The 111,217-nt window shown below is 71.1% G+C and carries 114 protein-coding genes, 4 tRNA genes and 1 pseudogene (2 of these 119 cut by a window edge); 75 read left to right on the top strand and 44 right to left on the bottom strand.

Going from position 1 to position 111,217, the window contains the following annotated elements:
* The 5 genes from STRVI_RS38890 to STRVI_RS38875 all read left to right on the top strand — a co-directional run.
* Positions 1-52, top strand: partial view of a Mov34/MPN/PAD-1 family protein gene (locus tag STRVI_RS38890; protein WP_014061048.1) — the 3' end only. The gene continues 374 nt to the left of window position 1, outside the view; the window shows 52 of its 426 coding nt (coding positions 375-426); its start codon lies beyond the left edge, outside the window; its stop codon occupies positions 50-52.
* A 91-nt stretch (positions 53-143) separates the two neighbouring features.
* A complete protein-coding gene (locus STRVI_RS56255) occupies positions 144-260 on the top strand; it encodes a putative leader peptide (protein ID WP_014061047.1) in 117 nt (38 codons plus the stop codon).
* 93 nt (positions 261-353) lie between these two features.
* A complete protein-coding gene (locus STRVI_RS38885) occupies positions 354-632 on the top strand; it encodes a MoaD/ThiS family protein (RefSeq protein WP_014061046.1) in 279 nt (92 codons plus the stop codon).
* Positions 632-1,582 (top strand): PLP-dependent cysteine synthase family protein, encoded by a 951-nt coding sequence (locus tag STRVI_RS38880; protein ID WP_014061045.1) that lies wholly within the window; start codon positions 632-634, stop codon positions 1,580-1,582. The genes STRVI_RS38885 and STRVI_RS38880 overlap by 1 nt, the downstream gene beginning before the upstream one ends.
* 193 nt (positions 1,583-1,775) lie before the next feature.
* Positions 1,776-2,528, top strand: a complete 753-nt coding sequence (locus STRVI_RS38875; protein ID WP_014061044.1) for an MBL fold metallo-hydrolase — start codon at positions 1,776-1,778, stop codon at positions 2,526-2,528.
* A gap of 70 nt (positions 2,529-2,598) precedes the next feature.
* Here STRVI_RS38875 and STRVI_RS38870 read toward each other — a convergent pair whose 3' ends face one another.
* On the bottom strand, positions 2,599-3,831 hold the full coding sequence (locus tag STRVI_RS38870; RefSeq protein WP_014061043.1) for a PTS transporter subunit EIIC: 1,233 nt from the start codon (positions 3,829-3,831) through the stop codon (positions 2,599-2,601).
* 162 nt (positions 3,832-3,993) lie between these two features.
* Between STRVI_RS38870 and STRVI_RS38865 the strand changes: the two genes are divergently transcribed.
* From STRVI_RS38865 to rdgB, 4 genes are all read left to right on the top strand, one after another.
* Entirely contained in the window at positions 3,994-4,275 is a 282-nt protein-coding gene (locus STRVI_RS38865; protein ID WP_257789973.1) for a PTS glucose/sucrose transporter subunit IIB, read from the top strand.
* A 128-nt stretch (positions 4,276-4,403) separates the two neighbouring features.
* Positions 4,404-5,135 (top strand): ribonuclease PH, encoded by a 732-nt coding sequence (rph, locus tag STRVI_RS38860; RefSeq protein WP_014061041.1) that lies wholly within the window; start codon positions 4,404-4,406, stop codon positions 5,133-5,135.
* 78 nt (positions 5,136-5,213) lie between these two features.
* Positions 5,214-5,609: a hypothetical protein gene (locus STRVI_RS38855; RefSeq protein WP_014061040.1), complete on the top strand. Its 396-nt coding sequence runs from the start codon at positions 5,214-5,216 to the stop codon at positions 5,607-5,609.
* Positions 5,610-5,632: 23 nt separating this feature from the next.
* Entirely contained in the window at positions 5,633-6,268 is a 636-nt protein-coding gene (gene rdgB, locus STRVI_RS38850) for an RdgB/HAM1 family non-canonical purine NTP pyrophosphatase (protein WP_014061039.1), read from the top strand.
* A gap of 66 nt (positions 6,269-6,334) precedes the next feature.
* Here rdgB and STRVI_RS38845 read toward each other — a convergent pair.
* Both STRVI_RS38845 and bcp read right to left on the bottom strand, forming a co-directional pair.
* Positions 6,335-6,418 (bottom strand) — tRNA-Leu (locus tag STRVI_RS38845).
* Between the two features lie 58 nt (positions 6,419-6,476).
* On the bottom strand, positions 6,477-6,944 hold the full coding sequence (bcp, locus tag STRVI_RS38840; protein WP_014061038.1) for a thioredoxin-dependent thiol peroxidase: 468 nt from the start codon (positions 6,942-6,944) through the stop codon (positions 6,477-6,479).
* A gap of 138 nt (positions 6,945-7,082) precedes the next feature.
* On the opposite strand from bcp, the gene STRVI_RS38835 reads away from it, so the two are divergent.
* Both STRVI_RS38835 and STRVI_RS38830 read left to right on the top strand, forming a co-directional pair.
* A complete protein-coding gene (locus STRVI_RS38835; protein WP_014061037.1) occupies positions 7,083-7,445 on the top strand; it encodes a DUF3618 domain-containing protein in 363 nt (120 codons plus the stop codon).
* 148 nt (positions 7,446-7,593) lie between these two features.
* On the top strand, positions 7,594-7,896 hold the full coding sequence (locus tag STRVI_RS38830; protein WP_050994097.1) for a GroES family chaperonin: 303 nt from the start codon (positions 7,594-7,596) through the stop codon (positions 7,894-7,896).
* Between the two features lie 77 nt (positions 7,897-7,973).
* Here STRVI_RS38830 and STRVI_RS38825 read toward each other — a convergent pair whose 3' ends face one another.
* The gene (locus STRVI_RS38825; protein ID WP_014061035.1) at positions 7,974-10,316 is read right to left on the bottom strand and encodes a transglycosylase domain-containing protein; all 2,343 of its coding nucleotides are present in this window, start codon (positions 10,314-10,316) and stop codon (positions 7,974-7,976) included.
* Positions 10,317-10,594: 278 nt separating this feature from the next.
* Here STRVI_RS38825 and STRVI_RS38820 point away from each other — a divergent pair, with 278 nt between their 5' ends.
* The 4 genes from STRVI_RS38820 (at position 10,595) to STRVI_RS38805 (ending at position 14,120) form a co-directional block, all read left to right on the top strand.
* Positions 10,595-11,395, top strand: coding sequence for an ABC transporter permease (locus STRVI_RS38820; RefSeq protein ID WP_014061034.1), 801 nt, complete (start codon positions 10,595-10,597; stop codon positions 11,393-11,395).
* A gap of 46 nt (positions 11,396-11,441) precedes the next feature.
* A complete protein-coding gene (locus STRVI_RS38815; RefSeq protein ID WP_086019722.1) occupies positions 11,442-12,206 on the top strand; it encodes an ABC transporter permease in 765 nt (254 codons plus the stop codon).
* A 9-nt stretch (positions 12,207-12,215) separates the two neighbouring features.
* The gene (locus STRVI_RS38810; protein ID WP_014061032.1) at positions 12,216-13,202 is read left to right on the top strand and encodes an ABC transporter ATP-binding protein; all 987 of its coding nucleotides are present in this window, start codon (positions 12,216-12,218) and stop codon (positions 13,200-13,202) included.
* Between the two features lie 117 nt (positions 13,203-13,319).
* Positions 13,320-14,120 carry a DUF1707 SHOCT-like domain-containing protein gene (locus STRVI_RS38805; RefSeq protein WP_063644323.1) on the top strand — a complete coding sequence of 267 codons (801 nt, stop codon included), beginning with the start codon at positions 13,320-13,322 and terminating at the stop codon, positions 14,118-14,120.
* A 43-nt stretch (positions 14,121-14,163) separates the two neighbouring features.
* Here the strand turns inward: STRVI_RS38805 and STRVI_RS38800 are convergent, their stop codons facing one another.
* A complete protein-coding gene (locus tag STRVI_RS38800) occupies positions 14,164-15,486 on the bottom strand; it encodes an SGNH/GDSL hydrolase family protein (RefSeq protein ID WP_014061030.1) in 1,323 nt (440 codons plus the stop codon).
* A gap of 262 nt (positions 15,487-15,748) precedes the next feature.
* Between STRVI_RS38800 and STRVI_RS38795 the strand changes: the two genes are divergently transcribed.
* The 5 genes from STRVI_RS38795 to STRVI_RS38775 all read left to right on the top strand — a co-directional run bounded on the left by STRVI_RS38795 (position 15,749) and on the right by STRVI_RS38775 (position 20,291).
* Complete coding sequence (locus STRVI_RS38795; protein ID WP_251982823.1) at positions 15,749-17,071, top strand: DUF445 domain-containing protein; 1,323 nt, start codon at positions 15,749-15,751, stop codon at positions 17,069-17,071.
* A 49-nt stretch (positions 17,072-17,120) separates the two neighbouring features.
* On the top strand, positions 17,121-17,885 hold the full coding sequence (locus tag STRVI_RS38790) for a class E sortase (RefSeq protein ID WP_014061028.1): 765 nt from the start codon (positions 17,121-17,123) through the stop codon (positions 17,883-17,885).
* Positions 17,886-18,079: 194 nt separating this feature from the next.
* A complete protein-coding gene (locus tag STRVI_RS38785; RefSeq protein WP_014061027.1) occupies positions 18,080-18,400 on the top strand; it encodes a DUF6412 domain-containing protein in 321 nt (106 codons plus the stop codon).
* A gap of 166 nt (positions 18,401-18,566) precedes the next feature.
* The gene (locus STRVI_RS38780) at positions 18,567-19,229 is read left to right on the top strand and encodes a YidC/Oxa1 family membrane protein insertase (RefSeq protein ID WP_014061026.1); all 663 of its coding nucleotides are present in this window, start codon (positions 18,567-18,569) and stop codon (positions 19,227-19,229) included.
* Between the two features lie 195 nt (positions 19,230-19,424).
* Positions 19,425-20,291, top strand: coding sequence for a fumarylacetoacetate hydrolase family protein (locus STRVI_RS38775; protein ID WP_014061025.1), 867 nt, complete (start codon positions 19,425-19,427; stop codon positions 20,289-20,291).
* A gap of 51 nt (positions 20,292-20,342) precedes the next feature.
* Here the strand turns inward: STRVI_RS38775 and STRVI_RS38770 are convergent, their stop codons facing one another.
* Both STRVI_RS38770 and STRVI_RS38765 read right to left on the bottom strand, forming a co-directional pair.
* Complete coding sequence (locus STRVI_RS38770) at positions 20,343-20,819, bottom strand: heme-degrading domain-containing protein (protein ID WP_014061024.1); 477 nt, start codon at positions 20,817-20,819, stop codon at positions 20,343-20,345.
* Entirely contained in the window at positions 20,816-21,916 is a 1,101-nt protein-coding gene (locus STRVI_RS38765; RefSeq protein WP_014061023.1) for a Gfo/Idh/MocA family protein, read from the bottom strand. The genes STRVI_RS38770 and STRVI_RS38765 overlap by 4 nt, the downstream gene beginning before the upstream one ends.
* Before the next feature lie 68 nt (positions 21,917-21,984).
* Between STRVI_RS38765 and STRVI_RS38760 the strand changes: the two genes are divergently transcribed.
* Together STRVI_RS38760 and STRVI_RS55785 are read left to right on the top strand one after the other, a co-directional pair.
* Positions 21,985-23,166 (top strand): ROK family transcriptional regulator, encoded by a 1,182-nt coding sequence (locus tag STRVI_RS38760; protein WP_014061022.1) that lies wholly within the window; start codon positions 21,985-21,987, stop codon positions 23,164-23,166.
* A 116-nt stretch (positions 23,167-23,282) separates the two neighbouring features.
* A complete protein-coding gene (locus STRVI_RS55785) occupies positions 23,283-24,920 on the top strand; it encodes a hypothetical protein (RefSeq protein ID WP_014061021.1) in 1,638 nt (545 codons plus the stop codon).
* A gap of 24 nt (positions 24,921-24,944) precedes the next feature.
* Here the strand turns inward: STRVI_RS55785 and STRVI_RS38750 are convergent, their stop codons facing one another.
* Positions 24,945-25,133, bottom strand: coding sequence for an antitoxin (locus STRVI_RS38750; protein WP_014061020.1), 189 nt, complete (start codon positions 25,131-25,133; stop codon positions 24,945-24,947).
* Between the two features lie 211 nt (positions 25,134-25,344).
* Here STRVI_RS38750 and STRVI_RS38745 point away from each other — a divergent pair, with 211 nt between their 5' ends.
* From STRVI_RS38745 to STRVI_RS38730, 4 genes are all read left to right on the top strand, one after another.
* Positions 25,345-26,127 carry an HAD-IIA family hydrolase gene (locus STRVI_RS38745; RefSeq protein ID WP_014061019.1) on the top strand — a complete coding sequence of 261 codons (783 nt, stop codon included), beginning with the start codon at positions 25,345-25,347 and terminating at the stop codon, positions 26,125-26,127.
* Between the two features lie 171 nt (positions 26,128-26,298).
* On the top strand, positions 26,299-26,883 hold the full coding sequence (locus STRVI_RS38740) for a hypothetical protein (protein ID WP_014061018.1): 585 nt from the start codon (positions 26,299-26,301) through the stop codon (positions 26,881-26,883).
* A gap of 23 nt (positions 26,884-26,906) precedes the next feature.
* On the top strand, positions 26,907-27,617 hold the full coding sequence (locus STRVI_RS38735) for a class F sortase (protein WP_208949201.1): 711 nt from the start codon (positions 26,907-26,909) through the stop codon (positions 27,615-27,617).
* Between the two features lie 619 nt (positions 27,618-28,236).
* Entirely contained in the window at positions 28,237-29,301 is a 1,065-nt protein-coding gene (locus STRVI_RS38730; protein ID WP_014061016.1) for a glycoside hydrolase family 6 protein, read from the top strand.
* A gap of 32 nt (positions 29,302-29,333) precedes the next feature.
* Here the strand turns inward: STRVI_RS38730 and STRVI_RS38725 are convergent, their stop codons facing one another.
* Complete coding sequence (locus STRVI_RS38725) at positions 29,334-31,283, bottom strand: kelch motif-containing protein (protein WP_014061015.1); 1,950 nt, start codon at positions 31,281-31,283, stop codon at positions 29,334-29,336.
* 429 nt (positions 31,284-31,712) lie between these two features.
* Here STRVI_RS38725 and STRVI_RS49340 point away from each other — a divergent pair.
* Positions 31,713-32,644, top strand: a protein-coding gene (locus STRVI_RS49340; protein ID WP_435532578.1) for an IS5 family transposase whose coding sequence is annotated in 2 segments (ribosomal slippage) — positions 31,713-32,090 and positions 32,093-32,644 — 930 coding nt in all. Because the reading frame shifts where the segments join, the coding sequence is not laid out codon by codon here.
* 15 nt (positions 32,645-32,659) lie between these two features.
* Here the strand turns inward: STRVI_RS49340 and STRVI_RS38710 are convergent.
* The 3 genes from STRVI_RS38710 to STRVI_RS38700 all read right to left on the bottom strand — a co-directional run bounded on the left by STRVI_RS38710 (position 32,660) and on the right by STRVI_RS38700 (position 34,446).
* A complete protein-coding gene (locus tag STRVI_RS38710) occupies positions 32,660-33,340 on the bottom strand; it encodes a FadR/GntR family transcriptional regulator (protein ID WP_043237225.1) in 681 nt (226 codons plus the stop codon).
* 102 nt (positions 33,341-33,442) lie between these two features.
* Positions 33,443-33,622: a DUF397 domain-containing protein gene (locus STRVI_RS38705; protein ID WP_014061013.1), complete on the bottom strand. Its 180-nt coding sequence runs from the start codon at positions 33,620-33,622 to the stop codon at positions 33,443-33,445.
* Complete coding sequence (locus STRVI_RS38700; protein WP_251982822.1) at positions 33,619-34,446, bottom strand: helix-turn-helix domain-containing protein; 828 nt, start codon at positions 34,444-34,446, stop codon at positions 33,619-33,621. Before STRVI_RS38700 ends, STRVI_RS38705 begins: the two co-directional genes overlap by 4 nt.
* 114 nt (positions 34,447-34,560) lie before the next feature.
* Here STRVI_RS38700 and STRVI_RS38695 point away from each other — a divergent pair, with 114 nt between their 5' ends.
* Positions 34,561-34,995, top strand: a complete 435-nt coding sequence (locus STRVI_RS38695; protein WP_014061011.1) for an ATP-binding protein — start codon at positions 34,561-34,563, stop codon at positions 34,993-34,995.
* Between the two features lie 610 nt (positions 34,996-35,605).
* Complete coding sequence (locus tag STRVI_RS38690) at positions 35,606-36,196, top strand: choice-of-anchor C family protein (protein ID WP_014061010.1); 591 nt, start codon at positions 35,606-35,608, stop codon at positions 36,194-36,196.
* A gap of 136 nt (positions 36,197-36,332) precedes the next feature.
* Here STRVI_RS38690 and STRVI_RS38685 read toward each other — a convergent pair whose 3' ends face one another.
* The 5 genes and pseudogenes from STRVI_RS38685 to STRVI_RS38665 all read right to left on the bottom strand — a co-directional run bounded on the left by STRVI_RS38685 (position 36,333) and on the right by STRVI_RS38665 (position 41,443).
* A complete protein-coding gene (locus STRVI_RS38685) occupies positions 36,333-37,109 on the bottom strand; it encodes a hypothetical protein (RefSeq protein WP_014061009.1) in 777 nt (258 codons plus the stop codon).
* Complete coding sequence (locus STRVI_RS46800; RefSeq protein WP_014061008.1) at positions 37,106-37,615, bottom strand: hypothetical protein; 510 nt, start codon at positions 37,613-37,615, stop codon at positions 37,106-37,108. Before STRVI_RS46800 ends, STRVI_RS38685 begins: the two co-directional genes overlap by 4 nt.
* Positions 37,612-39,854, bottom strand: a pseudogene (locus STRVI_RS38675) (glycoside hydrolase domain-containing protein). Before STRVI_RS38675 ends, STRVI_RS46800 begins: the two are co-directional and overlap by 4 nt.
* Before the next feature lie 30 nt (positions 39,855-39,884).
* A complete protein-coding gene (locus tag STRVI_RS38670) occupies positions 39,885-40,412 on the bottom strand; it encodes a hypothetical protein (RefSeq protein ID WP_014061007.1) in 528 nt (175 codons plus the stop codon).
* A 380-nt stretch (positions 40,413-40,792) separates the two neighbouring features.
* Positions 40,793-41,443 (bottom strand): TMEM175 family protein, encoded by a 651-nt coding sequence (locus tag STRVI_RS38665; RefSeq protein ID WP_014061006.1) that lies wholly within the window; start codon positions 41,441-41,443, stop codon positions 40,793-40,795.
* Between the two features lie 180 nt (positions 41,444-41,623).
* On the opposite strand from STRVI_RS38665, the gene STRVI_RS53165 reads away from it, so the two are divergent.
* Complete coding sequence (locus STRVI_RS53165; RefSeq protein ID WP_014061005.1) at positions 41,624-42,313, top strand: hypothetical protein; 690 nt, start codon at positions 41,624-41,626, stop codon at positions 42,311-42,313.
* On the opposite strand, the gene STRVI_RS38655 is transcribed toward STRVI_RS53165, so the two are convergent.
* Together STRVI_RS38655 and STRVI_RS38650 are read right to left on the bottom strand one after the other, a co-directional pair.
* A complete protein-coding gene (locus STRVI_RS38655) occupies positions 42,263-42,805 on the bottom strand; it encodes a PadR family transcriptional regulator (protein ID WP_014061004.1) in 543 nt (180 codons plus the stop codon). The genes STRVI_RS53165 and STRVI_RS38655 overlap by 51 nt on opposite strands.
* A 158-nt stretch (positions 42,806-42,963) precedes the next feature.
* Positions 42,964-43,040, bottom strand: a tRNA-Lys gene (locus tag STRVI_RS38650).
* Between the two features lie 173 nt (positions 43,041-43,213).
* Between STRVI_RS38650 and STRVI_RS38645 the strand changes: the two genes are divergently transcribed.
* Positions 43,214-43,807 (top strand): lytic polysaccharide monooxygenase auxiliary activity family 9 protein, encoded by a 594-nt coding sequence (locus STRVI_RS38645; protein WP_014061003.1) that lies wholly within the window; start codon positions 43,214-43,216, stop codon positions 43,805-43,807.
* Between the two features lie 73 nt (positions 43,808-43,880).
* Here the strand turns inward: STRVI_RS38645 and STRVI_RS38640 are convergent, their stop codons facing one another.
* Positions 43,881-44,090 carry a DUF397 domain-containing protein gene (locus STRVI_RS38640; protein WP_014061002.1) on the bottom strand — a complete coding sequence of 70 codons (210 nt, stop codon included), beginning with the start codon at positions 44,088-44,090 and terminating at the stop codon, positions 43,881-43,883.
* A 17-nt stretch (positions 44,091-44,107) separates the two neighbouring features.
* Positions 44,108-44,992, bottom strand: a complete 885-nt coding sequence (locus STRVI_RS38635) for a helix-turn-helix domain-containing protein (RefSeq protein WP_014061001.1) — start codon at positions 44,990-44,992, stop codon at positions 44,108-44,110.
* Positions 44,993-45,146: 154 nt separating this feature from the next.
* Between STRVI_RS38635 and STRVI_RS38630 the strand changes: the two genes are divergently transcribed.
* The 6 genes from STRVI_RS38630 to STRVI_RS38605 all read left to right on the top strand — a co-directional run bounded on the left by STRVI_RS38630 (position 45,147) and on the right by STRVI_RS38605 (position 50,254).
* The gene (locus tag STRVI_RS38630) at positions 45,147-45,548 is read left to right on the top strand and encodes an ATP-binding protein (RefSeq protein WP_014061000.1); all 402 of its coding nucleotides are present in this window, start codon (positions 45,147-45,149) and stop codon (positions 45,546-45,548) included.
* A 49-nt stretch (positions 45,549-45,597) separates the two neighbouring features.
* On the top strand, positions 45,598-45,987 hold the full coding sequence (locus STRVI_RS38625; RefSeq protein ID WP_014060999.1) for a hypothetical protein: 390 nt from the start codon (positions 45,598-45,600) through the stop codon (positions 45,985-45,987).
* A 397-nt stretch (positions 45,988-46,384) separates the two neighbouring features.
* Positions 46,385-47,188 carry a helix-turn-helix transcriptional regulator gene (locus STRVI_RS38620; RefSeq protein ID WP_063644320.1) on the top strand — a complete coding sequence of 268 codons (804 nt, stop codon included), beginning with the start codon at positions 46,385-46,387 and terminating at the stop codon, positions 47,186-47,188.
* 53 nt (positions 47,189-47,241) lie between these two features.
* Positions 47,242-48,126, top strand: a complete 885-nt coding sequence (locus tag STRVI_RS46795) for a LuxR family transcriptional regulator (RefSeq protein ID WP_014060997.1) — start codon at positions 47,242-47,244, stop codon at positions 48,124-48,126.
* Between the two features lie 488 nt (positions 48,127-48,614).
* Positions 48,615-49,178: an ABC transporter permease gene (locus STRVI_RS55205; RefSeq protein ID WP_237299897.1), complete on the top strand. Its 564-nt coding sequence runs from the start codon at positions 48,615-48,617 to the stop codon at positions 49,176-49,178.
* 26 nt (positions 49,179-49,204) lie between these two features.
* A complete protein-coding gene (locus STRVI_RS38605) occupies positions 49,205-50,254 on the top strand; it encodes an ABC transporter substrate-binding protein (RefSeq protein ID WP_014060995.1) in 1,050 nt (349 codons plus the stop codon).
* Between the two features lie 213 nt (positions 50,255-50,467).
* On the opposite strand, the gene STRVI_RS38600 is transcribed toward STRVI_RS38605, so the two are convergent.
* From STRVI_RS38600 to STRVI_RS38585, 4 genes are all read right to left on the bottom strand, one after another.
* Positions 50,468-51,739: an MFS transporter gene (locus STRVI_RS38600; protein ID WP_014060994.1), complete on the bottom strand. Its 1,272-nt coding sequence runs from the start codon at positions 51,737-51,739 to the stop codon at positions 50,468-50,470.
* On the bottom strand, positions 51,736-52,518 hold the full coding sequence (locus tag STRVI_RS38595) for an LLM class F420-dependent oxidoreductase (protein ID WP_014060993.1): 783 nt from the start codon (positions 52,516-52,518) through the stop codon (positions 51,736-51,738). The genes STRVI_RS38600 and STRVI_RS38595 overlap by 4 nt, the downstream gene beginning before the upstream one ends.
* A 92-nt stretch (positions 52,519-52,610) precedes the next feature.
* A complete protein-coding gene (locus tag STRVI_RS38590; RefSeq protein ID WP_014060992.1) occupies positions 52,611-53,627 on the bottom strand; it encodes a zinc-dependent alcohol dehydrogenase in 1,017 nt (338 codons plus the stop codon).
* Between the two features lie 75 nt (positions 53,628-53,702).
* Positions 53,703-55,268 (bottom strand): MFS transporter, encoded by a 1,566-nt coding sequence (locus STRVI_RS38585; protein WP_014060991.1) that lies wholly within the window; start codon positions 55,266-55,268, stop codon positions 53,703-53,705.
* Positions 55,269-55,615: 347 nt separating this feature from the next.
* Here STRVI_RS38585 and STRVI_RS38580 point away from each other — a divergent pair, with 347 nt between their 5' ends.
* The 21 genes from STRVI_RS38580 to STRVI_RS38480 all read left to right on the top strand — a co-directional run bounded on the left by STRVI_RS38580 (position 55,616) and on the right by STRVI_RS38480 (position 74,082).
* Positions 55,616-56,365: a helix-turn-helix transcriptional regulator gene (locus STRVI_RS38580; protein WP_014060990.1), complete on the top strand. Its 750-nt coding sequence runs from the start codon at positions 55,616-55,618 to the stop codon at positions 56,363-56,365.
* 285 nt (positions 56,366-56,650) lie between these two features.
* Positions 56,651-56,902, top strand: a complete 252-nt coding sequence (locus STRVI_RS38575; RefSeq protein WP_014060989.1) for an acyl carrier protein — start codon at positions 56,651-56,653, stop codon at positions 56,900-56,902.
* Between the two features lie 38 nt (positions 56,903-56,940).
* Positions 56,941-58,182: a beta-ketoacyl-[acyl-carrier-protein] synthase family protein gene (locus STRVI_RS38570; protein ID WP_014060988.1), complete on the top strand. Its 1,242-nt coding sequence runs from the start codon at positions 56,941-56,943 to the stop codon at positions 58,180-58,182.
* Entirely contained in the window at positions 58,179-59,324 is a 1,146-nt protein-coding gene (locus STRVI_RS38565) for a beta-ketoacyl-[acyl-carrier-protein] synthase family protein (protein WP_014060987.1), read from the top strand. The genes STRVI_RS38570 and STRVI_RS38565 overlap by 4 nt, the downstream gene beginning before the upstream one ends.
* On the top strand, positions 59,321-60,523 hold the full coding sequence (locus STRVI_RS38560) for a beta-ketoacyl synthase N-terminal-like domain-containing protein (RefSeq protein ID WP_014060986.1): 1,203 nt from the start codon (positions 59,321-59,323) through the stop codon (positions 60,521-60,523). Before STRVI_RS38565 ends, STRVI_RS38560 begins: the two co-directional genes overlap by 4 nt.
* Entirely contained in the window at positions 60,520-61,512 is a 993-nt protein-coding gene (locus tag STRVI_RS38555; RefSeq protein WP_014060985.1) for a thioesterase family protein, read from the top strand. Before STRVI_RS38560 ends, STRVI_RS38555 begins: the two co-directional genes overlap by 4 nt.
* Positions 61,512-62,753: a beta-ketoacyl synthase N-terminal-like domain-containing protein gene (locus STRVI_RS38550; RefSeq protein WP_014060984.1), complete on the top strand. Its 1,242-nt coding sequence runs from the start codon at positions 61,512-61,514 to the stop codon at positions 62,751-62,753. The genes STRVI_RS38555 and STRVI_RS38550 overlap by 1 nt, the downstream gene beginning before the upstream one ends.
* Positions 62,750-63,868, top strand: coding sequence for a beta-ketoacyl synthase N-terminal-like domain-containing protein (locus STRVI_RS38545; protein ID WP_014060983.1), 1,119 nt, complete (start codon positions 62,750-62,752; stop codon positions 63,866-63,868). The genes STRVI_RS38550 and STRVI_RS38545 overlap by 4 nt, the downstream gene beginning before the upstream one ends.
* A 25-nt stretch (positions 63,869-63,893) precedes the next feature.
* The gene (locus STRVI_RS38540; protein ID WP_014060982.1) at positions 63,894-64,685 is read left to right on the top strand and encodes an SDR family oxidoreductase; all 792 of its coding nucleotides are present in this window, start codon (positions 63,894-63,896) and stop codon (positions 64,683-64,685) included.
* Positions 64,682-65,008, top strand: coding sequence for a DsrE family protein (locus STRVI_RS38535; RefSeq protein ID WP_014060981.1), 327 nt, complete (start codon positions 64,682-64,684; stop codon positions 65,006-65,008). Before STRVI_RS38540 ends, STRVI_RS38535 begins: the two co-directional genes overlap by 4 nt.
* Positions 65,008-65,415 carry a DsrE family protein gene (locus STRVI_RS38530; protein ID WP_014060980.1) on the top strand — a complete coding sequence of 136 codons (408 nt, stop codon included), beginning with the start codon at positions 65,008-65,010 and terminating at the stop codon, positions 65,413-65,415. The genes STRVI_RS38535 and STRVI_RS38530 overlap by 1 nt, the downstream gene beginning before the upstream one ends.
* 3 nt (positions 65,416-65,418) lie before the next feature.
* Positions 65,419-65,814, top strand: coding sequence for a hypothetical protein (locus STRVI_RS38525; protein ID WP_014060979.1), 396 nt, complete (start codon positions 65,419-65,421; stop codon positions 65,812-65,814).
* A gap of 50 nt (positions 65,815-65,864) precedes the next feature.
* Positions 65,865-67,133 (top strand): beta-ketoacyl synthase N-terminal-like domain-containing protein, encoded by a 1,269-nt coding sequence (locus STRVI_RS38520; RefSeq protein WP_014060978.1) that lies wholly within the window; start codon positions 65,865-65,867, stop codon positions 67,131-67,133.
* Between the two features lie 38 nt (positions 67,134-67,171).
* A complete protein-coding gene (locus tag STRVI_RS38515) occupies positions 67,172-68,197 on the top strand; it encodes an ACP S-malonyltransferase (RefSeq protein WP_014060977.1) in 1,026 nt (341 codons plus the stop codon).
* Positions 68,198-68,231: 34 nt separating this feature from the next.
* Positions 68,232-68,486 carry an acyl carrier protein gene (locus STRVI_RS38510; protein ID WP_014060976.1) on the top strand — a complete coding sequence of 85 codons (255 nt, stop codon included), beginning with the start codon at positions 68,232-68,234 and terminating at the stop codon, positions 68,484-68,486.
* Position 68,487: 1 nt separating this feature from the next.
* The gene (locus STRVI_RS46790; RefSeq protein ID WP_014060975.1) at positions 68,488-68,949 is read left to right on the top strand and encodes a 3-hydroxyacyl-ACP dehydratase; all 462 of its coding nucleotides are present in this window, start codon (positions 68,488-68,490) and stop codon (positions 68,947-68,949) included.
* Positions 68,946-69,527: a 3-hydroxyacyl-ACP dehydratase FabZ family protein gene (locus STRVI_RS38500; RefSeq protein WP_014060974.1), complete on the top strand. Its 582-nt coding sequence runs from the start codon at positions 68,946-68,948 to the stop codon at positions 69,525-69,527. Before STRVI_RS46790 ends, STRVI_RS38500 begins: the two co-directional genes overlap by 4 nt.
* Positions 69,528-69,560: 33 nt before the next feature.
* On the top strand, positions 69,561-70,346 hold the full coding sequence (gene fabG, locus STRVI_RS38495) for a 3-oxoacyl-ACP reductase FabG (protein ID WP_014060973.1): 786 nt from the start codon (positions 69,561-69,563) through the stop codon (positions 70,344-70,346).
* A gap of 96 nt (positions 70,347-70,442) precedes the next feature.
* Positions 70,443-71,198: a DsbA family protein gene (locus STRVI_RS38490; protein ID WP_043241218.1), complete on the top strand. Its 756-nt coding sequence runs from the start codon at positions 70,443-70,445 to the stop codon at positions 71,196-71,198.
* 145 nt (positions 71,199-71,343) lie between these two features.
* A complete protein-coding gene (locus STRVI_RS38485; RefSeq protein WP_014060971.1) occupies positions 71,344-72,273 on the top strand; it encodes an alpha/beta hydrolase in 930 nt (309 codons plus the stop codon).
* Between the two features lie 54 nt (positions 72,274-72,327).
* Positions 72,328-74,082 carry an acetyl/propionyl/methylcrotonyl-CoA carboxylase subunit alpha gene (locus STRVI_RS38480; protein WP_014060970.1) on the top strand — a complete coding sequence of 585 codons (1,755 nt, stop codon included), beginning with the start codon at positions 72,328-72,330 and terminating at the stop codon, positions 74,080-74,082.
* Positions 74,083-74,159: 77 nt separating this feature from the next.
* On the opposite strand, the gene STRVI_RS38475 is transcribed toward STRVI_RS38480, so the two are convergent.
* Positions 74,160-75,071, bottom strand: a complete 912-nt coding sequence (locus STRVI_RS38475) for an alpha/beta hydrolase (protein ID WP_014060969.1) — start codon at positions 75,069-75,071, stop codon at positions 74,160-74,162.
* 277 nt (positions 75,072-75,348) lie between these two features.
* Between STRVI_RS38475 and STRVI_RS38470 the strand changes: the two genes are divergently transcribed.
* Positions 75,349-76,149 (top strand): 4'-phosphopantetheinyl transferase family protein, encoded by an 801-nt coding sequence (locus STRVI_RS38470; protein WP_014060968.1) that lies wholly within the window; start codon positions 75,349-75,351, stop codon positions 76,147-76,149.
* Positions 76,150-76,227: 78 nt separating this feature from the next.
* Positions 76,228-76,443 carry a DUF2277 domain-containing protein gene (locus STRVI_RS38465; protein ID WP_043237213.1) on the top strand — a complete coding sequence of 72 codons (216 nt, stop codon included), beginning with the start codon at positions 76,228-76,230 and terminating at the stop codon, positions 76,441-76,443.
* 59 nt (positions 76,444-76,502) lie between these two features.
* Here the strand turns inward: STRVI_RS38465 and STRVI_RS38460 are convergent, their stop codons facing one another.
* From STRVI_RS38460 to ehuB, 7 genes are all read right to left on the bottom strand, one after another.
* Positions 76,503-77,090, bottom strand: coding sequence for a Uma2 family endonuclease (locus tag STRVI_RS38460; RefSeq protein WP_014060966.1), 588 nt, complete (start codon positions 77,088-77,090; stop codon positions 76,503-76,505).
* 222 nt (positions 77,091-77,312) lie between these two features.
* Positions 77,313-77,389, bottom strand: a tRNA-Lys gene (locus STRVI_RS38455).
* Positions 77,390-77,514: 125 nt separating this feature from the next.
* Complete coding sequence (locus tag STRVI_RS38450) at positions 77,515-78,276, bottom strand: IclR family transcriptional regulator domain-containing protein (RefSeq protein WP_014060965.1); 762 nt, start codon at positions 78,274-78,276, stop codon at positions 77,515-77,517.
* A 235-nt stretch (positions 78,277-78,511) separates the two neighbouring features.
* Positions 78,512-79,282 (bottom strand): ectoine/hydroxyectoine ABC transporter ATP-binding protein EhuA, encoded by a 771-nt coding sequence (ehuA, locus tag STRVI_RS38445; protein ID WP_050993841.1) that lies wholly within the window; start codon positions 79,280-79,282, stop codon positions 78,512-78,514.
* 22 nt (positions 79,283-79,304) lie between these two features.
* Positions 79,305-79,955, bottom strand: coding sequence for an ectoine/hydroxyectoine ABC transporter permease subunit EhuD (ehuD, locus tag STRVI_RS38440; RefSeq protein ID WP_014060963.1), 651 nt, complete (start codon positions 79,953-79,955; stop codon positions 79,305-79,307).
* Positions 79,952-80,701, bottom strand: a complete 750-nt coding sequence (gene ehuC, locus STRVI_RS38435; protein WP_014060962.1) for an ectoine/hydroxyectoine ABC transporter permease subunit EhuC — start codon at positions 80,699-80,701, stop codon at positions 79,952-79,954. The genes ehuD and ehuC overlap by 4 nt, the downstream gene beginning before the upstream one ends.
* Positions 80,698-81,621 (bottom strand): ectoine/hydroxyectoine ABC transporter substrate-binding protein EhuB, encoded by a 924-nt coding sequence (ehuB, locus tag STRVI_RS38430; protein ID WP_043237210.1) that lies wholly within the window; start codon positions 81,619-81,621, stop codon positions 80,698-80,700. Before ehuB ends, ehuC begins: the two co-directional genes overlap by 4 nt.
* Before the next feature lie 121 nt (positions 81,622-81,742).
* Here ehuB and STRVI_RS38425 point away from each other — a divergent pair, with 121 nt between their 5' ends.
* A complete protein-coding gene (locus STRVI_RS38425; RefSeq protein WP_014060960.1) occupies positions 81,743-82,252 on the top strand; it encodes a DUF3830 family protein in 510 nt (169 codons plus the stop codon).
* 163 nt (positions 82,253-82,415) lie between these two features.
* Here the strand turns inward: STRVI_RS38425 and STRVI_RS38420 are convergent, their stop codons facing one another.
* Positions 82,416-83,831: an amidase gene (locus tag STRVI_RS38420; RefSeq protein ID WP_014060959.1), complete on the bottom strand. Its 1,416-nt coding sequence runs from the start codon at positions 83,829-83,831 to the stop codon at positions 82,416-82,418.
* A gap of 25 nt (positions 83,832-83,856) precedes the next feature.
* A complete protein-coding gene (locus tag STRVI_RS38415) occupies positions 83,857-84,804 on the bottom strand; it encodes a D-2-hydroxyacid dehydrogenase (RefSeq protein WP_014060958.1) in 948 nt (315 codons plus the stop codon).
* 208 nt (positions 84,805-85,012) lie between these two features.
* Between STRVI_RS38415 and STRVI_RS38410 the strand changes: the two genes are divergently transcribed.
* From STRVI_RS38410 to STRVI_RS38385, 6 genes are all read left to right on the top strand, one after another.
* A complete protein-coding gene (locus STRVI_RS38410; RefSeq protein ID WP_043237207.1) occupies positions 85,013-85,999 on the top strand; it encodes a maleate cis-trans isomerase family protein in 987 nt (328 codons plus the stop codon).
* 206 nt (positions 86,000-86,205) lie between these two features.
* Entirely contained in the window at positions 86,206-86,961 is a 756-nt protein-coding gene (locus tag STRVI_RS38405; protein ID WP_014060956.1) for a maleate cis-trans isomerase family protein, read from the top strand.
* A gap of 139 nt (positions 86,962-87,100) precedes the next feature.
* Positions 87,101-88,348 (top strand): EfeM/EfeO family lipoprotein, encoded by a 1,248-nt coding sequence (locus STRVI_RS38400; RefSeq protein ID WP_014060955.1) that lies wholly within the window; start codon positions 87,101-87,103, stop codon positions 88,346-88,348.
* Entirely contained in the window at positions 88,345-89,565 is a 1,221-nt protein-coding gene (efeB, locus tag STRVI_RS38395) for an iron uptake transporter deferrochelatase/peroxidase subunit (RefSeq protein ID WP_014060954.1), read from the top strand. The genes STRVI_RS38400 and efeB overlap by 4 nt, the downstream gene beginning before the upstream one ends.
* 156 nt (positions 89,566-89,721) lie before the next feature.
* Positions 89,722-91,596: a phospholipase C gene (locus STRVI_RS38390; protein ID WP_014060953.1), complete on the top strand. Its 1,875-nt coding sequence runs from the start codon at positions 89,722-89,724 to the stop codon at positions 91,594-91,596.
* A gap of 237 nt (positions 91,597-91,833) precedes the next feature.
* Positions 91,834-92,961: an LLM class flavin-dependent oxidoreductase gene (locus tag STRVI_RS38385; protein ID WP_014060952.1), complete on the top strand. Its 1,128-nt coding sequence runs from the start codon at positions 91,834-91,836 to the stop codon at positions 92,959-92,961.
* Between the two features lie 151 nt (positions 92,962-93,112).
* On the opposite strand, the gene STRVI_RS38380 is transcribed toward STRVI_RS38385, so the two are convergent.
* Positions 93,113-95,083, bottom strand: coding sequence for a putative bifunctional diguanylate cyclase/phosphodiesterase (locus STRVI_RS38380; RefSeq protein ID WP_014060951.1), 1,971 nt, complete (start codon positions 95,081-95,083; stop codon positions 93,113-93,115).
* Positions 95,084-95,401: 318 nt separating this feature from the next.
* Between STRVI_RS38380 and STRVI_RS38375 the strand changes: the two genes are divergently transcribed.
* The 3 genes from STRVI_RS38375 (at position 95,402) to STRVI_RS38365 (ending at position 98,215) form a co-directional block, all read left to right on the top strand.
* On the top strand, positions 95,402-96,667 hold the full coding sequence (locus STRVI_RS38375; protein WP_014060950.1) for a M6 family metalloprotease domain-containing protein: 1,266 nt from the start codon (positions 95,402-95,404) through the stop codon (positions 96,665-96,667).
* A 249-nt stretch (positions 96,668-96,916) separates the two neighbouring features.
* Positions 96,917-97,468 (top strand): AMP-binding protein, encoded by a 552-nt coding sequence (locus tag STRVI_RS38370; protein ID WP_043237203.1) that lies wholly within the window; start codon positions 96,917-96,919, stop codon positions 97,466-97,468.
* A gap of 141 nt (positions 97,469-97,609) precedes the next feature.
* Positions 97,610-98,215 (top strand): response regulator transcription factor, encoded by a 606-nt coding sequence (locus STRVI_RS38365; protein WP_014060949.1) that lies wholly within the window; start codon positions 97,610-97,612, stop codon positions 98,213-98,215.
* Positions 98,216-98,271: 56 nt separating this feature from the next.
* Here the strand turns inward: STRVI_RS38365 and STRVI_RS38360 are convergent, their stop codons facing one another.
* The 3 genes from STRVI_RS38360 to STRVI_RS38350 all read right to left on the bottom strand — a co-directional run bounded on the left by STRVI_RS38360 (position 98,272) and on the right by STRVI_RS38350 (position 102,301).
* On the bottom strand, positions 98,272-99,528 hold the full coding sequence (locus tag STRVI_RS38360; RefSeq protein ID WP_251982821.1) for a sensor histidine kinase: 1,257 nt from the start codon (positions 99,526-99,528) through the stop codon (positions 98,272-98,274).
* Between the two features lie 138 nt (positions 99,529-99,666).
* Positions 99,667-102,027 (bottom strand): TOMM precursor leader peptide-binding protein, encoded by a 2,361-nt coding sequence (locus tag STRVI_RS38355; protein WP_014060947.1) that lies wholly within the window; start codon positions 102,025-102,027, stop codon positions 99,667-99,669.
* A gap of 7 nt (positions 102,028-102,034) precedes the next feature.
* Positions 102,035-102,301 (bottom strand): hypothetical protein, encoded by a 267-nt coding sequence (locus STRVI_RS38350; protein ID WP_014060946.1) that lies wholly within the window; start codon positions 102,299-102,301, stop codon positions 102,035-102,037.
* 181 nt (positions 102,302-102,482) lie between these two features.
* Between STRVI_RS38350 and STRVI_RS38345 the strand changes: the two genes are divergently transcribed.
* The 5 genes from STRVI_RS38345 (at position 102,483) to STRVI_RS38325 (ending at position 108,102) form a co-directional block, all read left to right on the top strand.
* Positions 102,483-103,307, top strand: coding sequence for an AfsR/SARP family transcriptional regulator (locus STRVI_RS38345; protein ID WP_014060945.1), 825 nt, complete (start codon positions 102,483-102,485; stop codon positions 103,305-103,307).
* A 271-nt stretch (positions 103,308-103,578) separates the two neighbouring features.
* Positions 103,579-104,814: an FAD-dependent monooxygenase gene (locus tag STRVI_RS38340; RefSeq protein ID WP_014060944.1), complete on the top strand. Its 1,236-nt coding sequence runs from the start codon at positions 103,579-103,581 to the stop codon at positions 104,812-104,814.
* A gap of 93 nt (positions 104,815-104,907) precedes the next feature.
* The gene (locus STRVI_RS38335; protein WP_014060943.1) at positions 104,908-105,858 is read left to right on the top strand and encodes a GlxA family transcriptional regulator; all 951 of its coding nucleotides are present in this window, start codon (positions 104,908-104,910) and stop codon (positions 105,856-105,858) included.
* Between the two features lie 103 nt (positions 105,859-105,961).
* Positions 105,962-106,753, top strand: coding sequence for an SDR family NAD(P)-dependent oxidoreductase (locus tag STRVI_RS38330; protein ID WP_014060942.1), 792 nt, complete (start codon positions 105,962-105,964; stop codon positions 106,751-106,753).
* Positions 106,754-106,845: 92 nt separating this feature from the next.
* The gene (locus STRVI_RS38325; protein WP_014060941.1) at positions 106,846-108,102 is read left to right on the top strand and encodes a nucleotide disphospho-sugar-binding domain-containing protein; all 1,257 of its coding nucleotides are present in this window, start codon (positions 106,846-106,848) and stop codon (positions 108,100-108,102) included.
* Positions 108,103-108,202: 100 nt separating this feature from the next.
* On the opposite strand, the gene STRVI_RS38320 is transcribed toward STRVI_RS38325, so the two are convergent.
* From STRVI_RS38320 to STRVI_RS38300, 5 genes are all read right to left on the bottom strand, one after another.
* Positions 108,203-108,276, bottom strand: a tRNA-Lys gene (locus tag STRVI_RS38320).
* A 56-nt stretch (positions 108,277-108,332) separates the two neighbouring features.
* Positions 108,333-108,974 carry a bifunctional DNA primase/polymerase gene (locus STRVI_RS38315; protein WP_014060940.1) on the bottom strand — a complete coding sequence of 214 codons (642 nt, stop codon included), beginning with the start codon at positions 108,972-108,974 and terminating at the stop codon, positions 108,333-108,335.
* 114 nt (positions 108,975-109,088) lie between these two features.
* Positions 109,089-109,454, bottom strand: coding sequence for a hypothetical protein (locus STRVI_RS38310; RefSeq protein ID WP_014060939.1), 366 nt, complete (start codon positions 109,452-109,454; stop codon positions 109,089-109,091).
* 350 nt (positions 109,455-109,804) lie between these two features.
* Positions 109,805-111,187 carry an AAA family ATPase gene (locus STRVI_RS38305; RefSeq protein ID WP_435532640.1) on the bottom strand — a complete coding sequence of 461 codons (1,383 nt, stop codon included), beginning with the start codon at positions 111,185-111,187 and terminating at the stop codon, positions 109,805-109,807.
* Positions 111,187-111,217, bottom strand: the final stretch of a protein-coding gene (locus STRVI_RS38300) for a hypothetical protein (RefSeq protein WP_014060937.1). It continues 1,631 nt past the right edge of the window; only the last 31 of its 1,662 coding nucleotides appear in the window; its start codon lies beyond the right edge, outside the window — the gene reads right to left on this strand; its stop codon occupies positions 111,187-111,189. The genes STRVI_RS38305 and STRVI_RS38300 overlap by 1 nt, the downstream gene beginning before the upstream one ends.

Raw genomic sequence — 111,217 nt, 5'->3', positions numbered from 1 at the left:
CGTGGACGGCGAGGTCACCGAGGAAGAGGTCGAGATCGTCCCGGGCGGCTGACTGACCTGCACGTCTCGTATCTCGGTCGTTACCCGTCCGTATCACGGGATTACCTACCGGAGCCCGGACCGGGAATCGATACGATGAGTCCATGGTTTTCGATGACGTGAGCGAGAAGACGCCGGGCATGCTGCTCGTGGCGCGGCTCCACGTCGACCTGTGCCGGCTCGCCAGCGCGATGTGTCCGCGCCGCGCCGTGGCCGCCTGAGCGCGCGCCCGAGACGCCCCGACGCCCTTCGACGACGCCCTCCCGGCCGCTCCGGCCCGGGAGACCACCCCGCCCTCCGACAGGAGCCCAGACATGGCCATCGAGGTCCGCATCCCGACCATCCTCCGCACCTACACCGACGGCCAGAAGGCGGTCGAGGGCAGCGGGACCACGCTCGCCGAGCTCTTCACCGACCTCGAGACCCGGCACGCCGGGATCCAGGAGCGCCTGATCGACGGCGGGGAGCTGCGCCGCTTCGTCAACGTCTATCTGAACGACGAGGACGTCCGCTTCCTCGACGGCATCTCCACCAAGCTCGCGGACGGCGACAGCGTGACGATTCTCCCCGCCGTCGCAGGCGGAAGCCACTGATGCGGTACGACAGCCCCTTGGCAGCGGTCGGCAATACGCCGCTCGTCCGGCTGCCGAGGCTCTCGCCCTCCTCCGACGTACGGATCTGGGCCAAGCTGGAGGACCGCAATCCGACCGGCTCGATCAAGGACCGTCCCGCGCTCCATATGATCGAACAGGCCGAGAAGGGCGGCCGGTTGACCCCCGGCTGCACCATCCTCGAACCCACCTCCGGCAACACCGGTATCTCGCTCGCGATGGCGGCCAAGCTCAAGGGCTACCGCATCGTCTGCGTGATGCCGGAGAACACCAGCGCGGAGCGGCGCCAGCTCCTCGCCATGTGGGGCGCGGAGATCATCTCCTCGCCCGCCGCCGGCGGCTCCAACACCGCCGTCCGGGTGGCCAAGGAGCTGGCGGAGCAGCACCCGGACTGGGTGATGCTGTACCAGTACGGAAACCCGGACAACGCCGGTGCCCACTACGCCACCACCGGCCCCGAGATCCTCGCCGACCTGCCCTCCCTCACCCACTTCGTCGCGGGCCTGGGCACCACCGGCACCCTGATGGGCGTCGGCCGCTTCCTGCGCGAGAACAAGCCGGACGTCCAGATCGTCGCGGCCGAACCGCGCTACGACGACATCGTCTACGGACTCCGCAACCTGGACGAGGGGTTCGTCCCCGAGCTGTACGACGAGTCCGTGCTGACCACCCGCTTCTCCGTCGGCTCCGAGGACGCGGTGACCCGCACCCGGGAACTCCTCGCCCAGGAAGGCATTTTCGCGGGCGTGTCGACGGGGGCCGCGCTGCACGCCGCCCTCGGTGTCGCCGGTAAGGCGGTCAAGGCCGGGCAGAGCGCCGATGTGGTCTTCATCGTCGCCGACGGTGGCTGGAAGTACCTGTCCACCGGTGTCTACACGGCGGCCACCACCGAGGAGGCGATCGCGACGCTGCACGGCCAGCTCTGGGCGTAGCCCTTCGGGCCGATCGGCCGGCGGGGGGGGCATGGCCGGGCGCCACCCGGCTCCGTCCTGGTGATTCCGCCCACAACGCGGGCCCGTGGAGGAGCTGCCTGGGCTTTTGCGCCTTACGCTCGTGGGCACCGCATGACCCCCCGCACCGCCCATGGCCTTCGGCATGGGGACCCCTCAAGGAGGTTCCTGCTTCATGAAGCTCACCGTCGTCGGATGCTCAGGGTCGTTCCCGTCCGCGGAATCGGCCTGCTCGAGCTACCTCGTAGAGGCCGACGGCTTCCGGCTGCTCCTCGACATGGGCAATGGCGCCCTTGGCGAGCTGCAGCGCCACTGCGGTCTCTACGACCTCGACGCTGTACTGCTGTCCCATCTCCACCCCGATCACTTCATCGACATGTGCGGATACTTCGTCGCGCGCTACTACCGGCACGACGGTGGCCGCGCCGAGGCGATCCCCGTCTACGGCCCCGAGGACACCGAGCGGCGGCTGGTCCAGGCGTACGACGATCTGCCCGACGAGAAGTCGATGCGTGAGGTCTTCGACTTCCGCACCCTGACGCCCGGCAGCTTCGACATCGGCCCCTTCACCATCCGCGCCGAGCGCGTCTGCCACCCCGTGGAGGCGTTCGGCTTCCGGATCGAGTACGGCGGCCGCTCGCTGGTCTACTCGGGCGACACGGGCCCCTGTGAGGCCCTGGTGGACCTGGCCCGGGGCGGCGACCTCTTCCTGTGCGAGGCGGCCTTCACGCACGGCAAGGAGGACATCCCGGAGCTGCATCTCAACGGCCGCCAGGCGGGTGAACACGCGCTGCGGGCGGGGGTCGGGAGCATGGTGCTCACCCACATCCCGCCGTGGACGGACCCCCAGATCAACCAGCGCGACGCGCAGGCGGTCTTCGGCGGCCCGGTGGAGCTGGCCAAGGCGGGCGCGGTCTACGAGGTGTAACGGGCGGTGAACGCGGAAGCGCCGGGCTGGAGGACCAGCCCGGCGCTTCGCCGTCTTGCACGCTCGGTGGCTACTTCTTGGCGTCCGCCACCGCGGCGTCGTCCAGGGAGTCCTCCGGTTCTCGTCCCGGCGTCGGGATGTTGAACTTCGTGATCACGAAGCGGAAGACCACGTAGTAGACGACGCTGAACGCCAGCCCGATCGGGATCAGCATCCAGGCCCTCTCGCTGTGCGACCACCCCAGCAGATAGTCGAACAGCCCGCCGGAGAAGGTGAAGCCGCTGCGGATGCCGAGTGCCCAGGTCAGCGCCATGGACAGGCCCGTCAGCACCGCGTGGATGCCGTACAGCAGGGGCGCGATGAACATGAACGAGAACTCGATCGGCTCGGTGACACCGCAGACGAACGCCGTCAGCGAGACCGAGATCATCATGCCCATCACGGCCTTGCGCCGCTCGGGACGGGCGCAGTGCGCGATCGCCAGACCGGCGGCGGGCAGCGCGAACATCATGATCGGGAAGAAGCCGGTCATGAACATTCCGGCCGACGGGTCGTCGTGGAAGTAGCGCGCGATGTCGCCGTGCCAGGTCTGGCCGCCGGAGCTGAAGTCGCCGAACTGGAACCAGGCGAACGAGTTCAGCAGCATGTGCATGCCGACCGGGATCAGCAGCCGGTTGACCACACCGAAGATCCCCGAGCCGACCGCGCCATTGGACGACAGCCACTCGGAGAAGTTGTTGAGGCCGTCGCCTATCGGGCCCCAGAGGTACCCGAAGAGCACGCCGTAGATCACGCCCGCGAAGGACATCAGGATCGGGATGAAGCGGCGGCCGCTGAAGAAGCCCAGCCAGTCCGGCAGCCGGGTGCGGTGGTACTTCTCCCACAGCACCGCGGCGGTCAGGCCGACCACGATGCCGCCGAGGACGCCCGGGTCCTCCGGCTTGCCGGTCACCTCGCTGACGAAGCCGGTCAGGACGTTCTTGTAGACGAGGAAGCCGACCAGGCCCGCGAAGGCCGTGGTGCCGTCCGACTTCTTCGCGAAGCCGATGGCCACGCCGATGCAGAAGAGCAGGGCCAGGTTGTCGAAGAGCGCGCCGCCCGCGTGGGCGAAGATCTCCGCGAGCTTGTTCCAGCCGAGTCCCGTCTTGCCGAAGACGTCGTCCTGGCCGAGCCGGCTCAGGATGCCCGCGGCGGGCAGAGCGGCGACGGGGAGCTGGAGGCTGCGCCCGATCTTCTGCATACCCTTGATCAGACCGGCACCCCGCTTCTGGGCGGGCGCGGCCGGCGCGGTGGCCGTACTCATCGGATTCCTCCTGGTGAGGCGGGCTCTCAGGGGAGGGACGGCCCGCGCTATGGTCTAAACCACATGTGGTGTAGACCTGTTGTAGCACGTAGGGATCCGCTAAAGGAATCTATCGTTCCAAGTGACGAGTGACTTCCTCACCCGCATAATGGTGTAGACCATTTGCCGCAGCGCGGACACCACGCGGACAGCAGGACGACAGGAGCGAACATGGCCACCAAGGCTGACAAGATCGTCGAGGGGCTCGGCGGCATCGACAACATCGTCGAGATCGAGGGCTGCATCACCCGCCTGCGCACCGAGGTCAAGGACGCCGCCCTGGTCGACGAGGCCCTCCTGAAGGCCGCCGGTGCCCATGGCGTGGTGAAGATGGGCACCGCGATCCAGGTGGTCATCGGTGCCGACGCGGACCCCGTCGCCGCCGAGATCGAAGACCTGATGTGACCTTCCGAGACCTGATGTGACCTTCCGAGACCTGAGGTGACCATCCGGGCCCGGAGCGCCGTCCCCCGGGAGCGGGGCCCTCGCCGGACGCGGACCGGGGGCCTCCGCGATGCCGATAGGCTCATCTCATGTCTCGTATCGACGGCCGCACCCCCGACCAGCTCCGACCCGTGACCATCGAGCGCGGATGGAGCAAGCATGCCGAGGGCTCGGTCCTCGTCTCCTTCGGCGATACGCGGGTCCTGTGCACCGCGAGCGTCACCGAGGGCGTGCCGCGCTGGCGCAAGGGCAGCGGCGAGGGCTGGGTCACCGCGGAGTACGCGATGCTGCCGCGCTCCACCAACACCCGGGGCGACCGCGAGTCCGTCCGCGGCAAGATCGGCGGCCGGACCCATGAGATCTCCCGTCTCATCGGCCGCTCGCTGCGCGCGGTGATCGACTACAAGGCGCTCGGCGAGAACACCATCGTCCTGGACTGCGATGTCCTCCAGGCCGACGGCGGCACCCGCACCGCCGCCATCACCGGCGCCTATGTGGCCCTGGCCGACGCCATCGGCTGGGCCCGGGGCAAGAAGCTCATCAAGGCCACCCGGCAGCCGCTGACCGGCACCGTCTCCGCCGTCAGCGTCGGCATCGTCGGCGGAATCCCCCTGCTCGACCTCTGCTACGAGGAGGACGTGCGCGCCGAGACCGACATGAACGTGGTCTGTACCGGTGACGGACGCTTCGTCGAGGTGCAGGGCACGGCGGAGGGCGAGCCCTTCGCCCGCGAGGAGCTGAACGGGCTGCTGGACCTCGCCGTGGCGGGCTGCGAGACCCTGGCCGGAATCCAGCGCGCGGCGCTCGCCCTGGAGATGTGACGGCGGCAGCGAGCAACCGTCGCGCGGCGCCCGGCGTTTAGTCAGGTACCAGCACCGTTCCCGGGGAGGGACCCTTCCATGGCGCCGCGCCACCGTCACCGCCGTACCACCGCCGTCACCGCTCTCGCCGCCGTCGCGCTCATCGTGCCGGTCACCGTCGGCTGCAGCGCGGTGGAGAAAGCCCTCGACTGCGCCCAGCTCGCGGTCGAGATATCCAACGACGTGGACGACCTCCAGGACGCCCTGACCGGCGCCGCGGTCAATCCGCAGGACGCCGACAAGATCCTGGACGCCCTCGACAAGGACATCGGCAAGGTGGGCGACCGCACCGACAGCGCGGACGTCGGCAAGGCCGTGGACGACCTCCAGAAGGCCCTGGACAACGTCCAGAAGTCCGTGGACAGCGGCAAGCACCCCGATATGACTCCGGTCAGGGACGCGGCGGGCGAGCTGACCGGTGTCTGCTCGCCCTGACCTCCCCTCGATAATCGAGAGTTATGCAGCAACACACTGAGGGACACCGCCCGCACCCCCGCCGTCTGGTCCTCGCGACCCGCAACGCCTACAAGATCACCGAACTGCGCTCGATCCTGGGCGAGGCCGGCCTGGATGCCGAACTCGTCGGCGCCGACGCCTATCCGGAGGTCCCGGACGTCAAGGAGACCGGCGTGACCTTCGCGGAGAACGCCCTCCTCAAGGCCCACGCCCTGGCCCGGGCCACCGGCCACCCCGCCATCGCCGACGACTCCGGCCTCTGCGTGGACGTCCTCGGCGGCGCGCCCGGCATCTTCTCGGCCCGCTGGTCGGGCCGGCACGGCGACGACCGCGCCAATCTCGACCTGCTGCTCGCCCAGCTCTCCGACGTCCCCGACGAACACCGTGGCGCCCACTTCGCCTGCGCCGCCGCCCTCGCCCTCCCCGACGGCACCGAGCGCGTCGTCTCCGGCCGGCTCACCGGCACGCTCCGTCATGAGCCCGTGGGCGGCGGGGGGTTCGGCTACGACCCCATCCTCCAGCCCCACGGCGAGACCCGCACCTGTGCCGAACTGGACCCCGAGGAGAAGAACGCCATCAGCCACCGCGGCAAGGCGTTCCGCGCCATCGCCCCGATCGTCCGCGAACTCCTGGGGTGAGCGGCCCCGTAGGACGCCGCAGGCCCGGCCCGCGATGAGGCGGGCCGGGCCTGCGTTCGCGCGGCGTGCGGCCGGAGGGACTCGAACCCTCACGGGAGTTACCCCACTGGGACCTAAACCCAGCATGACTGCCAATTCCATCACGGCCGCTCGGCACGGTCATGGTACTGCCTGGTGAACGGGGTCCGGGGCGGCAGCCCCGGGTCCGTCACAGCCCCAGGTCTTTGATGATCTTGGCTACGTGGCCGGTGGCCTTCACGTTGTACAGGGCGCGCTCGACCTTGCCCTGCTCGTCGACGATGACGGTGGAGCGGATCACGCCGATGACCGTCTTGCCGTAGAGCTTCTTCTCGCCGAAGGCGCCGTACGCATCGAGGGTCTCCTTGGCGGGGTCGGCGAGGAGCGTGACCTTCAGGTCCTCCTGGTCGCGGAACTTGGCCAGCTTCTCGGGCTTGTCGGGGGAGATGCCGATGACGTCGTAGCCGTGGCCGGCCAGGAAGGCGAGGTTGTCGGTGAAGTCGCACGCCTGCTTGGTGCAGCCGGGGGTGAGGGCGGCGGGGTAGAAGTAGACGATCACCTTACGGCCGGCGTGGTCGGCGAGCGAGACCTCCTTGCCGTCCGCGTCGGGGAGGGTGAAGGCGGGGGCGGTGTCGCCGGGCTGCAGTCGCTCGCTCATGGTCTGGTGCTCCTCGTGGCGTCGGGGGTACGTACCCGACATTAGCCAGCTTCCCGTCCGGGGGTGCCGTGGAGCGGGGAGGAGGGCGAGCTGACAGACTGTCCATCACGAATCATCGAGACTGACGGAGGCAGCGCGGTGTCGGATGCCAGGACCCCTGCGCAGATCGAGGCGGACATCGCCCGCAGGCGGCAGGAGCTCGCCGTGACCCTCGACGAGATCGGGGTGCGGATGCACCCGAAGACGATCATCGGGGACGCGAAGGCGAAGGCGGCGTCGGCGGTGGACCGGACCGCCGGGCGGGCCTATGTGTCCGCCAACCGCGCGGTGGCGGGCGTGCGGGCCCAGTTGGTGTCGGAGGAGGGCCGGCCCCGCATGGAGCGGATCGTGCCGGTGGCGCTCGCCGTGGCCGGGCTGGTCGGGCTGCTCGCCCTCTCGGCGAGGTCCTCCCGGTCCGCCAAGGCGTCCCGCTCCTCGTGGTGCTCCAAGCGGCGCCGCTGAGCGAAGGGCCGGCCGGCACCGCTGAGAAGGCGGCCGGCACCGCTGAGCGAAGGCGGCCCGCACCGGCCCTGAGGCGTCATCGCGCCGTCCGGCCAGGTACGGTCATGGCGTGAGTGCGAACACGACCCATGACAAGCTGCCCATCCGGATGCTGCACGACCGTGTGCTGGTAAGCACCGACATTCCGGAGGGCGAGCGCCGGTCGTCCGGCGGCATCGTCATCCCCGCCACCGCGGCGGTCGGCAGGCGGCTGGCCTGGGCCGAGGTGGTCGCGGTCGGGCAGAGCGTACGGACCGTGGAGCCCGGTGACCGGGTGCTCTACGACCCGGAGGACCGGGCCGAGGTCGAGGTCCGCGGGGTCGCCTACGTCCTGATGCGGGAGCGCGATCTGCACGCGGTGGCGGCCGAGCGGCTGGAGGGCGCGGAGGACTCCACGGGGCTCTACCTGTAGGGACACCGCGGCATCGGACATGACAGAGGGTGGTGACGGTATCCGTCACCACCCTCCGCTGTTCGCGGTCCGCGGTCTCAGCCGCCCACCGGCCCCCCTGGGTCGCCCGGATCGCCACCCGGATCACCCGGCCCGCCCGGTCCCGGCTCGGTCGTCGGCCCCCCGGTGGGGATGTCCGTCGGCGGGGTGGGGATGGTCGGGGGCGTGGTGGGCAGCGTCGGCGGGGTGTCGGTCGGCGCCGTGGGGACCGAGGTGTCCGGCGGGGCGTCGGTCGGGGGAGTGGTGACCACCGGCGGCGGGGAGCCCGGAGGCTGCTGGCCGGGCTGGGAGCCGTCGGGGGCGCTCGCCCCGTCCTCCAGCCGCAGATCGAACTCGGCCGGTGGCTTGCCGTCCAGCGCGCCCGATGTGTACTGCGCCCAGATCTCGGCGGGATAGCCGCCGCCGTTGATCCGCTCCAGGCCCGTCGCCCCGTACAGCGGCTTCTGCACGCCGGTATTGGAGTCCTGGCCCATCACCGCTACCACGGTCGCCAGATCCGGGGTGTAGCCCGCGAACCAGGCGGCCTTGTCCTCCTCCGCGGTGCCGGTCTTGCCCGCCGCCGGGCGCTCGGCGGCCTGGGCGGCGGTGCCGGTGCCGCCGTCGACCACGCTCTGCAGTATCGAGGTGGTGGTGTCGGCGGCGCTGCGCGGGATGGCCTGCCGGTTCTCCCGGTCCGGGAGACTGACCCGCGCACCGTCCTTGGTGACCTCCTCGACCAGGCCGTACTTGCCGTGCTCGCCGTGGTTGGCGAGGGTCGCGTACGCCTCGGTCATGTCCAGCACGCTCGCGGTGGCGGGGCCGAGCGCGATGGAGGGGGAGGCGTGCAGATCGGGGGTGTTCTTGGGGACGCCCAGGTCGATGGCGGTCTGCTTGACCTTGGCGGGGCCGACGTCCTGGGCCATCTGCGCGTACACCGAGTTCACCGAGTTGTCGGTGGCCGTGGTGACGTCGATGTCGCCGTAGTCGACGTCGTCCTCGTTGGCGGGGGAGTAGCCGGTGGGCCCCTCCGGGCCGACGACCTCGCGCTTGTTGTCGCCGTTGTAGAGGGTGTCCGGGGTGATCGTCTGACCGTCCTGGGTGGTGGACCCGTAGCGCACCGCCGAGGTGAAGACGAATGGCTTGAACGTGGATCCCACCTGGTAGTCACGGCGGGTCGCGTTGTTGACGAACTGCTTGGTGTAGTCGATCCCGCCGTAGAGCGCGACCACCTTGCCGGTCTTCGGGTCGATCGAGGCGCCGCCCGCGCGCACATAGCGGTCGACCTTGCGGTCCTTCGGGCTGAGCTTGCTCATCAGCCGGTCGCGCACGGCCGCCGCGAAGGCGTCCTGCTTCTTCTTGTCGATCGTGGTGGTGATGCGGTAGCCGCCGCGCGCCAGGGTTTGCTCGTCGATGATCCCGTTGCTGGTGAGGTAGTCCTCCACGGCCTCGACGAGATAGCCGCGCTGGCCGGACATGCCCGAGGCGACCCTGGCGTCGGAGGGCGCGGGGAAGGTCATCTTCTGCCGGTCGGCCCGGGTCAGCCAGCCCTTCTTGACCATGCCGTCCAGGACGTAGTGCCAGCGGGCCGTGGCCCGCCCCTTGTTCTGCGGATGGGCGACGACGTCGTAGGCGCTGGGGGCGTTCAGCAGGGTCGCCAGATACGCGCCCTGGGCGGTGTCGAGCTCGCCGATGTCCTTGCCGTAGTACGCCTGGGCGGCGGCCTGGATGCCGTAGGCGTTGCGCCCGAAGTAGCTGGTGTTGAGGTAGCCCTCGAGGATCTTGTCCTTGCTCACCTCCCGGTCCAGCTTGATCGCGATGAAGAACTCCTTGGCCTTGCGGGTGACCGTCTGTTCCTGGTCCAGGTAGTAGTTCTTCACATACTGCTGGGTGATGGTGGAGCCGGACTGCTTGCCCTTGCCGGTGGCGGTGTTCCAGGCGGCCCGGACCATCGCCTCGGGGTTGATGGCCGACTCCGAGTAGAAGTCCCGGTCCTCGGCAGCCAGCACCGCGTGCTGGATCCGCTTGGGAATCTGGCTGAGCTGGACGTTCTCCCGGTTGACCTTGCCCTCGCGGGCGAGCTGGGAGCCGTCGGAGTAGAGGAAGACATTGCTCTGGGCGATGGCGGCTCTGTTCGCCGGGGGGATGTCGACGAGCAGATAGCCGGTGACGAGCCCGCCCGCGATCAGCAGGACGATCAGGAGGAAGCCGCCGAGGACCATGCGCCAGGTGGGCAGCAGCCGGCGCCATCCGGTGCGCTGGGGACGGCCCTTTCTGCCCTTGGCCGGTCTGCCTGCGGGGAGGCCGTCCGCGCGGTGCGGCGTGTCGTGGTTGCCATCGTCGATGCCGGGCCGGGCACCCGTTCCGGCCGCGCCACCGTCGATCAACTGGGGCTCGTCGCTCATGTCTCCTGAGACTCCTCGGCCGCCGTCGAGGGTTGCACGGCGGCAGGATCGTGCACGGTCGGGCGATTCGCGTCGTACGCCCGATAAAACACTGTCGCATCATCCGTTCCGGGCCGAGGACGTGGCGCGCACCCGTGACTGGTCTGTGACCGGCCACATGGATGATTCCGCTCACACCATCCGGTGAATATTGCCTGGCCGTCTCTCCGGTCACCCCACTAGGCTCCGGATTTTGGCGCCGGCCGGGCGCCGTGGTCGAGGGAGGGAGGGGCGGGCGGATGCGGCTGTACGCGGCCGTCGCGGTCAGCGGCTTCAAACGCTACGCGACGTATCGGATCGCCACCGTGGCCGGGGTCTTCACCAATACCGTTTTCGGCTTCATCCTCGCCTACACCTACACCGCGCTGTGGGACGAGCGGCCGCACCTCGGCGGCTACGACCTCGACCAGGCGCTGACCTTCGTCTGGCTCGGCCAGGCGCTGCTGGCGGCCGTAGCGCTGATGGGCGGCGGCTTCCAGGAGGAGCTGCAGGACCGCATCCGCTCCGGTGACATCGCCGTGGACCTCTACCGCCCCGTCGACCTCCAGTCGTGGTGGCTGGCCACCGAGCTCGGCCGGGCGCTGTTCCAGTTGCTGGGGCGCGGCGTGGTGCCGATGGGGATCGGGGCGCTGGTCTTCGAACTCCGGCTGCCCGCCTCGCCCTTGACCTGGCTGTGGTTCCTGCTGTCGGTGGTGCTCGCGGTGTGCGTCGGCTTCGCGGTGCGCTATCTGGTCTCGCTCGCCTCCTTCTGGCTGCTCGACGGGACGGGGCTGGCCATGCTGAGCGGGCTGCTGTGCCTGTTCTTCTCCGGGATGATCCTGCCGCTCAACGTCTTCCCCGGGCAGCTCGGCGAGATCGCCCGCGCGCTGCCCTGGGCGGCGATGCTCCAGGTGCCCGCGGATGTCTTCCTGGAGGAGCACCGGGGGGCGGGGCTGCTGGGGGCGTTCGCCTTCCAGGCGGGGTGGATGGTGGTGCTGCTGGCGGCGGGGCGGGTGCTGCAGTCGGTGGCGACCCGGAAGGTGGTGGTCCAGGGTGGCTGAGTCGGCCGTGTCCAACGGGCTCCGGGCCTACGTCCTGATCGTCGGGATGTGGGTGCGCTCCACGATGGCGTACCGCACCTCGTTCCTGATCATGACGCTGGGGAACCTCCTCGCGACCGGTCTGGACTTCGTCGCGATCGCGTTGATGTTCACCCACATCGGGCAATTGGGCGGCTTCACCCTTGACGAGGTCGCCTTCCTCTACGGCACCACCAGCGTCGCCTTCGGCCTCGCCGATCTCACGCTGGGCACCATGGGCCGGCTGGGCCAGCGGGTGCGCGACGGCACGATGGACACCCTGCTGGTGCGGCCGGTGCCGATACTCGCCCAGGTCGCCGCCGACCGCTTCGCGCTGCGCCGGCTGGGCCGGATCACCCAGGGGGCGGTGCTGCTCGGCTGGTCGCTGAGCCGGCTGGACATCGACTGGACGGTGGACCGGGTGCTGCTGATGCCGGTGATGCTGCTGAGCGGGGGCGCCATCTTCGGGGCGCTGTTCGTGCTCGGCGGCGCCTTCCAGTTCTGGGCCAAGGACGCCTCCGAGGTGCAGAACGCCTTCACCTTCGGCGGGACCACGCTGCTGGAGTACCCGCCGACGGTCTTCGGCAAGGAGCTGCTGCGGGGCGTCACCTTCGTCATCCCGCTGGCCTTCGTCAACTGGCTGCCGGCGCTGCACATCCTGGGCCGCCCCGATCCGCTGGGGCTCCCCGCCCGGATCGGCTTCGCGGCGCCGCTGGTCGCCTGCGGCTGCTGTGCGGTGGCGGGGCTGGCCTGGCGGGCGGGGCTGCGGGCGTATCAGAGCACGGGGAGCTGAGGGGGAGGGATGGCCGTGGACGATCTGATCGAGCTCGACGGTGTCGAGAAGGTGTTCCAGGTGCGGCGCAGAGCCGGGCTGATGCGCCGTGAGCGGCGCGAGGTGCGCGCGGTGGACGGCATCAGCTTCCGGGTGCCGCGCGGCGAGATGGTGGGCTACATCGGGCCGAACGGCGCCGGGAAGTCCACCACGATCAAGATGCTGACCGGGATCCTGGTGCCCAGCGGCGGGCGGCTGAGGGTCGCCGGCATCGACCCCTCCAGGGAGCGGACGCGGCTCGCGCGCCGGATCGGGGTGGTCTTCGGGCAGCGGACCACCCTGTGGTGGGATCTGCCGCTGCGCGATTCGTACGCGCTGGTGCGGCGGATGTACCGGATCCCCGACGACCGCTACCGGGAGAACCTGGACCGCTGCGTGGAACTGCTCAACCTGAGCGAGCTGTTGGACGTGCCGGTGCGTCAGCTCTCGCTGGGCCAGCGGATGCGCGGCGATATCGCGGCCGCCCTGCTGCACGACCCCGAGGTGCTCTATCTCGACGAGCCGACCATCGGGCTCGATGTGGTCAGCAAGGCGAAGGTGCGGGAGTTCCTGCGCGATGTGAACGCCGAGCAGGGCACCACCGTGCTGCTCACCACCCACGATCTGACCGATATCGAACTGCTGTGCAAGCGGGTGATGGTCATCGACCACGGCCGGCTGGTCTACGACGGCGGGCTCGACGGGCTGCACGCGGTGGGGGAGAGCGAACGCACCCTCGTGGTCGACCTGGAGCAGGAGCTGCCGCCCATCGAGATCCCCGGGGCCCGGACGGTGCGGGTCGAGGGGCCCCGGCAGTGGCTGGCCTTCCCGGCGACCAGCAGCGCGGCGCCGATCGTCGCGGCGGTCGCCGACGGCTATCCGATGGTGGACCTCTCGGTGCGCGAGCCCGAGATCGAGGACGTGATCGCGAGGATGCTGCACGGCGGGGAGGGCCGGTCGGCCGGGCGCGGAGCGTGAGCGGGGCCGGGGGCGGGGCCCGTGAACGGGCCGGTGGCCGTGACCGTGGACGGATCGGGGGCGGCACCCCCGTACGAGATACGGGCCATGGCCGGTGCCCGCCGTTAGTCTGTCCGTATGACGAGCGCTGGTTCTTCCCAGGGGGCGAGCCCCGACCTCCCGGACCCGGCCGGGATGCGGGCCTCCGACGCCGAGCGGGAGCGGATCGCGGAGGTCCTCCGCGAAGCCGTCGCCGAAGGCCGCCTGGACATGGAGGAGTTCGACGAGCGGCTGAACGCGGCCTACACGGCGCGCACCCACGGCGAGTTGGAGCCGCTGGTACGGGACCTCCCGGTGCCCGGCAGTGCCGCTCCCGCCCCGCCGGCCCCGGCCGATCCCACCGGCTGGAGGGAGCGCATCGGCGGCACCCCGACGTCCCGCACGGGGATCGCGATCATGGGGGGCTTCCAGCGCAAGGGCACCTGGACCGTGCCGCGCCGCTTCACCGCGTTCACCCTCATGGGCGGAGGTGAGATCGATCTGCGCGAGGCCCGGTTCGAGGACCGCGAGATCGTCATCCGCTGCTTCGCCCTCATGGGCGGCGTGCAGGTCACCGTGGAGCCGGGCGTCGACACCCATGTCAGCGGCATCGGCATCATGGGCGGCTTCGACCACAGCGGAGGGGTCGAGGGCGAGCCCGGCGCGCCGCGGGTGACCGTCACCGGCCTTGCGCTCTTCGGCGGAGTCACAGTCGAGCGCAAGCTCCGTAAGGAGGAGCACAAGCGCCTCAAGGAGGAGCGCCGCCGGGTGAAGGCCGAGCGCAGGGACGAGCTGCGCACCGAGCGCCGGGAAGTGCGGGGCGCGCGGCGCGACGGGCGCCGTGAGGAGCGGGAGGAGCGCCGGCTGTCCCTGGAGAAGGAGCGCCGCGACGACTACTAGGCCCTTACGGGGCCCGCTCCGGGTACCGGGCGAGAAGCTCCGGCTAGAGCTCGGCCGCCGTGCGGCCCCGCAGGTGGTCCAGGTCCAGCGCCCGCGCCATCGCCCGGTAGCCGTCGTCGCTCGGGTGCAGATGGTCGCCCGAGTCGTACACCGGGCGCAGCCGTAGCGGGCTGATCGGGTCGCGCAGCGCCTTGTCGAAGTCCACGACCTCGTCGAAGACCCTCCCGGCCCGGATCCGCGCGTTGACCTGCTCGCGTACGGCGTCAAGCTGGGGTGTGTAGCCGCGGTGCCCGTAGAAGGGCGTCAGGGTGGCTCCGATGACCCGCAGGCCCCGCGCGTGGGCCTGTTCGGTCAGCCGCTTCAGGCCCCACACGATCCGGTTGGGGTCGGTCTCGTGGGGGATGCGCAGTATGTCGTTGACGCCCAGCTCGACGATCACGGCCTTGACGCCCGTACGGGAGAGCACGTCGCGGTCGAAGCGGGAGAGCCCGCTGGGGTTGTTGGGCGGATACTGCGTGCCGTCGCTCAGCACGCGGTTGCCGCTGATGCCCTGGTTGAGCACGCCGAATCGGGGCGCGCCGGGCTCGCTGCGCAGCCGCTCGGAGAGGAAGTCGGTCCACCGGTGGTTGGCCCCGGCGGTGGAGGTGATGCCGTCGGTGATCGAGTCGCCCAGCACCGCGACCGCGCCCTCGGCCTGCTTGGACCACACGTCCACGCCGGTCAGATAGCGCCAGTACGGGCTCTGCTGGGTGTAGGCGGCGCCCGCCGTGTCCTCCGTACGGTCGCCACGCGCCATGTACGACGTCTGGCGGGCGTGCGGATGGTAGGTGACCGAGCCGGACGCCTGCGGGGTGTAGGTGGTGACCAGCAGGTCGGCCGAGTCCGGGACGGCGAGCCGCACCGGGTCGCTGGTGATGGCCTTACCGGGCGGGATCGTCACCCAGGTGCGGTTGTTGAAGGCGAGGCGGCGCATGGTGCCGGTCGCCGCGGTGGGGTTGCTGGGCGCGGCGGCCAGCGCCAGCGAGGCATGCGTGATCGTCAGCGGACGGCTGCTGTAGAAGTTGGAGAGCTGGATGCGGGAGCTGGTGCCGCCGATGGTGGTGTGCACCACGTTCCGTATCGACATGCCCGACAGGCCGCGCAGCGTCCTCGGCTCGGCGGCCGCCGCCGAGGTGGACCAGGTACCCACCCAGGACCCGGCCGAGGCCGGATCGGCAGAGCCGCGGGCCCCCTGCGCACGGGAGTCCGTACCGCCCTTGTCGCCACCGAGCCCGATGAATATCGCGGTGGAGACGAGGATCACCACAGCCGCCAGCGCAGCGAGCACGGCATACCCCGTGCGTCTGGGCATTGGGGGCATGCTCATGAGCGGGTTGTCTCCTCGGGCGGACGGAGCCCGAGGCTCCGGATGTGGACGGGAACGGCGGGTGGTATCCGGCAGCGCCGATGCGGTCCGGTCGGTGACTCATGATCCCATGGCGGGACCCGGCTCCGCCTGTCGGCCTGCCCCCAATGTGCTGGGTCGCTCCCCCGGACAGACGACGGGAACTCACCGTTCGTTCCACCCTTGGGCCACTGAGACCGGAAAGAGACAATGCATGAGGGGACGGGCCGACCGGGTGGAGCGTATGGAGCGAAGAACGACTGGTGAGACGGCGGCCCCGCCGCCCGGGGGCGCGGCTGTGCCCTTTGTCACGGACAGCCCCCTGGACGTGGAGCGGCGGCGCGGTGTGCGCCGGATGAAGGCGCTCGCCACCGGCATGCTGCTCGGCGTCGCACTGGTGTACGTGCTCGCCACCTGGGCGCGCTCCTCCGGTATCGGCGGCTGGACCGGCTATGTCGCCGCGGCCGCCGAGGCGGGCATGGTGGGCGCCCTGGCCGACTGGTTCGCGGTCACCGCGCTCTTCCGGCGGCCCATGGGGCTGCCGATTCCCCATACGGCGATCATCCCCACCAAGAAGGACCAGCTCGGGGCCAGCCTCGGGGAGTTCGTCGGGGAGAACTTCCTCTCCGGGGACGTCGTACGGATGCGGCTGCGCGCGGTCGGCATCGGCGGCCGGCTCGGCACCTGGCTCGTCCAGCCCGAGCATGCCGAGCGGGTGACGGCCGAGCTGGCGACCGCGCTGCGCGGCGCGCTCACGGTGCTGCGCGACTCCGATGTGCAGGCCGTGGTGGGCGAGGCGATCACCCGCCGGGCGGACGCCCAGGAGGTCGCGCCGGGCCTGGGCAAGCTGCTGGAGCGCGTTGTCGCGGAGGGCGGCCATCGCCGCGCCGTGGACCTGGTGTGCCTGCGCGCCCACGACTGGCTGGTGGAGCACAACGAATCGGTGATGCAGGCCGTGACCGGCGGTGCCCCCGGCTGGACGCCGCGGTTCGTGGACCGCAAGGTCGGCGACCGCGTCTACAAGGAACTGCTGCGCTTCGTCACCGAGATGCGCGATATGCCCGCCCATCCGGCGCGCGGCGCCCTGGACCGCTTCCTCACCGACTTCGCCGGGGATCTGCAGTCCGACACCGACACCCGGGCGCGGGTGGAGCGGGTCAAGAGCGAGGTGCTGGGGCGCGGCGACGTCCAGGACATCATCGCCACGGCCTGGGCCTCGGTGCGGGCGATGATCGTCACGGCGGCCGAGGACGAGCGCAGCGAGCTGCGGCAGCGGGCGCGGGCGGCGATTCTGTCGCTGGGCAGGCGGATGGTGACGGACCGACGGCTGCGGGACAAGGCCGACGGCTGGCTGGAGGACGCCGCCGTCTATGTGGTGACGACGTATCGGGACGAGATCACCTCGCTGATCACCGAGACGGTGGCGGGCTGGGACGCGGAGCACACCTCGCGGAAGATCGAGGCCCATATCGGCCGGGATCTGCAGTTCATCCGGATCAACGGCACGGTGGTGGGTGCCCTGGCCGGGCTGGTGATCTATACGGTCTCGCGGGTGATGGGCGGATAGCCGCGCCCTGTCTCTGGCAGGTGCGCGCGGCCTGGCCTATGGTGCGCGCGTGCGACGTCGTCGAGGGCGGGCCGTGCTCGCCCGGGGGCTGTGGACGGCCGGTGAACTCGCCGTCACCCTCGGGCTCGTGGTGCTGCTCCTGGTCGTCCACCAACTGTGGTGGACCAACCGGCAGGCCAGGGCGGGCGCACGGCACGAGGTGGGCGTACTGGAGCGGCAGTGGCGCGACGGGGCCGCCGAGTCAGCGACACCGGCGCCGGGGGCGACGCGATCCTCCGATTCCCCTCCTGGGGACGGCCGCGACCGTGACCGGGCGACCGGGGGCGAGGGCCAGGGACCGCGCCGGGACCAGGCGTACGCCGTGCTCCGGATCCCGCGCATCGGCCTTACGGTGCCCATCGCCGAGGGCATCAGCCGGGCGGCGGTGCTCAACCAGGGGTACGTGGGCCACTATCCGCGAACCGCCCAGCCGGGGCAGGCGGGCAATGTCGCCCTCGCGGGCCACCGCAACACCCACGGCGAGCCCTTCCGGCAGTTGGACGAGGTGCGCCCGGGCGACACGGTGCGCATCGACACCGCCGACGCCCGCTACACGTACACGGTCGAGCGCACCCTGCCGCGCACCTCGCCCGCCGACGGCACGGTGGTCGCCCGGGTGCCGTACAGCTCCACCCATCCCCGCTACCGCTACACCGAACCGGGCTACTACCTCACCCTGACGACCTGCACCCCCGAATTCACCTCCCGCTACCGCCTGGTGGTCTGGGCCCGGCTGCGGGCCGCCGCCCCACGGGCTGTCGGCGGGGGCCACTAAGCGCTCCGCGGGAAGTGCCGCGAGGTGCGGTCGTTCATCCGCGGCTGTGTCGTGGCTGGTCCCACGCGGCGGAGCCGCATATCGACACAGCCCCGCGCCCCTTCGGGGCGCACCCGAACCGCACCGGACTTCATCGAGGCCGCTTAGACTGGCGGAGCCAGGAGGGGAGACCGGCCGGGAGAGGGGGTGTGACGGTGTCGCGACGACTCGAAGCGCTGCGCATGCGGCTCGGCGTCTGCCTGTTTCTGCTGACCGGGGTTCTGCTGGCGCAGAGCGGGGCCGTCAGCGCCGTCGCCCTCGCCGCCACCGTGGCGGCCACGGCCGCCGTTGCCACGGCGCTGCTGACCTGCGCGATCCTCGCCCCCCGTAGCCGAATACCCGCCTCCGCCGGGCGGATTCGCACCGCGATACGGGACCGCGAGCGCCGTACGGCGTTCCTGCCCCAGCGGGATCCCGACGCCTCCGGACGCCCGAGGCCGCGAGCGCCGGGCCGTCGTCTGCCGACGGCCGCGTAGGCGCACCCATTTCGCTCTACGGGCGGACCCCCAGCCTCTCCGGCGTTTGAGGAGCGGGGGCCGGGGCGGAGCCCCGGAAGCTCCAGCATTCGTACCGCCGCGCCACGCGGCTCGTCACGCCGATGTCTTCCTCACTCCGGCACGACGAGACCCGCGGAGGGCTCCCATGTCCCTTTTCTCTTCCCTCGGCACCCTGCTGACCACCATGGCGGGCGGCCTCGACCCGCTCTTCGGCGCGTCCGCGGCGGCGGCCGCCATCGTCCTGTTCACGCTGTGCGTCCGCGCCGCACTGCATCCCCTCGCCCGTGCCGCGGTGCGCGGTGAGAAGGCGCGGGCCGCGCTCGCGCCGAAGCTCACGGAGCTGAGCCGCAAGCACAAGGGCGACCCCGAGCGGCTGCGGCGCGCCATGGCGGAGCTGCGGGCGAAGGAGGGTGCGTCACCGCTGGCGGGCTGTCTCCCGGCGCTCGCCCAGCTTCCGGTCTTCTTCGTCATGTACCACGTGTTCTCCACCGGCAGCGGCGCCGGAGACCTCCTCGACCACACGCTCGCCGGGGCCCCGCTCGGCGCCCGGTGGGGCGGGGCGCTCAGCGGGGCCCCGGGTCTGGTCCACCTCGGGCTCTTCGCGCTGATCGCGGCCGTGGCGACCTGGACGTACCTCCGCGCCCGCAGGACGACCGCCCCCGGGGCGCCCGGAGTGGCCCGGGCGCTGCCGCTGCTGTCGTTCGGGACCCTCGTCACCGCCGCCGTGGTCCCGCTGGCGGCGGCGCTGTACCTGGCGACCAGCACCACCTGGACGGCGGTGGAACGGGCCCTGCTGCACCGCGGCTGACGGCACCCATGACAGCACCCGTGACGGCACCCACGACGGGGCCCATCTCGGGGCCCACAACGGCACCCGCCGAAATCACGAGTGAAACCGCCGTCCCAGTCCGTGAATGAGGTCTTGCGGGCTGGAGGCCCCTGAAGGGAGGATCGATCAGCCGGTAGGCGCCTCGCACCGGCCTGTGACCTCGGGAGTCTTGGGATGAAACTGCTGCGAGTCGGACCGGCGGGCGCGGAACGCCCCGCGCTGCTCGATCAGAACGGCACCTTGCGCGATCTGTCCGCGCTGGTCCCGGACATCGACGGCGCCCTCCTCGCCGACGAGGTCGCTCTCGCGCGGCTGCGCGCGGCAGCGGCCGCCGAGGGCGACGACGCGCTGCCCGTGATCGAGGACGGCGGGGTGCGGATCGGCCCGCCGCTCGGCCGTATCGGCAAGATCGTGTGCATCGGGCTGAACTACCACGACCACGCCGCCGAGACCGGCGCCACCGCCCCCGAAGAGCCCATCATCTTCATGAAGGCTCCGGACACGGTCGTCGGCCCCGATGACACGGTCCTCGTCCCGCGCGGCAGCGTGAAGACCGACTGGGAGGTCGAACTCGCCGTCGTCATCGGCCGCACCGCCCGCTACCTCGACTCCGACGAGGCCGCCCTCGCCTCGGTCGCGGGCTATGCGATCGCCCACGACGTCTCCGAGCGCGCCTTCCAGATCGAGCGCGGCGGCCAGTGGGACAAGGGCAAGAACTGCGAGACGTTCAACCCCCTGGGCCCCTGGCTGGTGACCGCCGACGAGGTCCCCGACCCGCAGGCCCTGGGCCTGCGCCTGTGGGTCAACGGCGAGGTCAAGCAGGACGGCACCACCGCGGACCAGATCTTCGGCGTGGCCCATGTGGTCCGCTACCTCAGCCAGTTCATGACCCTCCACCCCGGCGATGTCATCAACACCGGCACCCCGGCGGGCGTGGCCATGGGCCGCCCCGAGCCCAAGCCGTACCTCCGCTCCGGCGATGTCGTCGAGCTCGAGATCGACGGACTGGGGCGCCAGCGCCAGGAGTTCAAGGACGCGTAGCCGGATGCCGGGCGGGCGGCCCCGTCGGGGCCGCCCCTCCGCACGGCCGCCTCAGGCCGTCGTCGGCAGATAGCGCTCCAGCGCCTCCACCACCAGCGCGTGGTCCTCGGCCTGCGGCAGCCCCGAGACGGCGACCGCGCCGATGACGCCCGTGCCCGTCACATGGAGGGGGAAGGCGCCGCCGTGCGCGGCGTACCGGTCGGGGTCCAGGCGGGAGGACTCCTCGAAGCTGCTGCCCTTGGCGCGGAAGCGGGCCCCGACGAGGTACGAGCTCGCCCCGTAGCGCTCCACGACCCGGCACTTGCGCTCCAGCCAGGCGTCGTTGTCGGGGGAGGTGCCCGGCAGGGCGCGGTGGAAGAGCCGCTGCCCCGCCCGGTGGATGCCGATCGTGACGGCGGCGCCGCGCTCCTGGGCCAGGTCGGCGATGAGGCAGCCCAGACGCCAGGCGTCGTCGTTGTCGAAGCGGGGCAGGCGCAGCCGGCGCTCCTGCTCCTCGATGCGGGATATCAGCTCGGTGTGCTCGCTCATGCGGGGACCTCGATCCGGACGGTACGGCGCTCCGCGGCCGACACCCGGGCCGCCTCCAGCACATGCAGGGCGGCCGCGGCCTCGGCGGCGGTGACCGGCGGCGGGGTGCCGTCGCGGAGGGCGGCGGCGACGGCGGCGTAGTACGCGGGGTAGTCGCCCCGGAGGGTCGGCACGGGGACCCCGCCGCCGGTCAGCGGGGACTCTCCGGCGCCCAGCCGGCCCCATTCGCTCTCCGGCTCGGTGCCCCATTCAACGGACGGGTCGCCGGGGCGCAGCCCCTCGCGCAGGGCGGCCTCCTGCGGGTCGAGGCCGTACTTCACATAGCCCGACGCGCTGCCCAGCACCCGGAAGCGCGGGCCGAGCTGGGCGGTGATCGCGCTCATCCACAGATGGGAGCGGACGCCATTGGTGTGGGTGAGGGCGATGAAGGTGTCGTCGTCGGTCTGCGCCCCGGGGCGGCGCACATCCACCTCGGCGTAGACGGAGTCGACGGGCCCGAAGAGGGTGAGCGCCTGGTCGACGAGGTGGCTGCCCAGGTCGTACAGCAGCCCGCCGACCTCGGCCGGGTCGCCGGACTCCCGCCAGCCGCCCTTGAGCTGCGGCCGCCACCGCTCGAAGCGGGACTCAAAGCGCTGCACGTCGCCGAGCGCGCCCTCGGCGAGCAGCGCGCGCAGGGTGAGGAAGTCGTTGTCCCAGCGACGGTTCTGGAAGACGCTCAGCAGCAGCCCGCGGGCCTCGGCGAGCGCGGCCAGCTCCTCGGCCTCGGCGGCGGTCGCGGCCAGCGGCTTGTCCACGACGACCGGCAGCCCCGCCTCGAGGGCGGTGCGGGCGAGCGGCACGTGGGTGCGGTTCGGGGAGGCGATGACGACCAGGTCCAGCTCATCCGCCCGGCCCCACAGCTCATCGGCGGAGTCCACGAGACGGACAGCGGGGAACTCGGCGCGTGCCTGCCGCTGCCGCTCCGGGCTGGAGGTGACGATGGTGTCCAGGACCAGTCCCTCGGTGGCCGCGATCAAGGGGGCGTGGAAGACGGATCCGGCCAGGCCGTAGCCGATCAGTCCCACGCGGACGGTACTGCTGTCATCCATGGCATCCATGAGGGCCACTTTGGCAACAGTGTTGCCAAAGTGCAAGCGGTGGCCACAATGGAGGGGTGAACAGCACCATGTCGGGGGCGGCCGGGCCCGGAGCCAATCTGACCGCCCTGCGCAGCCATAACGCCGCGCTCGTCCTGCGTCTGCTGCGCGACGCGGGCGAGGACGGCGTCAGCCGACCGGAGCTGGCCGGCCACACCGGGCTCACCCCTCAAGCCGTCAGCAAGATCACGGCGCGGCTGAGGACGGAGGGGCTGGCGGTGGAGGCCGGTCAGCGCGCCTCGACCGGCGGTAAGCCGCCCGCCGTGCTCCGCCTGGTCCCGGGCGCGCGCCATGCGATCGGGCTGCAGCTCGACCGCGATGAGCTGACGGCCGTCCTCGTCGACCTCGCGGGCACACCGGTCGCCGCCCGCACGGCGCCCTTCGACTTCGGCGCGGGGGCGGAGGAGGCGCTCGCGGCGGCCACCGCCGAGGTCAGGGCGCTCCTCGCGGACGCCGGGACCGCCGGGACCGCCGGGACCGGCCTTACGGAGGCCGGCACGGAGACTGGCACGGAGACCGGTGGCGCGACCGGCGGCGCGGCGGGCGGCGGGCTGCTCGGCGGGTTGCTCGGCGTCGGCGTCGCCACGCCCGGACCGCTCGACCACGGCTCCGGCGTGCTGCACCGCGTCACCGGCTTCCCCCAGTGGGACGGCTTCCCGCTGCGCGACGCGCTCGCCGAGCGGCTCCCCCTGCCCGTCGTCCTCGACAAGGACACCAACGCCGCGGCGCTCGGGCTCGTGACCTCCGGGACCGCCGAGTCGGCCGCGTATCTCCATCTGGGCACGGGCCTCGGCGCCGGTCTGATGCTCGGCGGGGACGTGTACCGGGGGGCGCGGACCGACGCGGGCGAGTTCGGGCATCAGGTGATCCAGCTCGACGGGCCGCCCTGCGAATGCGGCAATCGCGGCTGCCTGGAGGCGCTGTGCCTCGCCGCCGTCGCACGCGACGACCATACGGACGCGGCGCGGCTGCTCGGCGTCGGCGCGGCCAACCTCGTACGGCTCCTCGACATCGACCGGGTGCTGCTGGGCGGCCGGGTGGTGCTGGCCGACCCGGAGCCCTACGTTCGCGGTGTGGCCACGATGATCGCCGAGGACTCCGCCCGCGCCAGCCGCCTCCCCGTGCCCGTGGATGTCGTGCAGCGGGGCGGGCGGGCCGTGGTCGAGGGCGCCGCCCGGCTCGTACTCGCACCGCTGTTCGCATTGGGCTGATCGAGGGGGATCCTGACCGCCAGTCGGGGGCAATCCGGGCCCGGTGCGGTGTGTCGGCGTGCGGACGCGGAATGTAGCGCAGTGCTCGGGGAAACCCCGCACAGCAGAGGTCACTCATGCGCTTGCCCACCGCACTGTCCCTACGAGCTGTCCTTCCGGCGGCCGCGCTCGCGTTCGCCCCCGCCCTCTATGGAATCCCGGTGTACGCCGCCGAGGCCGAGTCCGCCGCCTGCGGGGGCCGGAACGCCTCCGACTTCCCGATCGAAGCCCAGCTGCGCGATGGGCCGGATCAGTACGCCCGGGGCGGCGGCTGGCGCGGCTGGCACCTCGAACTGCGCAACGCCACGGATACCGGCTGCCGTGCCATCCACCCCATCGCCGTCCTGATCGACCAGGCCCGTGAACTGCGGCCCCGGCATATTGGTTTCGAGTTCCTGGACCCGTCCGCGGAGGGCGGCGCCACCTGGCGGGCCGTCTCCTTCCAGACGACGGACGAGGACGAGAACATCGGGGTCTTCGACAACAGCCATTTCAAGGGTTTCACCGTGCCCGCGCACAAGACCGTCGACGTGCAGGTGCGCACGCGTTTCACCGAGGACGCGCCCGAGGGGCCGGTGACGGCCAACGCCATCGCCGTACAGCGGCGCGCGGACGACGGCGACTGGGTGGGACAGTCGAACGACTACGCATTCCGCATCGGCCCGGCGGCGACGGGCGCGGGTTTGGGCACGGGCACGGGTACGGGTGCCGGTACGGAGGCCGGGACGGGCGCGGAGGCCCGGACGGGTACCGGAACGCGGACGAGGGCGGCTACGGGCGCCGTCAGGGACAGGGAGACGGACGCCGGTGTCGGCTCCGGAGCCGACACCGACGGAGCCACCGAGACGAAGCCCGCGCCGCAGCCGACCACCCGCTCCAAGAGCCCCACGGCCGCTCCGACGCGAACGCCCGAGAAGACCCGGCCCTCCGCCCCCGCCGCGCCGAGCCGCACGCCGAGCTCCGGCGCGAGCCATAAGGAGAGCCATCCGGCCGCGGTGCCGCCCCGTGCCGAAAGCGACGCTGATGCCGACGCGGAGGCGGATGCCGACGCCGACATCGGCGCGGAGGCCGACGTCGACACCGATCCCAGTGCCGAAACGGACACGGGGACCGGAGCGGATGCCGATACGGATACGGGTACGGGTACCGATACCGAGCCGGGTGCTGATGCCGACACCGACACGGACGCGGACCTCGGCGCGGACGCGAGCGCGGAGGCCGAGACAGGTACCGACACCGATACGGGCGCCGACCCCGAGGCGGGTACGGACACCGGGACGGACGCGGACGCGGACGCGGACGCCGACACCGACGCCGGTACCGGCACCGACCTCGACGAGGGCCTCGACGCGGACAGCGACCTCGGTACGGGCACCGACCTGGGCACCGACACCGGGCTAGGCACGGAGACCGACGACCCCGGCGCCGAATCCGACCTGGGCACCGAGACGGACCCCGGCGCTGAAACGGACCCGGGCACCGACCCCGGAGCCGAGACCGACCCCGGACGGGAGTCCCAAGCCGACCCCAGCACCGGCACCGGCGCCGACGGACGTCACGAGCAGCAGGACGGCGGCCACGAGCGCGAGCGGATGCCCGAACTCGCCGCGACGGGCCGTCACACCGCCCTGCTCGCGGGGCTCGGCGTCATCAGCGCCGCGCTCGTGGCCTGTGGCACCGTCCTCGTGGTGAAGTCCCGGCGCTCGGGGACCTGAAGCCCCGATGTTCCCGATTTCGAGCTACTGGCCCCGGGGCCCCTCGCCCCGGCGGCGCAGCTCGTCGTCGACCTTGTCCGAGCCGGACTGGATCTGCTCCGAGTACTTGCCGCCCGTCTTCTTGTCAGCGGCCTCGGCCCCCTTGCGAGTGCCCTTCCGAGCTTTGTCGGGGTTCTTGCTGATCGCGCCCTTGAGCTTGTCCATCATGCCCATCGCGGCCTCCTTACGGTCCGGCTCGTTCCAGGGAGGGGCGGAATCCGCCCCTCCCTCAGGATCAGACACCTGTGCGGATCTGTCGCGCTGGGACGGGGCGCGAACGGACGGCGAACGCATTGTGCTCCCGGACACGGGGCGGACTCCCCAGGACTTTCCCCGGTTAGGCTGAGGTCGTCGCCAAAGGTCGATTCCGAGTGGAGAGCAACCAGTGGCAGAGCGCAAGCCGATCGAGTCATGGCTCACCGACATGGACGGTGTCCTGATGCACGAGGGCATACCGGTGCCAGGTGCCGATGCCTTCGTCAAGCGGCTGCGCGAGTCAGGCACGCCCTTCCTGGTGCTCACCAACAACTCCATCTACACCCCGCGCGACCTCCACGCCCGGCTGTCCCGGATCGGGCTGGACGTCCCGGTGGCCAACATCTGGACGTCGGCGCTGGCCAGCGCCCAGTTCCTGGACGAGCAGCGCCCCGGCGGCACCGCGTATGTGATCGGGGAGGCGGGGCTGACCACCGCGCTGCACGACATCGGCTACGTCCTTACGGATGTCGAGCCGGACTACGTGGTGCTCGGCGAGACCCGTACGTACAGCTTCGAGGCGCTCACCAAGGCCATCCGGCTGATCAACGACGGTGCGCGGTTCATCGCCACGAACCCCGATGAGATCGGGCCCTCCGCGGAGGGTGCGCTGCCCGCCACCGGTTCCGTGGCCGCGCTGATCACCAAGGCCACCGGCCAGAAGCCGTACTTCGTCGGCAAGCCCAATCCGCTGATGATGCGCTCCGGGCTGAACGCGATCGGTGCCCACTCCGAGACCAGCGCGATGATCGGCGACCGGATGGACACGGATGTCCGGGCCGGGCTCGAGGCCGGTATGGAGACCTTCCTGGTGCTCACCGGGGTGACCAAGGCAGCAGAGGTGGACCGGTACCCGTACCGCCCGTCCACGGTCGTCGACTCCATCGCTGACCTCGTGGAACGCATCGCCTGACCCGCCGAGGGCCGCCCCTGCCCGACCGGCCGGTGACCCCTGCCCGACCCGCCGGTGCCCCCTGCCCGACCCTCCGGTGCCCCCTGTGCCCCGGATGGCGCAGTAGGCGCCCGCAGCGGATGCGGGCCCCTGCCGGGCGCGTGAGCCTCTTGGTATCGGGAGGTTCTCACCATGCGCATCGTCGCACTCACTCTCTGTACCGCAGCATGCGCCGCCGTCGCGGCGATGACGGCCGCTGCTCCGGCCCTCGCCGACCAGCGCCACTCCGCCACCACCACGATCCGGATCAGTCCGCACGCCCTTGCCCCCGGGGCCGAGGTCGAGGTCTGGGCCTTCGGCTGCCCTGACCGGGAGGCCACGGCCTCGTCACCGGTATTCGTGGACGACGCGGAGCTGACGCCCGAGGGGGACGCGCTCTTCAGCGAGGCGACGATCCGCTCGACGGCGACCAAGGGGGCGCACCGGGTCACCGTGGACTGCGCGGACGGCCTCGTACGCGAGGACCCTGAGGGCCGTGACGACGGTAAGGGCGGCATGGGCGCCATGGGCGGGGTCTCCCTCGCCGTGGAACGCCCGCCCTCGCCCGTCGCCCCCGTCCGCGCGGGCGGAGGCGGCACCGCGCCCGATGAGACCCGGGCACGCGATGACATCGGCGGTGCGGAGGCGTACGGCCTGGTGCTCTCGGGCGGTACGGCCCTGGCCGTCGGCGGCCTCGCGGTCCACCGCCGCCGTCATCCCTCCCGTACGGCGGGCTGATCGCCATGGACATGGATACCGAGATGGATGGGAACGTGGACGGAAATCGCTTCTCCGGCCTCGGACGGCTGGCCACGGGGGTGGCCTGGGTGGCGCTGCTGCTCGGCTTGTGGATGTGGGGCCGGGACACCACGGAGGGAACGGGCGGTCCGGCGCCGATGACCGGGGACGTGGCCGCGGTCGGCCGCCCGCCCGCCCATCCACTGCCCCCGGCGCACGCGCCGCTGGCGTCCGCCAGGCCGAAGCGGGTCGTGATCGAGGCGGCGGGGGTCCGCGCCCCCATCGTCGCCAGCGGCCTCGACCGCGACGGAGCCGTGAAGCCCCCGTCCGTCAGCCGCCCCGGCACGGTCGGCTGGTACCGCGCCGGCCCCGAGCCCGGCTCCCCGGGCGCCGCGCTGCTGGTCGGTCACCTGGACACGAAGAGCAAACCGGCGGTCTTCCACGGGCTGAGCGACCTCAAGCGGGGGGAGCGGGTACGGGTCGCGCGATCGGACGGTACGACGGCGGAGTTCACGGTCGAGGACGTCGAGGTGGTGCCGGAGAAGCACTTCGACGCGCGACGGGTGTACGGGTCGCGGTCCCATGACCGTGCGGAGCTGCGGCTGATCACCTGCGGAGGGAAGTTCAACCGCGCGACGCGGACGTATACGGCGAACGTCGTCGTCTCGGCCTACCTGACCGGCACGACGGGCTCCGCCCACAGTGTGTCGGCCGGGAGCCGCAATGCGCACTAGGCGGTGCGGTTGCGGTGGTCGCCTGCGGCAGGCAAAGCCCCCACCCCGCCCCTCCCCGAAACCAGGGGGCTGCGCCCCGGCCCCCACTCGGGGCTCCGCCCCGGACCCCGCTGGGCTGCGCCCCCGCCCCCCGCTCGGGGCTGCGTCCCCGCCCTGTGCCCCGGCCCCTGCTTGGGGGCTCTCCCCCGGACCCTGCTTGGGGCTCCCCCGGACCCTGCTTGGGGCTCCGCCTCCTGCATCCCGGCTCGGGATTGCTTCCCGGATCCCGTTCGGGGCGGTGCCCCGCACGCCTGCTCGGGGTTGGGCCCCGGGCCCTGGTTGGGGCTGTGCCCCGTACTCCTGCTTGGGGCTGTGCCCCGCACCCCCCGCTCGGGGTTGGGCCCCGGACCCTGCCCGGGGCGGAGCCCGGCACCCCCGCGCCGGGCTCCGCCCCTGCCCCGCCCGGACCCCGCCCCCCTGCCGCGGAGCGCATCGCGTCATGGCGTACGGGCGAAAAACCGGGTGGGTTGTGGATGAGCCCCCGGTGGTTCGGGGCGGTGTGTAAGGATTGATTCGACCGGTCTTGTCCCGCCGGGGGATCACCGCCTGTTCCCCGGAGCGTGCACCCAAGGGGGAGTGGATGTACGGCAGTTACACGGGCCGCTCGCGTCACGTTGCCCGTACCCGTACCCGCTCTCTCTCCGCCGCCGGGGCGCTGCTGTCGTGTGTGGTGCTCTCCGGGTGCTTTGGGGCCTCGAAGGGGGACAGCGATCATGCCTCCCTCGCCGGGCAGGCGAAGCAGCGGCCCAAGTCCACGATTCCCTACTGGGTGAATCCGGATGGCAGCGCGGCGCGGCAGGTGGCGGCGTATCGGAAGAAGGGGGCGGGCGGGGAGGCCAGGCTGCTACAGAAGATCGCGGAGCAGCCCGTCGCGGAGTGGCTCGGGGTGGACGATCCGGAGGGGCAGGCGCGGGGGTTCAGCGCGGCCGCGGATCAGGTGAACCGGGACGCGCTGCTGGTCTTCTACAACATCCCGCACCGCGACTGCGGGCAGTATTCCAAGGGCGGCGCCGCCGACGGCAACGCCTATCGCATCTGGCTGGACAAGACGGTCCGGGGGATCGGCGACCGGCGGGCGACGGTCATCCTTGAGCCCGACGCGCTGCCGCACGTTGTGGACGGCTGTACACCCAAGCAGTTCCACGAGGAGCGGTACGACTTACTGACCGGCGCTGTGGACAAGCTCAAGGGGCTGCCGCGCACCAAGGTCTATCTGGACGCCGGAAACCCCCACTGGATCAAGGACCCGCGGCGGATGGTCGAGCCGCTCAAGCGGGCCGGTATCCGTAAGGCCGACGGCTTCGCGCTGAACACCTCCAACTACCAGACGACCCAGGAGAACAGGGCGTACGGCAAGAGGCTGTCCGTGCTGACCGGCGGCAAGCCCTTCGTGATCGACACCAGCCGTAACGGCAATGGCCCGGCCCCCGGTAAGGACGACCCGCAGGCGTGGTGCAATCCGAGGGGCCGGGCGCTGGGCGAGCGGCCGACCACCGACACCGGGGACAAGCTGGTCGACGCCTATCTGTGGATCAAGCGTCCGGGCGAGTCGGACGGCACCTGCAAGGGCGGTCCCACCGCAGGTCGGTGGTGGCCCCGGTACGCGCTCGATCTCGCCCGTAACGCCAACCGTAAGGACAGCTAGGTCGGTCAGACGGTGAGGACAGCCGGCGGCTGTTACTTCTTCTTGGGCGCCGGCACCTTCACCCACACCGCCTTCGACGGTGTGCCCTGGTCGTCCACCGCGTTGAGCATGTACCACCCCGGCGGCATCACTGACGCGTCCTTCGGCAGCGTCACCGTCACCCCGTCCTTCGTCCGCGTGAAGTCGAGCGCGATCGACCGCTGCTCGACATTGGTCACATGGGTGAAGGACCCGGGCCGGATCAGCCGCATCTTGGTGATCGCCGATGCGTGCGCGGTCCGGTAGGTGGTCTTCGCGCCCGGCTTGACCGTCCTGGGCGCGGTGTCGGTGAGCTTCGGACGGGAGTCGCGGAAGAGATACGGCGGGGTGTAGAGGTCGATCTGCTGCTGGAACTCACCCGGCTTGGTGTTGGCCTTGTCGCCGAAGAGCGAGTCCGAGCCGAAGGTCATGACCCGGCCGTCCGGCAGGAGCAGCGCCCCCGAGTGGTAGTTGCGGCCCACCAGCGGATCGGCCACCGAATGCGCGGTGTTGGTCTTCGGGGTGTAGAGCTCGGCCTTGAGCACATTGGTGTCGCCGCGGCCCCGGTAGTCGCCCGAGCCGTTGGTGGTCAGGATGGTGTCATCGGGCAGGATCACACTGCTCGGATAGCGCACCTTCGCATACAGCTCCGGGCCGTTTTTGAAGCGCGGCTTATCGGCACGCAGATCGACGATCCGGGTCTTGGCCGTGGACTTGGTGTCCTCGCCGACCCCGCCCCCGCCCAGCACCATGTACCGCTGGTCCTGTGCGGGCGGCAGCAGCACGGACATCGAGGTCTCCAGGGCGTCCGGGTCGCTGATGCCCGGCACCACGTCGAACCGATTGCTCTTCAGATCCCAGATGCCGGGGGTGCGTCCCTTGTCGTCCGGGCCGTATCCGGCATTCGAGCCGGTGTAGAAGATCCGGCCCTTGCCGGTCAGGAACAGCGCGGGATACGTCGGGAAGAAGCGCTTCTTGGGCAGGTACTTCCACTTCTTGGCCTTGGGGTCGTAGATCTCGCTCTTCCCCGGGACCACCTGGCCGATCTCGTCCAGCCCGGAGACCGCGAGCACCTTGCCGTCCTGGAGGCCGGTCAGGGTCGGGTACCAGCGGGCCTCGTTCATCGGATCGACCGGGATGTACCGCTCGGCCACCGGGTCGAACTCATACGCCTGCTTGATGCCCTGGAAGTCCTTCTTGTCGAACGACAGCTTCTGCGCGATGCCGTAGAAGTTCCGCCGGTCCTTGCCCTTCAGTCCGGCGATCCGGTAATTGTCCTCGGTGCCGGTCTGGTGTTTTCTGCCCTTGCGCAGCGCCTCCACATAGACCCGCGCCGTGCTCGCGCCGACCGTGACCTTCTTGGTCTTGGGGTTCTTCTTCTTCGTCGCGCGCGGAACCAGAAGCGGGTCCTTGGAGACGAAGGTCTTGCCGCTCTCCTTCCCGGTGAAGCGGGTCCCGGCGGGGAAGGTCCTGGGCTTGTCGGGGTCCTCGTTGTGGACGAACATCAGTCCGCCCGCCTTCTCGACATCGCCCTTGAGCTTCTCGTAGCGCTGGGTGCCGCCCGCCACCAGCAGCTTTCCGTCCGGGAGCTGGGAGTGCCCGGAGCAGAAGAGGTCCTTGGGGGTCGGAATGTTGGTGAAGGTGTTCTTCTCCGGATCCCACAGGACGCTGCGGAAGGATTTGGCGGCGAAGTTCTTGGCGTTGTTCCCGGAGCCGGCCACCAGCAGCACCTTGCCCGTATGCAGCAGGGCGGCGTGGATCGTATTGATCCGGTATTGCTCGGGGACGTCGACCACATCCCAGTGGCCGTTCTCCGCCTTGTACTCCGGTCGGTTGATTGTGTACGTGTGGTACTTGTCCGAGCTGAAACGGTAGAGAGCCGGGCCGTTCATCCCGGCCAGCACGGTGATTGCCGCCGCACCGATCCCGAAGCGACGGGTGCGGCGACTCGGTCGGTACTTCACTTCTTATCGTCCCCCAAGGGCGGGCTGCGGGTTCCGTTTCTCCTGGCGGACGGTCCACCGCCAGGCGATGATCGGCGTGGCTGCGACAGCCAGGGCAATTGATGCCCAAACGGTCATCGCTGGATGACTGTGGCCGAAGTAGAAGGAAGAGGCGAGCGACCCGCCGAAGACCGCCAGGAAGAAAAGATGGGTCCGGAAGGTGCCGTGACGCCTGCGGCGGGCTGTTCCCCTCCCCGCCCCTCTCACAACTGGGCTCCGCCCAGACCCCGGAGTTCAGGGGCGAAGCCTTGCTACGCGGCGGAGCCGCGCGTCGGCACAGCCCCGCCCCCAGCAGCGGCGCCTTTCGCGCCGCAGTCGACTTCCGCCGATCCGCTTAGGACTTGTCCGGCCGATCATGTGACTGCCTCGTGTCTGAATCGTTGATGTGGCATGGGGCGGGGTGATCTGACGGATGCGGAGTGGGAACGACTGCGGCCGTTCCTGCCGGTCAGCAATGGACGTTGTGGCAGGTGGCGGGATCATCGACAGGTGATCGACGGGATCCTGCACCGCGTGCGCACCGGGGTGCAGTGGCGTGATCTGCCCGAACGGTTCGGACCGTGGAAGACCGTCTATGAACGCCACCGGCTATGGTCGGCCGACGGCACCTGGGAACGCCTGCTGCAGCAGGTCCAAGCCGCGGCCGACGCCGCGGGCGACATCGACTGGGACCTGGCGGTCGACTCGACCATCGTGCGCGCTCATCAGCACGCGGCCGGTGCTCGCACAGATCCGCCGCCGGCAGCCGCGTCAAAGGGGGCCGAAACAGCAGAACACCAGGACGAGCCTCCGTGGCAGAGCCTGCTCGCCCGGCTGGTGGAGGTGGTGCAGGAGGTGAGGGACTGGGCCGCTCGCGCGGCGGACTCACGAGCAAGCTCCACCTGAGCGCCGACGGCCGCTGCCGCCCGCTGTCCCTGATTGTCACCGGTGGACAGCGGGCGGACTGCACCCAGTTCCAGCCGGTGCTGGAGAAGATCCGCGTTCCACGGCCGGGGCCGGGCAGACCGCGCACAAAGCCCGACAGCCTCGCCGCTGACAAGGCCTACAGCAACGGGCCCTGCCGCGACTACCTGCGACGACGGGGCATCCGGCACATCATCCCGGAGAAGTCCGACAGTCAGGCCGCCCGCCTGCGTAAAGGCTCACGCGGCGGACGGCCACCCGGCTTCGACGAGGAACGGTACAAGAAGCGCAACACGGTCGAGCGGGCGATCAACAGGTTGAAGCAGTCCCGGGCCGTGGCCACTCGCTACGACAAACGCGGCTACGTCTTCCTCGGCACAGCCACCACAGCCGCGCTGGTCATTTGGCTTCGCACATGATCGCCCGGACAAGTCCTAGTCGCGGTGCGCCGAGCGCAGTCGGATGCGGATGTTCCCGAAGTGGTCGCGGATCGCCTCTTCGGCTCGCAGGGCGTCCCCCGAGCGCACCGACTCCAGGATCTCCCGGTGCTGCTTGCAGGTGACCCTCGGATCGGTGGGCACGTCCACGAGATCGGTGCGCACCCGGTGGAAGGCGTCCCAGAACGCCTCCAGCACCTCGCTCAGCAGCGTGTTGTCCAGGCTCCCGTAGAGCGCGGCGTGAAACGCCCGGTCCGTCTCGGCCCGCACCGAGCCCTCCGCCGCCTCCGCCTCCATCCGCCGTACGACCGCGTCCAGCTCGGCGAGATCCGCCTCCGGGATCCGCCCGGCCAGCCGAGCTATCAGCCCGGCCTCGACGGCCTCGCGCAGCTCCAGCAGCTCCAGCAGGCTGTCCTCGCCCCGGTAGTGCCCGGCGACGGTACGGAAGATCAACCCTTCGATCATCGGCGCCATCGACATGGGCCCGACGTACGTCCCGAAGCCGTGCCGGATCTCCACGAGCCCCATCGCCTGCAGCGCCTTGAGCGCCTCGCGCACGGAGTTGCGGCTGACGCCGAGCAGCTCCATCAGCTCGGTCTCGGTGGGCAGTGGAGCGCCCGAGCGCAGCCGCTGGTCGATGATCAGCCGCTTGATGCGTTCCTGGATGTCGTTCGTCATCCCCCGCGAAACCCCCCGCGCGTGGGGATGCGAATGCGAATTCGAGTGTGCCGCCACCGCCACCTCCGATCCGAACAGCTTAGCGGCGGCGGCGCGAGCAGGTCAGATGTGCGCGATGAAGGCGGCCCAGGCTTCGGGGGAGACGCTGAGCGGGGCCCGCTCGGTGTCCTTGGAGTCCCGGATGTGCACGGCCTTGGTGCGTATCGCCACCTCGACGCAGTTGCCGCCGCCGCTTCCGCTGTAGCTGCTCTTGAACCACTTCAGGTCAGTGGTGCTGCTCATAGCGCTCCTCGCATCCGCTCCAGCAGGCTCGTGCTGTCCTGAGGGCTCAGAGCCTGTGAGCGCAGTTTGCCATAGCGCTGAACCATCGCACTGACGGCTTTTGGGTCGGTGACCAGGACGCTCGTGTCATGTGCTTCGACGTAGCCGATCCACCTGTTGTCCTCGGTCTCTGCGAGGTACATCGGCCCGTCGGCGCCGAAGTGATCCTTCTGTCGCATGGACATGACCTGGATCTCCACGTTCCAGAGACACTGCTGCTCAAGAAGGTTGTCGAGAAGTATCCTGGTTACCTCGGGGCCGCCCAAGTCCCGCTCCAGCAGGGACTGTTCGACGATGAAGCAGAACGAGGCGTTCGGCCGCTCCTTGAGCAGCCGTTGCCTCGCCAGGCGTGCGACAACCTGCTGTTCCAACTGCTTGGGCGAGATGTGCGGGATACGGCGCTCGAAGATCGCGCGGATGTAGGGCTCAGGTTGGAGCAGGCCCGGGATGACCGCGCACTCGTACGTGAGGAGGGACACCGCCTCCTCCTCGATCCCCGCCCATCGTAAGAACCACGACGCGAGGCCCACCTTTCGTGTCAGCGTGCGGTACGCCGCGCCCAGAACGCGCACGGCCGGGGCGCCCAGGACCTCCTCCGCGCGCGGGATGAGTTCCTTGGGCGGGAAGCGCCTGCCCTGTTCCATCTTGGCCACGTACGTCGCCGAGTACCGCACTCGTGGGGCGAACTGCTCCTGGGTCAGCCCCGCCTCGTCCCGTAGCGCCTTCAGAACCGCGCCAAAGGTCTTGAGGCTCTCCGACGTTTCCGGTTCGCTGTCTTTTGTCATCCTCATATCGTCACGGGCGGTGACCATCCCGGTCCAGTCAGTGAACTGGTACAGGCGAAACTGGGTGGGTGTCGTGCCTGGCAGCGGCCACCGCTCGGCCGGGACGCTTCCGCCATGACCGCACCACAGGGCCAAGTCCCCGTCACCGTACGTACGTTCGCGCAGCGATTCTCCGCCACTCGGCGCGGGGCTCGGCTCGCCCGGCTGCTGGCCGTGCGTCAACTCACCGACTGGGGGCTCTCCCCGGGGGTCGGCGGCTATGACGCGGCGGTTCTGGTCGTCGCCGAACTCGCCGCCAACGCCGTGCTGCACGGCCGCGTACCGGGGCGGGACTTCGGAGTGCGGCTGACGTACGACGAGCGGGTCGGCGTCCTGGAGATCGAGGTGAGCGACACCCACGAGAAGTGCCCCGTGCCGAAGGCGCCCACGTCGGACGACGAGGAGGGGCGTGGCCTGCTCCTGGTCGAGGCGTTGGCAGACCGTTGGGGGATCAGGGAGCGCCGGGGTCCGGGCAAGACCGTATGGGCGCGGATCACCGAGGCGAGGTGACTTTGAGCATGGGGCCGGAGCTGGGGGCGGGGCCTCGCCGCCGGCCGCCGGGCCCGTCGGGGCCGGCGCTGTGGCGGCTTCGGTACCCGGGGGTCGAGGCCGACCCGGGGTGCGGGTCGACGGGTCCCGGGGAGGCCCCTCCGGGTACCCCTCTAAAAAACGCTTGATCTGAAGCAACTAATTTGTCAAACGATTTCCAGGGGGGTACCCCAACCCCCCTGCTGTCCGGCACTCCGGCAACGGCCCCCACACCGGAAGGCCGTAGCCGCCGCCGGCTCCCACCTCCGGCGGCCCGGCGGTCGGCGACGCGGCCGCGCCCCCCACCCCCTGCCCCGCTGCTCAATTGCGCCGAAGGCGCGAGACGGCGCCGCACTCGACCGGGCCGAGCAACTCGCACCCCTCCCCTCCCCGAGGCCCCTCCCCTCCCCGAGGGCCCTCTCCGCTCCCCGAGGGGCGGTCGGCGTGATTGACCGGCGCACCAGCCGCACCTGACTCGCTCCGCACCACTGTGCGCCGGGGGTGGTGCTCTGGCGTGTGTCCCGCTGGTGCGGAAGATTCTGCCGCGCAAGCAATTCGGTGCATTGCCGAATGTGTCGCACTGGAGGGGAATATGTCGCCTATTCGCGTTTTTGTCGCATCACTCGCCGTCGCCGGCGTGCTGGTCGGCACCGGGGCCGGTGCCGCGTCGGCCGCCGCCGTCAGCCGTTTCGACGACGGCAGCTTCGAGACGCCAGCGGTGGGGGCCAACACGTTCGGGACCGTGGCGGCCGGAGGGACCATCGGGCCGTGGCAGGTCACATCCGGAAACGTGGACCATATCGGGGACGGCTTCTGGCAGGCGGCCGAGGGGGGCCAGTCCGTGGACCTCAACGGGACGGGCGCCGGCTCGGTGGCGCAGACCTTCACGACCGTGCCGGGGAAGCGGTACACGGTCACGTACTCCCTGGCCGGCAACCCGGCGGGCGGTCCCACCATGAAGACCGGATCGGTGTTGGTCGACGGGCAGAACTTCCGGAACTTCACCTTCGACATCACCGGCAAGTCCTTCGGGAACATGGGCTATGTGACCCAGGAGGTGACCTTCGTGGCGCGTGGGACCTCCACGACGCTGGCGTTCGCCAGCACGAACAACTCCGCCTACGGGCCGGTCATCGACGACGTGATGGTCCGGCACTGCACGCCCTGTCCCTCCTGCGGCTGATCGCGAAAGGGAGCCCCCGGCGCCCCACGCGCCGGGGGCTCCCCGTTCTCCAAGGGCGCGCACGTTGTCGGCGCGCACGTTGTCGGCGCGCGCCGACAAGGCCCGCACCTCACAGGTGCGCCCCGCGGTCCGCCGCTCAGGCGGCCGCGCGCTGGCGGTGTGCCAAGGGCGCCGCCGCCTTACGGCGCCCCGGCGCGAGGACGTCGACGGGGGCGCCCGCCCCGCTGCCCGGCGTCTCGCGCCAGCGGCTCAGCCTGGCCACGACGTCGGCCAGCCGCCGATCGCCGGGTTTGACGGCGAGGTAGAAGAGCGACTCGTCCGGCTTCCGGTCGTCCCCGCCCCAGCGGACCACGCCGTCGAGCTCGGCGAGGATGTCGCGGATCACGACCTCCTGCTGGGGGAAGAAGCCGCCCTTGACGCCCCGCGGGTAGTGGCCGGGGCGGATCCGGACCGCCGTACCGGACGCCTGGTTGCCCTCCGGCAGCCCCCTGCGGACCGCGCCGGGGCTGCGCCAGCCCACCACATCGCCCTTGCGCAGCTCGTCGATCTCGTAGTGGAACCGGCGGATCACATGGACCAGCACGGCCTCCGGTGCGCCGATGCGGACGGTGACGCCCTCCAGCGGGGTGCCGGGCACCGGACGGGACCAGATGGTTCCGCCGCCGTCGGTGACCTTCTCCATCTCCCAGCCGTTCGGGCTCGGTCTGCCCGTCAGCACCCGTGCCTGGTTCGCCTGGAAGCGGCGGTATGCCTTCCGGATCTCCTCTCCGGTGGGCGTCTTGGAGTGCGAGGACGCGGCGTACGCGGGCGTCGCCAGCAGGGCCGAAGCGGGGAGCGAGGCCAGCGCCGCCGCGCCGGCCAGCGCACCGGAGCGGATGAGGAGCTGCCTACGGGATGGGTCGAACACGCTCAACGTCCCCTCGTGACGGTAGGGCTGGTGGACCGGTCCTGGTCGCGGGCCACTACGGATACCGCGCCCGTGGCGATGGCCAGGATGAAGGCGATGGCCAGGGCCGGGTTGACGTATCCGGGGACCGCGGCGTCGTAACTTCCGCCCTCGTCGAGATGGCAGGTGAAGCGAAGGGGAAGGTAGTGCGCTTCATAGCGGTCGACCTGAGCCGCCTTCGCCGCCCCGCCCGCCTGGGCGCACTCCTCGCGCATGTTGTCGTTCTCCATGAACATCACGTGGAGTGCGCCCCAGATGTACAGGGCGATGGTCGCGCAGACGGACAGCAGGGCGATTCCCCCGAGCCAGTCGGCCCGTGTCTTCCGGCGGCCGGTGCGCTTGGAGACGCCGGAGCCGAGTATGCCGATCAGGGTGAAGATGACGATGACCCCGATCAGGCAGATGAAGAGCAGCAGGATCGAGTTGTGCCCGCCCGCCGAATCGGCGGCCAGTGGGGAAGGTTCTTCGCTCACCGCATCATCCTGTTGTACTTCTCGAAGATGTAGTAGAGGGGCATGCGCTTCCTGGCATCGGTGAACGCGGGCTCCTCATATCCCTGGTAGCGGCGCAGCACCTCGTAGATCTCGGACTCCTTGTAGTCCAGCGAGGGGCGGCGGATACCGGTTTCCTGCTCCGCGGCGGTGCCGCCGGGCTTGCCGTCGGCTCCCCAGATATGCGCGTGGCCGACGGAGGTGAGGGCGAAGTCGTTGTCCGTGCGGAGCTTGTCCCACACCGAGAAGATGTCGGAGTCCTTGTCCGGGTCCTTCGGGGTGCCGGTCACCAGGCCGCTTCTGATGGAGTTGTTCCAGCAGAGAACGCCCGCCCGGCCGAACATCTGGCCCACTCCGGTGCTGCTGTCCCGGAACGCGTCCACCTTGGGGAAGTCCTTGGCCCAGTCCGGCACATAGCCGTTGTGGTAGAGCCACACCCCCGCGTCCTTGACCAGGTCCTCGTTGCCGTAGTGCCGGAACTCCCAGAAGGCCGTCGTCTGGATGAGCGCCTTGCGCATGCCGTAGGCCCGTGCCGTATTGGTCACGGCGACATCCCCGGCGATGATGGTCTCCAGGCACTGGCCGGTGGTGTAGATCTTGCCGTCGTCCTCGGCGAAGCCGATGGATTGCATATACGACCGGACGTCGGCCAGCAGCCCCGGGTAATAGGTCTGGTCGAAGAGGCTGTCCGGCATCGACGCCACCGGGGGATTGAAGGCCCCCTGTCCGGTGTCCAGGCCGGAGGCGATGTTGTTGTCGATGTTGATCGAGCCGTCGCCGGAGCCGATGGTCTTGGTGACGATCTGGTCGAAGGCCCAGTTGGGCGGCAGCGGATAGCCGTAGTTCCCGGAGAAGCCGCTGGACATGTCGGAGACGAAGCTCGCGGTGGCATGGCCCGCCTCGGAGGCCCGGATGCACACATTGCGCGGGCCGTAGACCCCGATCTTGTACCGGTTCCCGGCGATGGCCATGCCGTCCACGATGCCCTTGAAATGCGGCAGGACATTGTCGGTGACTTCGTAGTCGTAGGCGTCGAAGTCCACGGCGAAGTAGATCCGGGTGCCGTCCTTGAAGCCGTGGTCATCGGCCGCGTTCGCCGCCGCGATGGCCGCCGCGTTGCCGGCGGTGTAGTTGAAGCCCGAGGCGTCGCGGCCGAAGGTCTGATAGATCGGGAAGCATCTGAGCCCGTTGTCGGCGAGGGTCTGGAGCTCGCCGATCTGGATGGCCTTCTCGGGGAGATCGGTGGTACTGGGGTTGGTGAGATAGCGGCCGATGTACTTGTACCCGGCGGCCTTGAGGGTGTTGGCACGGGCTTGGGTGATCTTGGTGACGCCGTCGCATGCCTGGCCCTGGCGGTCCTGGTCGCCGTAGGAGACCAGAAGCGATGCCCAGGTGGAATAGTCGCCCTTGCCGTTGACCGGCAGCTTGGCGAAGCTCTGGAAGCTGTTCACCGCGGAGCCGAGCGCCGATCCGAACGTGGAGCTGAACGGCACATTGGGCCGCTGGTTCAGGATCATCGCCCCGGAGAACAGCCGCACCCACGTACTGGTCTCGCCCGAGGAGACGGGGTGCTGCTTCAGCCCGGACTGGGTGCCGGGGCCGAAGTTCCCGTTGGCCACCCCGTCGGCCATGCCGAGCTCGTACTGCACGGCCAGCAGCATGGACTTGGCGACGGTCCGCGAGTGGTGCCCGTCGCACGGGATGACGAAGTAGTCCTGGCGCTTGATGTAGTTGGCGTTGAGATACTGCTGCACCGTGCGGATATCGGCGCCGCCGTCACCGGTGACGACATAGGCGTCCATGGTGAGCAGCCCCTTGAAGACCTTGGGGGCGAGGCTGCCCGCCTCGAAGACGCCCGCCACACCCATGTCGGTCATCAGCTCGGTGATCGAGCCGGCCACCGTGGAGTGAACACCCCCTCGATTCCACCGCCGTTGTACCCCTTGCAGTACAGCCCCGACTGCACGATCTTCGTGAACTTGGCCGAGGGCGTTGTACTGGCGTTGAGCTTGGGGTACTTCGACTGCAGCGTGCTCAGGGTGGTGGGGCCGAAGCTGTCGGAGAGGCTGGTGATGCCCAGTTCGTACTGGAGCGCCCGGGTGAGCGCGTACATCACGGTCCAGCTTGTCTTCCCGTCGACCTCGAGTGCCGGAATGCCGAGCTTCCCGGCGTACGTCTCGTTGATGAACTGCTGCGCCCGCATGACCATGGCGTCGGCCATGACGTCTCCTTCAGTGCCGGTTGACGGGGGTCAGTTGCACGGGAAGACGTAGTCGGACGCGTAGTTGATGTAGAGACTGCTGGAGGTCTTGCCCATCTTGGCGGTCACCGGGGCGCAGGCGATGCTGGAGACATAGACCGGGCCCGCGTACTCGCTGAAGTTGCCCGAGTCGGTGTCGCAGCCGGTGCCGTCCACCTTGCAGACCTTGAGGTACATGTACTGCGAGGCGCCGTAGTTGTTGTCGAGGATCGCGCAGCCCTTGCCGCCGTTGGTGTAGCTGAACAGCGTGGCCAGGCGCTGGCTCGGGTCGGTGCCGACGGGCAGCGGAATGGCCTTGTTCAGCGTGTAGCCGGTGCCGCACACGGTCGCGGCGGCGGCGGTGGACGCCGGGTTGGCCTTGGCGAACGCCTTGGTCTCGGCGGAGGCGGACGGGGCCACCTTGACGCTGGGCGCCGCGGGGCGCTCGGCGGCCGACGCCTGGGGCGCGGTGAGGGTGAGCACGGCCGCCGCGGCGGAGGCGAGGGCGGCACCGACGGTGGATCTGAGGATCGTGGACATGGACGTACCCCTCCCGTAAAGGCTGCTGAAAGCGGAGATCGCCGGGGCCTCTCCCCAAGGCCCCGACGCGGGAACAAGCGCTTTCCGCGCTGTGGTCGCACGGAACATATGCACTGGTCATGGCCTTGGACAAGAGGTCTGGAGGAGCCTGGGGAGCGGAGTCGGACCCTCCGCCGGAGGGTGGTCACGGAGGAGGTACGGGGTGCGTAGCGGTGCGTCCCCGATAAGGGGATAAAGCGACTCATATGCAACGAGCTCGGTATACAAGAGGTTGAGATGTGTTGCTGGTCACTATCTCTGGACTCGGCGGGCGGGGGTCCGGACCGCCGTGAGGGGGCGTCATAGACAGATTCGCCGGCCCGAGTTCACCGTCTCCGTGGTCACCGGGCGGGGTGGGACGGCGCGACCGCCGCGTGCTTGCTCGTCCTGATGTGGTGCCGTCCGAGGCAATACCGGACGGGAACGGCCAGGAGCCACCAGTACTCCGCCGCGTCGGACGAGATGATCACCGCCACCGGCACCGAGCTTCCGAAGACGATCGCGACACCCGCCGCGTGCTGGAGTGACTGGACGAACAGAGCGCGCGGAATGTCGGTGTCGCGCAGGCTGGGGCGCCGGAGGAGGCGGGTCGCCATCGCCGCGATCAGCAGCGCGGCCAGGGTGATCGTGCCGGCGTACAGCGAGGTCGCGACCGCGCTGCTGTGGTACTCCGTGACGATCTTCGTCGGAAACGGCAGGGCGGCGACGAGGGCCATCAGCGCCAGATCCAGGTAGAGCAGCGGGCCGTCCACCACCTTGGTCATCCGGAACAGCCGGTGATGAGAGATCCACAACGCCCCGACCACGACAAAGCTGAGCAGGTACCCGGCGACGGACGGGAGCGCCTCCTCCCTCAGCGCGTGCCCGAGTTCGGCCGTGGGGAGATCCTCCGGGACCGTGATCTCCAGGGCGAGGAGCGTGATGGCGATGGCGAAGACCGCGTCGGAGAACGCTTGTATCCGCTCGATGTCGATTCCGTGCAGAGACCTCACCGTCAACAGCTCCTGATTCATTTCGAGTGCGGGCGCGGGTGCGGCCCGGTGGGACTCTGCACATTACGAGCCTGACATGTCAAGTCCACTCAGTCGCTGAGATCTGTCCTACTGGACGGATCTCCGGCATCGCAAGCAATCGCTTTTGATGTGTCGAGACTGACATGTAGGTTGAGGCGTATGAGCTTGGTCGGAGCGCTACTAGCCGCCGGTATCGGCGCCGCTCAGGGCGCGACGATCCGGCTGGAGCGGCGCGCCGGGGTGCTGTGGGCGCGGATGCCGGCGGTCGGCCTGTGGCTGTGGGCCCTGCTGGTGGTCACCCGCGTGGGGATGATGGCCGTCGCACACGTGGTCGACGCGAAGGTGGCGGCGTCCTCGGCGACCATCCTGCTGATGCTGGGCGTGAACCGGCTCGGACAGGCGCTCGTCCTCGTCCCGCGTGTGATGTCCTCCGGCATGGCGTTCGCCCCGGAGCGGGGCGGCAGGACGTTCCCGGAACAGGTGTCGCAGCGGTTCACACCCCCGCCACTGGACGAGGAGGCTCCCGGGCGGCCGCACGGCGCCGCCCCGGCGGCGCCGTACGCCGACGGCCATCAGGGCGATCGGCTGGACCTCATTCGCAGCCGTAGGCAGCAGCGCCGGGCGCGTGGCCACGATCCACCTTCCCCGCCGCGTCCCGTTCGGCTTTCACGGCAACTGGCTGCCGGACGAGTGACGGCGTCGCCGACCGGGAAGCGGCGGCGGAGCACGGACGGGGGCGCCACGGAATCCGTGGCGCCCCCGTCCGTTGGGCCGTGGCGCGCCCGGAGGAGGCGATGCCTATGCCGATTCGGACCCTTGCCGCTTGTTCACGTGCTCGATGGCCCATAGCGCCCAGTCGTGAGTCGCCTGGTACTGGCGCAGGCCGTACTCGGCGGCGAGCTGCCCGAGGGTGTCGCGGCCCTGCCGTGGTTCGGCGTCTTGTTCCTCGCGGAGCCTGCGGAGTTCGGAGATGCTCCCCTCGGCGTGCTCGACAAGGCCGCGCAGCGCGGTGACGGTCTCGTCCGGCTCCAGCGCTTCGAGCAGGAACAACCGCAGGACCTGCTCATTGCGCACCACGCCCTGCCCCCATGGCGCGAGCAGCCACTCCCTCAGCTCCTCGCGGCCCTTGTCCGTGACCGCGTAGGTCCGGCTACGGCGAGCGCCCTCATGCGTCACCTCGACGAGCCCTTGCTCCGCCATCCGGATCAGCTCGGGGTACACGCTCGTGTGGCCGGCCTGCCAGGCGTACCGCCCGAGGTCGCGCTCGAACTCCTTGCTCAGTTCGTAGCCGCTCGCGGGCTCGATGGCGAGGAGGCCCAGCAGTGCGTGCGACAGAGACATATGGGCATCTTACATGTCATCTTCGGCAGGTCTTGGGGTGTGAGCAGCATTGTTGGGCCTGATTGACAGGTCAAAAGGAGACTATTCGACGGTCGCGGCCGCCACGAACAATGGGCGTCCTCGGAAGCCGAGGACGCCCAGGTCGGCGATGTGGGTGCTGGTGCGCCGCCAGGGACTCGAACCCCGGACCCGCTGATTAAGAGTCAGCTGCTCTAACCAACTGAGCTAGCGGCGCCTGCTGACGTGGACATTCTACCCGACCTCGGACGGCGGTCAGGACGTCGCGAGCCCCGTCGCGACCTTGTGCCATTGGTATGGACATGACTATTGGCCCTGGATACTCTCAACTTGGTCTAGACCGCCGTGCACGGCTCATCGAAGCACTCCCCACGTCTTCAGGAGCGAAGCATGCGCAAGAAGATCAGCGCCGCCGTCATCGGCATCGGTCTCGCGGCGATTTCCGTCCTCGCGACCGGCGGCAGCGCCTCCAGTCACGGCTACACCGACTCACCCATCAGCCGCCAGAAGCTGTGCGCCAACGGCACGGTGACGGGCTGCGGTGACATCCAGTACGAGCCCCAGAGCGTCGAGGGTCCCAAGGGCTTCCCGTCCGGCGGTCCCGCGGACGGCACGATCTGTGCGGGTGGCAACAGCCGGTTCTCCCAGCTCGACGACCCGCGGGGCGGCAACTGGCCCGCGACCAGGATGACCGCCGGGCAGAGCTACACCTTCAACTGGCGGTTCACGGCTTCCCACTCGACCACGGACTTCAAGTACTACATCACCAAGAACGGCTGGAACCCCGGCCAGAAGCTCACCCGTGCGAGCCTGGAGTCCCAGCCCTTCCTGACCGTCCCGTACAACGGCCAGCGTCCGCCGTCCACGCTCTCCCACTCGGGCACCATCCCGAGCGGTAAGAGCGGCAGACATGTGATTCTCGCCGTGTGGACCATCGCGGACACCTCGAACGCCTTCTACGCCTGCTCGGACGTCCAGTTCTGATCGTTGCCCGGTCGATCCGGTAGTGCGGGTGGGTGCGGTGCCGTCCCGGGACGGCACCGCACCGACGTGGCGATCAGGCGTCGAACGCGCCCGCCTTCGCACTGCGGACGAAGGCGGCCAGGACAGGTGGCACGGTGGTCAGGACGGTGCCGGGGGCGTCGCTCTCCCGCAGTTGGACGTGGCCGCCGGCGACGGCGACCTCGACGCACTGGCCCTCGCCCACGGAGTACGAGGACTTGCGCCAGTGGGGGCGGTGGTGCGTGGTCGTTTCAGAGGTGTTCATATGTGGGGCCCTCTTTCTCATACCAGACCAGCGATGAGGGCCTTCGTCTCATCCGTGGACAGCGCGCAGTCCACGATATGGCCGAAGGCGTCGGCGAAGACGTTGACGTCGTCGACTCCTTCGACGTACGAGGGGCCGCGCAGGTTCTCCTGTGTGACCACATCCGGCATCGGACCCGGGAAGGACACAAGTGTGAACGCGCCCGCATCCCCCGGGTTGGGCGGCGCGTCGATCGGCATCACCTGCAGCGTGACGGTGGGCCACTCCGCCACCTCCAGCAGCCGGCGGAGCTGAGCGGCCATGATGTCGGGCCGGCCGGTGAACCGGCGGCGCAGCGCCGCCTCATGGATGACGGCCCACAGCCGCAGCGGATGGCAGGAGCGGGTGAGGACGGCCTGGCGGGCCAGGCGCACCTCGGCAAGGGCGTCGACCTCGGCGGCGGTGCGGGCCACGGCGTTCGCCGCGATGGTCTCGCGGGCGTAGTCGGCGGTCTGCAGCAGACCGGGGACCACCAGCGGGGCGTAGTCGCGGACGCTCTCCGCGTCGCTCTCCAGCGAGATGTAGTCGGCGTAGGCGGGGGCGACGACGCCACGGTAGGTCTGCCACCAGCCGCGTTTGCCCGCGTCCTTGGCCAGTCCCTCCAAGGCGATACGGGTGGTGGGATCGGTGACGCCGTAGGCCCTCAGCAGCGTTTCGACCTCGGCGGGGCGGATCGTGGCGTTGGCGTTCTCGATCCGGGAGAGCTTCGGCGCGGTCCAGCGGCGGGCGTCGGCCGATCCGTTCGCGGCCGCGTTGAGCGCCGCGGCCGCCGCGTCCAGCGTCATCCCCGCTTCGGTGCGCAGTTGTCGCAGCGTGGAGCCCAGGCGCCTGCGCCGAACGGTGGGCACTGGCTGGTAGGACATGTCGCCAGTCTGTCGTATTGCCAACTACGCCTACCAGCCGGGCATATGCCAGTCTTGTGCGACTGGGTCGAAACATTGCGAGTGGGACGTTCCATAGGCCAGGATCGCTAGGGGACACGGCAGCGCGCCGTGGTGTGGAGGGGCCCCGGATCATATGGCTGAGAACATCACGCAGCGATACGAACTGCGCCTTCGCGCCCATCCGCGGATGCTTGCCGACATTCGCCGTGCCGTCGGTGCGCGCCTGCGGCTGTGGGGGCGTGAGGAGTTGATCAGCGCGGCGGGGATGTGCGTCACCGAGCTGCTGTCCAACGTCCACAAGCACGCGGCCTCTCCCGAATGCGTCCTCACCCTGGAGAAGCTTCCGCACGGGATCCGCGCGGCGGTCAGCGACTCCGAGGCGGCGCTGCCGGTGGTCAAGGAGCCGGACTTCCTCTCCGAGAGCGGCCGGGGGATGTTCCTGCTCAGCAAGACCGCCCATGAATGGGGCACGGATCTCACCCCGACCGGCAAGACGGTCTGGTTCACCCTGCGCGCGGAATCGGTGGAACCGTGACCAGCGGCGCCGGTAGCGTGGAGCCGCGCACGAGGGCAGGGGGTGGGCCATGGACCCGGTGACGGCGGGAGCGCTGGTCACGGCGGTGAACGCGGCGGTGTCGGGCGCCGGCGGCGAGGCCGGGCGGCGGGCCCTGGAGTCCTTCGGCACGCTGGTCCGCAGGGTGCTGCGGCGGGGCGAGGGCGAGCCGGCGGGTGAGCCGGAGCCGGTCGCGATTCCGTACGACGACGGCGAGCGGCTGCGCCAGTTGGCCGATCTGCTGGTCGAACGAGCCCGGCAGGAACCGGAGTTCGGCCGTGACCTGGCCTCCTGGATGCGCGAGCACGGCGAGGCGGCCGGGGAGGCGGGCGCCGTGCACAACTCCATCGGGGGCAATGCCCGCATCACCGGCCCGGTCGTCCAGGGACGGGACTTCCACGGGCCGATCAGCTTCGGCTGATACCGGCGGCCACCCCCGGACGGGGGAGGGGACGTCCGTGCCGAGCTGGCAGCAACCGGACACCGGCCCCCACTCCGCGTCGTCGAACGGAGCCGAATCGCTGCGGTCCGTAGTCCCGCCCCGTCCGGAAGCCCGACTCGCCGGTAACTTGTGGACACGCGCCCCCGGCGCATCGGCGGCGTGACCGCACGACGCGGGCCGCCGCACCTGGTTTTGCCAACTCTTTACCTCACGCCCCGCGTTGACGTGGTCGCTGTGCGCGAATTAGTGTCGTCGTGGATTTCGCACAATGCTGCCTCCGTAATTCGGGGCAGCGGAATTGACGAGAATCAGGCCGGTATTCGCATAACCAGGTCACTGTCGCCCGGCAGGGGAAGTCATGGTTGGTCTTGTGAGGGTGTCCGAGCCTTCGCCGCTGAGCACGGAGACTCCCTCGTCAGGCGCCGTCGACTATGTCGAGCACGCGCTGCTGGCCGCCCGTGATCTGATCGAGTCGACGGTCACCCGGCACCGAAGGGAGCTGGCCCAGGACTCCTGGGCGGGGACGGCTCTGGGGAAGGTGCCGCTCGCCGAGGTGGTCGACACCCTGGTCGACTGCGCCGAGCGGACCGTCAGCGTGGTGCTGTCGGGCAACGAGGAGCAGACGAAGGCCGTCTGCGCCGCGCTCGCCCGCCCGGCCAGGGGAAGCCGGCGCGCCGTCGTCATACGGCTGTTGTGCGAGGAGCCGGTGCTGGCCTCGGGCGCGGTACGGGCGCTGGCGCGCACCGATCCGCGGTGCGAGATCCGGATCTGCGACGCCGGGCTGCCGCCGTTACCCGAGGCGCTGCTCATCGACGGCCAGGTGGTCCACCTCAGAAGGGGACCGTCGGAGCCGGGGCGGGGCCAGGGGCAGGCGTCGCTCGTCGAGGACCCCGCCACGGTGCGGGCCCTGGAGATGATGTTCGCCGGGGCCTGGGGGAACGCCGTGGCGCTCGCGGACCATCCGCGGCTGGGCGGGCGGTTGTGCCCGGAGTCCGTACGGCGGATCCTGGAGTGTCTGCGCACCGGCCACACCGATGAGGTGGCGGCGCGCACGATGCAGGTCTCCTTGCGCACCTACCGCCGGTACGTCGCGGAGATCATGCGGGAACTGGGGGCCAACTCCCGCTTCCAGGCGGGGGTGCGGGCGGTGGAAATGGGGCTGCTGCCCGGCCGTCACTGACGGCGCTCGAGACCTTGACCACGTCACGGGGCGGGAAGTACGGGAATGTCGACATGAAGGACCGCGGACGCGATCCTGGACCGGAGGCCGCGCTCGCGGGGGACATGCTGGAGGGGACGCTACGGGAGGTACGGGACCTCATCGAGTCCACGGTGATCCAGCACCGCGCCCGGCGGAGCCGGGTCGGGCGGTTCACCGAGGTGGGGGTGGAGGACGCCGCGTTCCTCGCCGCCGCCGAGGAGGTGATCGGCCAGGCGGGGCGGAGCGTGGACGCCGTCTTCCCCGAGTGCTCGGTCCGGATGGCGCCGGTGCAGGCCGCGCTCGGCTCGCTGGTGGAGGACCTCGGCGACCCGGTCGGGGTGCGGGTGCTGCGCGGCAGATCCGCTCCCGGATCCGGAACCGCCGGATCTGGGCCCGCCGGTTCCGGAACCGGCCCCGGGGTCGCCGCCGGAGCGTCGCACGGGCCCGTGCCGCGGCCCATCCCCGGGCCCGCGTCGCCCGCCGAGGCGCCCGACGCGGCAGCGCCCCCCGTCCAGGTGCGGATCGCCTCGGTGCCGCTGCCCACCGCGGTGATCGCCGACGGCCGGACCGCCCTGGTGTGCACCGAGGCCGAGGAGGGGCGGCAGACCTCGGTCATCGAGGACCCGGTGGTGGTCGCCACCCTGTACGGCATGTTCGGCTCCATCTGGGGCGGCGCGGTGCCCGCCGCCCGTCCGCTCGACTTCGGCAACCGCGCCCGTACCGAAATGGTCCGCCGGGTGCTGGCCCGGCTGCGCGACGGGGTCACCGACGAGGCCGCCGCCCGCGATCTGGCGATCTCGGTGCGTACGTACCGCCGCTATGTCACCGGGATCCTGGAGCTGCTGGAGGCCAACTCCCGTTTCCAGGCGGGGGTGCGCGCCACTGAGCTCGGCATCCTCGGAAATACGTCCACATGATAATTTCGTTTTCCCCATCGACATTGTGATCCGGAGCGTGCTGGCGATAGGTTGCCTGCGGGCGTGCCGAGATCTGGCAACAGCCGGTAATGCAAGGGGATTTGGGGATGACCGAAGGGCACGGAAGGGGCGCGACCGCCACGGCGGGCGCGGACGGCGAGCCGAGTACGGACGAGCCGCATTCACTCCGACCGGGACATGCGCGAAAGACCGGCGACAGCGGCGGAAATGGTGAGAAGTCACGGGCCGATAACAGTCGGAAAATGACCGGAGCGGCATCTGGCGCAGCCTCCGCCGACCGACGGAGAACGCTGTTCCGGGGTGTGCTGCCGCCGCTGGTATTCGGGCTGTTGCTGCTTGTCGTCTGGGACATCGTGACCCGGACCGGCGCCGTTGCGGAGTTCTATCTTCCGGCTCCGCTCGACCTCGCGCGGCATTTCCTCGACGACGTGCTCCACGGTGATCTCGTCGACTACACCAAGGAGACGGTGTGGGAGGCGCTGGCGGGCAGCGGCATCGGGATCGGAGTGGCGCTGCCGCTCGGCTATCTGATCGCCCGCAGTGAGCTCGCGGCGGCGGCGCTCCAGCCGTATGTGGCCGCCTCGCAGGCCATGCCCGCGGTGGCGCTGGCCCCCCTGCTGGCCCTGTGGATCGGCTACGGACTGCTGCCCATCGCGGTCCTCTGCGCGCTGCTGGTCTTCTTCCCCATCCTCGTCAACACCGTGCTGGGGCTGCGTTCGCTGGACCCCGATGTGATGGGGGCCGCGCGGGTCGACGGGGTGGGGTGGTGGGGGATGCTCTGGTACATCGAGCTTCCGCTCGCCCTGCCCAGCGTCCTCGCGGGGGTGCGCAACGGCCTCACGCTCTCCATCACCGGCGCGGTCGTCGGCGAATTCGTGATGGGCGGTGACGGACTGGGGCAGTTGCTGTCGGTGCAGCGCCAGGAGGCCGACACCATCGGACTGTTCTCGACGCTCGTCATGCTCGGCCTTCTCGCCGCCGTCCTGTACGGAGTGGTCCGCCTGGTCGAGCGGCTCGTTCAGCGCGACTGACAACTTTCATCCCAGAGGAGAAGTACGTGCGTTTCGTGCAGACGTCCATGGGGCGTGCTCGCAGATACCGGGTCATGGGCGCGGCCCTCGCGTCGGTGGTGGCCCTGGCCACTTTGACCTCATGCGCCGAGGAGCCGAAGAACGCGGGGGCCAAGGGCGGGACAAGCATCACGGTGGGGCTGACCTACACCCCCAACATCCAGTTCTCGCCGTTCTATGTGGCCGCCGAAAAGGGCTACTACAAGGACGCGGGACTCAATGTGACGCTGCGCCACCACGGCGCCGCCGAAGATCTTTTCGGGGCCCTCTCCTCGGGCAAGGAAGATGTGATCTACGCGGGCGGTGACGAGATGCTCCAGGCGCGCGCCAAAAACGTGCCGGTCGTGGACATCGCCACCTTCTACCAGAAATATCCGGTGGGGCTGATCGTGCCCAAGGATTCCGAGATCCGCACCCCCGCCGATCTCAAGGGCCGGAAGATCGGCACACCCGGTCCCTTCGGCGAGACCTATTTCGGTTTGCTGGCGCTCCTCAAGGAGGGCGGCCTTTCCGCCAAGGACGCCAAGGTGCAGAACATCGGCTTCACCCAGCAGGCGGCCCTCACCGGAAACAAGGTGGAGGGGGTGATGGGCTATCTCAACAATGACGCCGTCTCGTTCAAGGAGGCCGGCAAGGGCGTCCGGTCGATTACCCTCGACTCGGGCACGGCTGGAGATCCGCTGGTGGGCGTGGGTCTGGGCGCCAAGAAGAAGACGCTCGACAAGCGCGGTGACGACATCGGGAAGTTCGTCGACGCCTCTTTGCGCGGACTGCGCTATGCGATCGACCACCAGGACGAGGCCATCAAGCTCAGCGAGAAGTACGTACCGGGGCTGCGCGGCGAGAAGCAGCGGAACAACGCCCGCGCCGTGCTCAAGGCCACCGCGCCGCTGATGAAGGACGACCAGGGCGAGCTGGGCGCGATCGACCCGCAGACCTGGACCCGGATGGCCGACTTCATGTACGACCAGGGGCTCCTGGAGAAGACCGTCACGCCGGAGGACGCCTACGACACGTCCTACCTGCCCAAGTCGTAACCGGTTGACGAGAGTTCGGGCGGCGGCGGGTGGTTCAGGCGCTCGCCGTCCGGCCGTCCGGCCGGGGGCACCTCCCAGCGGTAGCTGGGGGCGAGCCGAAGGGGCGCGACCCTGTCGTAAGGGAGCGTGCGCGCAGGGAGCGAGGGCTGCTGCGATCGATACGCGGCTGCCGCCGCGCGAGCGACCGAGCACGGTCGACCGTCGACAGGGGCTTCAGCGCCCCGGAGGCGAACCGAGCCCTGAAAAGCGCAGCGCGGCGGTCACGGCGAACGCGGCCGCCGCGCCCAGCGCGAGCGCCAGCCAACTGCCCGTCGCCGAGGCGTGGGCGACGATGAACAGCCCGAGCGGCGGCCCGGAGGCCGTGCCCAGGTTCCAGGCCAGCGACGCGAGCGCGCTCGCCCGGCCCACCGCTTCCTCGCCCGACCAGCGCAGCAGCAGCGGATAGAAGGCGGAGGAGTACATCAGCTCGCCCGCCGCGAAGACCACCGCGAAGGCCAGCAGCAGTCCGTACCGTACGGCGCCCGGGGCCGCCTCCCCGACCAGCGCCGCGCCCAGACCGCAGCCGAACGCCACCGCCCACAGCACCGGACCGCCCGCCAGGACCACGGTCTCCGGCAGCCGCTCCAGCCGGCCGCGCAGCAGCGGCTGCAGCGCGATCAGGGCGAAGGAGTTGGCCGCCACCACCACGCTGACCCAGCCCAGCGTGACCGCCATCCGGTCGTGCAGCAGCAGCGGTACGGTCACCTCGATCTGAGTGAAGCCGACGATCGCGAAGAGCGCCTGGGCCAGGATCAACAGGGCCATGGGGCGGGCGCGCAGCAGGGAGCGATAGGTCGGCCCGGGCCCGGACGGTCCTGCGCCGTCGGGCCGTTCCTTCGCCTCGGCCGTGGCCCGGGGCCGTACGCCCAGGATCACCGCGATCAGCGGCAGCGCCGCCAGCCCGTTGGCCAGATACAGCCAGCGCAGCGTCCCCGCCGGGGTGTCCGCGCCGTGCAGCGCGAGCCCCGCCGCGACCGAACCCAGCCCGACCCCCGCGTTGTTGACGATGTGCCGGATGGCGAAGGCCGCGCGGCGGCCGCTCTCGGGGACGGCCGTGTCCACGACGCCCACGATCGAGGCGTAGAAGAGCCCGAAGCCGACCCCGACGCACACCCCCGAGACGAGCACCAGCGGCACCGAGCCGGCGGGCGCCAGCAGGGCGTATCCGGCCGCGAGCGCCGCGGTGCCCAGCGCGCCCACCCGGTGCGGGCCGCCCCGGTCGGCCAGCGGCCCGCCGGCCAGGGCGGCGGCAAAACTGGCCGCGGCCATCGCGATGAAGTAGCCGCCCGCCGCCCGGCCGCCGAGCCCCAGCAACTGGCTGATGTAGATCGAGGTGAACGGGAAGCACAGCCCGTTCCCCAGGCTGGAGAGCAGCAGCGCGCCCATGAGCAGGCCGAAGCGGCGCCCCAGGGGCGTGCGGGGCGCCGTCGCGCGGAGGGCCGTCACGAGGTGAGCGCGGCGCGCACCTTGAGCAGCTCCTCGGCCTTCCGCAGGTCGTACGGGGCCGGGAGGGAGAGCACCACATGGACCGCCCCGGCCTCGGCGAACCCCTCGACCAGCGGCAACTGGTCCGGGTTGACCATCACCGTGCGGGCGACCTGGCCCGGGTCCCGGCCGACCCGCTCGCACCACTGGTCGAGGACGCCGCTGAGCTCGCGGAAGTCGGCGACCGGGTCCTCGGAGGCCCAGCCGTACCAGTTCCACCAGTCGGCCTCGCGGGCCACCAGCTCCAGGGTGCGCCGCCGCCCGGCGCCGCCTATCAGCAGCGGAAGCGGCCCCGCGGGGCCGGGGTTGAGCTTGGCCAGCCGTTCCTTGACGGCGGTGACGGACGCGGCGAAGGCGTCCATGCGCCCGGCCGGTCCGGGGAAGGGCAGCCCGTACTCGGTGTGCTCGGCCTCGAACCAGCCCGCGCCCAGCCCGAGCACCAGCCGCCCGCCGCTGAGCTGGTCGACCGTGCGGGCCATGTCCGCCAGCAGATCCGGATTGCGGAACGCGGTGCAGCTCACCAGCGGCCCGATGGTGGCCCGCTGGGTCTCGACCGCCATCGCGGACAGCAGCGACCAGCATTCGTAGTGGCGCCCGGCGGGATCGCCGGTGTGCGGCAGGAAGTGGTCCCAGGTCCACAGCGAGTCGACCCCGAGGGCGTCGGCCTCGCGCCACGCGGTGCGCAGCTCGGCGATTCCGGTGTGCTGGGGGTGGAGTTGCACGCCTACGCGCAGGGACACGGAGGTGAATCCTTTCTGTGGGGGACTCTGTGGGCGGCTCTGTGGGCGACCCTGTTGGTGGCTCTGTCGGCGATGCGGCCGAAGCGGAGCTGTTACGGCGTGACGATTACGCGGTAGACGGGGGTTTCGGCGGCCTGCTTGAGCGCCTTCTCGACCTCGTCCAGCGGGTAGCGCGCCGTGACCAGCGTCTCCAGCCGTGCGGACAGCCGGCCGCCGCGCAGCAGTTCGGCGGCGGCGCGCCAGTCGTCCGGCTCATGGCTGAAGGAGCCGGTGACGGTCAACTGGCGCCGGTGCACCTCGTAGCCGGGCAGCTCGGCGGGCGGGCCGCCGGGGCCGCCGCCGTAGAGGACGATGGTGCCGCCGTCGGCGACCGCGGCGAGGGCGGCGGCGATGGCCTCCTTGGACGCGATGGTCACGACGACCACGTCCGCCGGGGGCAGCCCGCCGATGTCCTCGGGGGTGACGGCCGCGTCGGCGCCCGCCGCCGCGATGGCGGCCAGCCGCTGCTCGTCCCGTTCGACCACCGCGACGCCGCGGGCCTGCAGCTGCGCGGCGACGGCGAGGTGGAGACGGCCCATGTAGCCGGCGCCGATGACGGTGACCCGGTCCCCGGCGCGGAAGCCGCCGCGGCGCAGCGAGTGGACCACGCAGGCCAGCGGTTCGCCCATGGCGGCGACGGCGGGGTCGGTGTCGCCGACCGACCACACCCGTGAGGCGGGCAGGGCGATGTATTCGGCGAGCCCCGCGCCCATGGTGATCGCGCCGTCCTCCCGCTTGTGCCCCTGGAGCGCGACACAGATGGCGGTCTGGCCGCGCCGGCAGCTTCGGCAGGCCCCGCAGCGCGGCAGTCCGTCGAGGGCGACGAGGGAGCCGACGGCGGGCATGTCCTCCAGTGCGGCGGCCTTGGCGCCGATCCGCTCGACCCAGCCGGAGATCTCATGTCCGGCGGCGGCCGGGTAGACCGTCATCCGCCCCGCGTAGAGATTGGCCTCCATGGTGCAGATACCGCAGGCCGCGATGCGTACCAGCACCTCGGAGTCACCGATGTCGGGGACAGGTATCTCTCTGGTCTCCACCTGGCCTGCCGCCGTGATGACAGCTGTACGCATGTGAACTGCCTTCCGGATTAAGGATGTTGTGCCGGGAGGCTATGTCGGGGCGACAGGGGTGGCAAGGAAGAACGATCACATGCTGGATCGCGCACCGGAAGACGTCCTGCGGAACGCCCACCAGATGATCACTGCTCCGGCCGCGGCGGCTGCCGCGCCGACGACGGAGGCCACATGCATGGCGTGGACGAACCCCTCGTCGGCGATGTCCGACAGCCGGGGCAGCCGCATCTTCGCGCCGAGCAGCCGGGTGGCCTCGGGCGACTCCCCGGCGGCGGCTGCGTCACCGGCGGGCAGCCCGCTCAGCCGGGGCGTGACCCGGTCGCGGTAGACGCTGACCAGGACGGAGCCGAGGACCGCCACTCCGAGGACCCCGCCGATCTGCCGCAGCGAGTTGTTGACGGCGGAGCCCGCGCCGGTCCGGTCGGCGGGGAGGATGGCCATGATCGCCTCGGTGGTGGGCGCGACGGCGGCGCCCATGCCCAGGCCCTGGAGGATGAGGAAGACCCAGAACAGCGGCAGTCCGCTGCTCTCGTCCAGGAAGACATAGGCGACGAAGCCGGTGGTGGCGATCAGCATGGCCGCGGTGACGACCGGGCGCACCCCGTGGTTCCGTACCAGCTTGGCCGAGAGCGGGGCGCCCAGCAGCACGCCGAGGGCGACCGGGGCGATGGACAGCCCGCACTCCAGCGGCGTCTGTCCCTGGACGCCCTGCAGATAGAAGCTGGTGTAGTACATCGAGCCGTTGAGCCCGAAGAACGTGAGCATGACGGCGACGCTGGCGCCGGTGAAGCGGATGTCGCGGAAGAGCCGGACGTCGAAGCTGGGGTTGGCGACGCGCAGTTCGACGAGGACGAAGACCGCGACCAGCAGCACGCCCCCGGCCAGCGAGGCGACGATGGCCGGATCGGTCCAGTCGTTGCGGTGGCCGCCCTCGATGACGCCCCAGACGATGGCGAAGAGCCCGGCGGTGGAGAGCACCACGCCCAGCGGGTCGAACTTCTGCCGCACCCGGGTGACCACACCGGGCAGGAAGACGAATGAACCGGCCACGCACAGCACCACGATCGGCACATTGACCAGGAAGACCGACCCCCACCAGAAGTGGTCGAGCAGCGCTCCGCTGAGCATCGGCCCGGTCGCGATCGCGATTCCACTGGAACCCGACCAGATGGCGATGGCGGTGGCCCGGTGCCGCTCGTCGAAGACCTGGGCGATCAGGGCGAGGGTCGCGGGCATGATCAGGGCGCTGCCGATGCCCATCGCGCCGCGGGCCACGATGAGTTCGGTGGCCGAGCCGGAGTAGGCGGCCCAGGCGGAGGCCGCGCCGAAGAGCACCATGCCGGTCAGCAGTAAGCGGCGGTGGCCGTAGCGGTCGGCGAGCACCCCGCCGGTGAACAGCAGCACCGCGAAGACCAGGGTGTACGAGCTGATGCTCCACTGGAGCTGATTGGGGCTCGCCCCGAGCCCTTCGTCGGGATCGGCGAGGGTCTTCAGGGCCACATTGAGCACGGTGTTGTCCAGCCACACCGCGAGTTGGGACAGGACGAGCACCGAGAGCGCGAGCCATTGGCGGCCGGTGGGGGAGTGCGCGGAACCGGTCTGCGCGGCATCGGTGGTCGCGGTGTTCTGTGCAGCCATGGGGGCGGCGCCTTTCGGGACCCGAGGGTGAGGTGTGGGGGGTCCGCGTCGTATGGCAAGGGATGGCGTGCTGGCTCTAGAGGAAGTTACCAATCCGCCGAGCGGGGGCGCAGCCCCTTGCCGGCACGGGGAGGTGTCGTGGCCGGAACGCGAGGGTATTTCCCGGCGGGAAGTGTCCCATAAGGAACGATCTTCCTTGCCGTGTGCCAGGGGGCTCGTTACTGTTCCCGGAAAGGGAACGGGGGTGTCCTTTGAGCCATTTCGGAATTCAACCAAATGGGCGAGTGCCTATTGACGGATTTGACGCGGAGGTGGGCGCGGCGAGAGCGGTTCGAACGGAGCCGGACATGGGGTCGGACAACCTGGAGGAGACTCTGGGCCAGGCGTTACGCCTGCTGGAGTCCGCAGTGCACCACCACCGCCGCTCCGCGCTGGCCTCGGCGTCCGCCGAACTGCCGGTGGCCGGGGAGGCCGTGGCCGGGTGGGTGGCGCGGCTGGTGCTGCGCGCCGAGCGGGATGTGATCTGGAGCCTGCCCGAGGTGACGGGCGAGGACCACGCCCGGCTGGTCGGACAGACGCTCGCCCAACTGGCGGGCAAGGGGGTCAGGACCCGGATGCTCTGCCCGCCGGGCGTCATCCGGGGTGCGGCGTGGCAGCGCTCGGTGGGGACCGTGGCGCGGCTGGAGGTCCGCGTCTGTGAGGGGGTGCGGCAGGAGCTGGTGGTCGTGGACGGCGCGGCGGTCATCGCGCCCGACGCCTCGCCGGGCGAGCCCGGCGGCTCCCGCGCCTCGATGATCCAGAACTCGACCGTGGCCGATATGCTGCATCAACTGCTGTGCGGCATGTGGGACACGGCCCAGCGCCCGATGCGGCCCCTGTCGTTCGAGGGCGGCGCGCGCGGCCGGGTGCTGCGCGAGGTGCTGAAGCTGATGGCGGAGGGCTACAAGGACGACGCGGCGGCCCGCAAACTCGGCCTTTCGGTGCGTACCTACCGTCGCTATGTGGCTGACATCATGCGGGACCTGCAGGTCGAATCGCGGTTCCAGGCCGGAGTGCGCGCCGTGCGCGCCGGGCTGATGGAGTCCGACCCCGACTAGGGGCGGGCCGCACCTGCGGGCAGCAGCCGGGTTGTTGCTGGTTTGAGCGTTATTGGCACGCTTCTGTCCGCTGACGACCTGGCAGCTTCCTGCAGATTCCACGTTCTGACCGCGCGGTAACCGGCTGCCGTCTGCAGCTTTATGACACCCGGACCAGTCGAACGCTGGTGTTCACCCGGCATGTGACAGCTAGTGGACTCTGGGGTTGTCCCCTCCCGGACCGGCGCCTAGCGTCAGCGGAAGCTTCGTCGCTTTGCCCATGCCCGAAAATGGAGGTGCGCGGTAATGACCGCCATCGTCGAAGAGCGTCGTGAAACCATCAAGGAAATCGTCACCGATATTCTTGAGATCGACCCCGACGAGGTCTCTGAGACCAGTCTCTTCAAAGAAGAGCATGACGCGGATTCACTGCGTGCCATTGAAATACTCGCGGCTTTGGAGAAGACCTTCAATATCGTCATAGAGCAGTCCGAACTCAGCCGGATGGTGAACCTTCAAAGCGTCTACGAGGTTGTCTCCGACGCGGCGGGCTGGTGACCGCCGGAACTTGGCGGTCTCTCGGAAGGCAGGGCGAAATGCGTGGTGAGCCGGGTCGCAGGGTCGTCGTCACCGGCCTCGGTGCGGTGTCCGGAATCGGCATCGGCGCGGCGGAATTCCTCGCCGGACTGCGCGCCGGGAAGAGCGCGGCGGGCCCCATCACCGCATTCGACACGGAGGGCTTCGACCGCTCTACGGCGTGTGAGGTCAAGGATTTCGAGCCGGACCGGTGGATTCGGAATCTCGATGTCCGGACCCTGGGCCGGGCGAGCCGGTTCTCGGTCGCGGCGGCCCGTATGGCGGTGGCCGACGCCGGATTCGCCGAGTCGGAGAGCGCGCTGCGCGACATCCCCTGTCTGATCTCCGTCGGCACGACCGACGGCGAGTCCAGGGACCTGGATCATTTGGTCGAGGAGGAAGTGGACCTGGGGCCCGAGCGGATGGATCCCACGGTCGCCCGGCGGGTGCCCGCCGGACGGCTTTCGAGCGCGATCGCCCAGGAGTTCGGCCTCACCCGGGCCGAGGCGGTCACCCTCCCCACCGCGTGCGCCGCCGGGAACTACGCGATCGGCTACGGCTTCGACGCCATCCGCGGCGGGGACGTGGACCTCGCGCTGTGCGGTGGGGCCGACGCCCTGTGCCGTAAGACCTTCACCGGCTTCTACCGCCTGGGCACCATCGCCCCCGAGCGCTGCCAGCCCTTCGACAAGGACCGCAAGGGCATTCTCACCGGCGAGGGGGCGGGCATCCTGGTGCTGGAGAGCCTGGAGTCGGCGCTGGCCCGGGGCGCCCGTATCTACGCCGAGGTCCTCGGCTACGGACTCAACTGCGACGCGGACCACCCCGTGGCCCCCAACCAGGACAGCGTGGCCCGCTGTATGCGGCTGGCCCTGGACAACGCCCACGTCAAGCCGGAAGAGGTCGACTTCATCTCCGCGCACGGCACCGGCACCAAGGCCAACGACATCACCGAGGCCCGCGCCATCCGCCAGGTGTTCGGGGACGCCGCCCCGCCGCGCACGGTCTCCATCAAGTCGATGATCGGCCATTCCATGGGCGCCGCCGGGGCGCTGGCCTCGATCGCCTGCGCCCTCGCGCTCACCGAGGGCTTCATCCCGCCGACCATCAACCACCAAGAGACCGACCCGGAATGCGGTCTGGACTGTGTGCCCAACCAGGCCGTGGACGCCGACCTGAAGGTGGTCCAGAACAACGGTCTGGCCTTCGGCGGCAACAACGCCGTCGTCATCTTCGGCAAGAGCCGAGCGGACTGGTCATGAGTCAGCTGGTGACCGGCGCCGGGGCCGTGGCGAGCGTGGGCGAGGGCGTCGACGAGGTCTTCCAGGCTCTGTGCGCCGGCATCAGCGGACTCGGCGAACTGCGCGGCTTCGACCCGGAGCGGTACCGGACCCGCCACGCCTACGAGATCGACGACCGCCCCGCGCCCGGCGCCGACCTCCCGGGCCGCGCCACCGACTGGCTGCTGCGCGCGGTCGGCGAGGCCGCGGCCCAGGCCGGGCTCGGCGAGGACCTGAGCGAGGTGCCCGTCCTCGTCGGCACCGGGCTGCGGGAACTGCGCTCCGCCGAACTCGCCTGGCGCGACGGCACGCCCTTCGACATCGACCGGCTGCACTTCGGCACCGCGCTGCGGACACGTTTCAGCGCGGTCCGTACCCACACCTTCTCCGGGGCCTGCTCGGCCTCCCTCTACGCACTGGCACTCGCCGCCGACCTGCTGACCACGGGGGCCGAGGACACCGTGGTGGTGGCCGGTGTGGACACCCTCACCGAGTCGATGTACGGGCTGCTGGACCGGGTCAACAGCGAACCTCCCGACCGCGTCCGGCCGTTCGACCGGAACCGCCGCGGGGTGCTGATGGGCGACGGCGCGGCGGCCGTGGTGCTGCGTCGGGAGGAGCCCGGCGCGGGAACCGGCGCGCTCGGCCGGGTGCGCGCCGTCAGCATGAACTGCGACGCGCGCCATGTGACCGCCCCGGACCCCCGCGGCATCGCGCGGGCGGTGCACGAGGCGCAGTGGCGGGCGGGCGTCACACCGGGCGACATCGATCTCGTGCTGCTGCATGGCACCGGCACCCAACTGAACGACGCCGCCGAGGCCGCCGCCATCGCCGAGGTCTTCGGCCATGAGGTGCGCGGGCCCCTGATGACCGCCATCAAGTCCATGACCGGCCACACCTCGGGCGGCTCCGGTCTGCTCAGCCTGATCGTCGCGCTGGAGTCCCTGGCGTCGGGCCGGGTGCCGCCCACCCTGGGCCTGGCCGAACCGCTGCCCGAGGCCGCGGCGTTCCGGTTCGTCCGGGAGGAGGCGCGGGACGGCGGGGATCTGCGGGTCGCGCAGATCGACGCGTTCGGCTTCGGCGGTGTCAACGCGGTGGCCATCGTGGAGAGGGCCGGCCGATGACGCAGGGCCCCGGCGAAGTCGTCGTCACCGGCGTGGGCCTGGCCCTCCCGGGTGCCGACACCCCCGACGCGCTGCTGCGCGGCACCGCCTGCCCCGTCACCGGGCCCGCCGCCGAACCGTTCGACACCGCCGCCCGGATCGGCCGCCGGGGCCACCGCTACAAGGACCGGGCCACCCGGCTGGCGCTGTGCGCCGCGCTCGACGCGCTGCGGAGCGCCCGCCTGATCCCCTCCGACGGCGAGGAGGTGATGGTGCCGGGCGACACCGTCGGCGTGGTCGCCAGCTCCAATCTGGGCAACCTCGACACCGCCTGCCTCACCGCCGCCGCCATCGCCGAGCGTTCGGCCGTGGACCTCAGCCCCATGAGCCTGCCGAACGCCTCCAGCAATGTGATCGCCTCCTGGGTCGCCATCCGCCACGGACTGCGCGGCCCCAACCTGATGCTGTGCAACGGGGCGACATCCGGCCTGGACGCCGTCCACTGGGGCGCCGCACTGGTCGCGGCGGGCCGGGTCCGGCGCGCGGTGGTGATCGGCGTGGAGACGCACAACGCCGTCGTGGAGGATCTGCTCGGCCGGCCCGCCGCTGAACTGCTGGACGGCGCGGCCGCCATCGTCGTCGAGGGCGCCCACTGGGCCGAGGCGCGGGGAGCGCGAGCCGCCGCCACCCTCGGCCCGTACGAACGGCGGGCCGGGCTCAGCGGCTGTGTGGAGGCCCTGCTGCCGGGCGGCGCCGCGCCCGGCGTCTGGTTCACCCCTGAGCGTTACGCAGAGGGGCCCGCCGGGGCCCGTGCCGGGGCCGAGGGGCCCGCCGGGGCCGTACCGGTTCCGCAGTCAGTGCCGCGCTACGACGTCACCAGCGCGGTGGGCCGGGCCTCCGGGGCCCTCGGGGTGCTGCAGTGCGCGGCGGCCATCGGCTGGCTGGCCCGCGCCGAGGCCGGGACGGACGCCGAGACCGGCGCCGGGCCGCAGGCCGCCGGGCCGGATGCCGGGCCGGAAACGGGAGCCGGGAGCGGCATCGCCGCCGGTCCCGGGGCCGCGCCGGGCCCGGTGCCCGTGCCCGCGTCCCGCCAGGCGCTGATCACCAGCGGTGACGACACCGCGGACGCCGTGGCCGGACTGCTGCTGCGCCCCACGCCCGACCGGTGCCACCCGCACCCCCCACGAGCCCCCCTTTCAGCCATGGAGTGTTCCCGATGACCGCCGCCGCCCCGCCGATGTCGACCAAAGCCCTGCTGACGGACGCCACCACCGTCCGGCTGCGCCCGCGCTACGAGGGCTCGAACATCTGCACCTGGATCGGCTTCAAACACGTCAACTACCTCGTCGAGGAAGCCGTCCTGGTGCACTTCGCGGACTCCGGGGCGCCCGCCCGGCGGCTGTACGAGGAGCACGGTCTCGGGCTGGACATCGTCGCCCTGGAGACCCGCATCCTGCACGCCTTCCACATGGACGACGTAGCCGAGGCCGAGGTGACGCCCGACACCGCCGACGACGACCGCACCCTCGGCTTCCGGGTGACCCTCCGCGTGGAGCGCGACGGCTCGGTCCTCAAGGCCGTCGCCGCCAAGGTGCGGGTCTCACTGCGCGCCGACGCCTATCTGCCGGAGCCCGCCGAACCCCCCGCCGAATTCGCGCCGTTCGTGGTGGACCGGCTGGGGGCCGAGGGGCCCACCGGCGAGCTCGCGCGGATCCGGGTGTCGCTGCCGGACGGCGACGAGGACGCCGTCCTGGCCTCGCTGACCGAGGGCCGCAACGCCTACGCCTGGAAGTGGAACATCCCCTATCCGTACTGCCACTTCACCGAGCGGCTGCAGATGTCCGGCTATCTGCGGCTGATGGAGGAGGCCAAGGACCGCTTCGTCCTGGACCGCGGCATCTCCATCAAGACCCTGCTGGACGACCGCAGGTGGATACCGGTCGTCCCCCAGTCCTCGGTACGCGTCGTCGACGAGGCGGTCATGGAGGAGGATCTCTATACCGTCTACACGGTCGAGGAGATCTTCAAGGACCTCACCTACACCGCCCGGATGGACTGCTTCGTCGTCCGCGACGGCACGCTCACCCTCACCGCCACCGGCCGGATCACCCACGGCTACGCGGTGATCGAGAACCGCAGTGACTGGCGGCTGGTCCCCTTCGACCAGCGGGTGCTGGACGCGCTGGCCGGAATGCAGAGCGGCACCTGATGGACGACGTACTGGTCACCGGACTCGGCGCGCTGTCCCCGCTGGGCGCGGGCACAGGCGCCTTCTGGCGGGGGATGCACGCGGCGGAGACCGCGCCGGTGCGGGTCCCCGATCCGCTCGCGCATATGGACCATCCGCTGATGTACCTGGTGCCGGAGGCCGACCTTCCGGACGGTCCTGAGGAGCAGGACGGGCTGCCGCTGGGACGCGGCTCCCAGTTCGCGCTCGCGGCGGCGCGCGAGGCGGTCGCGGACGCGGGGCTGGCCGCGCTGCCGGGGCCGGGCGCCTCGGGCACCACGGACGCCGGGCTCGATCCGCGCCGGGTGGCCGTCGCCCTCAGCACCGGTATGGGCGACACGGATCTGCACGAGGGCTGGTGGACCGGCGAGGCCCCCGCGTCCGCCCGCTGGGCGCCCGCCTTCCCGCTGGCCTCGGTGGTCGGCGGGTGGTTCGGCGCGCAGGGCGTCAACACCTGTGTCAGCAACGCGTGCGCCGCCAGCGGCTACGCGCTCTCGATGGCCGCCGATCTGATCCGCTCCGACGAGGCCGACGTGGTCATCGCGGGCGGCGCCGAGGCGTACTCCCGGGTCGCCCTCGCCTGCTTCAACCGGCTGGGCGCCATCGACCCCGAGCGCTGCCGTCCGTTCGCCGCCGAGCGGCGCGGCACCGTCTTCGGCGAGGGTGCCGCGGTGCTCGTCCTGGAGTCCGCCTCGCACGCCCGCGCGCGCGGCGCGCGCACCGTCTACGGCCGTCTGGCGGGCGCCGGTTGGAGCTGCGACGCCCACCACGCGACCGCCCCCGAGCCCTCCGGCGAGCAGATCGAGCGCGCGATGCGCGTGGCGCTGGGCGAGGCGGGGGCCGGGGCAGGGGTCGGGCCCGGAGCCGGGTCCGGCTCCGGCGGGCTGGGGTTCGTGATCCCGCACGGCACCGGCACCGCGCTCAACGATGTCGTGGAGAGCCGGGTGCTGGACGCGCTGACCCCCCGGACGCCGCTCTACAGCGTCAAGGCGCTCATCGGGCACACCGGCGGCGCTGCGGGCGCGTTCGCCGCGCTGGCCGCCAGTCTGGTGCTGCACCACAAGACGCTGCCGCCGAATGTGCCGGTCGGCACGCCCGATCCCGAGTGCGCGGTGCCGCTGGCGTACGGCTCCACGCCCATGACCGGGGCGTACGGGCTGGTCAACGCCTATGCCTTCGGGGGCAACAACATCTCGCTCGTCTTCGGGGAGGCCGCCGCGTGAGCGACGCACGTGCGGCCGCCGGGCCGCAGATGGCGACGAAAGCCGCGCCTCTGCGCCGCGTGGGCGGAGAAGCGAACGAGGAGGCAGCGCGCAGCGAACCGGCCGTCGGCCTGGTGGTGACGGGCATCGGCACCGTGGGCGCGGACGGCTTCGACTTCCGTACGGCGCTCGGCCGGCACGGCTACAAGTACCTGCCCGCCGCCTCCCAGTACTTCCTCGCCGCGGCCAAGGGCGCGCTGGCACAGGCGGGCCCGGACGCCATGGAGGCGGTCGGGCCCGAGGAGCGGGGCGCCGCGGTGGGCACCAACAGCGCGGCCGTCGCCCTGCACCACACGATGGACCGTACGGTCACCGTCACCGGGGCCGGGGATCTGTCCCCGGTCACCGCGCCCTACTTCTCCATCAACCTCTTCGGCAGCCGACTGGCCACCGAACACGACCTGAAGGGCTTCAACCTCACGTTCACCAGCCCCCGGGTCGCGGGCCTCGAAGCGCTCCAGAACGGCCAGCGCGCCATCGCCACGGGGCGGGCCCGGTGGCTGCTGGCCGGGGCCACCGAGGAGGCGCTGCCCGAGAGCGAACCGGGGGCGGAGACCTCGGAGGCCGGAGCCGTCGCGCTGGTGCTGGAGCCCGAGACGGCCGCCCGGAGCCGGGGGGTGGCGGCGCTGGGCCGGGTGGGCGTCCGCTCGTTCTTCCTGCCGCCGCGGGTGGCCGCCTCCGCCGAGGGGGCCGAGCGGGCCGCGGCGCTGCTGCGGGACGCGCTGGACGCCCTCGGCCACCGGCCGGACCAACCCCTGGCCGTCACCGCCGTCCTGGACGGCTCCCCGGTCGGCGAGGCCGTGGCGGTGGCGCTGGAGGAGAAGGTGCTGGACGAGCTGGCGCCGGGCGGGCGGACAGCGGCCGGGAAGCCCGAGCGGGTCCTGGCGGGCGCGGGCGCCCTGGAGCCGGTGGCGCGCGTGGCCGCCGCCCTCGGCGCACCGGCGGGCCACGCCCACGCCGTCGTCACCGCGGCGGCCGAGGGGAACGCCGCGGTCTGCCTGGTCACCCCGGGCGGTGCCACCCCGGGCGGGGCCGCAGGGGCGGAAGCGAGCAGCGCGGAAGCGAGCAGCCGATGAGCGGACGACGGAGGGCGAGCGGCCGATGATCACCCGACTCGAAGGTTCCTGGTGCCTGGTCCTGGGCGCCTCCAGCGGTATGGGCCTGGCCATCGCCCATGAACTGGCCCGCGAGGGCGTCCACATCCTGGGCGTCCACTTCGACACCACCGACGGCCAGGAGAAGGCCGCCGTCGCCCGGGAGGAGATGCGCGGCCACGGCGTCGAGGCCCACTTCTTCAACGCCAACGCGGCCTCCGCCCGCACCCGCGAGGAGCTGCTGCCCCGGTTCGAGGAGCTGACCGGCGGCACGGGCATCCGGATCGTGGTGCACTCCCTGGCCTTCGGCACCCTGCTGCCGTACGTCGGCGCGGAGGGCGAGGACGGCCTGACCGCCCGCCAGATGAACATGACGCTCGACGTGATGGCGCACTCCCTCGTCTACTGGACCCAGGACCTGTTCACCGCGGGGCTGCTGCGCGAGGGCGCCAAGGTGTACGCGATGACCAGCGCCGGGGGCACCCGGGTGATGCCCTACTACGGCGCCGTCTCCGCGGCCAAGGCCGCCCTGGAGTCCCATGTACGCCAGCTCGCCCTGGAGCTCGCCCCCTCCGGTATCGCCGTCAACGCGCTGCGCGCCGGGGTGACCCCGACCCCGTCCATGGAGCGCATCCCCGGCAGCGACCGGCTCGCCGCCCACGCCCGGGACCTCAATCCGCACCGGCGGCTGACCCGGCCCGAGGACGTCGCCGAAGCCGTCTCGCTGCTCTCGCGCACCGACTCCTCCTGGATCACCGGCAATGTGATCGGCGTGGACGGAGGTGAGCTGTTGACATGACGGCCCATCTGCTGATCGAGACGGGCGGACCGCAGACCGGACCCGCCTGCGAGCGGTTCCTCGGCGACGCCGCGCGGCTGGCCAGGGACGGCCACCAGGTGGTGCTGTTCCTCGTCGAGAACGGCGTGACGGCCGCCGTCCCCGGCACCGCGCCGGGCATCGAGACGTTTCTCGGCGACGGCGGCGAGCTGTGGGTGGACTCCTTCTCCGCCGCCCAGCGCGCCCTGCCCGCCGCCGATCTGACGCCCCGGGCGCGGCTGGTGGAGATGGACGACGTGGCCGCCAAGCTGCTGGAACCGCGGGTCAGGGCGGTGTGGCACTGATGCCCAGGCCCGTCCCCCGTACCGATGTGCTGCTCAATCTCTTCGGCGCGCCCCATCAGACCGACCTGGTCACCTCGGCGCTGCGGCTGGCGTCCGCGCTGCTCGCCCGGGGGGCCAGGGTGCAGATCTGGACCTGCGGCGACGCCACCCGGCTGACCGGCGCGGCCCTCGGCGACACCAAACCGCGCGACTACACCGACCTGGGGCGCGAGCATCCGTCCACCGCCCGCGTCGTCCGCGAGCTGATCGAGGATCACCCCGACCGGCTGTACTGGTACGTGTGCCGCTTCTGCGCCGAGGAGCGGGGCGCCGCAGAGCAGATTCCGCAGGTGCGCACGCGGGCCCCCTTCGTCTTCGCCGAGCATGTGAACGCGGCGGACAAGAGCCTGCTCATGGGGGTGTGCTGAGCCATGGGCGACCAGGCGCGCTGGCTGGTGATCGTGGAGAAGGCGTACCGGGGCTCGATCGAGACCCAGTACGCCGACGTGCTGTACTGCGTGCCCGATCTGCACCGGCAGAGCGGCGGCTGCGATGTGGCGCTGCGCGGCCCCGCCGTCGGCTACGCCCTCGACACGGGCCCGCGGCCCACGCTGCGCCTGGGCGACCACACCCTGGACACCCTGCCCCACCCACCGGCCTCCGTGGCGAAGCTGCTGGCCGCCGGGGTGACCGTGCTGGTCGAGGAGGACGGCCTGGCCGCGCTCGGCCGCACCGCCGCCGAGCGGCTGCTGCCCGGCGTACGCGTCATCGAGGGCGACGACCTCGCGGCGCGCTGGCCCTCCTACGAACAGGTGTGGTTCCTGTGACCCGCCCCTCCCACGGCCCCCGGGCCTCTACCGAAGGAGTACCCGAACCCATGGTCAACGCCCCCGGCGGGGCAGTCCCGGTCATCTCGGCCTGGACCGCCGTATCGCCCCTGGGACTGCGCGGGGCCGACTTCACCGCGGCCCTGCGGTCCGGCCGCACGGCCGGCCGTCCGCTGGACCCCGAGGAGTGGTCGGTGCCGTTCCGCGAGGCGAGCCTCGTGCCCGACTTCCACATCCGGCAGATCCTCGGCCGTAAGGGCACCCGCTCCATGGACCGGGCCACCGGACTGGCCGTCACCGCGATCCGCCATCTGCTGACCGGGGAGCGGGAACACGACGAGGCCGAGCGGCTGCCGGGGGTGGGCGAGGAGACCGGCCTGGCACTCGGCACCAGCACCGGCTCCGCCCAGAGCATCATGGACTTCACCCGGGACTCGCTGGTGGGGAAGAAGCCCTTCTACGTGGACCCGGCCCGGTTCCCCAACACCGTGATGAACTGCGCCGCCGGTCAGTCCGCCATCTGGCACGGGCTCAGGGGCCCCAACACCACCATCGCGGGCGGCCGCGCCACCGGACTGCTCGCCCTCCGGTACGCGCTGCGATTGCAGCGCGCCGGACGCGCCCAGGCCGTGCTGTGCGGGGCGGTCGAGGAGTTCTCCTCGGCCCGCGCCTGGCTGGAGTGGCACGCGCGGGCGGATGAGGAGAGTGCCGACAGCGCCGCCGTCCTCGGGGAGGGCGCGGCCGTGTGGCTGCTGGAGCCCGACGCCTCGGCGCGCGAACACGGCCGTAAGGGGCTCGCCGAGGTCCTCGGCCTGGAGTTCGGCTGCGCGGCGGACGCGCAGCAGGCCCGTACGGTGCTCGCCGAGGCGATCGGCCGGCTGCTGGACCGCACCGGCGTGACCCCCGGCGAGCTGAGCGCCGTCGCCGACTCCAGCGCCCCCGGCGCCGAGGGGGCGGCCGAACGCGCCGCCCTCGCCGACGCCCTCGGGGGTGCGGAGCCGCCGCGGATCACGGCCGCCGACACCGTCGGGGACACCTGCGCCGCCGCCGCGGCCTTCCAGATCGCCGCCGTCCTGGCGCTCGCCGAGCATGACCCCTCGGGTGCCTCCTCGGCGAGTGAGCCGAAGGGGCGCGTCGCTGTCGAAAGGGAGAGCGCGCGCAGGCCCCTGAGGAACGAAGGGGCCGAGCACGGTCGACCGTCGACAGCGACTGAAGCGCCCCGGAGGCGAACCGAGCCTCTGAAAAATGGCGATACCGCCCTGGTCACCACCGTGGACCGGGACGGCGTGGTCGGCGCGGCCCTGCTGCGGATCCGGTGACGGGCCGGCCGCCCCCTGAGCTGAAGGAGCTGGTTGAGATGACGGACCGAGAGACGACGCGCGGCGCCCCCGACGGAGCGGCGCCCCGTACGGCGCTCGTCTTCCCCGGGCAGGGCGCCCAGAAGGCGGGCATGGGCCAGGCGTGGCGGGAGACCGCCTCCTGGGCGCTGGTGGCCGAGGTATCGGAGTACACCGGTATCGACGTCGAGGAACTCCTGCTGAAGGCCGACGACGAGACGCTGCGCCGCACCGATCTCGCCCAGATCGCCGTCTTCACCACCGAGGTGCTCGCCCACCGCGAGGCGGAGGCCGCCGGGCTGCTGGACGGGGTGGTGGCCTGCGCCGGGCACAGCCTGGGCGAGTACACCGCGCTCCACGCCGCCGGGGCCCTGCCGCTCGCCGACACCGCCCGTCTCGTCGCCGCCCGCGGCCGGGCCATGCGCGCGTGTGCCGAGCGGTCGCCCGGCACCATGGCCGCCGTGGTGCGGCTCCGCCCCGAGACCGTGGAGGCGCTGGTCGCCCGGGTCCAGGAGGACGGCGGCCAGGTCTGGATCGCCAATGTCAACGCACCCGGCGCCATCGTGCTCTCGGGTACCGCCGAGGCCGTCGACCGGCTCGCCGAACTGGCCGTCGAGAGCGAGGGCAAGGTGATCCGGCTCGCCGTCGGCGGCGCCTTCCACAGTCCGCTGATGGCCTCGGCCGCCGACGAGGTGCGCGAGGCCCTGGCCGCCGTGCGGTTCGCCCCCGAGCATCTCCCGGTCGTCGCCAACGTGGACGCCCGCCCGTACGCGAGCGGCGAGCACTGGCGGGAGCTCGAACTGAGCCAGCTCACCAGCCGGGTGCGCTGGGAGGAGAGCGTCCGCACGCTCGCCGGTGAACTGGGCTGCACCCGGTTCGTGGAGCTGGGCCCCGGGCGCCAACTGACCGGCATGATCCGTCGGATCGCGAAGGGCGCGCTCACCGTCCCGGTCGAGTCGGCCGCCGCCCTCGCCGAGCTCACGACCCCTGAAACCCCTGAAACCCCCGAGAGCTCCGGAACACCCGGAACACCCGAACCCCGCTGAGCCTCACTCTTTGAGAGCGGAAGGAGACCCCCGCATGGCCGACGCCACCGCCGCCCTGGACATGGATGAACTGCGCACCTTCGTCGCGGATGTGCTCGATGTGGACGAGGAGGACGTCACCGACGACGCCGACTTCGTCAAGACGCTGGGCGTGGACTCCCTCATGGCCCTCGAGGTCATGGTCGTCCTGGAGAAGAAGTACTCGGTGAAGCTGGAGGAGCGGGAGATGAAGGACATCACCACGCTCCGCAAGGTGCACGACCTGCTCGCCTCGAAGCTGGAGAAGTGAGATGACGGCGGCCGCGTGCGGACCGGTCGACGGCACCGTGGAGGTCGTGGACCCCGGCGTCCCCGGTGAGCGGCCCGCCCGGTGCGTGGCCGTGGTCGGCGCGTCGGAGAAGGTGTTCGCCGGGCACTTCCCCGGGTTCGCCATCTTCCCCGGCGTATGTGTCGTGGAGTACGTCCAGCGCGGCGCCCTCGCCACGCTGCCGGAGCGCGAACCGGGCGGGCGCTGGGTCCTGGCGGCCGTCGAGTCCTCCCGCTTCCTCAGCCCGGTCTACCCCGGAGACGAGCTGACCAGCGAATACGTCTGGTCGCGCAAGGACGGTGCGGTGCGCTGCCGGGCCTCGGCGGCCACCGGGCGCGGACCTGCCGCGCAGATAAGGTTGCGCTTCGAGAACCGGGACGCCCAGGGCGCGGAGGCCGGGGCAGGGGAGTGGAGAGGCCAGGGCCGAGGAGCGGACGCCGGATGATCACTGTCGATGAGATCAAGCGGGTGCTGCCGCACCGCTACCCCATGCTGCTGGTCGACCGGGTCACCGACCTGGTGCCGGGCGAGCGGGCGCGCGGGCTGAAGGCGGTCACCTGCAATGAGCCCTGGTACGAGGGGATGCCGGACACCGCGTCCGCGGAGGACTACCACTATCCGTGGACGGTGCTCATCGAGTCCTGGTGCCATGTGGCCGGGGTGCTGGTGGCCTGGGACCGGCCCAACCCCGACGTACGCACGGGCAAGGCCATGCTGCTCGGCGGGATCACCGACGCCGAGTTCCACCGCCCGGTGGTGCCGGGCGATGTGGTGGAGCATCATGTGCGGTTGGCCCGCCAGGTCGGCGAGACCTTCGTCTTCGAGGGCGAGAGCCTGGTCGGGAAGGAGACCGTCCTCACCATCGGGCGGCTGACGATGACCATGCGCCCGGCCTCCGACCTGGACGCCTCGCCCGTGACCGCCTCGTCTGTGACCGGCCCGCCCGCGACCGACCCGCCCGTAACCGACTCGCCGGTGGCCGCGCCGCCCGTGCCCGACCCCCCTGTGCCCGACCCCCTCTGACCGACACCACCTCCGGGAGAAGGACCTCACCGTATGTCCGACCGAATATCCGACGACACGGGCCGCGCATCCGGTGACAACGAGCCGACGCCGCGCGTCGCGCTGGTCTCCGGCGGCTCCCGGGGCATAGGCCGGTCCACCGTGCTGCGGCTGGCCCGGGACGGCTTCGACGTGGCGTTCTGCCATCACTCCAGCCCCGACGCCGCCCGTGAGCTGGAGGAGGAGGCGGCGCGGCACGGCGGCGGGCGGGTGATCGGCCGGCAGGCGGACGTCCGCGACGCGGGCGCGGTGCGCGAACTGGTCGCCTTCACCGAGGAGTCGCTCGGCCCGGTCGACGTCGCGGTCACCTCCGCCGGGATCACCCGGGACAATCCGCTGCTGCTGATGAAGGACGAGGAGTGGCGGGACGTCCTGGAGGTCAACCTGGACGGCACCTATCACCTGTGCCGTTCCGTGGTGTTCGGAATGATGAAACGCAAGTCCGGATGCGTCATCAACATCTCGTCGGTCGCCGGTGTCCACGGCAATGCGACCCAGAGCAATTACGCGGCCTCCAAAGCGGGGATCATCGGTTTCACCAAGTCGCTCGCCAAGGAGGTCGGACAGTACGGCATACGGGCCAATGTGGTGGCGCCCGGCTTCGTCGAGACCGATATGACGGCGGAGCTTTCCGAACGGGTGCGCAAGGAGGCGGAGCAGAGCATCCCGCTGCGCCGCTTCGGCCGTCCGGAGGAGGTCGCCGACATGGTCGCGTACCTGGTCGGGGCGGAGTATGTGACCGGTGCGGTCTTCCAGGTCGACGGCGGCATCGTCCTCTGACGGGCGCCGTCGGCATCTTTGTTCGAGCGGTGTTCGCCGGCTGAGGGCCGCTCAATGAGCGTCATGCACGAGAGGGACGAGCGAGGGGGTACGGACGTGGCAGCCAGGCGCAGCAAAGTACCGCGCTTCTATTTCAATTTCCGCAGCCCGTACAGCTGGATCGCCTACCGTGACCTGATGGACCGCTATCCGGATGTCGCACAGGCGGTGGAATGGCACCCGTGGTGGGAGCCGGACGCGGATGGTGAGCGCCGTATGGCCGAACAACGCCATCACTTTCCGTATACGGCGATGTCCCGGGAGAAGCATCTCTATATCCTCCAGGATGTGCGTCGGCTGACGACCGACCGCGGCCTCGCGGTCAACTGGCCGGTGGATCAGGACCCGGTCTGGGAGGTGCCGCATCTGCCGTACTTCCTGGCGCTGGACGCGGGGCTCGGCCCCGCCTACATCGAGCGCGTCCACCGGGCGCGCTGGCAGGAGGGCCGCGACATCTGCGACCGTACGACCATCGCGGCCATCGCCGGTGAGCTGGGGCTTCCGGCGGATCGGGCGGCGGCAGCGGCCGATGACGAGGAGCTGCGCGGCGGCCGGGGGCTCCGGGCCCTGCTCGCGCTCAGCGACGCCGGGGCGTTCGGCGTGCCGTTCTTCACCCATGGCTATGACAAGTTCTGGGGCGTGGACCGGCTGCCGGCCTTCGTCGAGGCGGTCCGCTCCGGCTCCGGGCCGGGCGCGGGTTCCGGTGACCGGTCCGGGCCCCGCTCCCGGGACACGCCCGCCGCCGTGCCGTCGGACACCGACTTCGCCGCCGCCCGGTCGGCCGATCCGGGCCATGCCGGAGGCTGTGGCTGACTCTTCGCCCGCCCGCTCGTTCACACGTTGTCGCCCGGCCCCGACCGCCCGTCCCGACCGTCCCGCCCGCCCGTCCACCGCCCGCCGCGACCGAGACGAGAACGCCCTGACCGCCGACGGACACTCCCCCTCCTGGAGGACGCAGATGCCCGAGCCACGCCAGACGTCGGCGCGCTCCCCCTCCCTGGGAGCCCGCGCCCTCTCGGCCGCGGCCCTGCCGATCGCCCCGCTGTACGGGGCCAGGCTGGCGTATCTGGCCTTCCATCCGCGGCGCCGGGAACAGCGGGAGCACCCACGGGACCACGGGCTGCCCTGTACGGAGCTGAAGGTGCCCTTCGCGGCGCGGAAGCACCTGGACACCTGGCTGTGCCCGGCGTCCCCCGAGAAGGTGGTGGTGCTCGGGCACAGCCTGGCCACGGCGAAGGACCACAGCCTGCGCCACGCCAAGTTCCTGCACGACGCCGGGTACACCGTCTGTCTGTTCGACCACCGCAACCACGGGGCCAGCAGCGACGACCGGGCGCTGTTCGGGCTCGGCGACCGGTTCGCGAGCGATGTCACCGCCGTGGTGTCCCATCTGCGCGACCAGCGGGGGTACGGCACGGCGCGGATAGCCTTCTACGGCTTCTCGTTCTCGTGCTTCTCATCCATGTGGGCGCTGACGCACGACGGATTCGAACTTGACGCGCTGGTGTGCGACAGCGGGCCGGGGCACGACGTCCCGCCGCTGCTGCGCAAGTTCCTGGAGGCGGAGGCGCTGCCGCTGCCCGCCCTGCTGAAGGGCGAGCCGGCCCGTTCGGTGGTGGCGCGGACGCTGTGCGCGGTGGGCCCGGCCATGCTCCGGGCCCAGTGGCCCCCGCCCGCGACGGGCAAGTTCGCCAAGATCCCCCTGTTGTTCATGTCAGGCGAGCACGATGCGATCGTGCCGCCGTCCTCGGTGGACGCGCTGGCCGAGCGCTATGCCCAGGCCGAGACGCACGTCCTGCCCGGAGCCGAGCATCTGCTCGGGCTGGAGACCGATCCTGAAGGCTACGCGAGCGTGGTGCTGGATTTCCTTGAGCGGGCCCTGGGGTAGCAACCTTGACCGTCCCTCTCGGGACGGAACTTTTCGGAAGAGGAAAGAGAGAGCATGCAAAAGGTGCTCATCGCCAACCGTGGCGAGATCGCTGTCCGTGTTGCCCGTGCCTGCCGGGATGCCGGGATCGCGAGCGTAGCCGTCTACGCCGATCCGGATCGGGACGCATGTCATGTGCGCGCGGCCGATGAAGCCTATGCGCTGGGCGGTGACACCCCGGCGGCCAGTTATCTCGACCAGGCCAAGGTCCTTGCCGCGGCCGCCGAATCCGGCGCCGACGCCGTCCACCCCGGCTACGGATTCCTCTCCGAGAACGCCGAATTCGCCCAGGCCGTCCTCGACGCGGGCCTGACCTGGATCGGCCCCCCGCCGCACGCCATCCGCGACCTGGGCGACAAGGTCGCCGCCCGCCACATCGCCCAGCGCGCCGGCGCCCCGCTGGTCGCCGGCACCCCCGACCCGGTCTCCGGCGCGGACGAGGTCGTGGCCTTCGCCGAACAGCACGGCCTGCCCATCGCCATCAAGGCCGCCTTCGGCGGCGGCGGCCGCGGCCTGAAGGTCGCCCGCGCCATGGAAGACGTCCCCGAACTCTACGACTCCGCCGTCCGCGAGGCCGTCGCGGCGTTCGGGCGCGGCGAGTGCTTCGTCGAGCGCTACCTCGACAAGCCCCGCCATGTGGAGACCCAGTGCCTGGCCGACACCCACGGCAACGTCGTGGTCGTCTCCACCCGTGACTGCTCCCTCCAGCGCCGCCACCAGAAGCTGGTCGAAGAGGCCCCGGCACCCTTCCTGACCCAGGAGCAGAACGACCAGCTCTACGCCGCCTCCAAAGCCATCCTCAAGGAGGCCGGCTATGTGGGGGCGGGGACGGTGGAGTTCCTGGTCGGTATGGACGGCACGATCTCCTTCCTGGAGGTCAACACCCGTCTCCAGGTGGAGCACCCGGTCACCGAGGAGGTCACCGGCATCGACCTGGTCCGCGAGATGTTCCGCATCGCCGACGGCGAGGCCATCGGCTACGACGACCCGCAGGTGCGCGGCCACTCCTTCGAGTTCCGCATCAACGGCGAGGACCCGGGCCGCAACTTCCTGCCCGCCCCGGGCACGGTGACCTCCTTCGTCCCGCCCGCCGGCCCCGGTGTCCGGCTGGACGCGGGTGTGGAGTCCGGGAGTGTCATCGGCCCGGCGTGGGACTCGCTGCTGGCCAAGCTGATCGTCACCGGCGCCACCCGCACCCAGGCCCTCCAGCGCGCCGCCCGCGCCCTGGCCGAGTTCCAGGTCGAGGGCATGGCCACCGCGATCCCGTTCCACCAGGCGGTGGTGGTGGACCCGGCGTTCACCAGCGAGCCGTTCACGATCCACACCCGCTGGATCGAGACCGAGTTCAACAACACCATCACCCCCTTCGCTCCGACCGGGATGGACGAGGCCGACGAGCCCACCGCCCGGGAGACGGTCGTGGTCGAGGTCGGCGGCAAGCGGCTGGAGATCTCGCTTCCGGCGGTCCTCGGCCTGGCGGTGTCGCCCGGGGAGGTCGCGGGGACCAAGAAGCCGAAGCGCAAGGCGGTCAAGAAGTCCGGCTCCGCCGCCTCCGGCGACGCCTTGGCCTCCCCCATGCAGGGCACCATCGTCAAGGTCGCCGTCAACGAGGGTGACACCGTGGCCGAGGGCGACCTCATCGTCGTCCTGGAGGCCATGAAGATGGAACAGCCTCTCAATGCCCACCGCGGCGGCATCGTCAAGAGCCTGAACGCGAACGTCGGCGCCTCGGTCAGCGCGGGCGCCGTGATCTGCGAACTCAAGGACTGACCCGCCGCGATGGCAGCCTTACGGCGGGCTCCGAGCGGAGCCCGCCGTCACGTTCAGTTTGAGATCAGCTCTGGAGGTCAGTCCTTGAGCGTCCGCTCCAGGAAGCCCAGGACGGTCTCCGCGTAGGTCTCCGGCTGGGTCTTGATCCCCTGCAGATGCTCGGTGTCCGGCAGGGTGTGCACCTCGGCCAGCGGATAGCGCTCGGCCAGCGCCCGCACTCCGGACGCGGGGATCATGGTGTCGAGCTCACCGGTCAGAAAGAGCATCGGGGTGCGCTCGTACGCGCCCCCGAGCGGCGGGGGCCACTGCACCCGCAGCATCGCCACGGCCGCCGACGAGGCGACCGTCTCCACGACCGCGCGGGAGGGGCCGGTGCCCAGCGGGCCGGGGATGGGCACGCCGCCGGCCGCGACGAAGTTCCGGAACAGCGGGGCCAGCTCCAGCGCCGGACCGCTGTCGAAGATCACCGCGTCGACCGGGCAGTCCTCCCTCTTGAGCATGTAGAAGGAGGGGAAGGTCGAGATGGAGAAGCCGTAGATCGCGATGCGCGCCATGGCGTACTCGTCCATCGACCGCATATGCCGCACCACGGCGACCACATCGTCGGTGTGACGGTCGCTCATACCCCAGCCCGCCCGGTCCGCGACGCTCTTACCGTGGTTGCGGTGGTCGAACATCGCGACCGTATAGCCGGCCTCGCTGAGCAGCCGCGCCTGCGCCAGGCTCGCGGACTTGCTCAGCCCCAGGCCGTGCCCGAGGACCACGACCCGCTCGGTGTCGCCGGGGATGAGCCAGACATGCAGTCCGCGCCCCTGCTGACCGTTCAGCGGAACATTGACATCCGTGCTGGTCAGCCCCAGGTCGGCGGGCTTCTTGTGATGTGGCCTGCGGGGCGGGTGGTAGATCATGTACGAGAGGAAGGCGCCGTACAACGGTGCCACCGGGAGGGTCACCGCCGAGGCCGCCTTGGCCAGGAATCCCGTCGCCATGGTCGTCAAACCCCTATCACCGCTCGTGCCCGGACGTGCGCGATCGTAGTGCGGACGGGCAGGTGACCGCGTCGGCCGGGAGGTGAACGTGGCCGAAGTCACCGGGTGTCCGTGATCGGCAACGCCGCCGCGCGACAAGGGCGTTGGGGGCGCGGGAACGGGTCGTGGCGGCGTGTTCGGACGGCGGGGCGCCCACGGCGCGCCGCGCGCGCCGCTGTACCGTCAGTACGTCCACAGCGAGCGCATCATCGGCCGATAGCACGGGGGAAGCGGAACAGTGTCCTTCACCAGCCCGGTTCAGCCCGCACGAGAGCCCCGGCGATGGGCCCCGGTCGGCGCCCTGCCCGGCCCCGGAGACCGTCCCGGCCCCGGTGAGGTGGCCGTATGGCTGCTGCGGATCCCGCCGTCCGCCGCCGCTGCCGCCGCCGTCGCGGAGGGCGTGCTGGACGAGCGGGAGCGCGAGCGCGTGGCGAGGCTGCGGACCGACCTGCTGCGCGAGCGCTATGTGACCTCCCATGTGGGGCTGCGGACGCTGCTCGGCGGCTATCTCGGCATCGCCCCGGGCGAGGTCGAGTTCGTCCGGGAGACCTGTGGAATGCCGGACTGCGACAAGCCGCACGGCCGTCCGGCCGTCGCGGGCGAGGACTCGCTGCACTTCTCCCTCTCCCACTCCGGGGACGCCGCCCTGTGCGCCGTCGCCGGGGTGCCCGTGGGCGCCGATGTCGAGGAGCGGGACCCCGAGCGCGCCGGGACCCGGCTGGCGGGGCTGATCGGGCAGTTGCACCCGGAGGAGCGGGCGGCGATCGACGCGCTTCCGGAGGAGCTGCGGGCGGAGGCGTTCCTGGGCTGCTGGGTCCGTAAGGAGGCGTATCTCAAGGGCATCGGCACCGGGCTGCCGGGCGGGATCAGCGCCCACCATGTGGGTCTCGCCGAGGGGCTGGCCCCCGTCGCCGCGCCGTCCGGCCCCAGCGGCTGGGCCTTCGCCGACATCGAGGCACCGCCCGGCTACCACGCCGCGGTCGCCGTACGGGACGAGGCCGCGCCGGTCGTGACCCTGGCGGGGCTGCGTCTGGAGTGATGGCCGCGGCTGACGTGACGGCCGCGGCCTGACGTGACGGCCATGGCGTTGTCGGACCCCCGGCGTACCGTCGGAGGTATGTGCAGATCCATCAGGACGCTCCGCCCGCCGTATGCCGAGATCGTCACCCAGGACGACATGCGCGCTGCCGCCCTCCAGTACGTCCGCAAGATCAGCGGCTTCCGCCAGCCCGCCCCGCACAACGCCGCCGCCTTCGACAAGGCGGTCGAAACGATCGCCGCGGCCACCGAGGAACTGCTGAGCACGCTGGAGGTCAAGGGCCGCGTAGGCTGAATGCTCGGGCATGGTGGGTGTGGCCAGGGCTCACCGAGGACCCGGCGCCGGGCGGAGACTCAGCGGACGTAGTTCTTGAGGATCTCCGTGTCGAGAGTAATGTCCACGGGCTCAGGAAGCACGACCTGCTCGCCGAAGGGCGCTCGATGGATATCGAGGTAGCAGCCGCTCTTCGGGTCGGGATGGGTGTGGACGATGACCGCGCAGGCATCTCGGTCCACAAGGAGGTACACGGGAATGCCCACGGCCGCGTAGGCGGCTGGCTTCTCGACGCGGTCGCGGCGGTCGGTGTCTCCGTCGTGCGAGGTGACCTCGACGGTCATCAGAACCCCGTCCGGGGCCGACCATTCACCGTGCCCCGTGAAGTGCTCATCGGGCGCCAGCACGCCGTCCGGGCGCACGCGCCCCTTGCGGTAGGGCTCGACCTTCAGCCCCCGCTCGCTCGCGTAGAGCCAGAGATCGGGGCGATGCTGCATGCAGCGCTTCTGCAGCCACCTGACGATCTCGTCGTGATCCCCATCCGGCACGTACTTCTCCTCGATCCGTCCGTTGATGAACTCCAACGTGACGGTCTCGGGCGCGATAGAGGCGATCTCCTCGAACTCTTCCACCCGCATATGAGACGTGCGCTCGGTCATAACCGTCATGTTGCACCCCTTTCCTGGAGGAAGCCAGTGTTCCCGGGTGCGGACGGGGCCGGGGCGCAAAGCCCGGTCGATCACTCCTGAGAGTGAAGGGTGGCTGTCAGACGGTGACGGGCTCGGAAGCTCAGGCATGCCGGTCGGACCGTTGCGGGCTGACCAGCAGATTATGGCCGCCCAGACATGACTGGGGCCTCTCGAACGATCGAGAGGCCCCAGTCACTGCCATGGTGCGCCGCCAGGGACTCGAACCCCGGACCCGCTGATTAAGAGTCAGCTGCTCTAACCAACTGAGCTAGCGGCGCGTGCTGACGAAGTAAATACTACCTGGTCCGGGAGGGTGGTTTTGACCATCGCTCTCCGGGGCATAGTCGGAGATCTCCGAGCGGCCGGGGCTTCCTCCGGCGGCGGCTGGAGCCGGAGGCGGGGCTCAGATGGAGAGGGAGAGCAGCATTGGGGCCGCCTCGCGGTTGAGGGCGTCGGCGGCTTGGCGCAGCCGGTGGGCGTGGGTCAGGGGGAGGGAGAGGGCCAGACAGCCCACCGAGCGGCCGGCGCTGACCGGAACCGCCGCGCAGACCGTGCCGATCGCGTATTCCTGCAGGTCAAGGACGGGGACGGTGGCGGGCTGGCTGTCCAGCTTGCGGAACAGTACCCGTTCGTTGGTGGTGGTCCGGGAGGTGAGCCGCACCGTCTTGTGGCGGGAGAGGTGATCGCGGCGGCTGTCGTGGTCGAGCTGGGTGAGCAGGCATTTGCCGAGCGCCATCGCATGGGCGGCGGAGCGGAAGTCCACCCACTCGTTGACCTTGGGCGTCCGCGGTCCGTCCGCATACTGCGTGATCTTGATTTCGCCGTCCACATAGCGGCTGAGATAGACCGCCGCGCCCACCGAGTCGCGCAGTGCGATGAGGGAGCGCTGGAGCTTGTCCTGGACGGCGGGGCCGTGGCCGGGGCCGGCGGAGCCCAGCAGGGACAGGGAGATACCGCCGACATAGGCGCCGTCGGCGATCTGCTCCACATAGCCCTCGCGGCGCAGCATCAGCAGCAGATCGGCGAGCTGGTGGGCCGGCAGCCGGGTCTCCCGGGCGATCATGATGTCGCTGACGCCGGACGAGTGTTTGGCGACGACCTCCAGGATCCGGAGGGCGTGCTGCACCGAGTGGAACGGTGCGGTCGGCTCGGGCCTGAGCGCCACGATTTCCCCCCTCGCAGGTTGGCGTGGCTTTGTATCACGATAACCGCCAAGGGCCTTATCCGGATCGGCTGTTGAGGATATTGCCGAGGTGCCGCACCCCGGCCAGCAGGGGCGTATATCCACGGCATATGACATAGGCATGCCCCCGCGGGTGGGTCGCGGGGGCAGTGCCGACAGGGGCCGGGTGATCTACCTGGCACGGGCCGGGTGATCTACCTGGCAGGGGGCGGATGATCTAGAGAACCGCGCTCAGGAACTCCCTCGTCCGCTCGTGCTCCGGCTCGGTGAAGATCTTCTCCGGCGGCCCGGACTCGATCACCCGGCCCGCGTCGAACATCAGCACATCGTCGGAGATGTCCCGGGCGAAGTTCATCTCATGCGTGACGCACAGCATGGTGATGTCCGTCGTATGAGCGATGTCGCGCAGCACATCCAGCACCCCGGCCACCAGCTCCGGGTCCAGCGCCGAGGTCACCTCGTCCAGCAGCATCACCTGCGGCCGCATCGCCAGCGCCCGGGCGATCGCCACCCGCTGCTGCTGCCCGCCGGAGAGCTGCGTCGGGTACGCGTCGCACTTGTCGCCGAGCCCGACCAGGTCGAGCAGCTCCCGGGCGCGGGTCTCGGCCTCGTCCTTGCTCAGGCCGAGCACATGCACCGGGGCCTCGGTGATGTTCCGCAGCACCCGCATATTGGGGAAGAGGTTGAACTGCTGGAAGACCATTCCGATCTTCTTGCGCACCTCGCGGGTGTGCTTCTCGCCCGCCGGGACCAGCGAGCCGCCTCTGTCCTCATGGGTGAGGTAGTCGCCGTCGACCTTGATCGTGCCCTCGTCCGGCTTGATCAGTGTCATCAGCAGCCGAAGGATCGTGGTCTTGCCCGACCCCGAGGGGCCGATCAGGGTGACGTGTTTGCCGGAGGAGACCGAGAAGTCGAGGTTGTCCAGGACCGTATTGCTGCCGAAGCGCTTGGTCACCTGGTTGAAGCGGATCAGTTCACTGCCGTCCACGGCAGGATTCGTGTGGTCGGTTTCAGTGGCCAAGACGACGCTCCAGGGCTCGCATCAGAAGGGAAGCCGGATAGGCGATGACGATGAAGGCGATGCCGACCATCGTGTAGGGCTCGATGTACTGGAAGGACGACGCGCCTTCCGCGCGCGCCTTCTGCAGCATGTCGACGACGCCGATCAGCGCGAGCATCGGGGAGTCCTTCAGCATCGCGATGACGTAGTTGCCCAGGGCGGGCACCACCCGGCGGATGGCCTGCGGCAGGATCACCGCGGTCCAGGTACGGCCGCGGGAGAGGCTGAGCGCGGTCGCCGCCTCCCACTGCCCGTTGGGCACACCGTCGATACCGGCCCGGTAGACCTCGGCGGTGTACGTCGAGTAGTGCAGACCGAGCGCGATCACCCCGGTGGTGAGCGCCGAGAACTTGATGTCCCAGGTCGGCAGCACGTAGTAGAAGAAGAAGAGCTGCACCAGCAGCGGGGTGTTGCGGATGAACTCCACGACCGCCGCCACCGGCCAGCGGACGAAGCGGGTCGGCGAGCGGAAGGCCATCGCCCACACCAGGCCGAGCGCGAACGCCAGGATCGAGCCCAGCGCGGTCGCCTCCAGGGTGATCAGCAGTCCGCGGCCCAGCTCCGGGAGGAAGTCCTTGGCCACATCCCAGTTCCAGGTCACTGGGCACCTCCCGTGATGATGTTGGACGACTGCTCGGACTCCTGGCGCGCGGACAGCTTCCGGGTGACCAGCGGGCCCTTGTCGGACTTCACCGGAGCCTGGCCGATGCCCGCCTTGGCGCGCCGTTCCAGCAGCCGCATCAGCCGGGTGAGGACGAAGGCCAACACGAAGTAGAGGACCAGGATGATCGCGTAGATCTCCAGGCTGTCGCCGGTCGCCAGCCGCGAGAGCTGGGCGGCGAAGGTGATGTCGGCGACGCTCACCGCGGAGACCAGGGCGGTCGCCTTCAACAGCTCGATCAGCAGATTGTTGAAGGGCGGGATCATCTCCGGGATCGCCTGCGGCAGGATCACCCGGCGCATCCGCTGCGCGGGGGTGAAGCTGAGCGCGATGGCCGCCTCACGCTGCGCCGGGGCCACTGAGGCGATCGCGCCGCGCACGATCTCCGAGCCGTACGCCCCGTAGGTGAGGCCCAGGGCCAGCACCGCCGCCCACATCGACACCAGTTGGTACCCGAAGGCCAGTGGCATGACGAAGAACAGCCAGAACATCAGCACCAGGGCCGAGGTGCCGCGGAAGATCTCCACATAGAAGCCGGTCAGAAAGCGGACGATCCACAGCCGGGAGGTGCGGGCGATCCCGATGCCGAACGCCACGGCGGCCGCGAAGACCGCGCTGAACAGGGTGAGCTGGATGGTGATCCAGATGCCCGGAAGAAGCCAGTTTTCCCACAGTCCGGCCGTCATGAGCACAGCTCCTTGGCGGTCAGATCGGTCATCTCTTCCTTGGTGAAGCCAAAGGGCCGCACGATGCGCAACAGCTCGCCGCTCTTCTTCATCTTGTGGAGCTCGATATTGAAGGCGTCCCGGAGCTTGGTCTCCTCCGGCCGGAAGGCGAAGCCGCCGGCGCCGATGTCCGGTTTGCCGTCGACGTACGCCTGGAACGGCTCGGTGGCCTCGGCCTGTCGGCTGTTCCGCTGCTTCACCACGTTGTGGACGGTCACGGTCGTGCCCGCGAAGACGTCGGCCCGGCCCTGTTCCACGGCCAGCAGCCCGGCGAGCTGGTCGGGGAGGATCAGCATGTCGCTCTGTTTGATCCCGACGGCCTCCGCGTAGCCGATCTCGGCATATGCGGTACCGGTGGCCATTTTGGCCTTCTGTTTGACGATGTCCTCGTAGTTGTGGATGTTCTTGGGGTTCCCCTTGCGCACGATGAACGCGTCACGCATGCGGTAGTCGGGGTCGGAGAAGATCACCTGGGCGCAGCGGTCCGGGTTGATGTACATCCCCGCCGAGACCACGTCGAACTGCTGCGAGCGAAGGCCCGGGATGAGCGAGCCGAACTCGGTGGGCACCGGCTGGACCTTGGGCACCCCCAGCCGCTTGAAGATGACCTTCGCGATCTCCGGCGCCTCGCCGGTGAACTCGCCGTTTTTGTCGATATAGCCGAATGGGATCTCCCCCGCTATTCCCAGTCGGACCGTGCCTTGCGACCGCAGTCGCTCCAGCAGATTGCCCCCGTCCTTGGCGCCGGAGCCGGACACCCGGCTGCAGCCGACGGCGCCCAGCAGACCCAGGGCCGCGCCGCCGGCGAGAAGAGAGCGGCGGCTTGGGCCCATTTTCGCTATTTCTCTGCTATCGGTGTCTTTCTCACGTGGTGGAGCCATGGGCGCGCGGCTACCCGACTCCGGCAAATGTATGCAGGCTGTTTCCGGCCCTTGATATAGCCGATGCCTGGGTAGGCCCTCTACGGCAGGACTGGTTCCGAAGCGACCTGGAGGAAAGTCGATGGTTGACCGAGCCGACCGGTTCATCGAGGTCTCGCTCGAGAAGCGCGGGGTGAGCTGCACGGCCAAGCTCCTTGACGAGCGTGCGCCGATCACCTGCGAGGCGGTGTGGAACGCACTGCCGCTGGGGGGTGACGTATATCACGCCAAATACGCGCGCAATGAGATCTATGCGCTGCTGCCCCCCTTCGCACCCGAGGAGCCGCCCCTGGAGAACCCGACGATCACCCCGATCCCCGGTGACCTGTGTTACTTCACCTTCACGGACACCCAGCTCGGGACCACGTCGTACGGATACGAGACCGACGCCAACCACCAGGGGCGGCGGCAGGTCGTCGACCTGGCGCTCTTCTACGAGCGGAACAACCTGCTGATCAACGGTGACGCGGGCTGGGTGCCCGGGATCGTCTGGGGCTCGGTCGTCGACGGCCTCGACCGGATGGCCGACGCCTGCCAGGACCTGTGGCGCGCCGGGGCGCTGGGGGAGACCCTCAGCTTCCGCCGGGCATAGCTCTCGGCTTCCGCCGGGCGGGGGCCGTCGGTTTCCGCCGGGTGGAGAGCTTCAGCTTTCGCCGGGCGGCGGCCCTCGGCTTCCGCCCGGCGTAGCGCACGGACCGGGCCCGGGGCGGCTTCGCCCCGGGCCCGGCCGCGCGCCTCAGGCGCCTCGGCGCGCCTCAGGCCGCCGCGGGGCGCACCCCGTCCGCCAGCCCCGCCTCGAACAGCGCGTGCGCCGCCCGCAGCACCAGCGCGTCCGCGTGGCGCGCGCCCACCAGTTGCACCCCGATCGGCAGCCCCGCGCCGCTGAGGCCGCACGGCACCGACGCCGCGGGCTGCTGGGTCAGGTTGAACGGGTAGGTGAACGGCGTCCAGCCCGTCCACCGGGTGTGCTCCGACCCCTTGGGCACCTCGACCCCCGCCTCGAACGCGGTGATCGGCAGCGTCGGGGTGACCAGCAGGTCGTAGGCGGAGTGGAACCGTCCCATCGCATGGCCGAGGGCCATCCGGACATCCACGGCCGCCAGATAGTCCAGCGCGCTGTACGACGCCCCCTGGGCGCAGATCTCGCGCAGCCCCGGATCCAGCAGCTCCCGGTCCTCCGCCCCCAGCGGCTGCACGACCCGGGCCGCGCCGCTGAACCACAGCGTGTGGAACGCCTCCACCGGATCCTCGAACCCCGGGTCGATCTCCTCGACCACCGCGCCCAGCTCCGCCAGCAGATCCACCGCCCGCCGCACCGCCGCGGCCACCTCCGGGTCGACGGCGGCCGCACCGCCGAGCGAGGGGCTGTAGGCCACCCGCAGCCCGTTCACCCCGCCCCCGCCGGGGGCGAGCGCCTCCTGGAAGCCGCCCCCGGAGGGCGCCAACTGGGACCAGTCGCGCCAGTCCGGACCGGAGATCACATCCATCAGCAGCGCCGCGTCCGCCGCGTCCCGGGTCATCGGCCCGACATGGGCCAGCGTGCCGAAGGCGCTCGCCGGATAGAGCGGAACCCTCCCATAGGTGGGTTTCAACGCGAAGATGCCGCAGAAGGACGCCGGGATACGGACCGAACCCCCGCCGTCCGTCCCCAGGCTCAGCGGACCCGCGCCCAGCGCCACCGCGGCCGCGCTGCCGCCACTGGAGCCGCCCGCGGTCCGCTGAGGGTCGTACGGATTGCCGGTGACCCCGTAGACCGGGCTGTCGGTGACGCCCTTCCAGCCGAACTCCGGGGTCGTCGTCTTCCCCACGAACACCGCGCCGTGCTCGCGCAGCCGCGCCACCGAGGGCGCGTCCTCGTCCCACGCCCGGCCCTCGGGCCGTACGGTCCGCGAACCGCGCAGCGTGGGCGCGCCGCGCAGCAGCAGGATGTCCTTCACCGACACCGGGACGCCGTCCACCAGGCCCGCGGGGGCCCCGCGCCGCCACCGCTCGGCGGACTCCTCCGCCTGCCGCAGGGCGCCCTCGGCGTCCACCCGGCTGAAGGCGTTCACCTCCGGCTGTATCTGCTCGATCCGGTGGAGGACGGCACGGGTCGCCTCGACCGGGGAGAGCTCGCCGGAGGCATAGCGCTCGATGAGTTGAACGGCTGTCAGGTTGTGAATGTCCGTCATCCGGCTCTCCGTTCAGGTCGTGCGATCAGTCCACGGGTACGTAGCCGAGGCGTTTGTCGACGATGTTGAGCAGTGGCTTGCCCGCGCACCAGCGCTCGTAGTTGTCCTGGAACTGCTCGGCCAGATGGTCGCGCCAGCCGACCGTGTCGCCGCTCATATGGGGCGAGATGAACAGCCCCGGCACGTCCCACAGGGGATCGTTCGAGGCCAGCGGCTCGTGTTCGAAGACATCCAGGGCCGCGCCGCCGATCCGCCGGGCCACCAGGGCCGCCGTAAGGTCCTTCTCGACGACCAGGGGGCCGCGGCCGACGTTGATGAACCGGGCGGTGGACTTCATCCGGTCGAAGATCGTCCGGTCGAACATGCCGCGGGTGGCGTCGGTGAGCGGCGCCGCGCACACCACCCAGTCGGCCGAGGGAAGCAGCTCGGGCAGCTCGTCGCCGCCGCGCACGCCCGGCCGCGCGGTGCGGCCGACCAGGTCGACCACCACGCCGAGCGAGGCCAGGGTGGATTCGATCGCCCGGCCGATGGGGCCCGCGCCCACGACCACGGCGCGCGTACCGGCCAGCCGCATCGTCTCCCGGTGCTGCCAGCGGCGCTGCCGCTGCAGCTCCCAGGTTCCGTGGAAGTCCTTGGCCATGGAGATCACCAGGCCGGCCACGTACTCGGCGATCGGCTGCTCGAAGACCCCTCGGGCATTGGTCAACACCGTGTCGGATGTGACGAGTTCGGGGCAGAGCAGCCGGTCGACCCCGGCGCTCGCGGTATGGACCCAGGCCGGCCGGGGGCCCTCGCCCGGCCAGGCGTCGCGGACCGCGTCGGAGGTGAAATCCCAGACCAGGAGCACATCCGCGGCAGGGAGCGCCTGGGGGAGCGAATGCTCGTCGCAGACGAGCACCTTCGCCCGATCGGCCACCCGGTCCAGGTGGACCGGCGGCTGGTCGCCGAAGACGACAACTGTGCTTTCGGACATAGGCGGGAAACCGTTTCGAAACGTGGGTGGGTTTGCCTGAAGAAGGAGGGGGCAGGCGCCTCAGTTTGAGGATTGACCACGCTAGGCAGCGGAAACTACCGTCGTCAACAACGGCATCTGTCCCGGCGTCCCCGGCAGTAGGCCGGTCTCTCTCCATCGCAACCTCTGGCCAATGGTCCAGTCCCTCCGTTCCGTATTGGGGCTCGCTTTGGACGTCTCTTTTCTGGGTGGCCCACAGCCGCAGCGCGGCGTGGGTGTGGTGGCACCGTTCGACTTCGCACTCGATCGTGAACTATGGCGCTGGGTACCCGATGAGGTCTCCCTGCACCTCACCCGTACCCCGTTCGTACCCGTCGAGGTCAGCCTCGACCTGGCCCGGCTCGTGAGCGAACACGAGACCTTGCACGACGCGGTGCAGGCATTGGCGGCCGTCGCACCGGAAGTGGTGGCGTACGCCTGCACCTCGGGCAGCTTCGTCGGCGGTGTGGCCGGTGAGCGCGCGATGTGCGCGGCCATGTCCCAGGCGGGTGAGATCCCGTCGCTGACCACCTCGGGCGCGCTGCTGGAGGCGCTGCGGGAGATCGGCGCCCGGCGGATCGCGGTGGTGACGCCGTACACCAGGTCGGTCACCGACTCGCTCGAGGAGTATCTCGCCGAGGGCGGGATGACCGTCACCGGACGGGCATATCTAGGCCTCACCCGGCACATCTGGAAGGTGCCGTACCGCGACGTGGTCGACATGGCCCGGCAGGCGGTGGTCGGGGCGACCGACGCGCTCTTCATCAGTTGCACCAATCTGCCGACCTACGACGTGATTCCGCAGCTCGAGGCGGAGCTGCGGATGCCGGTGCTCTCCGCGAACCAGGTCACGATGTGGGCGGCGCTGCGGGCGATCGGCGCACCGGCCGTCGGGCCGTACCAGGCGCTGATGGACCCGGTCGCCCGGTCCGGTCCGGCGGGGATGTCGGTGTCGCCGATGATCCGCCCGCTCCCGGTGACGGACCCCGTCGTCGAATCGGTGATCGAGGCCGTGGAGGCGGTCGAGGCGGTGGTGGACGAGCCGGAGGCGGCACTGGCCGGGGCGGCGTCGCCCGGGCTGGACGGCGATCCGGCCGACGGGCTCGACCCGGGCTTTGGAACCGGCCTCGGCGAGGGCCCCTACCTCGACGATTCGGGAGGCCCGTCACCGGTGTGACGGGTAGGCCCGTCACCGGACCGAGGGGCGGGCCCGTTGCCGGTGTGACAGGCAGGTTCTGCCGCCGGTGTGACGGGCGGGCCCGTCACCTGCGCGAGGGGAGTTGTCCGGCGGGTGGGAACCCGCCGGGCCTCCGCGGTGTAGGAGAAGTAGCAGCAGTGCAGCAGGGGGCGGCGCTCACGGGGGCCGCCGGTAAGGAGGCAGTCATGGTGGACTCGACGCGCCCGGCCCCGGACACGGTCGGCTTTCTCTACCCCGGATACTCCGCCGAGGACGAATACCCCCGCCTGGAAGGCATGCTCGGCGGCGACAGCGGCGATATCCGGCTTCCCCTCGTCCATACCGACATCGGTGAGGACGCCCATCGGGTGGACGCCCTGTTGGAGATGGGTTCCGCGGCCCGCCTCGCGGCCGGGGTCGCCGAGCTCGCCGAGCGCGGTGCCCGGGCCGTGGTCTGGGCCTGCACCAGCGCCAGCTTCGTCTTCGGCTGGGAGGGCGCCCATGAGCAGGTGCGCGAGCTGAGCGAGACGGCGGGATTGCCCGCCTCCAGCACCTCCTTCGCCTTCGCCCACGCGGTGCAGGCGCTCGGCGCCGAGCGGGTGGCCATCGCCGCCACCTATCCGGAGGATGTCGCCGACCACTTCAGGGCATTTTTGAAGGCGGCGGGCGCCGAGGTGGTCGCGATGCGCGGCAGCGGGATCATCACGGCCGCGGAGGTCGGCACCTGGGGCCGGGAAGAGGTGCTGGAGCTGGCCCGCGCCGGGGACCACCCCGAGGCCCAGGCGGTGCTCCTTCCGGACACCGCCCTGCACACCGCCGCCTGGATTCCGGATCTGGAGGCGGAGCTGGGCAAGCCGGTGCTCACGGCCAACCAGGTCACGGTCTGGGAGGGGCTGCGGCTGCTGGGCCGCGATCCGGTCCATGACCGGCTGGGCACGCTCTTCGCCCGGAGCGGCGGATAGCGGCGGGTCGTCCGGTCGCGGAGGGGCGCGGCACGGTGGCCGAGGGGTCGGTGACGGGGAGCTGAATCCCGGCCGAATTCCGTGTCGCTCTTTCGCCATCATGGCATTCCGCTTATCGGACTGCGCCTAGCATGCAGCCGTGCGTCGCCAACATCTCTCCCCGGTCCCGCCGGCACGTTATCTGCTGGTCGCCGGTGCGGTGACGGTGGCCGCGGCCGTCGGAATCGGCGTGCTGGCGGTCGGCGGAGACTCCTCGGACGGCCCTCGTGCGAACCCCTCCGCGAGCGCAAGCGCGCCCGCGAAGGCATCGGACGGGCTTCGGCACACCTCCGTCGAGGTGTCCGAGGGCGGCTGCGGCCGCGGCTGGACCGATGCCACCCGTGGCAAGCAGGTCTTCGATCTGCGGAACACCTCCAGCAGACCGGCCGAGGTCTATCTCACCGATCCGGCGAACGGCGCCGTCTACGGAGAGGTGGAGGGCCTGGGCCCCGGCACCAGCAGACCGCTGAGCGTCACGCTCGGCGGCGGCTCCTACGCCTTCGTCTGCCTGCCCGAGGAGGTGGACGCGGTCACCGGACCCACCGTCACCGTCCCCGGACCGGCGCGGGGCGGTGGACCGGCCGCGGTTCCGGTCGGCCAGCAGGATCTGATCCCGCCCACCATCGCCTACCAGAAGTGGGTGACGGGCCGGATGGACGAGCTGGTGCGGCGCACGGACGCGCTGCGCTCGGCCATCCGCCGCGGTGACCTGGCCACGGCCCGTGCGGCCTGGCTGCCCGCCCATCTGGTGTACGAGCGGATGGGCGCCGCCTATGGTGCCTTCGGCGACGCCGACGGGGCCATCAACGGCACCACGGCGGGGCTGTCCGGCGGGGTCCATGCCTCGGACTTCACCGGATTCCACCGCCTCGAGTACGGCCTGTGGCACGGCCAGTCCGCGAGCTCCCTGGGCCCGGTCGCCGACCGGCTCGTCAAGGACGTCCGAGGGCTGCGGGACGACTGGCCGCAGGAGCGGATGGATCCGGCCGACCTGGGCCTGCGGGCGCACGAAATCATGGAGAACACCGTGCAGTTCGAGCTGACCGGCCGCACCGACTACGGCAGCGGCACCAATGTGGCCACCGCGCGGGCCAACCTCGACGGCAGCCGGGCCGTGCTGACCCGGCTGGAGCCGCTGCTGAAGCCCCGTGCCCCGTGGCTGCCCGAGCTGAAGAGCGACCTGGACCGCACCGAGCGGACCCTGGAGCGCTCGCACCACGGGGACCGCTGGACCCCGCTGGACCGGCTGAGCCGCACCGACCGCCAGCGGCTCAACGCGGACGCGGGCGCGCTGGTGGAGCGGCTGGCGCAGGTGGCGGCGCTGATGGATGTGCGGAGGACCCGGTGAGCGAGGTGCTGCGCAGGGGCTTTCTGCTGGGCGCGGCCGCGGGCACGGTCGGCGCGGTGGCAGGCGCGGCCGGGGGCACGGCGGCCGCGAAGGAGGGGGAGCCGGAGAAGAAGCCCACCCGCGTCCCCTTCCACGGCGCCCATCAGGCCGGCATCCTCACCCCGCCCCAGCGGGCCACCGCGCTCATCGCCTTCGACGCCATGGCCGAGGGGCGCGAGGAGCTGGCCGACGCCTTCCGTACGCTCACCGAGCGGTGCCGTTTTCTCACCACCGGAGGCACTCCCGACCCGGTCGGGATCACCGCGCCGCCCGCCGACTCCGGCACCCTGGGCTCCCAGGTGGCCGCCGACCGGCTGACCGCGACGGTCGGCGTGGGCGCCTCGCTGTTCGACGAGCGGTACGGACTGCGGGACCGCAAGCCCCGGCGGCTGACCGCGATGCGGTCCTTCCCCGACGACGATCTCGACCCCGACTGGTGCCATGGCGATCTGAGCCTTCAGCTCTGCGCCGACAGCACGGACACGGTGCTGCACGCGCTGCGCGATATCGCCCGGCACACCCGGGGCGCGCTGCAGATCCGCTGGCGCGTCGACGGCTTCGTCAGCCCGCCGCGCCCGTCCGGCACCCCGCGCAACCACATGGGGTTCAAGGACGGCACCGCCAACCCGGACACCGATGACGCCCGTGCGATGGACCGTCTGGTGTGGGTGGGCGCCCACTCCGCCGAGCCGGCCTGGACGACCGGCGGCAGCTATCAGGTGATCCGGCTGATCCGGATGCTGGTGGAGTTCTGGGACCGGGTGTCGATCAGCGAGCAGGAGCGCATGTTCGGCCGCAACCGGGACTCGGGCGCCCCGCTGGACGGTCAGCACGAGTTCGACACCCCGCGCTACGCACAGGACCCCAAGGGCGACATCATTCCGCTGGACAGCCATATACGGATGGCCAATCCGCGCACCGCCCGGACCGAGGACCAGCGCATACTCCGCCGTACCTACAACTACGACCGGGGCATGGACGCCAACGGTAATCTGGACATGGGGCTGCTGTTCTGCTGCTATCAGCAGGATCTCGCGCGTCAGTTCGAAACCGTGCAGAAGCGTCTGGCGGGGGAGCCGCTGGTGGACTACATCACCCCCTTCGGCGGGGGCTATTTCTTCGCGCTTCCCGGTGTGAAGGACCGCTCGGACTGGCTGGGACGGACCCTTCTGTCCTGACACCGCCCCACCTTCCGGTCAAGAACACCTCAAGAGTTCCTTGGATTCTTCTGACCCTCTGTTCACTCGGCCGCCTCCATGGATTCCATCGGAGAGTCCTGCCCGCGGCACAGGATCAGGCGCAGGCGTGAATCGCGAATCATGTGGAGGCATGGGATGGGCGGCACGGCAGGATCCGAAGGCGGCCGACGATGTGGCCGGGTCGCGCGCTGGGGTGCCCTGGCCGGCGCCGCGGCCCTGGCGACCGTGGGCGGGGTGGCCCCCGCATGGGCCGCGCCCTCCAAGGGCGGCGACACCGCGACCCCGGTGAAGCATGTGGTGGTGATCTTCGACGAGAACATCTCGTTCGATCACTACTTCGGCACGTACCCGAAGGCGGCGAACACGGACGGCACGAAGTTCACGCCGTCCAAGCACACCCCCAAGAACATCGACACCCTGGCGCACGCCGGGCTGCTGAAGAAGAACCCCAATCTCTACAAGCCCAAGCGGCTGGCCAGCGACCAGGCCATGACCTGCGACCAGAACCATTCCTACGGACCCGAGCAGTACGCGGCCAATGGCGGCAAGGCCGATAAGTTCGTGGAGAACACCGAGGTCAGCAAGTGCACCGGGCTGTTCGGCGAGCCCGGTCTGGTGATGGACTACTACGACGGCAACACCGTCACCGGCCTGTGGAACTACGCCCAGCACTATGCGATGAGCGACCGTTCCTTCAGTTCGGCCTACGGCCCCTCCTCCCCCGGAGCGCTGGAGCTGATCTCGGGCCAGACCCACGGCGTGATCTCCACCGACCCCAAGTCCTCCACCGAGAACCCCCAGCAGACCGACAAGCCGGACGCGTACACGGTGGCCTCGCCGGATGCCAAGGGCGTCGGCACGGTGATCAACGACCCGGATCCGGCCTTCGACGACTGCTCCAACAAGGACCACACCAGCGCGAACGCCCTGGCCCGCATGCAGGGCAGGAACCTCGGCGATCTGCTCAACGCCAAGGACGTGACCTGGGGCTGGTTCCAGGGCGGCTTCCGGCCCAGCACCGCCTGGGACGGTGAGCAGGACCACTACGCCAAGTGCTCCGGCACCACCCATAAGAACGTCGGCGGCGCCGAGTCGGTGGACTACAGCCCGCACCACGCGCCGTTCCAGTACTACAAGTCCACGGCCAACCCGCATCACCTCCCGCCGAAGAATGTGCGGGAGATCGGCCGGAGCGGTCAGGCCAACCACAACTACGACCTCACCGACTTCGACGCGGCGCTCAAGACGGGCCAGCTGCCGGCCGTCAGCTTCCTGAAGGCCGCCGAGTACCAGGACGGCCACGCCGCCTACTCCGACCCGGTCGACGAGCAGCACTTCCTGGTCAAGCAGATCAACGCGATCCAGAAGTCGCCGCAGTGGAAGGACACCGCGGTCGTCGTCGCGTACGACGACAGCGACGGCTGGTACGACCACGCCTACGCCAAGCCGCTCAACGGGTCGAAGGACAAGACCGCCGGCTCCAACGGCAAGGCCACCGACAGCCCCGCCTGTCAGTCCGGCCCGAAGCCCGCGGCCGGCTACCAGGACCGCTGTGGCCCCGGCCCCCGGCAGCCGCTGCTGGTGATCTCCCCCTTCAGCAAGGCCAACAAGGTCGACCACACCCAGACCGAGCAGACGTCGATCACCCGCTTCATCGAGGACAACTGGCACACCGGCCGGATCGGTGACGCCTCCTTCGACAGCCGGGCGAACTCCCTCTCCGGGCTGTTCGACTTCCGCCACCCCAACAACACCCAGGTGCTGCTGAAGTCCGACGGTTCGGTCGCGTCGGTCCAGAAGGCCGGTCATTACACGACCTCCGCGCTGGCCGCCCACGCCCCGATCGTGAACGCGGCGGCCGCCAAGGCCCTGACCACCCGGCGTCTCGCCGACGACCGGGGCGCCTCCGTCGCGCTGCCCATCGGCCTCACGGCGGGTGTGCTGGTGCTCGGCGGCGCCGGTACGGCGCTGGCCATCCACCGTCGCCGTACCGTGCGGACCGCGGGCTAGGCCCGTCCGCGCGCGCACGGCACACCGCCGTCGGGTCCGCCGCCACACCTCCTCCCCAGGTGGCGGCGGACCCGGCCATATGCGGGGCCGGGGAGACAGAGGTGGGGGCGCAGCGGCTGGGAATAAAGCGGAGCCTTTCTCCGGTTGAATGCAGGCGGTAGACGTAGAGGCGTACCCAGACAGAGATATCTGGACAGACGTACGCCCACCGCAGTGCGACCAGGGAGGCGGGCCACCGTGGCCGATGAGCAGGACCGGCGAGACGACCAGCAGGACACCATCCGGGCCCGGCCCCTCGGCAGCGCACCGGTGCCCCTGTCGGTGCTGGACCTCGCGACCGTCGGCAGCGGGGTGACGGCCGCCGAGGCGCTGCGGACCACCACCGAGCTCGCCCGGCTCACCGAGCGCCGGGGCTTCCACCGCTTCTGGGTCGCCGAGCACCACTCCATGCCCGGGGTCGCCAGCACCTCACCGGCGGTGATCCTGGCCCATCTCGCCGCGCACACCGAGCGGATCCGGCTGGGCTCGGGCGGGGTGATGCTCCCCAACCACGCCCCGCTGGTCATCGCCGAGCAGTTCGGCACCCTGGAGGCGCTCGCCCCCGGCCGGGTGGACCTCGGCCTCGGCCGCGCGCCCGGCACCGACGGGGCCACGGCCGCCGCCCTGCGCCGCACCGACCGGCTGCGCGAGGGCGCCGACGACTTCCCCCAGCAGCTCGCCGAGCTGACCCGCTTCCTCGACGACGACTTCCCCGACGGCCACCGCTACGCCCGTATCCACGCGGTGCCGGGGCCGGTGCAGGGCACCGTGCCCGGCGGGGTCCAGTCCGCCGACCGGCCCTCGATCTGGCTGCTGGGCTCCAGCGGATTCAGCGCCCGGCTCGCCGGGATGCTCGGTCTGCCGTTCTCCTTCGCCCACCACTTCTCCGCGGCCAACACCGTCCCCGCGCTCGACCTCTACCGCGAGACCTTCCGGCCGTCCGCCGCGCTGGACCGGCCGTACGCCTCGATCGGCGTCTCGGCCTTCGCCGCCGAGGACGAGAAGGAGGCCCACCGGCAGGTGCTCACCGGCGCCCTAGCCATGGTCCGGCTGCGCACCGGCCGCCCCGGCCTGGTGCCGACGCCCGAGGAGGCCGAGGCGTATGAGTTCAACGAGATCGAGCGCGACTTCATCAACAGCTGGCTCGCCAACGTCGAATACGGCACCCCGGACCAGGTCCGCGAGGGGCTCGACGGGCTGATCAAGCGCACCGGAGTGGACGAAATCAAGATCACGGCCAATGCGCACGGCCGTGACGCCCGTCTGCGCTCGTACGAGCTGATCGCCGATGCCTACGATCTCCCGACGGCGCAGACGGAGGCGTAGCCCCAGGCCCTGTCCGGTGGATCTTCGCGGGCCCGCGACGCCTGGCACGGCGCCCCCAGCTACCGCTGGGAGGTGCCCCCGGCACCAGACGCCGCGGGCCCCGCGGCGGCAGCCGCTGATGTCACAGGCACGAAGATCCACCGGACAGGGCCTAGCCAGAGGCCGGGCAGGTGATCATCGTCTGTATGCGGTCCGGCGGCACCGGACGGGAGTAGAACCACCCCTGTCCCGTGTCGCAGCCGATCCGCCTCAGCCGCTCCGCCTGCTCGGCGCTCTCCACACATTCGGCCGTCACCGTGAGGCCCAGCCGGTGCGCGAGCTGCACCAGCGCCTCGACGATGGTCTCGTCGGCCGGATTCGGATGCTCCTCGGCCCGGAATCCCTGGACGAACGAGCCGTCCAGCTTGAGCGTGGAGACCGGCAGCCGGCTGAGATAGGCGAGGTTGGAGTAGCCCGTCCCGAAGTCGTCGATCGCGATGGGCACTCCCATGTCGCTGAGCCGCTGCAGCGCCTGCAGCGGACGCCCCGTCGACCCCATCACCGCCGACTCGGTCAGCTCCAGCTGCAGCAGATGCGGCGGCAGCCCGGTCTCCGCCAGGATCGTGCCGACGTCGGCGACCAGGTCCGAGTCCCACACCTGGCGGACCGCCACATTGACGCTGACGACCAGCGGATGGGTCGGATTGGCGAGCTGCCAGACGCGGGCCTGGCGGCAGGCGGTGCGCAGCACCCACCGGCCCAGCGGCACGATCGCGCCGTTCTCCTCGGCCAGCGGGATGAACCGGTTCGGTGACAGCCGCCCGAACTGCGGATGGTCCCAGCGCACCAGCGCCTCCACCCCGCGGACGACCCCGTCGCCCAGCCCCACCAGCGGCTGGTAGTCGAGTACGAACTCGTCCCGCTCGACCGCCGGGCGCAGGGTGCTGGACAGCGCCTGCCGGGTCATCCGATGGGCGTTGCGCTCCGGGTCGAAGAGCGTCCAGCGCGCCTTGCCGTCCTCCTTCGCCCAGTACAGCGTGGTGTCCGCGGCCTGCATCAGCCAGGTGGTGTGGGTGCCGGCCGCGGGCCGCTCCACCACGCCGATGCTCGCCGACACCGACAGCCGCTGCCCGCCCACGTCGAACGGTTCCTGCAGGGCGGCCAGCAGCGACCGGGCGAGGTCGCAGAGCTGCTCGGTGCCGGTGGAGTTGCGGACCAGCAGCGCGAACTCGTCCCCGCCGAGCCGCGCCACCAGATGGCCGCCGGGCGCCGCGTATTCGGTGAGCCGCTGGGCGACCGCGCCGAGCAGCCGGTCGCCGACCCGGTGGCCGAGGGTGTCGTTGACCGCCTTGAAACCGTCCAGGTCGAGATAGCAGAGCCCGATCCGGCCGGTGCCCCCGTGGTCGTAGGTGGCCGCCTCCAGCGCCGAGGTCATCCGCTCGAAGAACAGGCTGCGGTTGGGCAGCCGGGTCACCGGATCGTGCATCTGCAGATGGCGCAGCCGCCCCTGGAGATCCCGCTGATCGCTGATGTCGGCCATCGACAGCAGCAGAGTGCGGCTGTCCGGCGCGGGCTCGATGGTGATCTCGGCCCACAGGGCATGGCCGTCGGGGCGCAGCAGGCGACGGGTGCGGCGCAGCCGCGCGAGACGGCCGCCCAGGACGTCCCGGTACTCCTTCCAGGTGCGCGGATCCTCGCGCAGATTGGCCAGATCCGCCGCGCTGCGGGTGGTCAGCACGGCCGGATCGGTGCCGAGCAGGGCGCCGAGCGCGGGGTTGGCGTCGCGCACTCTGCCCTCGCGGTCGACGACGGCCATGGCGAGGCGCGCCACATTGAAGGCGGCGCGGTAGTCGCCGGGCGCGGGGCCCGGGGTTGGGCCAGCGCCCGGGGGCGCGCCTGGCGCCGAGGGCGCCCCCGGGGTCGGGGGCGTGCCCAGGGCTGGGGGCGCGCCCGGGGCCGACGGCGCGCCGATGGTCGGGCGAGGTGCGCCGGCGTCCTCCGCAACAGGGAGGACGCTGGGGGCAACATCACGCTCTGTGATCGTCGGCAGCGTCGCGCCCAGGGCGCGGCCCTGCCCGTCAGGGATTCCGCTCACCGCTCGCTCCCGCGTGGCGTTCGTTGTGTCCAGGTTGTTCGTACGCATCTTGTTGTCTCACACCGGGTGCCGGGCAGACCGTAATTTCCTGCCTGAAGGGGGATTCCCCGCTGGACGTGTGCCGATCATAGGGGCTCGTACTCCGGGCGTTCCATCGACGTCATCGCGCTCACCGCCGCCTTGACAATGTGTTTGGTCGTATCTGTTCGACTCTGCGCGGGCCAACAGCCGCTCTGACCGATTGTGACCGTCTGTTACGTACCCGGATCGCGGCCTCTTCACTCGACCAGCCCATCCCAACAGGGCGTACCTCGCCAATTCACCTCAGGGTGGAGTGGGTGTTCGGACTACGCCCGGGAGGTCGACATGGTGCGTCCTCAGGTACCCGAGGGGGTGCACCGACAGCCTCGGCTGCGCCGGACCGGGGCCCTGCTGACCTCGTTGAGCGCGCTCATCGCGACCACCGTGGTGGCGGGCCCCGCTGTCGCGGCCGGCCCCGGCGGACCCTGTGACCTGGAACGTACCGACGCCCACCATTCGGAGGGCCTGGACACCTGGAACTCCCGCTATCCGCGCCCGGTGCGCCGATTGGACGCGGCGATGGTCTTCCTGTCGTTCCCGGACGCCAAGCCCAGAGTAACCCCGGCCCGGTTGGCCGCCGACCATATTCCCGCGACCCCCGACTTCTTCAAGCGGGCGTCCTACGGGAAGTTCGCGCTCCGGGTGCATCCACTGCGACGCTGGCTCACCATGCCCCAGCGCTCCACCGCGTACGCCATACAGCGCGACTGGAATGCCAAGCGCCGCGCCGCGTATCTGCGCGACGCCATCGCGTCCGCCGATCCGCACCTCGACTTCGGCCGCTATGACCTCGTCTATCTGGTCGCCGACCCCGATGCTCCCGGTGTGGACGCCGACGCGACGAAAGTGGTCAACTTCGAAAAGCCACTGCGCGCCGATGGTGTTGATCTGCGCCGTCTGGTCACTGTTTTCGAACACCATCCGCCGGACCGCAATGTCCTGGCCCATGAGACCGGCCATGTCTTCGACCTCCCCGACCTCTACCACCGGCCGAAGGACACCGACGCCAGCGCCGAATGGGACACCTACGTCGGCGACTGGGATTTGATGGGAAGCCAGTTCGGCATGGCACCCGATCCGTTCGGCTGGCACAAGTGGAAGCTCGGCTGGCTCGGCGCGCGCCAGGTGGCCTGCGACCGCGCCATCGGTCCGCGCCGATACACCCTCCAGCCCCTCGCCGCACCCATGGCGCGGGGCGGGCCCGGCGCCGACACCCGCACCCGGCTGGTCGTCGTCCGCACCGGGCCCACCACCGCGCTGGCCATCGAGGCGCGCGGCGGCCGTGGCAACGACGCGAGCACCTGCACCGAGGGCGTGCTGGTCTACCGCGTCCACAACGACAAGGCGTCGGGTGACGGCCCCGTCCAGGTGCTGGACGGCCACCCCGCCACCTCCGCCTGCTGGAACGAGTCGGTCTACCCCGAACTCGCCGACGCCCCGCTCGGCGTCGGCGACAGCCTGTCGGTCAAGGAGGACTCCGTACGGATCACAGTGGCCGGCCGCGCCGCTGACGGGGGCTGGACCGTCCGGGTCAACCGCCGGGCGCGGTGATGACGGTGCCGCGCCGATCTCCTACGACTGGCCGGGCCGCTGTCGAGGCCGCGCAGATGACCAGGTCGGGCGGCTGACGGAGCCGCGCCGATGGCCGCCGCGCGTCATAACCGGTGATCAAGTCGGCTTCGAGGTGCCGCTTCGAGAGCGTGGGCCCCTTTCCGACGTCGGGCGCCCGGGAGCTGAGAATGCCGCGACACGCGAATCTGGCCGAGCCGGCTGCCGGATAGGGCGCCCGGGGAGATCTGGGTGCGCGGCCCCGCCGTCGCCACCGGCCACTGGGGCGGTCCGCCGGACACCGCGCTGCTGTTCGCCGCCCGCGTCGCCGAGGGCCCGGGCGGTTTTCTGCGCACCGGCGACCTCGGCCTTACGGTGAACGGCCGGCTCCGGATGACCGGCCGGGTCCGTGACGCCCTCCTGGTGGACGGCCACACCCTGCATCCACAGGACGTGGAGCGCGAACTGCTGTGCTGCGCACGGGCGCTGGGGTCGGCCCGGGTGTTCTGCGCGGGGCCCGGCGCGGGGGCGCTGATGGTCGTCCAGGAGGTCGTCCGTACGGCGGGCGGGGCGCGCACCGGGCTGCCCCGGCCGGCGGCGCGGATCCGCGCCCTGATCGCGGAGGAGTTCGGTGTCGTGACCGGCGCGCTGCTGCTGGTGCGCCCCGGCACCGTGCGCGGGGCGGGAACCGCCAAGGTACGGCGCGCCCTGCTGCGCGAGCGCTGTCTGCGGGGTGAAGTGCGCGCACTGCACGCCGAGTTCGGGCCGGAGGCCGGTGAGCCCTGGCGGGGTGGTGCGGCATGACAAGGGGGCGCGCGGTCGCGCTCGCGCAACGAGATATGCGTTCGACGGGCGCATCTGCCCGCGAATCTATGGAAGGGCCGGGAGAGCGGGGGAATAATCGGCATGCGGGGTGATGACGGGGCGGGGAAAGCAGGGGGCGGGATGGTCAGGGTGCTGATCGCGGAAGACATGCATATGTTGCGCAAGGCATTGGTCGCCCTGCTGGAATTCGAACCGGACATCGAGGTGGTGGCCGATTTCTCCAACGGCGCCGATATCCTGCCGCGCGCCCGTGAACTCCGCCCGGATGTCGCGGTGCTCGACATCGATCTGCCGGGTATGGACGGGCTCACCGCCGCGGCCGAGTTGAGCACCGCCGTTCCCGAATGCCGCACCATGATGCTCACCAGCCTCGGCCGCCCCGGAAATCTGCGCCGGGCGCTGGCCGCCCATGTCTCCGGCTTTCTGCTGAAGGACAGCAGCCCCGAGAAGCTGAGCGACGCCATCCGCGCCGTCGCCCAGGGCGAGCGGGTGATCGATCCACAGCTCGCGCTGGCCGCCCTGGACGACGGTCCGCAGCCGCTGACGCCGCGTGAGCTGGAGGTTCTGCGGTTCGCCGCGAAGGGGGAGGAGTCCGCGCAGATCGCGGCCAAGCTGTTTCTGTCGGTGGGCACGGTGCGCAACTATCTGACCTCCGCCGTGACCAAGCTGGACGCCCGCAACCGGGTCGACGCCATCCGGATCGCCCGCGAGGCGGGCTGGCTGTAGAACGCGTCAGGCCCTCACGCCCGTCACACCGATAGGCCCGTCAGGCCCTTACGCCTTCACGCCGTCACGGTCGGCCCCGGGCCGTACTCCTCCTTCGAGTCATTCGAGCCCTTCGAGCCGCGCTCCCGGCCGCTCCTCGATGGCGCGGCCACGGACACATCCAGCTCCGCCCGTAACTCGAAGCAGCCGTCCGGCCGTACGCCCGCGCGCAGCCGCCCGCCGAGGTTCTCCACCCGGACCCGGAGGTTGCCGATTCCGCTGCCGCCGTCGGTGCTGTCGGTGTGCAGGATCGTGGACGGCCGACCCACCCCGTCGTTGACGAGGGTCAGCCACACCTGGTGCCCGCTGCGCCGCGCCTCGATCGCGCAGTGGTCGGCCTTGCTGTGGCGCAGCACATTGGTCAGCCCCTCGCGCAACACGCTCGCCAGCACCGTGTCCACCAGCTCCGGCAGCGGTCCGCAGTCGATCGCGGACGTGGCGCTGATACCCGCCGCGGCCAGCATCGAGCGGGCCGTCGCCGACTCCGCCGACAGCGACATCTTGCGGTAGCCGCTGGCCACGGCCCTGACGTCGGCGAGGGCCTGACGGCAAGTCTGCAGGATCTCCGAAAGCTCCTGCTGGGCACGGGAGTTCTGCCGGGGGACCAGTCGGTGCACCAGCTCGCATTTGAGGGTGATCGTGGACAGGCTGTACCCGAGCAGATCGTGCACATCCCGGGAGAACCGCAGCCGCTCCTGGGCGACCGCCAGCCGGGCCAGTTCCGCCCGGGACCGGGACACCTCGGCGACCAGCCCGGACAGCCGTGAGAGCCCGAAGACCACCAGCCCGGTCAGCGCGGTGGAGACCGAGGTGTAGGCGACCTGGCCCCAGCCGAAGCCGACCTGGAAGAGCAGCGCATCCGTGCACAGCAGGATGGCCGCGAACATCGGCCACGCCAGCGCCGGGGCCAGCACCAGCAGCGAGGAGCCGGCCAGAAAGCCCGGCATGCCAAGCCAGGCGTGCTTGAAGACCGCGAAGGGGGCGAAGGTCAGCACCGCCTGGAGCGTCAGCGTCCAGCGGCGCGCGCCGCTGAGCCGGGGCGCGAGACCGGGGAAGGAGTGCAGCATCTGGAGGCAGAGCAGCATCGTCATCGGCAGCAGCGCCAGCCCGAGCATCGCCGCGTCGATCGTCCTGCCCGAACGATTGCCGTCGACCACATAGGTGACGGCCACGGCGAAGTAGCCCACCAGCACGAGGACCGTGATGACGACGGCCAGGCGCGGCGCCAGATTGTTGTGCTGGCGCGGTGGGTGGTTCCCGGCATCGTCGGGCAAGAGGCTCCCCTGCACTCGTCCTCCGGATGGTCGGGCCGGATTGGGCGGCTTGCCCGAGAGTATCCGATCTTTGCCGGGGGTGGAGAGGCCGCGTGGAAGGCTCATGGTGTACGCAGAGTTACTCGTTATCACGGGGGATCACAGGAAAAACGGAATCGGGTTGAGGTCCGCATAGGGCGTAGGCCCCGGCAGCCGTCCGAGCGCGACCGGGACGTCGAAGAGCCGGCCGGGCGCGAACCGGGCCCAGTGCGGGCGCAGTCCGGGCACCAGCACCTTGGCCACCGGCAGCCCCACATCCGGCCGGGTCTGGTCCAGCACCAGCAACTCCATCCCGCGTTGCCGCGCCAACTCCCTTACGGCGGCCAGTGCGCCGCCCTCCGGGGGGCCGGATATCCCCGTGGGCAGTACGGCGGCCGGATCCGGCGTCAGATACGGGTGGTCGGCCAGAGTCGCGGTGCGGAACCAGCGCAGCGCCTCGGGCTCGGCGGCGCCGTAGCCCCCGCCGTCGGCGCGGGCCTCGACCACCGCCGGGAGCATCTGGTTCAGCTCGGCGAAGGCGTGGCACAGCGCGGTGTGCCGGTCGAAGTGGGCGCCGAAGCCGAGGGTGATGTCCTCGGCGGGCTTGTCGAGTCGCCGGGAGAGCGCGGCGACCACCGGGATGCCGAAGTCCGTGGTGAGGTCCAGGGCCCACACCTCGCGCCACAACCCCCGGTGGGCGGCCCGCACTTCGGCCAGCCACGGGTCGTCGAAGGCGTCGAGGGCCACGGCGGGCTGCCGGGTGCGGTTGTACCACCACAGGGCGACCGCGTCCCGCTCCACCAGCTCCAGGAAGCCCCGTACGACGGCGTCGGCCAGCGTGCCGCCCGCCGCCGCGCCGTTGGAGTCCGCCCGGCAGCAGCGGCGGCCCGGGGGCTGCGGGGCGCCGTAGTACAGCAGCGCGGTGGGCAGCAGCCGGTGGCGCTCGGCGGTGAGCGACCACAGCGGGGTCCAGTCCAGCTCCGCGCCCTCGTCGAACGGATCGCGGATCCGGTGGCGCGCGGGGAGGGCGGGGTCGCGGAACTGACGCGGGTCGAAGAGCTGGACGGTGTCCGGATGCACCGCGTCGTCCGGGTGCAGATCGCGATAGCGGGCGCGCTGCCGCGGCTCGTCCCCCTGGAAATGGCCGCTGTAGTGCTCCAGGGCCTCGCACAGCGCGCTCGCCCGCGCCTGTTCGGCGGTGCGGCCCTTACCGTGGGCGGCAGCCCGCAGCCCGGCCCTTACGGCGTCCAGGCCGCTTTGGGGGCCCGCTCCCGCGTACGAAGGGTGGCGGGCGTGGAAGCAGTTGAGGATGGCGGGGCCGCGCGGATCGCGCCGGATCTCGGTGACCAGCCCGGTGACGGGGTCCACCAGATGTCCGTAGCGCTCCATGATCCGGCGCGGGGAGGTGTCGGTGCGGGTTTCGGCCAGCGGCTCCCGTGGCGACGGCAGCGCCAGGGGCGCCCGTATCCGGGCCGCGACCAGCGCCGGATCGCCGCAGCCGGCGCACTGCGGGCGGCGGGAGAGCGGATGGCGGTCCACGGTGGCGGTGAGGCTGTCCAGGGTGCGCAGCTCCCGCTGGCCCGGATGCCGGTGCCCGGCCAGCCACTTGGCGGCCTCCAGGGCGGCGAGCTGGAGCGCGGCGGCGCGGCTAGCGGGCAGTGAGGCGGGCGGGCGCGGTACCGGTCCGGGGCGGCCGAGCCGGTGCTGGAGATACGCCTCGGCCTGCCGTCCGCGCCACAGCCGGTCGGCCAGACAGACCCAGCACGGGTCGTCGGGGGCGCCGAGGAACGGGCCCAGCCACGCCTGGGTGCCCACCGGTTTGACGGGCAGCCAGCGACGGCCGGCGGCGCGGTGGGCGGCGTCCACGGCGGCGAGCCGCGGATCGAGGTAGTCGTCGCACACCACAAGGGTGAGTTCCGCGTCGTCATGTTGACGGGGGGCGATTTGACATATCTCGCGCCGAGGGATAAGGGCCCCGGAAGCCGGCGGATCGCCGTCCGCCGCCTTCCCGTCCACGGTCCTCAGCTCCGCGCTCCTCAGCCCCGCGGCGCGCAGCGCCCGGACCACCTCGCCCGGGTCGGCCGAGCCGAGGACCAGCGGGGCCACGACGGGGCGGGACGGCGGGGGCGTGGGGGCCGGGACGGAGCCGTCCGCGGTGTTCAGCCCGGCCAGCTCCCAGTACGCCTCCTCGGGGGTCCAGGGGTGGTCCCGCTCGGAGACCAGCCCGGCCGCGCGGAGGCGGGCGATCACGTGCTCGGCCTGCCCGGCCGGGACCGCGCCGGGCGGACCCGCGGCGCCGGTGGGCGCGGCTGCCTCGGTGAGGATGTGGGCGAGGTCCCGTGACCCGTCGAGCAGCGGCGCGAGCGCGGCGATCGCCCGCCCGTGCAGCGCCGTGACCCCGCGCTCGGAGACGAGATACACGGCCTCGCCCGGCACCGGCTCGACCCGCAGATGTGGTGTGAAGCCCAGTTCGCCGGTCATCGGCCGGTCATTCGGCGCCGACGGTGCAGATGCAGATGGCGGGCGCGCCGATGGGCCAGGCGGCGTCGGAGAGGTCCTCGATGACCAGGTCGTCGTCCTCGGCGGGCGGCTGAACGGCCTCGGCTGCGGTCCTGATGGCCCCGGCGCGCCGGGTGATCCTGGCGCGCTCGGCGATCTCGACGACCCCGGTGACCCCGGTGACCTCGGTGTTCTCGGCGGAATGAGCCAGGACGGCGGGGCTCGTGGACTCATGTGGGACGGGCGTATCGGTCATCGCGGACTCTCTCATCGCCAGGGTGTGAATTTGTCATGGTGCGGCGCTATGGAACTCATATCGAGCTCGTTACTCCGGCACTGGCCGCACAGGTGGCCCACAAGCGAGGCTCTTAAATGCCTCGGTGGCAGGCCGCGCGGCCAGGAGGCACTTGACGGACCGTTGACGGAGGTACACGACCATGGACATCAAGGTGTTGGGGCCGCTGAGCGTCGAGGCGTGCGGTCAGTCGATCGTGCCCAGCGCGGGCAAGCCGCGCCAGATCCTTGCACTGCTTTCCGTCTACGCCAACCAGATGCTGCCGGTGCCCACTCTTATGGAGGAAATCTGGGGCACGCAGATGCCGCGCAGCGCGCTCACCACTTTGCAGACCTACATCCTGCAGTTGCGCCGCAGGCTGGCCACGGCCTATGGCCCAGCGGCCCCGCAGGCTTCCAAGGACGTCCTGGCCACGCGCTACGGCGGATATGTGCTGGAGGCCCAGCCGGGCGCGGTGGACATCCATGAGTACGACCGGCTGGTGGCCGCGGGGCGGGACAGGCTGGACGCCGGGGACGATGTCCAGGCGTCCCTGCTGCTGCGCGAGGCGCTGGCCGTCTGGCGCGGTCCCGCGCTGGTGGATGTGAAGGTCGGGCCGGTCCTGGAGATCGAGCTGGCCCGTCTGGAGGAGAGTCGGCTCGGCGTCCTGGAGCGCCGTATCGAGGCCGATCTGCGGCTGGGCCGCCATGCCGAGCTGCTCACGGAGCTCACCGAGCTGACCGCCCGTCATCCGCTGCACGAGGGGCTGCACGCCCAGTGCATGGCCGCTCTCTACCGCGCGGGCCGCCCCTGGCAGGCGCTGGAGGTCTACCAGGGGCTGCGCGCCAGACTGGTCGAGGACCTAGGGCTGGAGCCGTCGCCGCGACTGCAGAAGCTCCAGCAGGCGGTGCTCGCCTCCGATCCGGCGCTCGATCTGGACCTGGAGGGCCACTGGCGCCGCCCGGTGCTCGACCTGTTCGCCGCATAGACCAACAGTCCACAGCCAACAGCCAACAGTCCACAGCCGATAGCCCCCACAGCCCCGACACCGCCCTCGTCCGGAGCCCCGTAAGTCCCCTACCAGCCGTCCCCGTCCGGCGAACCATCCCCCCAAGAACGCCCGGCGCCGCCCTTCAGCCGGGCTCGCTACGGCTCCGCTGCCCGATCCCCCCGCGCGGGCAAGCGGAGCCGTAGTGCGTCCAGGGGATGCCACAGGCGCCCGATGCCCATGCCCTGGAGCTCGACCAGCAGGAGGCGCGATGACGCGCGAGATCGACACCGATGTGTGCGTGGTCGGCGGCGGCCCGGCCGGTCTGGTGCTGGCGCTGCTGATGCTGCGGTCGGGGGCCCGGGTGACCGTGGTGGAGTGCGCCCGCGCGCATCAGCGCGTGGTCCGCGGCGAAATCCTCCAACCCGGCGCGATGGCGCTGCTGGACGCGCTCGATGTGCTCGCCGGCGCCCGCGCCCGCGGCGCCCATGAGCACGACCGATTCCTGGTCATCGAGGGCGAGCGAGTCCTGCTGGAGGCCGACTACCGGCTGCTCGCGGCGCCGTACGACCACCTGTTGAGCGTTCCGCGCCCCCATCTGCTGGACGAGCTCCTCGCCCACTGCCGCCGCTCGCCCGGCTTCCGCTATCTGCCCGGACGGCGGGCCGGGGCCCTGTTGTGGCGGGAGCAGCGGATCGCCGGGGTCATCGCCGAGGGGCCGCCGGGCCGCTGTGCCGTACGGGCCCGGGTCGTCGTCGGCGCGGACGGCCGGTTCTCGCGGATCCGGCGGCTGGCGGGCATCGGAGCGGGCCGCGCCGACGCGTTCGCCCAGGATGTGCTCTGGTGCACGTTCATCGCGCCCCGGGAAGAGCCGCCGCTCCGCGATGTGCGGGTGTTCCGCACCGGCGGCGGCCCGGCGCTGGTCTACGGCTCCTGGCCCAACCGCATCCAGATCGGCTGGACCCTGCCGCACCGGCGCTACAGCCATATCGCCGCCCTCGGCTTCGACCATGTCAAGGAGCGGCTGGTGCGTGCCGTGCCGGGGTACGCCACGCTGATCCGCGATCAGCTCCGCACCCCGGCCGACCTCGGCGTGATCGAGGTCTTCTCCGCACGCGCCGAGCGCTGGGTCGCCGATGGGCTGGTGCTGATCGGCGACGCCGCCCACACCCACAGCCCGATCGGCGCCCAGGGCATCAACCTGGCGGTGCAGGACGCGGTGGTGCTGCACCCCCTGCTGGCCCGCGCCCTGGCCGAGGGTGACACCAGCGCCGAGCGGCTGGCGGAGTTCGAGCAGCGGCGCGGGCCCGATATCGCGGCGGTGATGCGGATGCAGACCCTGCAGAGCCGGGCGATCCTCTCGCAGGGCGCGTTCACCACCCGGGTGCGCCCCCGTCTCGCGTGGGCGCTGCGTCGTACGCCGCTCTATCGCAAGATCCTGCAGCGTATGGCCTACGGCAACCCGTCGATCCGTATCGCCGATGCCGGAGTGTGCGGCCGGACATGACAGCCCGGAGCGCGATGGCTGGAAAGCACTACTGCGCCGACTTATCGCCACCCCGGCTTCGATCCCATATGCCGCACCGCCTAGGTTGAGGCCATGCACACTGTCGTGATCCTGGCGCTGGACCAGGTCATCCCCTTTGATCTGGCCACCCCGATCGAGGTCTTCACCCGCACCCGGCTGCCCGACGGCCGGGAGCCCTACCGGGTCCGGATCTGCGGCCCCGCCCCCAGCGTCGACGCCGGGGTGTTCGCCCTCCAGGCCCCGTACGGGCTCGAGGCGCTCGCCGAGGCCGACACGATCGTCGTGCCCGGCCGCAGCGACGCCCTGCTCCCGGTCCCCGACGAGGTGATCGACGCGCTGCGGGACGCCGCCGACCGGGGCACCCGTATCGCCTCGATCTGCTCCGGGGCCTTCGTCCTCGCCGCCACCGGACTGCTCGACGGACACCGCGCCACCACCCACTGGCTCGCCGGTGCGCTGCTTTCCGAGCTCCATCCGAAGATCCAGGTCGACCCGGATGTGCTCTATGTGGACAACGGCCAGTTCCTCACCTCGGCAGGCGCCGCGGCCGGGCTCGACCTGTGTCTGCACATGATCCGGTGCGACCATGGCTCCGCCGTGGCCGCCGACGCCGCGCGGCTGTCCGTGATGCCCCTGGAACGGGAGGGCGGGCAGGCCCAGTTCATCGTTCACGACCAGCCGCCCGTACCGCGCGGATCGCTGTTCGAACCGCTGCTGCGGTGGATGGAGGACAACGCCGGACGGGACCTCACCCTCAAGGAGATCGCCGCCCACATCGGCATGAGCACCCGCACCCTCAACCGCCGCTTCCGGGAGCACACCGGGACCACCCCGCTGCAGTGGCTGCACCGCGCCCGGATCCGGCAGGCGCAGTATCTGCTGGAGGCCACCACCCACCCGGTCGAGCGCATCGCCACCCAGGTCGGCTTCGGCTCGCCCACCTCCTTCCGGGACCGCTTCAAGCGCGTCGTCGGCACCAGCCCGCACAGCTACCGCTCCGCCTTCCAGCGAAACGCCGGATAGCCGCCGAGCGGTCCCCTGGGCAGCCTCGGGCACGGGTCGAGGCGGACTCGAGTCACGGCGGCGACCATGGCCTTCTCAGTGGGAACGACCGCGAGGAGCGCCCATGTTGGACCTCGGCCTGGAAGGGCGCACTGTCCTGGTCACCGGCGCCACCGGGGCCATCGGCCGGGCCGCCGCACGCGCCTTCGCGGAGCAGGGCGCCCGGGTGGCGCTCGCCTTCCGGCACCACCGCGAGGCCGCCGAGGCGCTGGCCGCCGAGCTGTCCGGACGGGACGGTGGCAGGGCCTTCGCCGTGCCGTACGCACTGGACGACGCCGCGTCGCCGCGCTGGGTCGTGGCCGCCGTGGAGGAGCACTGCGGCGGGCTCGACGTGCTGGTGGCGGCCGCCCGGCGGCGGGGCACGCGGCGCGATCCGCACACCCGGTTCGAGGACGTACCGGAGGAGCACTGGCGGCCGCTCGTCGCCGACGGCTTCGTGCCCGCTATGCGCACCGTCCAGTGGGCCGTCGCCGGGATGCGCAAGCGCGGCTGGGGCCGGATCGCGCTGGTGGCCTCGCCGCAGGCACCGGACGGCGCAGCCGACGGGGAGTTCCACGCGGTGGAGCGGGCCGGGCTGCACGGTCTGGTCCGCGGTCTGGCGGGCGAAGTGGGCGGCGATGGAGTGCTGATCAACGCCGTGTGCCCCGGGCCGGTCCCGCCTGACCGGCCGCCGACTCCGCCTGACCGGCCGCCGACTCCGCCCGACCGGCCGCCGACTCCGCCTGACCGGCCGCCCACCTCGCCCGACCGGCTGCCCACGACCCCCGAGGACATCGCCCGCGCCCTCCTCTTCCTGTGCTCGGCGGCCAACGGCACGATCACCGGCGAAGCACTGACGCTCGCGGGGTGCCGCTGAGCCCGGCGAGGGGAGCGATGGGTCGGCTCGGTGTCATGTCCATCGGCCGGACGGGGCGGCCCGGCCGGCTCGACCTCTGCGGGAGGTGAACCGTGCGCGTCCTCTTCACGACCTGGGCCTCCGGCCCCCATCTCGTTCCCATGGTGCCGCTGGCGCGCGCCCTGCTCGGAGCCGGGCACCAGGTGCGGGTCGCGGTGCCGTCCGAGTGTGCGGCGGCCGTCGCCCGGACCGGCCTGGTGCCGGTGCAGATCGGTGCCCTGCCGGTGGCGGTGGTCAGGGCGCCGGACGCGACGCGGCGCCCGCGCGGCATCTGGCCGACGGACTGGCCGGTGCGGCCCGCCGCGCTCACCCCGGAGCAGCACGGCGTGCTGCGCGCGTTGGGCGATCGGCAGGTGCGGATCGCCGAGGCGATGGCCCAGGGCCTGGTGGCATTCGCCCGCTGCTGGCAGCCGGAGCTGGTGGTGCACGACGCCGGCGCGTACGCGGGCACGGTGGCCGCGGGGGCGCTGGGGGTGCCCGCGATCGGCCAGCTGTGGGGGAGCGCGGCCGTGCTGCGGCTGGACCGGCAGCGGCTCGAAGGCCCGCCGCTGCCCGGCTACGCCCGGCTGATGCGGCGTTACGGCGCCGACCCGGCGCGCGAGCCCGACCTCTGGCTCGACCCCTGCCCGCCGAGCCTCGCGCTGCCCTCGCGGGCGCGGCGGCTGCCGGTGCGCCTCGTTGCGCAGGACGGGTCGTCGCCGCATGAGACGCCGTCGCCCTACGAGGCCCGCCACGCCGGGGCGCACCCCGCGCGCCAGGCCGCCGCGCCGAACGGGCGGCGCGGGCCGGGCGGCCCGAGGCGGTCCGGGCCGGTGCGGGTGTGCGCGGCGTGGGACGACGCCAGTGGCCCGCCGGACGCCGTAAGGGCCGCACTGTGGGCCGCCGAGGCGCGGGGCGTGGAGGTCGTCCGGGTCGGCAGCGCCGCCGAGGGACGGCCGCCCGCCGGGCCGCTGCACCGGGTGCTGCCGGGCTGCCGGGCCCTGCTCCACCAGGGCGGGGGCGCGGCGGTGCTGGCCGCCGCCACGGCCGGGGTGCCGCAGTTGGTCGTCGCGCCCCGCCTCGAGCAGCAGCTCAACGGGGCGCGGCTGGCCCGGGCGGGCGCCGGGATGTATCTGCCCGCCGACGCCCTCGACGGCACGCGGCGCGGATCGCGGGCGGCGGGCGGGCGGCTGGCCATGGACCTGTTCACACTGCTGGAGCAGCCCTCGTACGCGGCGGCGGCGCACGCCCTGCGGCGGGAGGCGCTGGCGATGCCCGGCCCGGACAAGGCGGTCCTGGCGGTCACCCGGCTCACGGGCCCGGCGATGTGAGGGCTGTCGTATGCGAAGGGGCGCCGTACGTGGAGGGTCGCTCTCCGTGAGAGACCACGCGAAAGGCCCCTCACCGAGATGAGGGGTCTTTCGTTGTCTGTGCGCCGCCAGGGACTCGAACCCCGGACCCGCTGATTAAGAGTCAGCTGCTCTAACCAACTGAGCTAGCGGCGCCTGCTGACGTAGGAGACCTTAGCACTCGGACGCCACGGAGCGAAAATCGATAACTTTCAGCCCGGAAAGACGGCGGGTGTGCTGGTCACAGCCGTGCCGACAAGATCACAACCGACGGCGCGGGCCGCCCTCACACAGGCCCACAGCAGCACCTCGGGACCGGGCAGCCAGGGCTTGCGGACGTCGGGCGCGACCAGCCAGCGCGGCGACGGCACCGGGGCGGACTCGCGGGCGCCGCACTCCAGGGCGCCTGACTCCGGGGCACCGGACTCCAGCGACGCCGCCTCCGGCGGATCGGGGTCCGGGGGGAACAGTGGCGGCACGGTCACCGCGTCGCCCCGCCCGTAACAGAGCAGCGGGGGAGCGGTCGCGCCCCACTCCTCCCAGCCGAGCAGCGCCGGCAGTCGCTGGGCGGTGCCCGGGGTGGCGAAGAGCATGACGCGGCCGCCCCTGGCCGCGACCGGCCCGGTGCCGGGGCCGTCGGTCCATAACCGGCCCACCACCCGGCGGCCGAAGAGCGCGTCCATGCTGATGACGTCGAACGCCGTACCGCACGGCAGCGTCACCGCGGCGGTCGGGGCCGCGGCCCACAGGGCCTGCACACCGCGCGGCGAGGCGCTGGCCGAGGCGAGCCAGTCCGCGCCCGCCGGGGTGACATAGGCGGCGGTGTGAAGTGCGTCCTGCGGCGTTCTGGTCATGTTTCCACCTTTACCGTCGGCGATGACGGTGTAGAGAGATGCGGCGAAACCGGGACATCGGGTGTCGACATCGGGTATCTTCCGCCCGCATATGCCCCAGGCTCACGCCTGCCGTCAGTCCGGCAACTCGCCGCTCCGCATCAGCTCACGGCCGAACTCGACCATCTTCTTGGCGTAGTCCTCGGTCCACTCGGCACGCTCGGCGATCACGGCGAGGGTCAGCCGATCGAACCGCCTCGGGTCGGCGAGCTGGGCGGCCGCCATCGCCTGGAACTCCATGGCCCGGTCCGTCGCCGCGCGGAACGCCAGCACCAGCTCCGTCGAGCGGGACAGCAGCTCACGCGGGTCCTCCATCGACTCCAGGTCGAAGAAGTGCGCCTCGTCCGAGGCGGCGGCGGCCGGTTCGAAGAGCAGGGGCGCTGGTTTCAGCCGCCGGGGCGCGGAGCCGTGCCGGCCTTGAGCCGCATCCGGCTCGGGCATGTGATCTCTCCTCCTGGGTCGTGAGGCACCTACGGTTCGCGGTGGTCCTGTTGTCTCCATTGTCGCGCGTAGGGCAAGGGCGCCCCCGCCGTACGCCGCCGACCTGGGGTCTCTCCCCACCCGGCCGCCCCCTGAACCATGGCCGGACCGTCGCCCCTGGTGACGCACCGTACGGCCGCCGGTGACCCGTCGCCGTTACGGCCGCCGCCGACACGCCGCTACGGCCGCCGCCGACAAGCCCTTACAGCCGCCGCCGACACGCCGTTACGGCCTTACGGCTGCTACCGACACAGCCTTACGGCCGCCGTCGACACGCCCTCACGCCAGCCATGGCCGCCGCCAACGCGCCCTTACGGCCGCCATGTCACGCGGTGCTCGGCCAGATGCGCCAGCACCGCGTGGTTGGCCTCCCAGCCGTCCGGGAACTTCACCGTGACGCCCAGTTGCACCGGCTCCGTGGACGGATGCTCGTCCAGCAGCTCGGCCACCCCCGCCCGGCACACCACCACACACGCCTGCCGGTGCCGCGACGCCAGTACGCACAACCGGCCCGTCTCCAGATGGAAGGCCGTGGCGTCCGGCCGCCCCGACAGCGGGTGCAGGACGACCGTGACCTCGAACTCACGCCCTTGGAGTCGATTGGCGGTGTCGACGGTGACGCCGGAGACCCCGAGCCCCGTCAGCGCCGCCCGGACCGCCGCCGCCTGGTCCCGGTGGGCCGTGCCCACCGCGATCCGGTCCGCCGCGACCGGCAGCGGTTCGTCGGACCGCTCGCTGACCGCCACCGCGCCCCGGTCCAGCAGCCGCCGCACCACGTGGGCCACGGCCGCCACCGCCTCCGGGTCGGTGCGCGGGGTGCGCCGGGCGGGCAGCTCCAGCAGCCCCCAGCCGGACGCGGCGGCCTCGTCCAGCACCCGGTCCGGCCCCGAGCCGTCGGAGGTCACCCCGAAGCTCAGCCGCCGATCGCCGTGGCCGGTGCCGCTGCGGAAGGGCGTGTACGGATAGAACGCGTCCGAGACCAGCGGCGCGGCCGAGGCCGGCAGCCGCCAGGACACCGGCAGCCGGTGCTGCGGAAGCCGCGGATTGTGCGCGAGCAGAGTGGTGACCGCGCTTGCCGACGGGTCGTACGAAAGCCCGGCCCACTGGTCGGCGCCCACCACGCTGAACGGGTCCAGCTGCCCCGGGTCGCCCACGAACAGCGCCCGCTCGAACAGCCCGGCGACCGCCAGCAGCGCGTCGGAGCGCATCTGGTACGCCTCGTCCACGATCGCGTGCCGCCACGGCTCGAGGTGTCTGATGTGCGCCCACTTCGCGGCCGTGGAGACGACGATGTCGAGCCCGGCGAGGTCGGCGATCTTCGCGGAGGCGCGGACCGACGCATGACCGTCGAGCACCGGGTCGTACGGATGCGGATCGCTGCTGTGCAGCCGCCCCACCGGAAGGTCGGGGTCCGCCGTGGCCAGCCGGTCCACCAGATCGTCCACCTGGGCGTTGGTCTGCGCGACCACCATCAGCGGTCGCCCGGCGGCGGCCAGCTCCCGCGCCGCCCGCACCACCAGTGTCGACTTGCCCGCACCGGGCGGGGAGTCCACGACGACGCCGCGGTCCGCTCCGTGCAGCGTGTCCCGCAGGATCGCCTCGGTCGCGCGCGCCGCCGCGGCCGACGGGTCGAACGGCTCGCCCGCTCGGGCACGGCCCGGGTGGGCCGCGGCGGCGGCCGGGTCCGCGCCGATCACAGATAGTCCTCCTCGGTCGTCGGGTCG

The organism is Streptomyces violaceusniger Tu 4113 (genome assembly GCF_000147815.2).
GTDB classification, from domain to species: Bacteria; Actinomycetota; Actinomycetes; order Streptomycetales; family Streptomycetaceae; genus Streptomyces; species Streptomyces violaceusniger_A.
The sequence above is the reverse complement of the archived record's forward strand: the minus strand, read 5'-3'. Positions and strand labels throughout refer to the sequence as shown.

Bases quoted from the DNA above. Each gene is read 5' to 3' on its own strand.
- STRVI_RS56255 (WP_014061047.1), top strand. From the start codon at position 144: ATGGTTTTCGATGACGTGAGCGAGAAGACGCCGGGCATGCTGCTCGTG.
- STRVI_RS38885 (WP_014061046.1), top strand. From the start codon at position 354: ATGGCCATCGAGGTCCGCATCCCGACCATCCTCCGCACCTACACCGAC.
- STRVI_RS38880 (WP_014061045.1), top strand. From the start codon at position 632: ATGCGGTACGACAGCCCCTTGGCAGCGGTCGGCAATACGCCGCTCGTC.
- STRVI_RS38875 (WP_014061044.1), top strand. From the start codon at position 1,776: ATGAAGCTCACCGTCGTCGGATGCTCAGGGTCGTTCCCGTCCGCGGAA.
- STRVI_RS38870 (WP_014061043.1), bottom strand. From the start codon at position 3,831: ATGAGTACGGCCACCGCGCCGGCCGCGCCCGCCCAGAAGCGGGGTGCC.
- rph (WP_014061041.1), top strand. From the start codon at position 4,404: ATGTCTCGTATCGACGGCCGCACCCCCGACCAGCTCCGACCCGTGACC.
- STRVI_RS38855 (WP_014061040.1), top strand. From the start codon at position 5,214: ATGGCGCCGCGCCACCGTCACCGCCGTACCACCGCCGTCACCGCTCTC.
- rdgB (WP_014061039.1), top strand. From the start codon at position 5,633: ATGCAGCAACACACTGAGGGACACCGCCCGCACCCCCGCCGTCTGGTC.
- bcp (WP_014061038.1), bottom strand. From the start codon at position 6,944: ATGAGCGAGCGACTGCAGCCCGGCGACACCGCCCCCGCCTTCACCCTC.
- STRVI_RS38830 (WP_050994097.1), top strand. From the start codon at position 7,594: ATGCTGCACGACCGTGTGCTGGTAAGCACCGACATTCCGGAGGGCGAG.
- STRVI_RS38825 (WP_014061035.1), bottom strand. From the start codon at position 10,316: ATGAGCGACGAGCCCCAGTTGATCGACGGTGGCGCGGCCGGAACGGGT.
- STRVI_RS38820 (WP_014061034.1), top strand. From the start codon at position 10,595: ATGCGGCTGTACGCGGCCGTCGCGGTCAGCGGCTTCAAACGCTACGCG.
- STRVI_RS38815 (WP_086019722.1), top strand. From the start codon at position 11,442: ATGTGGGTGCGCTCCACGATGGCGTACCGCACCTCGTTCCTGATCATG.
- STRVI_RS38810 (WP_014061032.1), top strand. From the start codon at position 12,216: ATGGCCGTGGACGATCTGATCGAGCTCGACGGTGTCGAGAAGGTGTTC.
- STRVI_RS38805 (WP_063644323.1), top strand. From the start codon at position 13,320: ATGACGAGCGCTGGTTCTTCCCAGGGGGCGAGCCCCGACCTCCCGGAC.
- STRVI_RS38800 (WP_014061030.1), bottom strand. From the start codon at position 15,486: ATGAGCATGCCCCCAATGCCCAGACGCACGGGGTATGCCGTGCTCGCT.
- STRVI_RS38795 (WP_251982823.1), top strand. From the start codon at position 15,749: ATGGAGCGAAGAACGACTGGTGAGACGGCGGCCCCGCCGCCCGGGGGC.
- STRVI_RS38780 (WP_014061026.1), top strand. From the start codon at position 18,567: ATGTCCCTTTTCTCTTCCCTCGGCACCCTGCTGACCACCATGGCGGGC.
- STRVI_RS38775 (WP_014061025.1), top strand. From the start codon at position 19,425: ATGAAACTGCTGCGAGTCGGACCGGCGGGCGCGGAACGCCCCGCGCTG.
- STRVI_RS38770 (WP_014061024.1), bottom strand. From the start codon at position 20,819: ATGAGCGAGCACACCGAGCTGATATCCCGCATCGAGGAGCAGGAGCGC.
- STRVI_RS38765 (WP_014061023.1), bottom strand. From the start codon at position 21,916: ATGGATGCCATGGATGACAGCAGTACCGTCCGCGTGGGACTGATCGGC.
- STRVI_RS38760 (WP_014061022.1), top strand. From the start codon at position 21,985: ATGTCGGGGGCGGCCGGGCCCGGAGCCAATCTGACCGCCCTGCGCAGC.
- STRVI_RS55785 (WP_014061021.1), top strand. From the start codon at position 23,283: ATGCGCTTGCCCACCGCACTGTCCCTACGAGCTGTCCTTCCGGCGGCC.
- STRVI_RS38750 (WP_014061020.1), bottom strand. From the start codon at position 25,133: ATGGGCATGATGGACAAGCTCAAGGGCGCGATCAGCAAGAACCCCGAC.
- STRVI_RS38740 (WP_014061018.1), top strand. From the start codon at position 26,299: ATGCGCATCGTCGCACTCACTCTCTGTACCGCAGCATGCGCCGCCGTC.
- STRVI_RS38735 (WP_208949201.1), top strand. From the start codon at position 26,907: ATGGATGGGAACGTGGACGGAAATCGCTTCTCCGGCCTCGGACGGCTG.
- STRVI_RS38730 (WP_014061016.1), top strand. From the start codon at position 28,237: ATGTACGGCAGTTACACGGGCCGCTCGCGTCACGTTGCCCGTACCCGT.
- STRVI_RS38710 (WP_043237225.1), bottom strand. From the start codon at position 33,340: ATGACGAACGACATCCAGGAACGCATCAAGCGGCTGATCATCGACCAG.
- STRVI_RS38705 (WP_014061013.1), bottom strand. From the start codon at position 33,622: ATGAGCAGCACCACTGACCTGAAGTGGTTCAAGAGCAGCTACAGCGGA.
- STRVI_RS38700 (WP_251982822.1), bottom strand. From the start codon at position 34,446: ATGACAAAAGACAGCGAACCGGAAACGTCGGAGAGCCTCAAGACCTTT.
- STRVI_RS38695 (WP_014061011.1), top strand. From the start codon at position 34,561: ATGACCGCACCACAGGGCCAAGTCCCCGTCACCGTACGTACGTTCGCG.
- STRVI_RS38690 (WP_014061010.1), top strand. From the start codon at position 35,606: ATGTCGCCTATTCGCGTTTTTGTCGCATCACTCGCCGTCGCCGGCGTG.
- STRVI_RS38670 (WP_014061007.1), bottom strand. From the start codon at position 40,412: ATGTCCACGATCCTCAGATCCACCGTCGGTGCCGCCCTCGCCTCCGCC.
- STRVI_RS53165 (WP_014061005.1), top strand. From the start codon at position 41,624: ATGAGCTTGGTCGGAGCGCTACTAGCCGCCGGTATCGGCGCCGCTCAG.
- STRVI_RS38655 (WP_014061004.1), bottom strand. From the start codon at position 42,805: ATGTCTCTGTCGCACGCACTGCTGGGCCTCCTCGCCATCGAGCCCGCG.
- STRVI_RS38645 (WP_014061003.1), top strand. From the start codon at position 43,214: ATGCGCAAGAAGATCAGCGCCGCCGTCATCGGCATCGGTCTCGCGGCG.
- STRVI_RS38640 (WP_014061002.1), bottom strand. From the start codon at position 44,090: ATGAACACCTCTGAAACGACCACGCACCACCGCCCCCACTGGCGCAAG.
- STRVI_RS38635 (WP_014061001.1), bottom strand. From the start codon at position 44,992: ATGTCCTACCAGCCAGTGCCCACCGTTCGGCGCAGGCGCCTGGGCTCC.
- STRVI_RS38630 (WP_014061000.1), top strand. From the start codon at position 45,147: ATGGCTGAGAACATCACGCAGCGATACGAACTGCGCCTTCGCGCCCAT.
- STRVI_RS38625 (WP_014060999.1), top strand. From the start codon at position 45,598: ATGGACCCGGTGACGGCGGGAGCGCTGGTCACGGCGGTGAACGCGGCG.
- STRVI_RS46795 (WP_014060997.1), top strand. From the start codon at position 47,242: ATGAAGGACCGCGGACGCGATCCTGGACCGGAGGCCGCGCTCGCGGGG.
- STRVI_RS38590 (WP_014060992.1), bottom strand. From the start codon at position 53,627: ATGCGTACAGCTGTCATCACGGCGGCAGGCCAGGTGGAGACCAGAGAG.
- STRVI_RS38585 (WP_014060991.1), bottom strand. From the start codon at position 55,268: ATGGCTGCACAGAACACCGCGACCACCGATGCCGCGCAGACCGGTTCC.
- STRVI_RS38580 (WP_014060990.1), top strand. From the start codon at position 55,616: ATGGGGTCGGACAACCTGGAGGAGACTCTGGGCCAGGCGTTACGCCTG.
- STRVI_RS38575 (WP_014060989.1), top strand. From the start codon at position 56,651: ATGACCGCCATCGTCGAAGAGCGTCGTGAAACCATCAAGGAAATCGTC.
- STRVI_RS38570 (WP_014060988.1), top strand. From the start codon at position 56,941: ATGCGTGGTGAGCCGGGTCGCAGGGTCGTCGTCACCGGCCTCGGTGCG.
- STRVI_RS38565 (WP_014060987.1), top strand. From the start codon at position 58,179: ATGAGTCAGCTGGTGACCGGCGCCGGGGCCGTGGCGAGCGTGGGCGAG.
- STRVI_RS38560 (WP_014060986.1), top strand. From the start codon at position 59,321: ATGACGCAGGGCCCCGGCGAAGTCGTCGTCACCGGCGTGGGCCTGGCC.
- STRVI_RS38555 (WP_014060985.1), top strand. From the start codon at position 60,520: ATGACCGCCGCCGCCCCGCCGATGTCGACCAAAGCCCTGCTGACGGAC.
- STRVI_RS38550 (WP_014060984.1), top strand. From the start codon at position 61,512: ATGGACGACGTACTGGTCACCGGACTCGGCGCGCTGTCCCCGCTGGGC.
- STRVI_RS38540 (WP_014060982.1), top strand. From the start codon at position 63,894: ATGATCACCCGACTCGAAGGTTCCTGGTGCCTGGTCCTGGGCGCCTCC.
- STRVI_RS38535 (WP_014060981.1), top strand. From the start codon at position 64,682: ATGACGGCCCATCTGCTGATCGAGACGGGCGGACCGCAGACCGGACCC.
- STRVI_RS38530 (WP_014060980.1), top strand. From the start codon at position 65,008: ATGCCCAGGCCCGTCCCCCGTACCGATGTGCTGCTCAATCTCTTCGGC.
- STRVI_RS38525 (WP_014060979.1), top strand. From the start codon at position 65,419: ATGGGCGACCAGGCGCGCTGGCTGGTGATCGTGGAGAAGGCGTACCGG.
- STRVI_RS38520 (WP_014060978.1), top strand. From the start codon at position 65,865: ATGGTCAACGCCCCCGGCGGGGCAGTCCCGGTCATCTCGGCCTGGACC.
- STRVI_RS38515 (WP_014060977.1), top strand. From the start codon at position 67,172: ATGACGGACCGAGAGACGACGCGCGGCGCCCCCGACGGAGCGGCGCCC.
- STRVI_RS38510 (WP_014060976.1), top strand. From the start codon at position 68,232: ATGGCCGACGCCACCGCCGCCCTGGACATGGATGAACTGCGCACCTTC.
- STRVI_RS46790 (WP_014060975.1), top strand. From the start codon at position 68,488: ATGACGGCGGCCGCGTGCGGACCGGTCGACGGCACCGTGGAGGTCGTG.
- STRVI_RS38500 (WP_014060974.1), top strand. From the start codon at position 68,946: ATGATCACTGTCGATGAGATCAAGCGGGTGCTGCCGCACCGCTACCCC.
- fabG (WP_014060973.1), top strand. From the start codon at position 69,561: ATGTCCGACCGAATATCCGACGACACGGGCCGCGCATCCGGTGACAAC.
- STRVI_RS38485 (WP_014060971.1), top strand. From the start codon at position 71,344: ATGCCCGAGCCACGCCAGACGTCGGCGCGCTCCCCCTCCCTGGGAGCC.
- STRVI_RS38480 (WP_014060970.1), top strand. From the start codon at position 72,328: ATGCAAAAGGTGCTCATCGCCAACCGTGGCGAGATCGCTGTCCGTGTT.
- STRVI_RS38475 (WP_014060969.1), bottom strand. From the start codon at position 75,071: ATGGCGACGGGATTCCTGGCCAAGGCGGCCTCGGCGGTGACCCTCCCG.
- STRVI_RS38465 (WP_043237213.1), top strand. From the start codon at position 76,228: ATGTGCAGATCCATCAGGACGCTCCGCCCGCCGTATGCCGAGATCGTC.
- STRVI_RS38460 (WP_014060966.1), bottom strand. From the start codon at position 77,090: ATGACGGTTATGACCGAGCGCACGTCTCATATGCGGGTGGAAGAGTTC.
- ehuC (WP_014060962.1), bottom strand. From the start codon at position 80,701: ATGACGGCCGGACTGTGGGAAAACTGGCTTCTTCCGGGCATCTGGATC.
- ehuB (WP_043237210.1), bottom strand. From the start codon at position 81,621: ATGGCTCCACCACGTGAGAAAGACACCGATAGCAGAGAAATAGCGAAA.
- STRVI_RS38425 (WP_014060960.1), top strand. From the start codon at position 81,743: ATGGTTGACCGAGCCGACCGGTTCATCGAGGTCTCGCTCGAGAAGCGC.
- STRVI_RS38420 (WP_014060959.1), bottom strand. From the start codon at position 83,831: ATGACGGACATTCACAACCTGACAGCCGTTCAACTCATCGAGCGCTAT.
- STRVI_RS38415 (WP_014060958.1), bottom strand. From the start codon at position 84,804: ATGTCCGAAAGCACAGTTGTCGTCTTCGGCGACCAGCCGCCGGTCCAC.
- STRVI_RS38405 (WP_014060956.1), top strand. From the start codon at position 86,206: ATGGTGGACTCGACGCGCCCGGCCCCGGACACGGTCGGCTTTCTCTAC.
- STRVI_RS38390 (WP_014060953.1), top strand. From the start codon at position 89,722: ATGGGCGGCACGGCAGGATCCGAAGGCGGCCGACGATGTGGCCGGGTC.
- STRVI_RS38380 (WP_014060951.1), bottom strand. From the start codon at position 95,083: ATGCGTACGAACAACCTGGACACAACGAACGCCACGCGGGAGCGAGCG.
- STRVI_RS38375 (WP_014060950.1), top strand. From the start codon at position 95,402: ATGGTGCGTCCTCAGGTACCCGAGGGGGTGCACCGACAGCCTCGGCTG.
- STRVI_RS38365 (WP_014060949.1), top strand. From the start codon at position 97,610: ATGGTCAGGGTGCTGATCGCGGAAGACATGCATATGTTGCGCAAGGCA.
- STRVI_RS38355 (WP_014060947.1), bottom strand. From the start codon at position 102,027: ATGACCGGCGAACTGGGCTTCACACCACATCTGCGGGTCGAGCCGGTG.
- STRVI_RS38350 (WP_014060946.1), bottom strand. From the start codon at position 102,301: ATGACCGATACGCCCGTCCCACATGAGTCCACGAGCCCCGCCGTCCTG.
- STRVI_RS38345 (WP_014060945.1), top strand. From the start codon at position 102,483: ATGGACATCAAGGTGTTGGGGCCGCTGAGCGTCGAGGCGTGCGGTCAG.
- STRVI_RS38340 (WP_014060944.1), top strand. From the start codon at position 103,579: ATGACGCGCGAGATCGACACCGATGTGTGCGTGGTCGGCGGCGGCCCG.
- STRVI_RS38335 (WP_014060943.1), top strand. From the start codon at position 104,908: ATGCACACTGTCGTGATCCTGGCGCTGGACCAGGTCATCCCCTTTGAT.
- STRVI_RS38330 (WP_014060942.1), top strand. From the start codon at position 105,962: ATGTTGGACCTCGGCCTGGAAGGGCGCACTGTCCTGGTCACCGGCGCC.
- STRVI_RS38315 (WP_014060940.1), bottom strand. From the start codon at position 108,974: ATGACCAGAACGCCGCAGGACGCACTTCACACCGCCGCCTATGTCACC.
- STRVI_RS38310 (WP_014060939.1), bottom strand. From the start codon at position 109,454: ATGCCCGAGCCGGATGCGGCTCAAGGCCGGCACGGCTCCGCGCCCCGG.